This window comes from Halorubrum sp. CGM5_25_10-8B (assembly GCF_005435095.1).
GTDB classification, from domain to species: domain Archaea; phylum Halobacteriota; class Halobacteria; order Halobacteriales; family Haloferacaceae; genus Halorubrum; species Halorubrum ezzemoulense.
Genome location: NZ_SGTY01000003.1, coordinates 53,146 through 161,461, shown reverse-complemented (window position 1 = coordinate 161,461; position 108,316 = coordinate 53,146). Strand labels below are relative to the sequence as shown.

General features: G+C 69.9%; 117 protein-coding genes and 1 pseudogene (1 of these 118 cut by a window edge). 49 read left to right on the top strand and 69 right to left on the bottom strand.

The features are described from left to right. Positions 1-107 precede the first annotated feature (107 nt). Positions 108-659, bottom strand: coding sequence for a cysteine hydrolase family protein (locus tag EXE51_RS03935; protein ID WP_094494536.1), 552 nt, complete (start codon positions 657-659; stop codon positions 108-110). Beyond that, positions 652-1,524 (bottom strand): YqcI/YcgG family protein, encoded by an 873-nt coding sequence (locus EXE51_RS03930; protein ID WP_086215835.1) that lies wholly within the window; start codon positions 1,522-1,524, stop codon positions 652-654. The genes EXE51_RS03935 and EXE51_RS03930 overlap by 8 nt, the downstream gene beginning before the upstream one ends. A gap of 109 nt (positions 1,525-1,633) precedes the next feature. Here EXE51_RS03930 and EXE51_RS03925 point away from each other — a divergent pair, with 109 nt between their 5' ends. Beyond that, positions 1,634-2,068, top strand: coding sequence for a DUF1810 domain-containing protein (locus EXE51_RS03925; protein ID WP_086219400.1), 435 nt, complete (start codon positions 1,634-1,636; stop codon positions 2,066-2,068). A gap of 42 nt (positions 2,069-2,110) precedes the next feature. On the opposite strand, the gene EXE51_RS03920 is transcribed toward EXE51_RS03925, so the two are convergent. Together EXE51_RS03920 and EXE51_RS17885 are read right to left on the bottom strand one after the other, a co-directional pair. Beyond that, on the bottom strand, positions 2,111-3,595 hold the full coding sequence (locus EXE51_RS03920) for a sodium:solute symporter (RefSeq protein ID WP_086215837.1): 1,485 nt from the start codon (positions 3,593-3,595) through the stop codon (positions 2,111-2,113). A 119-nt stretch (positions 3,596-3,714) separates the two neighbouring features. Continuing rightward, positions 3,715-3,924 (bottom strand): annotated as a pseudogene (locus EXE51_RS17885) (hypothetical protein); the annotation flags it as partial. A 177-nt stretch (positions 3,925-4,101) separates the two neighbouring features. Between EXE51_RS17885 and dnaG the strand changes: the two are divergent. Next, the gene (gene dnaG, locus EXE51_RS03910) at positions 4,102-5,748 is read left to right on the top strand and encodes a DNA primase DnaG (RefSeq protein ID WP_137692060.1); all 1,647 of its coding nucleotides are present in this window, start codon (positions 4,102-4,104) and stop codon (positions 5,746-5,748) included. A 360-nt stretch (positions 5,749-6,108) separates the two neighbouring features. On the opposite strand, the gene EXE51_RS03905 is transcribed toward dnaG, so the two are convergent. The 8 genes from EXE51_RS03905 to EXE51_RS03875 all read right to left on the bottom strand — a co-directional run bounded on the left by EXE51_RS03905 (position 6,109) and on the right by EXE51_RS03875 (position 12,615). After that, on the bottom strand, positions 6,109-7,233 hold the full coding sequence (locus EXE51_RS03905) for an A24 family peptidase (RefSeq protein ID WP_137692059.1): 1,125 nt from the start codon (positions 7,231-7,233) through the stop codon (positions 6,109-6,111). A gap of 62 nt (positions 7,234-7,295) precedes the next feature. Next, positions 7,296-8,573 (bottom strand): DUF6498-containing protein, encoded by a 1,278-nt coding sequence (locus EXE51_RS03900; RefSeq protein WP_137692058.1) that lies wholly within the window; start codon positions 8,571-8,573, stop codon positions 7,296-7,298. An 80-nt stretch (positions 8,574-8,653) separates the two neighbouring features. Next, positions 8,654-8,866, bottom strand: coding sequence for a hypothetical protein (locus EXE51_RS03895; protein WP_049930351.1), 213 nt, complete (start codon positions 8,864-8,866; stop codon positions 8,654-8,656). Further along, positions 8,863-9,918: a GNAT family N-acetyltransferase gene (locus tag EXE51_RS03890; RefSeq protein WP_137692057.1), complete on the bottom strand. Its 1,056-nt coding sequence runs from the start codon at positions 9,916-9,918 to the stop codon at positions 8,863-8,865. Before EXE51_RS03890 ends, EXE51_RS03895 begins: the two co-directional genes overlap by 4 nt. Continuing rightward, entirely contained in the window at positions 9,915-11,234 is a 1,320-nt protein-coding gene (gene gatD / locus EXE51_RS03885; protein WP_137692056.1) for a Glu-tRNA(Gln) amidotransferase subunit GatD, read from the bottom strand. The genes EXE51_RS03890 and gatD overlap by 4 nt, the downstream gene beginning before the upstream one ends. Before the next feature lie 131 nt (positions 11,235-11,365). After that, positions 11,366-11,641, bottom strand: a complete 276-nt coding sequence (locus tag EXE51_RS03880; RefSeq protein WP_004597247.1) for a PadR family transcriptional regulator — start codon at positions 11,639-11,641, stop codon at positions 11,366-11,368. A gap of 485 nt (positions 11,642-12,126) precedes the next feature. After that, on the bottom strand, positions 12,127-12,273 hold the full coding sequence (locus EXE51_RS17675) for a hypothetical protein (RefSeq protein ID WP_167373080.1): 147 nt from the start codon (positions 12,271-12,273) through the stop codon (positions 12,127-12,129). A gap of 117 nt (positions 12,274-12,390) precedes the next feature. Continuing rightward, a complete protein-coding gene (locus EXE51_RS03875; protein ID WP_049930346.1) occupies positions 12,391-12,615 on the bottom strand; it encodes a hypothetical protein in 225 nt (74 codons plus the stop codon). A 313-nt stretch (positions 12,616-12,928) separates the two neighbouring features. Here EXE51_RS03875 and priS point away from each other — a divergent pair, with 313 nt between their 5' ends. The 3 genes from priS (at position 12,929) to EXE51_RS03860 (ending at position 16,589) form a co-directional block, all read left to right on the top strand. After that, positions 12,929-14,092 carry a DNA primase small subunit PriS gene (gene priS, locus EXE51_RS03870; RefSeq protein WP_089308324.1) on the top strand — a complete coding sequence of 388 codons (1,164 nt, stop codon included), beginning with the start codon at positions 12,929-12,931 and terminating at the stop codon, positions 14,090-14,092. A 10-nt stretch (positions 14,093-14,102) separates the two neighbouring features. Further along, positions 14,103-15,233, top strand: a complete 1,131-nt coding sequence (locus EXE51_RS03865) for a hypothetical protein (protein WP_086219392.1) — start codon at positions 14,103-14,105, stop codon at positions 15,231-15,233. A 105-nt stretch (positions 15,234-15,338) separates the two neighbouring features. Next, positions 15,339-16,589, top strand: coding sequence for an MBL fold metallo-hydrolase (locus EXE51_RS03860; protein WP_089308326.1), 1,251 nt, complete (start codon positions 15,339-15,341; stop codon positions 16,587-16,589). Between the two features lie 6 nt (positions 16,590-16,595). Here the strand turns inward: EXE51_RS03860 and EXE51_RS03855 are convergent, their stop codons facing one another. Continuing rightward, complete coding sequence (locus EXE51_RS03855) at positions 16,596-17,456, bottom strand: hypothetical protein (protein ID WP_086219390.1); 861 nt, start codon at positions 17,454-17,456, stop codon at positions 16,596-16,598. After that, a complete protein-coding gene (locus tag EXE51_RS03850; RefSeq protein WP_049930337.1) occupies positions 17,453-18,037 on the bottom strand; it encodes a transcriptional regulator in 585 nt (194 codons plus the stop codon). Before EXE51_RS03850 ends, EXE51_RS03855 begins: the two co-directional genes overlap by 4 nt. 449 nt (positions 18,038-18,486) lie before the next feature. On the opposite strand from EXE51_RS03850, the gene EXE51_RS03845 reads away from it, so the two are divergent. The 3 genes from EXE51_RS03845 (at position 18,487) to EXE51_RS03835 (ending at position 21,876) form a co-directional block, all read left to right on the top strand. Continuing rightward, entirely contained in the window at positions 18,487-19,281 is a 795-nt protein-coding gene (locus EXE51_RS03845; RefSeq protein WP_137692055.1) for a hypothetical protein, read from the top strand. A gap of 302 nt (positions 19,282-19,583) precedes the next feature. Next, on the top strand, positions 19,584-20,126 hold the full coding sequence (locus tag EXE51_RS03840) for a hypothetical protein (protein WP_049930333.1): 543 nt from the start codon (positions 19,584-19,586) through the stop codon (positions 20,124-20,126). 172 nt (positions 20,127-20,298) lie between these two features. Next, entirely contained in the window at positions 20,299-21,876 is a 1,578-nt protein-coding gene (locus tag EXE51_RS03835; protein ID WP_137692054.1) for a hypothetical protein, read from the top strand. Between the two features lie 64 nt (positions 21,877-21,940). Here the strand turns inward: EXE51_RS03835 and EXE51_RS03830 are convergent, their stop codons facing one another. Continuing rightward, complete coding sequence (locus EXE51_RS03830; RefSeq protein WP_049930330.1) at positions 21,941-22,198, bottom strand: hypothetical protein; 258 nt, start codon at positions 22,196-22,198, stop codon at positions 21,941-21,943. 117 nt (positions 22,199-22,315) lie between these two features. On the opposite strand from EXE51_RS03830, the gene EXE51_RS03825 reads away from it, so the two are divergent. The 4 genes from EXE51_RS03825 (at position 22,316) to EXE51_RS03810 (ending at position 25,765) form a co-directional block, all read left to right on the top strand. Then, positions 22,316-23,179, top strand: a complete 864-nt coding sequence (locus EXE51_RS03825) for an inositol monophosphatase (protein ID WP_137692053.1) — start codon at positions 22,316-22,318, stop codon at positions 23,177-23,179. A gap of 500 nt (positions 23,180-23,679) precedes the next feature. Next, positions 23,680-24,210, top strand: a complete 531-nt coding sequence (locus tag EXE51_RS03820) for a DUF5817 domain-containing protein (protein ID WP_137692052.1) — start codon at positions 23,680-23,682, stop codon at positions 24,208-24,210. A gap of 65 nt (positions 24,211-24,275) precedes the next feature. Then, positions 24,276-25,295, top strand: coding sequence for a PGF-CTERM sorting domain-containing protein (locus EXE51_RS03815; protein ID WP_137692051.1), 1,020 nt, complete (start codon positions 24,276-24,278; stop codon positions 25,293-25,295). Continuing rightward, positions 25,292-25,765 carry a hypothetical protein gene (locus EXE51_RS03810; protein WP_049930323.1) on the top strand — a complete coding sequence of 158 codons (474 nt, stop codon included), beginning with the start codon at positions 25,292-25,294 and terminating at the stop codon, positions 25,763-25,765. The genes EXE51_RS03815 and EXE51_RS03810 overlap by 4 nt, the downstream gene beginning before the upstream one ends. 39 nt (positions 25,766-25,804) lie before the next feature. Here the strand turns inward: EXE51_RS03810 and EXE51_RS03805 are convergent, their stop codons facing one another. Both EXE51_RS03805 and EXE51_RS03800 read right to left on the bottom strand, forming a co-directional pair. Further along, complete coding sequence (locus EXE51_RS03805) at positions 25,805-26,194, bottom strand: hypothetical protein (RefSeq protein ID WP_049930320.1); 390 nt, start codon at positions 26,192-26,194, stop codon at positions 25,805-25,807. Between the two features lie 118 nt (positions 26,195-26,312). Continuing rightward, positions 26,313-27,152, bottom strand: a complete 840-nt coding sequence (locus EXE51_RS03800) for a ubiquinol-cytochrome c reductase iron-sulfur subunit (RefSeq protein ID WP_137692050.1) — start codon at positions 27,150-27,152, stop codon at positions 26,313-26,315. 243 nt (positions 27,153-27,395) lie between these two features. Between EXE51_RS03800 and ppc the strand changes: the two genes are divergently transcribed. Further along, positions 27,396-30,098: a phosphoenolpyruvate carboxylase gene (ppc, locus tag EXE51_RS03795; protein WP_089308332.1), complete on the top strand. Its 2,703-nt coding sequence runs from the start codon at positions 27,396-27,398 to the stop codon at positions 30,096-30,098. A 14-nt stretch (positions 30,099-30,112) separates the two neighbouring features. Here the strand turns inward: ppc and EXE51_RS03790 are convergent, their stop codons facing one another. From EXE51_RS03790 to EXE51_RS03765, 6 genes are all read right to left on the bottom strand, one after another. After that, positions 30,113-30,589 (bottom strand): MOSC domain-containing protein, encoded by a 477-nt coding sequence (locus tag EXE51_RS03790; protein ID WP_094521430.1) that lies wholly within the window; start codon positions 30,587-30,589, stop codon positions 30,113-30,115. 258 nt (positions 30,590-30,847) lie between these two features. After that, positions 30,848-31,303 (bottom strand): 30S ribosomal protein S19e, encoded by a 456-nt coding sequence (locus EXE51_RS03785; protein ID WP_049930313.1) that lies wholly within the window; start codon positions 31,301-31,303, stop codon positions 30,848-30,850. A 136-nt stretch (positions 31,304-31,439) separates the two neighbouring features. Beyond that, positions 31,440-32,783 (bottom strand): hydroxymethylglutaryl-CoA synthase, encoded by a 1,344-nt coding sequence (hmgB, locus tag EXE51_RS03780; protein ID WP_049930312.1) that lies wholly within the window; start codon positions 32,781-32,783, stop codon positions 31,440-31,442. 112 nt (positions 32,784-32,895) lie between these two features. After that, positions 32,896-34,449: a carboxypeptidase regulatory-like domain-containing protein gene (locus EXE51_RS03775; protein ID WP_137692049.1), complete on the bottom strand. Its 1,554-nt coding sequence runs from the start codon at positions 34,447-34,449 to the stop codon at positions 32,896-32,898. 459 nt (positions 34,450-34,908) lie between these two features. After that, on the bottom strand, positions 34,909-36,753 hold the full coding sequence (locus EXE51_RS03770; RefSeq protein WP_137692048.1) for a hypothetical protein: 1,845 nt from the start codon (positions 36,751-36,753) through the stop codon (positions 34,909-34,911). Positions 36,754-36,911: 158 nt separating this feature from the next. Next, positions 36,912-37,103 (bottom strand): hypothetical protein, encoded by a 192-nt coding sequence (locus EXE51_RS03765; protein ID WP_049930306.1) that lies wholly within the window; start codon positions 37,101-37,103, stop codon positions 36,912-36,914. A gap of 187 nt (positions 37,104-37,290) precedes the next feature. Between EXE51_RS03765 and EXE51_RS03760 the strand changes: the two genes are divergently transcribed. Then, complete coding sequence (locus tag EXE51_RS03760) at positions 37,291-38,016, top strand: nucleoside phosphorylase (RefSeq protein ID WP_137692047.1); 726 nt, start codon at positions 37,291-37,293, stop codon at positions 38,014-38,016. A gap of 27 nt (positions 38,017-38,043) precedes the next feature. Here the strand turns inward: EXE51_RS03760 and EXE51_RS03755 are convergent, their stop codons facing one another. Continuing rightward, positions 38,044-38,490 (bottom strand): UPF0179 family protein, encoded by a 447-nt coding sequence (locus EXE51_RS03755; RefSeq protein WP_137692046.1) that lies wholly within the window; start codon positions 38,488-38,490, stop codon positions 38,044-38,046. A 136-nt stretch (positions 38,491-38,626) separates the two neighbouring features. Here EXE51_RS03755 and tmcA point away from each other — a divergent pair, with 136 nt between their 5' ends. Next, complete coding sequence (gene tmcA / locus EXE51_RS03750; protein ID WP_137692082.1) at positions 38,627-40,984, top strand: tRNA(Met) cytidine acetyltransferase TmcA; 2,358 nt, start codon at positions 38,627-38,629, stop codon at positions 40,982-40,984. 361 nt (positions 40,985-41,345) lie between these two features. Here tmcA and EXE51_RS03745 read toward each other — a convergent pair whose 3' ends face one another. Both EXE51_RS03745 and EXE51_RS03740 read right to left on the bottom strand, forming a co-directional pair. Then, complete coding sequence (locus tag EXE51_RS03745) at positions 41,346-41,675, bottom strand: ferredoxin family protein (protein ID WP_086216421.1); 330 nt, start codon at positions 41,673-41,675, stop codon at positions 41,346-41,348. 102 nt (positions 41,676-41,777) lie between these two features. After that, entirely contained in the window at positions 41,778-43,550 is a 1,773-nt protein-coding gene (locus tag EXE51_RS03740) for a glutamate--tRNA ligase (protein WP_137692045.1), read from the bottom strand. Positions 43,551-43,981: 431 nt separating this feature from the next. Here EXE51_RS03740 and EXE51_RS03735 point away from each other — a divergent pair, with 431 nt between their 5' ends. Then, positions 43,982-44,221: a hypothetical protein gene (locus EXE51_RS03735; protein WP_080508553.1), complete on the top strand. Its 240-nt coding sequence runs from the start codon at positions 43,982-43,984 to the stop codon at positions 44,219-44,221. Between the two features lie 81 nt (positions 44,222-44,302). On the opposite strand, the gene surE is transcribed toward EXE51_RS03735, so the two are convergent. Both surE and carA read right to left on the bottom strand, forming a co-directional pair. Further along, complete coding sequence (gene surE / locus EXE51_RS03730; RefSeq protein ID WP_137692044.1) at positions 44,303-45,190, bottom strand: 5'/3'-nucleotidase SurE; 888 nt, start codon at positions 45,188-45,190, stop codon at positions 44,303-44,305. A 188-nt stretch (positions 45,191-45,378) separates the two neighbouring features. Next, positions 45,379-46,440 carry a glutamine-hydrolyzing carbamoyl-phosphate synthase small subunit gene (carA, locus tag EXE51_RS03725; protein ID WP_086216423.1) on the bottom strand — a complete coding sequence of 354 codons (1,062 nt, stop codon included), beginning with the start codon at positions 46,438-46,440 and terminating at the stop codon, positions 45,379-45,381. 96 nt (positions 46,441-46,536) lie between these two features. On the opposite strand from carA, the gene EXE51_RS03720 reads away from it, so the two are divergent. Beyond that, positions 46,537-46,950 carry an Lrp/AsnC family transcriptional regulator gene (locus tag EXE51_RS03720; protein WP_006114390.1) on the top strand — a complete coding sequence of 138 codons (414 nt, stop codon included), beginning with the start codon at positions 46,537-46,539 and terminating at the stop codon, positions 46,948-46,950. A gap of 64 nt (positions 46,951-47,014) precedes the next feature. On the opposite strand, the gene icd is transcribed toward EXE51_RS03720, so the two are convergent. The 3 genes from icd to EXE51_RS03705 all read right to left on the bottom strand — a co-directional run bounded on the left by icd (position 47,015) and on the right by EXE51_RS03705 (position 51,025). Continuing rightward, the gene (icd, locus tag EXE51_RS03715; protein ID WP_086216424.1) at positions 47,015-48,277 is read right to left on the bottom strand and encodes an isocitrate dehydrogenase (NADP(+)); all 1,263 of its coding nucleotides are present in this window, start codon (positions 48,275-48,277) and stop codon (positions 47,015-47,017) included. A 156-nt stretch (positions 48,278-48,433) separates the two neighbouring features. Next, the gene (locus EXE51_RS03710; protein WP_137692043.1) at positions 48,434-49,438 is read right to left on the bottom strand and encodes a glycosyltransferase; all 1,005 of its coding nucleotides are present in this window, start codon (positions 49,436-49,438) and stop codon (positions 48,434-48,436) included. 57 nt (positions 49,439-49,495) lie between these two features. Then, positions 49,496-51,025: an HTTM domain-containing protein gene (locus EXE51_RS03705; RefSeq protein WP_137692042.1), complete on the bottom strand. Its 1,530-nt coding sequence runs from the start codon at positions 51,023-51,025 to the stop codon at positions 49,496-49,498. A gap of 122 nt (positions 51,026-51,147) precedes the next feature. On the opposite strand from EXE51_RS03705, the gene EXE51_RS03700 reads away from it, so the two are divergent. Then, positions 51,148-52,086: an isoaspartyl peptidase/L-asparaginase gene (locus EXE51_RS03700; RefSeq protein ID WP_137692041.1), complete on the top strand. Its 939-nt coding sequence runs from the start codon at positions 51,148-51,150 to the stop codon at positions 52,084-52,086. A gap of 55 nt (positions 52,087-52,141) precedes the next feature. Here the strand turns inward: EXE51_RS03700 and EXE51_RS03695 are convergent, their stop codons facing one another. After that, a complete protein-coding gene (locus EXE51_RS03695; RefSeq protein WP_086219228.1) occupies positions 52,142-52,657 on the bottom strand; it encodes a hypothetical protein in 516 nt (171 codons plus the stop codon). Between the two features lie 195 nt (positions 52,658-52,852). On the opposite strand from EXE51_RS03695, the gene cofD reads away from it, so the two are divergent. The 8 genes from cofD to EXE51_RS03655 all read left to right on the top strand — a co-directional run bounded on the left by cofD (position 52,853) and on the right by EXE51_RS03655 (position 58,624). Next, a complete protein-coding gene (gene cofD, locus EXE51_RS03690) occupies positions 52,853-53,905 on the top strand; it encodes a 2-phospho-L-lactate transferase (RefSeq protein ID WP_137692040.1) in 1,053 nt (350 codons plus the stop codon). Further along, positions 53,902-54,756 carry a tRNA-dihydrouridine synthase gene (locus tag EXE51_RS03685; protein WP_086219230.1) on the top strand — a complete coding sequence of 285 codons (855 nt, stop codon included), beginning with the start codon at positions 53,902-53,904 and terminating at the stop codon, positions 54,754-54,756. The genes cofD and EXE51_RS03685 overlap by 4 nt, the downstream gene beginning before the upstream one ends. Before the next feature lie 47 nt (positions 54,757-54,803). Beyond that, the gene (locus EXE51_RS03680; protein WP_137692081.1) at positions 54,804-55,805 is read left to right on the top strand and encodes a triphosphoribosyl-dephospho-CoA synthase; all 1,002 of its coding nucleotides are present in this window, start codon (positions 54,804-54,806) and stop codon (positions 55,803-55,805) included. After that, positions 55,802-56,437: a DUF447 domain-containing protein gene (locus EXE51_RS03675; protein WP_089308343.1), complete on the top strand. Its 636-nt coding sequence runs from the start codon at positions 55,802-55,804 to the stop codon at positions 56,435-56,437. The genes EXE51_RS03680 and EXE51_RS03675 overlap by 4 nt, the downstream gene beginning before the upstream one ends. 104 nt (positions 56,438-56,541) lie before the next feature. Further along, a complete protein-coding gene (locus EXE51_RS03670; protein WP_049930279.1) occupies positions 56,542-56,736 on the top strand; it encodes a 30S ribosomal protein S17e in 195 nt (64 codons plus the stop codon). Positions 56,737-56,819: 83 nt separating this feature from the next. Next, entirely contained in the window at positions 56,820-58,055 is a 1,236-nt protein-coding gene (locus EXE51_RS03665) for a tripartite tricarboxylate transporter permease (protein ID WP_137692039.1), read from the top strand. 121 nt (positions 58,056-58,176) lie between these two features. Beyond that, positions 58,177-58,356, top strand: coding sequence for an HVO_2753 family zinc finger protein (locus EXE51_RS03660; protein WP_049930276.1), 180 nt, complete (start codon positions 58,177-58,179; stop codon positions 58,354-58,356). A gap of 1 nt (position 58,357) precedes the next feature. Beyond that, on the top strand, positions 58,358-58,624 hold the full coding sequence (locus EXE51_RS03655) for an elongation factor 1-beta (protein ID WP_049930274.1): 267 nt from the start codon (positions 58,358-58,360) through the stop codon (positions 58,622-58,624). 98 nt (positions 58,625-58,722) lie between these two features. Here EXE51_RS03655 and EXE51_RS03650 read toward each other — a convergent pair whose 3' ends face one another. After that, a complete protein-coding gene (locus EXE51_RS03650) occupies positions 58,723-59,160 on the bottom strand; it encodes a DUF5809 family protein (protein WP_049930273.1) in 438 nt (145 codons plus the stop codon). 36 nt (positions 59,161-59,196) lie between these two features. Beyond that, a complete protein-coding gene (locus EXE51_RS03645; RefSeq protein ID WP_049930271.1) occupies positions 59,197-59,652 on the bottom strand; it encodes a DUF5810 domain-containing protein in 456 nt (151 codons plus the stop codon). A 182-nt stretch (positions 59,653-59,834) separates the two neighbouring features. Here EXE51_RS03645 and EXE51_RS03640 point away from each other — a divergent pair, with 182 nt between their 5' ends. Genes EXE51_RS03640 through EXE51_RS03620 form a run of 5 tightly spaced genes read left to right on the top strand, consistent with a single transcriptional unit; the run spans position 59,835 to position 63,003 of the window. After that, the gene (locus EXE51_RS03640) at positions 59,835-61,079 is read left to right on the top strand and encodes a translation initiation factor IF-2 subunit gamma (RefSeq protein WP_049930268.1); all 1,245 of its coding nucleotides are present in this window, start codon (positions 59,835-59,837) and stop codon (positions 61,077-61,079) included. A 1-nt stretch (position 61,080) separates the two neighbouring features. Further along, a complete protein-coding gene (locus EXE51_RS03635; protein ID WP_049930267.1) occupies positions 61,081-61,542 on the top strand; it encodes a DUF188 domain-containing protein in 462 nt (153 codons plus the stop codon). Between the two features lie 21 nt (positions 61,543-61,563). Further along, positions 61,564-62,139 carry a DNA-directed RNA polymerase gene (locus tag EXE51_RS03630; RefSeq protein WP_006114408.1) on the top strand — a complete coding sequence of 192 codons (576 nt, stop codon included), beginning with the start codon at positions 61,564-61,566 and terminating at the stop codon, positions 62,137-62,139. Further along, positions 62,139-62,336 (top strand): transcription elongation factor subunit Spt4, encoded by a 198-nt coding sequence (spt4, locus tag EXE51_RS03625; RefSeq protein ID WP_006114409.1) that lies wholly within the window; start codon positions 62,139-62,141, stop codon positions 62,334-62,336. The genes EXE51_RS03630 and spt4 overlap by 1 nt, the downstream gene beginning before the upstream one ends. Before the next feature lie 28 nt (positions 62,337-62,364). Continuing rightward, positions 62,365-63,003: a GTP-dependent dephospho-CoA kinase family protein gene (locus EXE51_RS03620; protein ID WP_094521437.1), complete on the top strand. Its 639-nt coding sequence runs from the start codon at positions 62,365-62,367 to the stop codon at positions 63,001-63,003. Positions 63,004-63,035: 32 nt separating this feature from the next. On the opposite strand, the gene EXE51_RS03615 is transcribed toward EXE51_RS03620, so the two are convergent. After that, on the bottom strand, positions 63,036-63,620 hold the full coding sequence (locus EXE51_RS03615) for a hypothetical protein (protein ID WP_049930263.1): 585 nt from the start codon (positions 63,618-63,620) through the stop codon (positions 63,036-63,038). 149 nt (positions 63,621-63,769) lie between these two features. Between EXE51_RS03615 and EXE51_RS03610 the strand changes: the two genes are divergently transcribed. The 4 genes from EXE51_RS03610 to EXE51_RS18120 all read left to right on the top strand — a co-directional run bounded on the left by EXE51_RS03610 (position 63,770) and on the right by EXE51_RS18120 (position 66,481). Beyond that, positions 63,770-64,075: a 30S ribosomal protein S24e gene (locus EXE51_RS03610; RefSeq protein ID WP_049930261.1), complete on the top strand. Its 306-nt coding sequence runs from the start codon at positions 63,770-63,772 to the stop codon at positions 64,073-64,075. Between the two features lie 9 nt (positions 64,076-64,084). Further along, positions 64,085-65,827 (top strand): bifunctional N(6)-L-threonylcarbamoyladenine synthase/serine/threonine protein kinase, encoded by a 1,743-nt coding sequence (locus EXE51_RS03605; RefSeq protein WP_049930259.1) that lies wholly within the window; start codon positions 64,085-64,087, stop codon positions 65,825-65,827. Positions 65,828-65,940: 113 nt separating this feature from the next. Further along, the gene (locus tag EXE51_RS03600) at positions 65,941-66,243 is read left to right on the top strand and encodes a DUF5808 domain-containing protein (protein WP_049930257.1); all 303 of its coding nucleotides are present in this window, start codon (positions 65,941-65,943) and stop codon (positions 66,241-66,243) included. A gap of 103 nt (positions 66,244-66,346) precedes the next feature. After that, entirely contained in the window at positions 66,347-66,481 is a 135-nt protein-coding gene (locus tag EXE51_RS18120; protein WP_004597316.1) for a hypothetical protein, read from the top strand. On the opposite strand, the gene EXE51_RS03595 is transcribed toward EXE51_RS18120, so the two are convergent. The 4 genes from EXE51_RS03595 to pyrH all read right to left on the bottom strand — a co-directional run bounded on the left by EXE51_RS03595 (position 66,465) and on the right by pyrH (position 70,189). Then, the gene (locus EXE51_RS03595; protein WP_086216083.1) at positions 66,465-67,376 is read right to left on the bottom strand and encodes a sensor histidine kinase KdpD; all 912 of its coding nucleotides are present in this window, start codon (positions 67,374-67,376) and stop codon (positions 66,465-66,467) included. The genes EXE51_RS18120 and EXE51_RS03595 overlap by 17 nt on opposite strands. A 105-nt stretch (positions 67,377-67,481) precedes the next feature. Next, the gene (locus tag EXE51_RS03590) at positions 67,482-67,745 is read right to left on the bottom strand and encodes a hypothetical protein (protein ID WP_049930252.1); all 264 of its coding nucleotides are present in this window, start codon (positions 67,743-67,745) and stop codon (positions 67,482-67,484) included. After that, positions 67,746-69,473, bottom strand: coding sequence for a lysine--tRNA ligase (gene lysS, locus EXE51_RS03585; RefSeq protein ID WP_089308345.1), 1,728 nt, complete (start codon positions 69,471-69,473; stop codon positions 67,746-67,748). After that, positions 69,470-70,189, bottom strand: coding sequence for a UMP kinase (gene pyrH, locus EXE51_RS03580; RefSeq protein ID WP_049930250.1), 720 nt, complete (start codon positions 70,187-70,189; stop codon positions 69,470-69,472). Before pyrH ends, lysS begins: the two co-directional genes overlap by 4 nt. 130 nt (positions 70,190-70,319) lie before the next feature. Between pyrH and EXE51_RS03575 the strand changes: the two genes are divergently transcribed. The 4 genes from EXE51_RS03575 to EXE51_RS03560 all read left to right on the top strand — a co-directional run bounded on the left by EXE51_RS03575 (position 70,320) and on the right by EXE51_RS03560 (position 73,984). Continuing rightward, the gene (locus tag EXE51_RS03575) at positions 70,320-71,177 is read left to right on the top strand and encodes a molybdopterin synthase (protein ID WP_099289114.1); all 858 of its coding nucleotides are present in this window, start codon (positions 70,320-70,322) and stop codon (positions 71,175-71,177) included. A gap of 357 nt (positions 71,178-71,534) precedes the next feature. Then, positions 71,535-71,795 carry a hypothetical protein gene (locus EXE51_RS03570; RefSeq protein WP_049930246.1) on the top strand — a complete coding sequence of 87 codons (261 nt, stop codon included), beginning with the start codon at positions 71,535-71,537 and terminating at the stop codon, positions 71,793-71,795. 196 nt (positions 71,796-71,991) lie between these two features. After that, positions 71,992-73,140 carry a site-2 protease family protein gene (locus EXE51_RS03565; RefSeq protein ID WP_049930244.1) on the top strand — a complete coding sequence of 383 codons (1,149 nt, stop codon included), beginning with the start codon at positions 71,992-71,994 and terminating at the stop codon, positions 73,138-73,140. 7 nt (positions 73,141-73,147) lie between these two features. Continuing rightward, positions 73,148-73,984, top strand: coding sequence for an FkbM family methyltransferase (locus EXE51_RS03560; protein WP_094553476.1), 837 nt, complete (start codon positions 73,148-73,150; stop codon positions 73,982-73,984). A 59-nt stretch (positions 73,985-74,043) separates the two neighbouring features. On the opposite strand, the gene EXE51_RS03555 is transcribed toward EXE51_RS03560, so the two are convergent. The 4 genes from EXE51_RS03555 to EXE51_RS03540 all read right to left on the bottom strand — a co-directional run bounded on the left by EXE51_RS03555 (position 74,044) and on the right by EXE51_RS03540 (position 77,788). Then, the gene (locus tag EXE51_RS03555; protein ID WP_049930241.1) at positions 74,044-75,717 is read right to left on the bottom strand and encodes an AarF/ABC1/UbiB kinase family protein; all 1,674 of its coding nucleotides are present in this window, start codon (positions 75,715-75,717) and stop codon (positions 74,044-74,046) included. 3 nt (positions 75,718-75,720) lie between these two features. Next, positions 75,721-76,095, bottom strand: coding sequence for an Hsp20/alpha crystallin family protein (locus EXE51_RS03550; RefSeq protein ID WP_049930239.1), 375 nt, complete (start codon positions 76,093-76,095; stop codon positions 75,721-75,723). 129 nt (positions 76,096-76,224) lie between these two features. Continuing rightward, positions 76,225-76,929: a hypothetical protein gene (locus EXE51_RS03545; protein WP_049930238.1), complete on the bottom strand. Its 705-nt coding sequence runs from the start codon at positions 76,927-76,929 to the stop codon at positions 76,225-76,227. An 88-nt stretch (positions 76,930-77,017) separates the two neighbouring features. After that, a complete protein-coding gene (locus tag EXE51_RS03540) occupies positions 77,018-77,788 on the bottom strand; it encodes an alpha/beta fold hydrolase (protein ID WP_137692038.1) in 771 nt (256 codons plus the stop codon). A 214-nt stretch (positions 77,789-78,002) separates the two neighbouring features. Here EXE51_RS03540 and EXE51_RS03535 point away from each other — a divergent pair, with 214 nt between their 5' ends. Together EXE51_RS03535 and EXE51_RS03530 are read left to right on the top strand one after the other, a co-directional pair. Further along, positions 78,003-78,254, top strand: a complete 252-nt coding sequence (locus EXE51_RS03535) for a hypothetical protein (RefSeq protein ID WP_049930235.1) — start codon at positions 78,003-78,005, stop codon at positions 78,252-78,254. Next, positions 78,251-80,518, top strand: a complete 2,268-nt coding sequence (locus tag EXE51_RS03530; protein WP_137692037.1) for a CDC48 family AAA ATPase — start codon at positions 78,251-78,253, stop codon at positions 80,516-80,518. The genes EXE51_RS03535 and EXE51_RS03530 overlap by 4 nt, the downstream gene beginning before the upstream one ends. A 43-nt stretch (positions 80,519-80,561) precedes the next feature. On the opposite strand, the gene EXE51_RS03525 is transcribed toward EXE51_RS03530, so the two are convergent. Beyond that, positions 80,562-80,804 carry a hypothetical protein gene (locus EXE51_RS03525; protein ID WP_049930233.1) on the bottom strand — a complete coding sequence of 81 codons (243 nt, stop codon included), beginning with the start codon at positions 80,802-80,804 and terminating at the stop codon, positions 80,562-80,564. A 425-nt stretch (positions 80,805-81,229) separates the two neighbouring features. On the opposite strand from EXE51_RS03525, the gene EXE51_RS03520 reads away from it, so the two are divergent. Then, positions 81,230-84,385 (top strand): adenosylcobalamin-dependent ribonucleoside-diphosphate reductase, encoded by a 3,156-nt coding sequence (locus EXE51_RS03520; protein ID WP_137692036.1) that lies wholly within the window; start codon positions 81,230-81,232, stop codon positions 84,383-84,385. A gap of 154 nt (positions 84,386-84,539) precedes the next feature. On the opposite strand, the gene EXE51_RS03515 is transcribed toward EXE51_RS03520, so the two are convergent. The 4 genes from EXE51_RS03515 to EXE51_RS03505 all read right to left on the bottom strand — a co-directional run bounded on the left by EXE51_RS03515 (position 84,540) and on the right by EXE51_RS03505 (position 86,594). Beyond that, positions 84,540-84,974: a hypothetical protein gene (locus tag EXE51_RS03515; protein WP_049930229.1), complete on the bottom strand. Its 435-nt coding sequence runs from the start codon at positions 84,972-84,974 to the stop codon at positions 84,540-84,542. A gap of 120 nt (positions 84,975-85,094) precedes the next feature. Then, a complete protein-coding gene (locus EXE51_RS17670) occupies positions 85,095-85,250 on the bottom strand; it encodes a hypothetical protein (protein WP_167373081.1) in 156 nt (51 codons plus the stop codon). A gap of 97 nt (positions 85,251-85,347) precedes the next feature. Beyond that, positions 85,348-86,325 carry an aldo/keto reductase gene (locus EXE51_RS03510; protein ID WP_089308352.1) on the bottom strand — a complete coding sequence of 326 codons (978 nt, stop codon included), beginning with the start codon at positions 86,323-86,325 and terminating at the stop codon, positions 85,348-85,350. A 71-nt stretch (positions 86,326-86,396) separates the two neighbouring features. Continuing rightward, a complete protein-coding gene (locus EXE51_RS03505; protein WP_049930226.1) occupies positions 86,397-86,594 on the bottom strand; it encodes a hypothetical protein in 198 nt (65 codons plus the stop codon). A 112-nt stretch (positions 86,595-86,706) separates the two neighbouring features. Here EXE51_RS03505 and EXE51_RS03500 point away from each other — a divergent pair, with 112 nt between their 5' ends. Further along, a complete protein-coding gene (locus EXE51_RS03500; protein ID WP_089308353.1) occupies positions 86,707-88,425 on the top strand; it encodes a cryptochrome/photolyase family protein in 1,719 nt (572 codons plus the stop codon). Between the two features lies 1 nt (position 88,426). On the opposite strand, the gene EXE51_RS03495 is transcribed toward EXE51_RS03500, so the two are convergent. Continuing rightward, the gene (locus tag EXE51_RS03495) at positions 88,427-88,672 is read right to left on the bottom strand and encodes a hypothetical protein (RefSeq protein ID WP_089308354.1); all 246 of its coding nucleotides are present in this window, start codon (positions 88,670-88,672) and stop codon (positions 88,427-88,429) included. A 106-nt stretch (positions 88,673-88,778) separates the two neighbouring features. Further along, positions 88,779-88,958, bottom strand: coding sequence for a hypothetical protein (locus EXE51_RS03490; RefSeq protein ID WP_049930222.1), 180 nt, complete (start codon positions 88,956-88,958; stop codon positions 88,779-88,781). 96 nt (positions 88,959-89,054) lie between these two features. On the opposite strand from EXE51_RS03490, the gene eif1A reads away from it, so the two are divergent. Both eif1A and EXE51_RS03480 read left to right on the top strand, forming a co-directional pair. Beyond that, complete coding sequence (gene eif1A, locus EXE51_RS03485; RefSeq protein ID WP_004597376.1) at positions 89,055-89,345, top strand: translation initiation factor eIF-1A; 291 nt, start codon at positions 89,055-89,057, stop codon at positions 89,343-89,345. Between the two features lie 191 nt (positions 89,346-89,536). Continuing rightward, on the top strand, positions 89,537-90,436 hold the full coding sequence (locus tag EXE51_RS03480; RefSeq protein ID WP_137692035.1) for a RimK family alpha-L-glutamate ligase: 900 nt from the start codon (positions 89,537-89,539) through the stop codon (positions 90,434-90,436). A 33-nt stretch (positions 90,437-90,469) separates the two neighbouring features. Here the strand turns inward: EXE51_RS03480 and EXE51_RS03475 are convergent, their stop codons facing one another. Beyond that, positions 90,470-90,850, bottom strand: coding sequence for an Hsp20/alpha crystallin family protein (locus EXE51_RS03475; RefSeq protein WP_049930219.1), 381 nt, complete (start codon positions 90,848-90,850; stop codon positions 90,470-90,472). A 218-nt stretch (positions 90,851-91,068) separates the two neighbouring features. Between EXE51_RS03475 and gap the strand changes: the two genes are divergently transcribed. Continuing rightward, complete coding sequence (gap, locus tag EXE51_RS03470; RefSeq protein ID WP_049930217.1) at positions 91,069-92,121, top strand: type I glyceraldehyde-3-phosphate dehydrogenase; 1,053 nt, start codon at positions 91,069-91,071, stop codon at positions 92,119-92,121. 132 nt (positions 92,122-92,253) lie between these two features. Continuing rightward, positions 92,254-93,483, top strand: coding sequence for a phosphoglycerate kinase (locus tag EXE51_RS03465; RefSeq protein WP_089308355.1), 1,230 nt, complete (start codon positions 92,254-92,256; stop codon positions 93,481-93,483). Positions 93,484-93,568: 85 nt separating this feature from the next. On the opposite strand, the gene lrp is transcribed toward EXE51_RS03465, so the two are convergent. Next, a complete protein-coding gene (gene lrp / locus EXE51_RS03460; RefSeq protein WP_008441157.1) occupies positions 93,569-94,027 on the bottom strand; it encodes an HTH-type transcriptional regulator Lrp in 459 nt (152 codons plus the stop codon). Positions 94,028-94,153: 126 nt separating this feature from the next. Between lrp and glnA the strand changes: the two genes are divergently transcribed. After that, the gene (glnA, locus tag EXE51_RS03455) at positions 94,154-95,518 is read left to right on the top strand and encodes a type I glutamate--ammonia ligase (RefSeq protein ID WP_086216099.1); all 1,365 of its coding nucleotides are present in this window, start codon (positions 94,154-94,156) and stop codon (positions 95,516-95,518) included. A gap of 62 nt (positions 95,519-95,580) precedes the next feature. Here glnA and EXE51_RS03450 read toward each other — a convergent pair whose 3' ends face one another. From EXE51_RS03450 to EXE51_RS03440, 3 genes are all read right to left on the bottom strand, one after another. Further along, a complete protein-coding gene (locus EXE51_RS03450; protein WP_049930211.1) occupies positions 95,581-96,561 on the bottom strand; it encodes a phosphatase PAP2 family protein in 981 nt (326 codons plus the stop codon). A gap of 15 nt (positions 96,562-96,576) precedes the next feature. Beyond that, positions 96,577-97,899 carry a YihY/virulence factor BrkB family protein gene (locus EXE51_RS03445; RefSeq protein ID WP_094521448.1) on the bottom strand — a complete coding sequence of 441 codons (1,323 nt, stop codon included), beginning with the start codon at positions 97,897-97,899 and terminating at the stop codon, positions 96,577-96,579. A 109-nt stretch (positions 97,900-98,008) separates the two neighbouring features. Then, the gene (locus tag EXE51_RS03440) at positions 98,009-99,139 is read right to left on the bottom strand and encodes a tRNA (guanine(26)-N(2))-dimethyltransferase (protein ID WP_086220159.1); all 1,131 of its coding nucleotides are present in this window, start codon (positions 99,137-99,139) and stop codon (positions 98,009-98,011) included. A 189-nt stretch (positions 99,140-99,328) separates the two neighbouring features. Between EXE51_RS03440 and EXE51_RS03435 the strand changes: the two genes are divergently transcribed. Then, positions 99,329-100,087, top strand: a complete 759-nt coding sequence (locus EXE51_RS03435; RefSeq protein ID WP_049930207.1) for a hypothetical protein — start codon at positions 99,329-99,331, stop codon at positions 100,085-100,087. A 511-nt stretch (positions 100,088-100,598) separates the two neighbouring features. Here the strand turns inward: EXE51_RS03435 and secY are convergent. The 14 genes in view from secY to EXE51_RS03365 are tightly spaced (at most 3 nt apart) and all read right to left on the bottom strand, a layout consistent with a single transcriptional unit that may run on beyond the window. Then, positions 100,599-102,080 carry a preprotein translocase subunit SecY gene (secY, locus tag EXE51_RS03430; RefSeq protein WP_049930205.1) on the bottom strand — a complete coding sequence of 494 codons (1,482 nt, stop codon included), beginning with the start codon at positions 102,078-102,080 and terminating at the stop codon, positions 100,599-100,601. A 1-nt stretch (position 102,081) separates the two neighbouring features. Then, positions 102,082-102,579 carry an uL15m family ribosomal protein gene (locus EXE51_RS03425; RefSeq protein WP_086216135.1) on the bottom strand — a complete coding sequence of 166 codons (498 nt, stop codon included), beginning with the start codon at positions 102,577-102,579 and terminating at the stop codon, positions 102,082-102,084. Next, on the bottom strand, positions 102,576-103,040 hold the full coding sequence (locus tag EXE51_RS03420) for a 50S ribosomal protein L30 (protein WP_049930202.1): 465 nt from the start codon (positions 103,038-103,040) through the stop codon (positions 102,576-102,578). The genes EXE51_RS03425 and EXE51_RS03420 overlap by 4 nt, the downstream gene beginning before the upstream one ends. Further along, a complete protein-coding gene (locus tag EXE51_RS03415) occupies positions 103,040-103,687 on the bottom strand; it encodes a 30S ribosomal protein S5 (protein ID WP_049930200.1) in 648 nt (215 codons plus the stop codon). The genes EXE51_RS03420 and EXE51_RS03415 overlap by 1 nt, the downstream gene beginning before the upstream one ends. Beyond that, positions 103,680-104,237: a 50S ribosomal protein L18 gene (locus tag EXE51_RS03410; RefSeq protein WP_049930198.1), complete on the bottom strand. Its 558-nt coding sequence runs from the start codon at positions 104,235-104,237 to the stop codon at positions 103,680-103,682. The genes EXE51_RS03415 and EXE51_RS03410 overlap by 8 nt, the downstream gene beginning before the upstream one ends. Beyond that, a complete protein-coding gene (locus EXE51_RS03405; protein WP_049930197.1) occupies positions 104,237-104,698 on the bottom strand; it encodes a 50S ribosomal protein L19e in 462 nt (153 codons plus the stop codon). The genes EXE51_RS03410 and EXE51_RS03405 overlap by 1 nt, the downstream gene beginning before the upstream one ends. Beyond that, positions 104,691-105,401, bottom strand: a complete 711-nt coding sequence (locus tag EXE51_RS03400; RefSeq protein ID WP_049930196.1) for a 50S ribosomal protein L32e — start codon at positions 105,399-105,401, stop codon at positions 104,691-104,693. Before EXE51_RS03400 ends, EXE51_RS03405 begins: the two co-directional genes overlap by 8 nt. Positions 105,402-105,404: 3 nt before the next feature. Further along, positions 105,405-105,938 carry a 50S ribosomal protein L6 gene (locus tag EXE51_RS03395; RefSeq protein WP_049930194.1) on the bottom strand — a complete coding sequence of 178 codons (534 nt, stop codon included), beginning with the start codon at positions 105,936-105,938 and terminating at the stop codon, positions 105,405-105,407. A gap of 2 nt (positions 105,939-105,940) precedes the next feature. Next, a complete protein-coding gene (locus tag EXE51_RS03390) occupies positions 105,941-106,333 on the bottom strand; it encodes a 30S ribosomal protein S8 (protein ID WP_004047215.1) in 393 nt (130 codons plus the stop codon). A gap of 2 nt (positions 106,334-106,335) precedes the next feature. Next, positions 106,336-106,509 (bottom strand): 30S ribosomal protein S14, encoded by a 174-nt coding sequence (locus EXE51_RS03385; protein ID WP_004597423.1) that lies wholly within the window; start codon positions 106,507-106,509, stop codon positions 106,336-106,338. Then, complete coding sequence (locus EXE51_RS03380) at positions 106,506-107,030, bottom strand: 50S ribosomal protein L5 (protein WP_049930678.1); 525 nt, start codon at positions 107,028-107,030, stop codon at positions 106,506-106,508. The genes EXE51_RS03385 and EXE51_RS03380 overlap by 4 nt, the downstream gene beginning before the upstream one ends. Beyond that, positions 107,023-107,736, bottom strand: a complete 714-nt coding sequence (locus tag EXE51_RS03375; RefSeq protein WP_049930192.1) for a 30S ribosomal protein S4e — start codon at positions 107,734-107,736, stop codon at positions 107,023-107,025. Before EXE51_RS03375 ends, EXE51_RS03380 begins: the two co-directional genes overlap by 8 nt. Continuing rightward, the gene (gene rplX / locus EXE51_RS03370; protein WP_049930190.1) at positions 107,733-108,089 is read right to left on the bottom strand and encodes a 50S ribosomal protein L24; all 357 of its coding nucleotides are present in this window, start codon (positions 108,087-108,089) and stop codon (positions 107,733-107,735) included. Before rplX ends, EXE51_RS03375 begins: the two co-directional genes overlap by 4 nt. Positions 108,090-108,091: 2 nt before the next feature. Continuing rightward, positions 108,092-108,316: the 3' portion of a 50S ribosomal protein L14 gene (locus EXE51_RS03365; protein WP_004597429.1), read on the bottom strand. The gene runs 174 nt beyond the window's last position; the window shows 225 of its 399 coding nt (coding positions 175-399); the start codon falls outside the window, past its right edge — the gene reads right to left on this strand; the stop codon is at positions 108,092-108,094.

The window sequence follows — 108,316 nt, the reverse complement described above, 5'->3', positions numbered from 1 at the left end:
GGTCGCGGTAGATCCCCGCGCTTGGTGGCTCCGTCGGAATACCGAATTCCTCGACGTTCGAGGTCGACCGCGACGCCGTCACCGACGGGCCGTACGGGCGGTTCTCCTCAGCGGTCGGCGAGCAGGTCGTCGCTCTCGACGACCGTCGCGAACTCGCCGTTCAGGTGCGCGAGCGCGACGCGGTGGGAGGTCTCCGGGTCGATCCGCTCCCCGTCGGGCGCTTCGCGGGCGTGCGTCGCGGTCGCGTCGGCGACCACGCGCACGTCGTAGCCTCGGTTCTCGGCCTCGCGCGTCGTCGTCGAGACGCAGTGGTCGGTGGTGAGTCCGCAGACGACGAGCGACTCGTACCCGGCCTCGCGGAGCCACTCGTCGAGCCCGGAGTCGAGGAACGCGCCGTTGACCGACTTCTCGAAGGTCGGCTCGCCCCCGGCGGGCGCCGTTTCCGGCTTCCACGCGAAGCCGGGGGCGTCCGGACGCAGCGGCGAGTCGGGTTCCGTCGAGGCGTGGCGGACGTGCGCGACCGGTCGGTTCGTCTCGCGCCAGCGGTCGAGGAGCGCGGCCGCGACCGCCTCGGCGTCGGGGTTGTTGCGCTCGCCCCACCCCGGCTCGTCGAACCCGACTTGGAAGTCGACGAGGAGGAGGACCGCGTCGTCAGTCATCGCCGAGTCCGGAACTGACGGGCGCGTCGGATTCGCTCCCGGTGTCGGCCGCGTCGAACGCCCGCCACGCGCCGGGTTCGAGCAGCGACTCGGACGCCTTGGGGTGTTCGCGCGTCGGGTCGAGCGGACAGGCGTCCGGGCTCGCGTCGTCGTCCTCGCGGAACAGGTACTGCTTCCACTCGCGGTCGCCCTCGGCGCCCCAGTCGCCGAGGTCGGCGTGGGGACAGACCCCGTCGTACTCCTCCATCCGGCCTCGGATCGTCTCGCGGGCGCGCTCGCCCGCCTCGGTGTCGGCGGTGATCCCCTCGAAGACGCTCCGGGGTTGGAAGGTGATCTCTAAGCCGACCGGCGAGTAGCGGCTCTTCCGGTCGTCGTAGAAGGGGGCGCGCGAGGTCGGGAACAGCGCCTCGCCGCCGAAGCAGAACTCCCACCGCGGGGTGTCGGGGTCGACCGGGATGTCGTCCGGCCACGGCTCCGGGTCGTGGACGTGGAGGAACTCCAGGACGTGCCAGAGCCGCTCGTGGTAGTGCGCCTCGCCGCGGTCGTCGTCGGGCGGCCTGAAGAACACCGCGAGCGGCGCGCGGTCGGCGTGGTCCGGGTACGTGTCGAGGTACTCTGAGAGGACATCGCGCAGCCGCAACAGCGCGGCCGGGTCCGTGGTCGACTCGCAGGCTGCGTACAGCATGTCGCCCTCGCGCTCGACCTCGATCCCGAAGTAGCAGGGGAACGGGGACCCGTCGCGCTCGCCGAGCATCGACTCCCGGAAGGTCCGGTAGTGCTCCTGAAACCACGGCGACGCGTCGTCGAGCCGATCGTGGAGCGTCTCTTGGTCCAACAGCACGCCCTCGGTGCCGGGCTCGTTCATACGCGTTGTCGGGGCGAAGCGGTCTTTTGGCTTTCGCCGGGTTCGACGCGGCGGGAACGGGCACTGCCGGCCACTCTTATAAACAAGCGACGAGAACGTCCCCGAGGAGATGGCCGACCCGAACGACTCCCACGACCTCCGACGGTTCGTCGAGGCGCAGGCCGGCGTGATCGAGTCGGCCAAGCGGGAACTGCGCGCGGGACGGAAGCGGAGCCACTGGATGTGGTTCGTGTTCCCGCAGGTCGAGGGGTTGGGGACCAGTCGGAGGTCACAGCGCTACGCGATCGGTTCCCGCGAGGAGGCGACCGCGTACCTCGCGCACCCGACGCTGGGGCCGCGGCTGCGGGAGTGTACGGCGATCGTCAACGGGCTGGAGGGGCGGTCGGCCCACGAGGTGTTCGGGTCGCCGGACGACCTGAAGTTCCGGTCGTCGATGACGCTGTTCGACGCGGTCGCGGACGGGGACGGTCCGTTCGGGACCGCGCTCGACCGGTACTACGACGGGCCCGATCCGAAGACGCTCCGGTTCCTGCGGAACGAGTGAGACCGACGGCGGTCGAACCCCGACCGACGGGGATCGGCCGAGTCAGTCCCCGGCCACCGCGAACCGCGAGGCGTCGCCCTCCTCGGTCGGCGCCGTGAGCAGCGAGACCCCCACGGTGAGCGCGCCGGACAGCGCCATCAGCCCGAGCGCAACGTCCCAGCCGCCGAGGACCGTCTTCGGCAGGGTCGGGACGGCACCGACGACGGCGGACAGCACGACGAGCAGGTACGCCGCCTGGGGGACCGCGACGCCGGCGATCATCCCCGTGCGGGTCGTCCGCGGCCAGTAGAGCGCGCAGATCACGGGGAGCGCGAGCAGCGCGAACCCGGAGAACGCCGTGTCGCCGACCTCGATCAGCGTCCCCGGGCGGAACAGGCTCGCGGCGAACGCGAGCGTCGCGAACGCCGCCACGCCGATCCGCGCGATCCACGCCTCGCGTCGCTCGGAGGCGTCGGCGTCGACGAGCGGTCGGTACAGGTCGCGAGTGAAGTACGACGACCCCGAGAGCAGCATCGAGTCCGACGAGGACATCATCGCCGCCATCGCGCCCGCGACGACGAGCGCGGCGAACCACGCGGGGGTGTACTCGCCGAGCACGACCGGGAGCACGTTCGCATCCGTTGGCACCTCGACCGGCGTCCCGGCCGCCCACGCGCCGAGCATGAACGCGGGGAGGAACAGCAGCAGGACGAGGACGGGCCACAGCGCGAACGACCGCTTCAGCGTCGCGGCCGACTTCGCGACGAAGAAGCGCTGGTTGATCTGCGGGAACATCGTCACTCCGAACGCGATGGTGATCGCCGTGGAGACGATGAACTCCGGCGTGTACGCGCCGCCGCCGAAGCCCCCAAACTCGGGCCGTGCCGCCAGCATCCCCCCGGTCGCGGCGCCGACGCCGCCGAGCGCCGAGACGACCCACGCCGCGGCGACCCAGACGACGGAGAGCATGAACAGCCCCTGGAGCGTGTCGGTCCACGCCACGCCGCGGAGTCCGGCAACGGCGACGTAGAGGATCATGAACCCGGTGATGAGCGCCGCGCCGCCCCAGTACGGGACGACGCCGTCGGTGAGGCCGACGAGCGCCTCCCCGGCGCCCATCTGCTGGAGCATGACGTACGGGAACAGCCACAGGAGGCTGACGCCGGCGATCAGCGCGCGCAGCCCGGTCGAGCCGAAGCGGTCGCCGAGCATCTCGCCGAGCGTCACGTAGCCGTTACGAGCGCCGATCAGCCACTGCTTGTAGCCGATGACGTACCACAGCACCGCGAACAGGACGCCGTCTAAGGTCCCCATAACGATCAGCCACTCTGGGCCGGCGCGGTAGGCGAGGTTCGGCCCGCCGAAGAACGTGAACGCCGACAGCAGGGTGGCGAAGGTCGTGAAGAGCAGCACGAGCGTGCCGATCGACCGGTTCGCGAGGTAGTAGTCCTCGGCGGTCGTCTCCGAGACGCGGTACGCGACGAGGCCGAGCGCGAGCGCGACGACGAGGTAGCCGACGACGACGCCGAGCGAAAGGCCGAGCGTCACCGGCGGTCACCCCCGGTCGGCTCCGACGGGTCGCGGCTCGTCGCGCCGTCCACGGCGGCGGAATCTGTGGCCACGGTGTCGGCGGCCGCGGAATCTGCGGCCACGGCGTCGGTCCCCACCCGCCTGCCCATCCCGCGCTCCCACGCGCCGCTCCGGACGAACAGCGCGAACAGGCCCGCACACAGCCCGAGCCACGCCACGTGCCACCAGATCCACACCGGGAGCCCGGCGGCGACGCGGTCGACGCCCCACAGCGGCCACGGCACCGCGAACGCAACGAGTATCGCGAACGTCGGTATCCAAACGAGATCGCTCCGTAAGCGCGTCATGTACAATGAAACTACGACTATAAACACAAAGAGCTATCGAATAAGTTCGAACACACATATCGGAGAGAAATTTTCTTCGATAACTGTCGCCGGAGGGACGTGGCGATAGCTATTTTCCGCGAGGAGCGCAACGATACACGGACGGGCGCTACCGCCCGCTATCACCATTCACCACTCATGAAAGACACAGAGAAATACCTGATACACGCCACCATCGCGGCCGACGGCGTCGTCGAGCGGAGCGACGTCGTCGGGGCGGTGTTCGGCCAGACGGAGGGGCTGCTCGGCGACGAGCTGGACCTCCGGGACCTCCAGGAGTCCTCGCGCGTGGGTCGGATCGACGTCTCCGTCGAGTCCGAGAACGGCCAGTCGTTCGGCGAGGTCACCGTCGCGTCGAGCCTGGACAAGGTCGAGACCGCGATCCTGGCCGCCGCGCTGGAGACGATCGATCGCATCGGCCCCTGTCACGCCTCCGTCGAGGTGACGAGCATCGAGGACGTACGGGCGGCCAAGCGCCGCGAGGTCGTCGAGCGCGCAAAGGAGCTGATCGCGGGCGGCTTCGAGGAGACGAGCCTCGCGAGCAGCGACGTGTTAGACGAGGTGCGCGACGCCGCCCGCGTCGAGGGCATCGTCGACTACGAGGGGCTCCCGGCCGGGCCGCGCGTCGGCGACTCAGACGCCGTCATCGTCGTCGAGGGCCGCGCCGACGTGCTCACGCTGCTCGACTGCGGGATCAAGAACGCCGTCGCGGTCGAGGGGACGAACGTCCCCGAGGCGGTCGCCGAGCTGACCGCCGACCGGACCGTCACCGCGTTCCTCGACGGCGACCGCGGCGGGGAGCTCATCCTCCGCGAACTCGCGCAGGTGGGCGACGTGGACTACGTCGCGTTCGCGCCGCCCGGCGAGTCCGTCGAGGACCTCGACCGCGACGCCGTCTTCGAGGCGCTCCGCGGGAAGGTCCCGTACGCGAGCCTCGCGGACGCCGGCGATCTCCGAGCGGCCGCCGGCGACGAGGATCCCGAGGACGGCGACGGGGCGTCCGTCAGCGACGGGACGACTACCGACGACGTGGCACCCGACGACGACGGTCCCGAGTCGGCCGCGCGCGTCGGCGACGGCGGCGCGGTGCCGAGCGGTTCCGCGGGCGGCGACGCGGTCGACCCGTCGCCCGAATCGACCGAGCCGCCGACTGCCGGGTCGACGACCGAATCGCGCGACGCGACGGACGCCGACGCCGAAGTCGCCGGAACGAGCGGCGCGTCCGCCTCCGGTGGCGAAGTAGAACCGGCGGATTCGGCGTCAACTCCCGAAGAAGCCGGCGGTACCGACACCGTCGCGGACGACGCCGCCGGAGAGACCGACGAGGTGTCCGGAGGCGACGCGACCGCGGACGAGATGGCTAGCGACAACGCGACCGCGGACGAGATGGCTAGCGACAACGCGACCGCGGACGAGGAACCTTCGGACGGCGCGACCGCGAACGAGGAACCGACGGACGGCGCGACCGGCGAGCACGACGAACCGCGGTCGATCGCGGCGCACGTCGACGAGGTCGTCGACGGCGAGACCGGCCGCGCCCGGCTCCTCGGCGACGAGTTCGGCGTCGTCGATGAGGTCGACGCGGGAGACGCGTTCGACGCGGTGGAGGGGGCCGAGCCCGCGCCGCGAGCCGTCGTTGTCGACGGCACCGTCGACCAGCGGCTGCTCGACGTGGCGGCCCAGCGCGGGGTCGGCGACCTCGTCGGCCGCGACCTCGGGGAGTTCGTGAAGCGCCCGGTCGGAACGCGGGTACTGACGGCGGCCGCCCTCCGCGCTGGGAGCTAGCGAGACGGGGAGGTCGTCGTTGATCGCTTACGGATCGTCGATCGCCGATCGGCGGTAAAAACCGCTAAAGTCGCAGCTGCTCGCCGATAAAAGAGCGATTGGCGATCAGCGGCGAACGCCTCCAAAGCCCCAGCCGCGATTCCCGCGAGCGAAGCGAGCGGGAATCGCGACTGCCCCTTTGAGTCTCACCCGAACGCACAGCAGCCGCACCTCACGCCTCCCCGGCCTCGTCGCTGGCGCCCTCCGCTTCGCTCCGGGGCCAGCAACTCCCTCGCGCGTGCGACTCGCGGCCTGCGGCCGCTCGTCGGCACACGCCGCCGCACCGCTCATATGTTTATAAATGGCGTCGTCAGTGTCGGCTCACACCAGCCCGAGCGCGCCCAGCGCCGCGAACAGCGCGTCGCCGTACGTCAGCGAGGCGACGAGTCCGACCGCCATCGGGACGACGAACGGCATCCCGGGCGAGACCAACACGCGGTCCTCGCGGGCGACGACGTCGAGGCCCTCGCGGAGCGTCGCGGCGTCGGTGCCGTACGCGCCGTGATCGATCTCGTCTAGGAACCGCTCTGCCGCCCACGGGTCGTCGGACTCGCGGTCGGCGTCGCTGTCGGTCTCCGCGTCGGTCGCATGCCCGCCGTCCGGGGCCGCGTCGTCAACTGCCCGTCCTCCGTCGGTGGGCGCGTCGTCAACTGCCCGTCCTCCGTCGGTGGGCGCGTCGTCAACTGCGCGCCCCCCGTCGGTAGGCGCGTCGTCAACTGCGCGCCCCCCGTCGGTCCGCGGACCGACGTGGGTCCCGCCGTCGGTCGGGGCGAACGTCTCGCCGACCGAGGCGGGGTCGCGGAGGTCGTCGGGGTCGGCCCGCACGTCGGCGAGCGTGCGGCCGCGCCACCGGAGATACATCCGGAGCGCGTCGAGATCGAGGCCGTTCCGGGTCGGCCCGTCGGGGTCCTCGAACAGCCGCCCGTGCCGGTCGGGCAGCGAGTCGGTCGCGACCGGTCGCGCGAAGAACATGAGCCGCGAGGCCTCGCCGCGGACGAGGTTGAAGACGGCGAGGCCGACCGGGTACGCGAGCCCGAGGAGGACGGTGTTCGTGAGGATCGTCAGCGAGAACACGCCGAGCTGGGTGTCGACGAGCGGGAGCGTGACCCCGGCGAGGTCGTACGCCGGGAACGTCGGGAAGAGCACCGCGAGCGCGATCATCGCCTTGGCGTCGGCGCCGCCGAACGCCCCGAGGTACCAGAACGCGTAGCCCAGCGGCGCGACGAAAAGCAGACTGATCGCGACTCGCACTAGGAATCGCATCTCCACGAACCCCCCGAGAGGCCAGATCGTCACAATCTCCCAGACCAGAAGCAGCGCGCCGAACAGGTACAGCGGCGGCCACAGCCTGTTCGGGAGGCGCCGGGTCCGGACGTCCCGGATCGCCGCCCACGCGAACACGGGGACGACGACGAGTCGGAGGAGGTCCGGCAGCGTCGCGACCATGTCTCCACGGGCGAGACGGGACCAATTAGGCGTTCGGGTTCGCGTATCGATATCGATAGCCGTCAGCCGTCCGGCCGGTCCGGCCGCCGATCGAACACGTCGAGGACAGGCTCCGGGTCGTCGAGGCCCGGGATCCGGTACTCGTCGTCGCGCAGTTCGATCACGACGGTCTCGGTCCCGAGCCGCCGGTCGAGCCGCCGGCGCTCCACCCGCAGATCCGTCTCGTCCCACGGCTCGACGCGCCACATCGTCGCGCCGGACAGGCGGTCGCGCGCGACGAGCGCGCCGTCGCCGGCGCGGTACTCGACGAGCCCGTGCCGGAGTTCGTGGTCGAGCGCGGCGAGCGCGAGCGGGACCGCGAGCGCGGCCGCGAGGAGGAGGGCGACGGTCCCCCAGTCGCCGCCGAACGCGAACAGGAGGCCGAGGAGCGCGAGGCCCCCGCCGACGTACCAGAGCCCCGGGTGGCCGAGCGGCGTCGTCAGCGCCCCGGCGAGGCGAGCGCGGCGGGGCTGGCGGACCGTCTCGGTCGGCTTCGCGAGCGATCCGTCGACCGGCTCGGCCGCGGGCGGGTCGTAGGAGAGCCCCAGATCGAGCGACGACGACTCGTCGAACGCGGCCAGTCTGTCGCCGTACAGGCTCGCGAGGTCGAAAGCGAACTTCACCGCGACGATGCCGAGCAGGAGGGGAATCCCGATCGCGTCCGGATCGATCGCGGAGATCGGCGTGTCCTCCTCCAGCGTTCCCGCGCCGACGATCGTGACGGTGAACAGCGCGCCGAAGAAGATCGCCGCGCCCTGAGCGAACACGCCTTGGATCGCGGTCTGCGCGCTGTGATCCCGGTGCTCGCCGCGACCGAAGTACTCGACGAGCGTCGTGACCCCCTCGCCGATGAAGAGGGCGAGCGTCGCGAGCGCGACCGTGTCGACCACGGTCGAGACGGTCCCCTCCTCAACGACGACCCCGACCGTGAGCGTGCCGACGACCAGCCAGACGACCGCGAGGATCGGCGCGGCGACGGGGAGGACGAGCAGCGACGAGAGCCGGACCTGAACGCCGGTCCGCGGGATCGACAGGGCGACCCGTCGCTGTGCGAGCGGGCCGATGAGCAGCCCGTCGCGTTCTATCTCGGACGGGCGTCCGGCGAACAGCGCGCGGACGAGCGCCCACCCGGAGGCGATCCCGAGTTCGAACCAGTACAGCGTCATCAGCGCGGCCGCGTTCCAGCCGAGCGAGACCACGCCGACGAGCGGGAGCAGGTTCGCGAGCGCGACCGAGAGGACTCGGGGACGACGGCCGCGGGCCAGCGCGCGCAACCCGTCGGGCGGGCGAGAGGAGGGCATCCGTCGGTCGTTCCGGGTCGGCGTACATAAGCGGCCGGGGGTTCGGCAGGGGGCTCGGACCGGTGCCGCGCGCGACCGATTCAGCGCGCCGGACCGGCGTCGCGGTGGAGATAGAGGTACGCCAGCACCGGAACGATCGTGAAGAGGAGCGTCGAGGCGGCCCAAACGACCGCGTAGCGGCTCCCGCGCGCCCTCGCGTCGCGGTAGATCCACACCGCGGCGGCGACGACGACGCCGTAGATCACGAGCGTGAGTGGCAGCGACCACGGGAGAGCGAGACCGAAGAGCGTCATCCGTCTCCACCGGTGAGGTCGGCGCACATGACGAAGTCCGGCTCCGCCGCGACCGGCACGCGGTTCGCGCCGGTGTCGCTGACGTGCTCGACCGTCTCGGGGATCAGCACGCGAGCGCGGTCGGCGTCCGCCGCCGCGGCGTCGGCGGCGATCGCGTCGTACAGCGCGCCCGCCGCGCCGACGTCGCGCCACGCGGCGACGCCGTAGACCGCGGTCCGCGTGGGCTCGCCGTCGACCTCGCGCTCCGTCACGCGGGTCCGGACCGCGAAGCCGGCGAGCGCGTCGGCGTCGGCAACCGCGAGCAGTCGGTCCTCGGCGGCCGCTGTCGCGAGCTCGTCGCGGGTGAGCCGGGAGCAGGCCCACGACTCGTCCGGGTCGAGCGCGAGGCCGCGCAGGCGGTCGCGGGCGGCGCTGTCGCTCCAGAACGCCCACGCCGCGTTCGGGTCGGGGTCGGGGAGACGGTCGAGACCGGCGGCGTCGCGGTCGATTGCGTCCGGGTCGGGCGCCGGCTCCGCGAACCGGAACTCCGTCGCGGGGTCGAAGCCGACCGCGCGCGACTGGCCGAGTCCCATGACGTTCCACGAGAACACCATGTTGCGGCAGACGGTCGCGCCGCGTCCGCGCGCCCAGTCGAGCACCGCCTCCGAGAGGGCGGTCCCGACGCCGTGGCCGCGCGCGGCGGGGTCGACGCGGATTCCCTGTCCCCACGCCTCCCACTCGCTGAGGAGCGCGCCCTGGATACAGCCGACGACCGCCTCGGGGTCGCCCGCGTCGGCGGCGCCGTCGCCGTCGCCCGTGACGTGCGTGTCGCCCGCGTCTCTGCCGTCAAGGTCGCCCACGTCGGCGGCGTCCGGGGGGAGCGTCGCCACGAAGGTGCCGCGGTCCGGGTCGTCGGACGCGGCCCACTCCGGGAACACGCGAGGGATGTAGTCCTCGTGGCGCTCGCCCCACGTGTCGCGGGTGAACGCCGCGACCGCGTCGGCGTCGGCCGGGCGCGCCTCGCGGACGACGACGGTCGGCGCTGCGTCGGCCTCGTCGGCTGCCTCGCTCATCGCCAGGGCCGCGACTCCTCTGTCAGCTCGCCCGCGAGGTCACGCGTCATCGCGTCGGCGGGGTCCGCGCGGTTCGCGAGCGCCCACATCAGCTTCACCTTCGCGGTTCCGGGGAGGGTGTCGCCCGCCTCGACGACGCCGGCGTCCAGCAGGTCGCGGCCGGTGTCGTACACGCGGTCGCAGACCCGACCTTCGAGGCACTGGCTCGTCATCGCGACGACAGTCCCGCCCTCGACCAGCTCCTCGATCCGCGGGATGAGGTCGGTGTGGACGTGGCCGAGCCCGGTGCCCTCGATCACGACGCCGTCCTTGTCGTCGAGGTACGCCCACGCGGCCGGGTCCATTCCGGGCGTGAACTTCACCAGCTCCACGTCGCCGTCGAGGTAGGGCTCAAGCGCGATCGCGTCGCCGTCGGCCGCGTCGCTCCCGTCGGTTCCGCCCCGCGAGCGCGGCTCGCGGTTCCACTCGATCGCAGCGTCGGCCGCGTCACCGTCGGCGCCCGCCTCCGCGGCGCGCTCGTAGTCGATCAGCCCGAGGGGCGCGGCGCCGACCGTCTCGAAGGCGTCCCGGCGCGAGGTGTGATTCTTGCGGACGCGCGTGCCGCGGTGGAGCGCGCAGGCGTCGTCGGAGGGGTCGGCGTGCATACAGACGAGGGTCTCGCTATGCTCGGCCTTCGCGGCCTCGACGGCGCACACCGCGTTCATCACGTTGTCCGACGAGGGCCGGTCCGCGGAGCGCTGGCTCCCCGTGAACACGACCGGGACGGGCGAGTCGAGCATAAAGGATAGCGCGGACGCGGAGTACTGCATCGTGTCGGTGCCGTGCATCACGACGACGCCGTCGGCGCCGGCCTCGATCTCCTCGGCGACCGCGTCGGCGAGGTCGCGCCAGATGGACGGCTCCATGTTCTCCGAGAGGATGTTCGCGACGACGCGCCCGCGGTAGTTCGCGCGCCCGGCGAGTTCTGGGACGGCGCGGAGGACGTCCTCGGCGTCGAACTGCGCGGTGACGGCGCCGGTCCGGTAGTCGACGGTGGAGGCGATCGTCCCGCCGGTGGAGATGAGCGAGACGGTGGGGAGGTCCTCGTCGAAGGTGATCCCGGAGGTGGCGTCGGCCCCGTCGTCGGTCTCGGCCGCAGGGTCGACCTCGCGGGCGGCGGAGTCCAGCACCTCGACATCGGCCGCCTCGCGGTCGATGCCGACGTTGTAGCCGCCGTCCAGCTTGACGACGAGGTGGTCGCGCGTCGTGGAGGGGAGCAGTACGCCCTCGTTGGTGACGCCCCCGCGCTCGACGCGGACGCGATCTCCCGGTTGCATACGCTCCGCTTCCGCCGGGGCGGACTTGAATCCAACCGTTCGAGGCGGCGCGACGGGAGCATCGCAAAGACGGCGAGGAAGAAGAGAGGCCGACGGCTATCGACCGAGTGCGGGAGCGGCGGGCGGCCGGGTCAGTGCTCGATGTACTCGGCTTCCCAGTCGGTCCGGGCCTCGATCTCGCGGCGGCCGCGGCGGGTCAGCGTGTAGTAGTTGGTGCGGCGGTCGCGCTGGCCCTTCTCGACGAGCCCCTTCTCGACGAGCGTGTCGAGGTTCGGGTAGAGGCGGCCGTGGTGGATCTCCTTTTCGTAGTACTCTTCGAGTTCCTCCTTGATGGCCAGCCCGTGCGGCTCGTCGAGCCCCGCGATCACGTAGAGCAGGTCTCGCTGAAAACCTGTGAGGTCATACATACGACTGCTTAGACATATTATCCGAAAATAAATAAATATACCGTTACATCTGTCCTCATACGACCAGCCGGCGGCACCTACGCCTCCGTAACCGACGGGTTCGTTCTGTCAACTCCGTAACTGTCATCCGAAATAGAGCGGGTATTCGGCGATGGGAAGTCGTTACGGTTACCTGATACGTGCCCGGAACCCGCGGCTCACAGGAACGACTGGCTGTCGGAGCAGGGCGCCGATCGGAGAGAAACCGAGCGGCTCCGATCGGGCGCGACGAGACGGAGGCGAGGCGCGATCGGATCAGGGCGTGCGAGGCGCTATCGAAGCAGGATATGCCGGACGCTGTCGGATTCGCGCTCGAAGAAGGCACGCCCGACGCGGAAAAAAGCCGCGTCGAGCCTGCCGATTGGTCCCCGCTGACGCTTCGGCCCTCCAGACGAAGCGTCACCTGACGATAGCAGGTAGAGCGTAATAAACGTGTTGTACGCCGCTCACATGTGTTCTTCTTCTAACACCCAGCCGAGCGCGCGCTTGTAGTGCGCGAACAGCTCCTCGACGCCGCGGTGGTTCATCTCTTCGTCGTCCAACTGCTCGCGCAGGAACTCGTACTGCTCTCTGATCTCCTCTTCCGAACGCATACCACTCGGTACGGAGCGGTCCCGGATAGTGTTGTGGCCGGAAGGGTGTCGAGCGGTTGACGGGGCGCCGTCGCCGAGACTCTCGCGACTGACTGAGGGCTCACCGGATCCGGAGGGTCATCGATACCACCAGACGACCACGCCGACCACGAGGAGTGCGCCGACGGCGGTCAGTACCCCGCCGAACCGCGGTGACCACCCGACCGTCGCCACGCCGAGAAGCGTCGCCACACCGAGCATCGCCGTCAGGAGACCGGTCACCAGAAATATCGCGCCCAACACGACATCGGGGACCAGCTTTGCGACCTCGTCGATGAGCAGGTCGAGTGTCTCGTCGAGCATGGGGACCGGCCGTGTTCGGCCGACGACGGTGCCGGACTAAATGCTGTCGACGGTCAGTGACGAGGAGAGGGCCTGAGGCCAAATCACGGCCGCCTGGTTACACATATGGATCGTAGTTCGACAGAGGACACCGCAAATTCCCAGCCGCGGGGCCGCGCCCGTACCGCGCAGCGCCCCACGCCTCCCCAGCCTCGCGGCTCGCGCTCTTCGAGCGCTCGTCGCCACGCGCCGCCGCGTCTTTTCGATGAGTACTGTCGCGGACACCGGCGAACGGTAACGTTGATACGTCGACCGCGGATATGAGAGGAGACGAATGGACGACCGGACTCGCGAGTACCTCCGGGGGCGGTTCGGCGACTACTACCGGTCGGTGTCGCTGTCGCTCCCCCCCGACGCGAACCTCCGCGAGTGGGGGCACATCCCGTGGACCCCCGGATCGGGGACGACGATGGTCCGTCACCAGTCGCTGTACGACCTCGGCGACGTGGACACCTTCTTCGCCGACAACGCGCCCCGGCACGCCTACTTCTCGGCCGCGCGCTACGACGACCCCGGAGCGACGACGATGGGGCAGAAGGGGTGGCGGAACGCCGACCTCGTCTTCGACCTGGACGCCGACCACCTCCCCGGCGTCGACCCCGAGACCACCTCCTACCCGGAGATGCTGGCGGCGTGTAAGGACGCGCTCGTGCGGCTGCTGGACTTCATCGACGACGACTTCGCGTTCGAAGACGTGACGGTCGTCTTCTCCGGCGGGCGGGGCTACCACGTCCACGTCCGGGACGAGAGCGTGCGGGAGTTGGACAGCGAGGCGCGCCGCGAGATCGTCGACTACGTGCGCGCCATCGACCTCGACAGCGACGGACTGATCCGGACGGTCTCCGACCGGGGGACAACGAAGCGCGTCCTCCGCACCGAGGGCGGGTGGGGCGCGCGCGTTCACGACGCGCTGGTCGAGTACGCCGACGACCTCCGCGAGATGGGCGACGAGGCCGCGCGCGAGCGCCTCATGGAACTCGACGGGATCGGCGAGGGGCGCGCGGAGACGATCCGCGGCGCGTTTGACCGGAACCCGACCGCCGTGCGCGAGGGCAACGTGGAGGCCGGCGGGCCGGGCGTCCGCCGGCTCGTCTCCGCGCTCGCCGCGCGCGTCGCCGCGACCGACGCCGCGCCGATCGACGAGCCGGTGACGACCGATACCCGGCGGCTCATCCGGCTCCCGGGGACGCTCCACGGCGGCTCCGCGCTCGTCGTCACGCCGCTCGACCGCGACGAGCTCGCCGACTTCGACCCGCTCCGGGACGCGGTTCCGGACCGGTTCGTCGGCCGCGAGATCCGGATCGAGACGGACGCGGATCGGACGGTAGAATTAAACGGCGAGCGCGTCAGAGTTGAATCCGGTAGAAACACCGTGCCCGAGTTCGCGGGAGCCTTCCTGATGGCCCGCGGCGAGGCGCGGAAAGCTCCCGAACGATGACCGACGACAAATGAACCTCGACGAACTCCGATCCGCGCAGGCGAAGGAGCGCCGGAAGGACAGCCTCCAGCACCTGCGGGACTCGTTTTACGACGACGTGGGCGCGTACGTCGCGGACCTGCGCGCCGCGCGCGACCGCCGCGCCGAGCAGGTCGAGAACCCGTTCTCCGACGACGACGTCCGCCGGCTCTCCGACGAGGTGGAGACCGCGGAGGAGGTCGCCGAGGCGCTCTACGAGCGCCGGGTCGGGAAGGTCGTCAAGCTCGCCTCCTTCGCCGCGGCCGACATGTCCGTCGACGAGGAGGGAATGACGGCCGAAGAGCGGCGGCTGTTCGACGACCTCGTCGAGCGCATCAGCGCGAACAAGTCAGCGGTGCTCGACGTGCTCGCGGGCGAGTCGCCGGTCCCGGACGAGTCCGCGACCGCGGACGGCGACGACCGGCCGCTCGGGACCGAGGAGGGGTCCTCGGCCCCCGAAGCGAGGACGCCGGACCCGAGTCGGGCAGACACCGACTCACCCGACGGTGGCCCCGAGCCGTCGGACGCGGACGCGGCTCCCGCCGACCCGGAACCCGAGCCGTCGGACGCCGCTACGGCGTCGGGCGACGCCGGCGCCCTCGCCGGCGCGATGGGCGGCGACGGGGGAGACTCCTCCGCCGACGCCGAGCCGGAGCCGAACGAGGACCGCCCGGCGCCCGACCCCGAGTCCGCGTCCGACGGCGGCGAGGGTCCGACGCCGGTGCCCCCCGAACCGGCGCCTCCGGGAGCGGTCGGGGCCGACGACGCGGCCGACGCCGACGACACGATCGGCGACAGCGCGATCGGCGACAGCGGCACGGTCCCGGGCGATCGCCCCGCGGGAGACACGGACGAGGGGGCCGACCCCGGCGCGACGACGGACGGGGGAGCGATCCCCGAGTCGCCGGCAGGGGGCGGATCGGACGCGGCTGCGGAGCCGGGTGCCGGTTCGAAGCCTGACCGGCCCACCGAGCGAGCCACGGTGCGGATCACCCGCGACGTGGGAGCGATCTTCGGCGTCGACGAGCGGGAGTACGAGCTCGCGAGCGAGGACGTGGTCTCACTGCCCGTCGAGAACGTCGATCCGCTCGTCCAGCGCGACGCCGCCGAGCGGATCGACTGACCGCGGTCGGCGAGGTCGGTCGCCCGAGTGAGTGACTCACTGCGGTCGACAGCGCCGCTCGACCGACCGACGGACACTAACGCCAGCGGCCGCTACGGTCCCTCGATGGAGATCGAGTTCCTCGGCGGCGCCCGCGAGGTGGGGCGGAGCGCCCTCCTCGTCGACGACGCGCTGCTCGTGGACTACGGACTGATGACCGCGGAGCCGCCGCAGTACCCGGTTCGCGATCCCGAGCCCGACGCGGTCGTCGTCTCGCACGGACACCTCGACCACGTCGGCGCGGTCCCCGCGCTGCTGAAGGGCGACCGCCGCCCGCCGATCCACTGGACGCCGCCGACCGGGGAGCTCGCGCGGACGCTCGCCGAGGACACGCTGAAGCTCCACGGGAACAGCCCGCTGTGCCCGTTCGGCGCCGAGCACGTCGCGCGGTTGGGCGAAGTGGAGGTGCGACACGGCTACGGCGACCCCTTCCCGGTCGCGGGCGGGATCGACGGCGGCGGCTACGAGGTGACGCTGTTCTCGGCCGGGCACATTCCGGGCTCGGCGCACGTCCTCGTCGACGACGGAGACACTCGGCTGCTGTACACCGGCGACTTCCACACCGACGACCAGCGGCTGGTCGCGGGGACGACGGCGCGCCCCGACGCCGACGCGGTGATCTGTGAGTCCACCTACGCGGACGTGACGCACGAGGACCGCGCCGCGGTGGAGTCGGCGTGGGCCGAGCGCGTCGAGCGGACCCTCTGGGAGGGCGGCACCGTCGTCGCGCCCGCGTTCGCCATCGGCCGGACGCAGGAGATGCTCCTCGTCGCGGCCGCGAACGACCTCACGCCGTACGTGGACGGGATGGGCGTCGGGGTGACGGAAACGCTCCGGCGGTACCCGTCGTTCCTCCGTGACGCCGACGCGTTCGGGGAGGCGGTCGGGCAGGCGCGCGTCGTCACGGGCCGCGACGGCCAGCGGAAGCGGGTCGCCGCCGAGAGCGCGCTGATCGTCACCACCTCCGGGATGCTCGCGGGCGGCCCGGTCCAGACGTACCTCCCGGAGATCAGGACGAGCCCGACGAACCTCGTGACGCTCACGGGGTATCAGGTGGAGGGGACGCCCGGCCGCGAGCTACAGGAGCGCGGGCAGTTGGAGCTGAACGGGCAGGTCAGGCCCGTGAGCGCGCGGGTGGCGTCGTACGACTTCTCCGCGCACGCCGACCGCGAGGGGCTGGAGTCGTTCCTCGACGCGTACCGGGACGCGCGCGTGCTGGTGAACCACGGCGACCGCTGCGAGGCGTTCGCCGCGGACCTGCGCGCGGACGGGGTCGACGCGAGCGCGCCCGAGGTCGGCGAGCGAATCGAGCTGTGAACGGGGTCACTCGTCCTCGACGACGGACGTGTTCCGGACGGTTTCGGCGTCGAGCGGAACCCCCGTTCGTCTGACGCCGGGGCCCTCTCTCGGAGCGACGTGGTTCGCTCCGTTCCACCCCGGGTGGAAGTACGCGACCCCCTGCTCGGGGAACGCGACGCCGACGATCCGCTCGTTCGACGCGTTAGTCGATAGCTGCGGCCGCACTGGACTTGACGGATTCAGGCTCGCGACAGTTTCGGACCGGAGACTCCCCTCGGAACCGTTCGCACCCGGGACGGAGTCGGTGAGCCAAACGGTCGCCTCGACGGTCGCGCGTTCCCCGCCCGCCTCGACGAAGGCGTTCCCGACGCCCGCGTACCGGACGCCGGTCACCATCGGGCTCGTCGGGACGCAGGTGACGGTGTGGACGCGGCTGAGCGAGACGCTCACCCCGCCGCCGTTCCCGTCGACCTCGAAGACGAGCGGGACTCGCTCCCGCACCGGGCAGCGCAGGGTGACGTCGACCGCGGCGGCGGCGCCCTCGTCGAGCGACGAGGGGGAGTCGACTGACTCGATCGTCGCACGTGGCGATCCGGACGGCGCGATCGATACGTCGACGTCGATGTCGTCGAGGCCGCTCCCGAACCGGTTGCGGTACTCGACGACTGCCGTCAGCTCTCCGTCGCGGACTTCGTCGGCGAGCGGCGCGTAGCCGAGGTACGCGCGCTCGTCGTCGGTGACGTTGACCGCGAGCCCGCGGTCGGCCTCCATCGCGGTGAACCCGGCGGTGCCGAATATCAGCCCGGTCGCCGCCGCGAACGCGAGCGCGATGCTCAGCGCGCGGAGCGGCCGTACGCGGGTCGACGGCGACGTAGCGACGTTCATTCTCGGCGGCGGAGTTCGGGGGGTTTCTCGGTGTTCCCCAAGCGCGTCCTGCGGCCGATGACGTGGTGGGCCACCGAGGAGATCCCGAAGACGGTGGCAGTGAACACCCCCACGTCGAGCGCCTCCAGCCCGGCGAATCCCGGTGTCCCCGTGACGACGGCGAGGAGGAGCGAGGCGGCGAGGGCCGCGAGCCCGACGTAGTAGAGGCTCCACGGGATCTCCCTGCTTCGGAGGACTTCGACGTAGATGTCGAGGCTCTCCAGCTCGGGTGTCGGCTCGACGAGGTTGGCCTCGTCGTCGACCGTCACCACGTTCACCTCCTCTAACTTCGGCAGGTGCGTGCGCTGAAGGGTGCTGTACACGTTTCGGCGGTCCTCGTACTTGACGTCCGTCGGGTCGATATCGTGTTCCCACGCGGTGACGTGCGTGGAGAGTTCGGAGACCTCGATCGGGCCTTCCGCCCGCTTGAGCGCGTGAATGACGAAGCGGCGTCGTCTGTTCGACAGGACTTCGAAGACCTCGTCTTCGGACAGTTCACCTCCGTTCTGACCCGTCTCGCGTGTCGGAGTTGTAGAGAGCATCGGTGTGAGCACCCTAATTAGGCGCCGGTCGGCCCCTCCCGCGAACCGGCGATATTCACTTGTATGTGTGATTGTATCTATCATAAATAGGTTGGATAATTAACTTGTTAATTTAAGAAAGGTGATGAGAAAACGTTCGGCTCGTTGGTTCCTCGAGAGACGGTTGAACCGCGGAGCGGAGTCCTCGCGTGTATTCAGGTAGTGTTCGAGACGCGGCGAGCGCTTCAGGTGCCAGCTTCAGCGTCTCCACGTCGGATTCAAGGTCAGCTCGATACGGGCCGCGAAGAGCGGTCGATCCGTATCGAGGCGCTCATGTCGCGTCATCGAGCCCAGCGCGTGATCGTGTCGAGAATTTCATAACGAAGTACCATGCCCCGTATGGGTTATCCGAGCGCTCCCGGCCCGGACGGCCGGGCTGCGAGGGTGCGTGAACACAGGTGAGATACGACATGGAACGGCGCAAGTTCGTGATCGGACTCGGATCGCTCGCTGCCGGCGGGGCAGCCGCAACAGGGACTGGGGCATTTACCGCAGCAACGGTGCCGCGTACTGCGGACATCGGGGTTCAGAACGACAGTAACGCCTACCTCCAGCTTAATGCCGGTGGCGCCCGTGGTGTCGGAGATAGGGTTGGCAAATCAGGCGGCGAGCTGTACATTGATTTTGATGAGGATGCGAGCGGATCTGGTGTTAACGATGACTCACGGTACCAACTCGGCGCGATGAACGATGGCGCGACTGGAGATGGTATCGACTTTGAGAGTCTCTTCGACTCAAACACCACCCCGGCTGCTGAGGGTGAAGGCGAGCCGCTCGCTACCGCTAACGTGTCTCCTCCTGTGGATCAATCGGCTTTCGTCCTCAGTAATCAGAGCGGACAAACGCTCGATATTGAGATCGGACTGAATACTTCCAGCTCGAATACTAACGCGACAGTGTACCTACAGGGGAAGGCGACCGCTATCAGCGGAAGCGGCGCCGATAGCCAGCTTGATGGTGCGACCGCGACGAACACTTCGGAACTTGACCTAAACGACGAGGACGATAGCCCTGAAAAAGACGAGGCAACTGAGGCTCTGAGTTTCAACAACGGAAATCCGCAAGACGAGGCAATCCCTCCGGGCGAGTCGGTCTACGTCTCAATCCAAGTGGACACGACTGGTGGCGAGACGGGTGCTGGTACCTTGCTAGCTGAGGAACTCGTCATCAGCGCCAACGAGGCGGCAGATCCCGGCGTGGAATAATTACACGCTCAAGTAGCCTTCGACAGCACGCGGCTACGCTGTTGACGGCTCCACTTTTCACTTCGATACGCTGCCACCCACAAAGTCTGAAAACGGTGGGACAACTCCGATTCACGGCAAAGCGAGAGTCAGTTGCGCGGCAAGGAGTTACGATAATGAGTGGAGGACGTACGGAAGATTCTATCACAACTTGGATAGCCGTCTGAAACACTAATGAAACGAATAAAACTTCTCCTCGGACTGAGTGCGACTGTCACGGGCGGCAGCGCAACGCTCGGAACTGGAGCATTTACCCCTGCTCAATGAACCGAGACGCAAACATCTCAGTCGTCAGCGACTCGCAAAGCCTCGTCGCTCTGATTCCGAACAATGAGGCTGCCGGCGTTACTAAAGCTGACAACGGCCAGTTATCGATCTCCATCGCCGATCCGGGAGTTAATGTCAACTCCATCTACCAGTTCGGTTACCTCACTGAGACGTATCCCAAGGTGACGCCGGATTGGTCCACGTTGGAAACGACGAGCAATCCGGTCGGTGCCAGTACCGACGACTTCGAATCGCCTTTCCTGATATCAAACCAGACGGATAGCACGATGAGTATCACCTTCACCTTAGATCTGACCAGCAACAGCTCGGATGCCGGTCACACGAGATTCCTGTTCGAAATCCATGATTCGAGCGAGAAACTGTCCGGAGTTCGGTATCCAGACCAGACCGCAGCACCGTCACTAGAACTCGATCCTGGCGACGCGTTAGGTGTTTCATTTGTCGTCAACTCTTATAGTGGCGACGTCGGGGACTTCTTCACCGCGTCGCTGACGGTCGAGCCCGGTGCCGTCTCCTAACCGAATTTTAATTTTCGGCTGACGATGAGACGCGTTCCGTCGTGATCTGATCCTCTTGTCGAGTATACATATGTTGATTGATAAGTATATATAGTTTATAATACGAGGCCACTGCTCGATGCCTAATTGAGGACCGATTACTTTGGTACCTCGAGATAGATCATTATATTTAATGTCGTCCCGAGCATCGACCTCTTTCCTCGCGCTCGCTGCCGTTGCGGTCACCGTCCTCCTCGCGGTCTCCACCGGCGCTGTCGTCTTGTATCAACCCATCGATCCCATCACCGACGACGTCGCTCTCCAGCCCGGCGACAACCCCTACGCCTACCTCGACGAAGGCGGCGAACTCGCGATCGACATCACCGAGGACAACCCCCGAATCGAACACGATGGGGTCAACGTCGGCGCGTTCGCCGCCCAAGAGGCGCTCTTCTATATCACCTACGACGGGAACGCGACCGCCGAGGCGTGGATCGAACACGAGGGCACGGGCGTCACCTTCGTCGTCGACGGCGAGCCGGTCGAGAGCCCCGAGCGGGCCGCGCGGCTCACGCCCGAGAACGACGCCGTCCCGGTAGGCGTCCGGATCGACACCCGCGTCGCCGGGGTCGTCCCGGGCGACCGACTCATCGACGAGATATCGGTCCACGCTAGAGCCGCGGAGCCGGAGGAACCGCCCTACGGAGAGAACCCGAGCGGCGACGGCGGCGAGGCCGACGACCCGAGCCTCACCACCGACCCGATCGTCTCGGTCGCTCGCGCGTCCCCGAGCGTCCGAGAGGTGACGCTCCGGTCGGTCGTCGGCGGGGACGAGACCGCGGTCGACCTGCGGGGGCTCCGCGTCGGCGACCCCGCGATCCGGCTCGACCGGCTGACGTTCGTCCGGGAGTCGCCCGGCGACGTCGAGTTCGCGGTGCGGGGACTGAGCGACCGGCCTGCGGAGGCGCCGCCGCCACCGCCTGGCGTCGACCCCCTCGGGTACTACGCGGTCGAGTTCGCGGAGCCCGGCCAGCCGGTCGCGGAGGCGACCGCCGAGATCGTCGTGGACCGCGACCGGCTCGCCGCGGCCGGGGTCGCCCCCGAGCGGGTCGCCGCCTACCGCGAGACCGAGACGGGCTGGGAGCGCGCCGAGATGCGCGTCGTCGACGAGGGGAGCGAGACGGTCAGGCTGCGGGCCGCCACCGAGGAGTTCTCCGCGTTCGCGGTCGCGGCCGAGCGCCCGGCGCTGGCCCCGACCGAGACGAACCTCTCCGACGAGGAGGTCGCGCCTGGCGAGCCCCTGACGGTCGCGGTCGACATCGAGAACCGCGGGCCGGCCCCCGCAAGGGACGAGACGATCCGGGTCGAGACTGCCGACGCCGAGGCGGTCGCGAGCGACGAAGCGGTCGCGGTCGATATCGGCCCGGGCGCGACGGCGACCGAGTCGGTGACGGTTCGGTTCAGTGAGCCGGGGGAGTACGACCTCGTTCTCGCGGGCGAGGCGGTCAGGACGAGAGCGACTGGGGACGGTCCGATCCTCGGATCCGTCACGGTGACGGATCAAGCGGAGGGCTCGGGCGACGATGGAACCGAGTTTGACGCCGGAGACAGAGTAGGGAACGGCGACGATGGAGCACCGGGATCGGCGGACGACGGCGGCGGGTCGAGTCCGGAGCTGTCCGAGTTCGATCTCAGCGACCTCGCGGGGCTCGCGGCGCTCGTCGGGATCGTCCTCGCGACGCTATTCCTAGTTCGGCGCGCGCCGCGGTGATCGCCGTGGGTAGCGGTCGAGACAAGAGACGCGAGAGAAGAGCCGGACCGCGAGGCTAACGTTCCTACTCCCCGCCGTCGGTGTACGCCCAGTCGTCGAGGACGCGCTCGGCGGCCGCGTTCGCCTCCGCCGGGGAGGGGCAAGAGCCGTCGACGACCTCTTCGGAGAGTTCGCCCGCGAGGTCGTACACCGCGGCCCCGTCGGCGCGCTCGGCGACGCGCTCGAAGGTGGGCCGGTAGCCGGCGGCGGCGCGCTGACCGATCTCGTCGAGCGAGGCGTCGATGGTGTACTCGAGCTGACGGACCGCTTCCTCAGGTTTCATATCCAATTGTCCGACTCCGACCTACTTAAATGTACTCGGATTCGGAACTGAGTTAATTTCGACTCGCGCCCCGCGTCGAACCGACGTTTATACTCCGCGGCGGCGTCGACTGGGCGCATGACCGACGCAGACGAGCGCGGCGCCGATTCGGGCGGGCGGGAGGAGGTCCCCGCTCCCGCGGCCCGCACGGACGACGTCGACGAACGCGCCGCGGTCGCGAAGCGTGCCGCGGAGGCGGGCGCCGCGGTGGCGAACGAGGGCTTCCGGAGCGACATCGCGGTGGAGACGAAAGGCGAGGACGACGTGGTGACCGAGGCGGACCGCGCCGCCCAGCGCGCCGTCATCGAGTCGATCCGCGAGTCGTACCCCGACGACGCGGTCGTCGGCGAGGAAGAGGACGAGCGCAAGACGGTCCCCGAGTCGGGCCCCGCGTGGGTGATCGACCCCATCGACGGAACCCACAACTACGTCCGCGACATCCGCGTGTGGGCCACCGCGGTCGCCGCCGTCGTCGACGGCGAGCCGGTGGCGGCGGCGATCGTCGCGCCCGCGCTCGGCGACACCTACATCGCCGACGCCGAGGGCGCGTACCGCAACGGCGAGCCGATCGCGGTGAGCGGCGTGACCGAGACCCGGCGCGCGACCGTCGACCCGACGATCTGGTGGGAATACGACGCCCGCGACGAGTACGCCCGCGCCTGCGAGGCGATTGTCACCCGCTTCGGCGATATGCGCCGGCTCGGCGCGGCGCAGGTGGTCCTGCCCACCGTCGCCGCCGGCGGGCTGGAGGGGACGATCACGAACGTCGCGGCGAACCCGTGGGACACGGTGGCGGGCGTCTTCGCGATCCGGCAGGCCGGCGGGCGCGTGACGGACTTGGACGGGAACCGCTGGCGGCACGACTCGACCGGGCTGGTCGCCTCGAACGGCGCACTCCACGACGAGGTGCTCGCGGCCGCGAACGAGATCGAATCAGACTGATAAGCGGAGTCCGTAGTCGTTGCTGGTCGGTGCCGAGTCGTTAGGTGATAAATCGAGGTCGCCGATCGGTGGATAGCCGCCGTATCCGTTCAGTTATAACTGGCTGATAGCGGATCGACGGCGAACACCGCCGAAGCCACAGTCGCTTGTTTATAAATGACTGGTGGCGGATCGACGGCGAACACCGCCGAAGCCCCAGTCGCGAGGACGACGCACGCTCGTTGCGCTCCTCGCTCGTTCGCTCCGCTCACTCGCTGCGGTGCTTACGTCGCCTGCGTCGTCCTCGCGACTGCCCCTTCGAGTCCCGCCCCGCACCGCCCGCGCCTCACGCCTCCCCAGCCTCGTCGCTCGCTTCGCTCGCGACTCCCTCGCGCGTGCTCCTCGCGGCCGCCGGAGGCGGCCACTCGGAGGCACGCGCCACGGCATCGTGTTGGGTTGTCGAGGGCCCGGCCGCGTCTCGGAGCCGAGGGTTCAACTTCGGGGCCGGCGAACCCCGTCGCATGTACGCGGTCGTCGGCTGTAACGAGTGCGCCAACATGTGGCTGGTCACGGACCCGGAGACGAGCGAGACGGCGAAGTGCTCGCGGTGCGGCAAGACCCACCGGACCGCCAAGCTCAAGCGCTTCTTCGAGTCCGAGGAGCGCGCGGCGGCCCGCCAGGCGCGGTCCGCGCTGCTCGCCAAGAAGCGCGGCGACAGCGCGGCGTTCGCCGAGGTGGACCACGTCGCCGACCTCGAGGCCGCCGTCGAGGACGCCGGCATCGGCGACCGCGAGTACCTCGAGTCGTCGGGCATCGACGCCGACGCCGTCGACGAGGCCGCCTCGCGCGCCGAGGGCGGCGGGGGCGGCTCCCGGAGCCGTACCGAGGTCGTCCGGGACGCGGTCGACGCCCTCGACGACCCGACAGAGGCGGTCGTCGTGGAGCGCGCCGCGGCCGACGGCGTCCCCGCCGACGCGGCCCGCGAGATCCTGACCCGCCTCGCGCACCGCGGCGAACTCACCGAGTCGAACGGGCGGTATCGCCTCCTCTGAGCTCGGTTCCAAGCGCAGACGCCGACTGGACAAAGCACTTATATGACGCTCGTGAGGGGTCGCGTATGGAAACCCGCACGGCCCTCCTGGCGGCGGCCGCCGCCCTCCTCGTCGCGAGCGCGGTCGGCGCTGTCGCCGTCCCCGGCGCGATCACCGACCCGCGGGAGACGAACGAGCCGCCCGGCCGGATCGACGTCGCCGGCGCGACCGTCGCGCCCGGCGAGGTGCGCGGCGAGACCGCCGAGCTCCGGCTCGGCACCGACCTCCGCCACCGTGGCTCGACAGTCGAGAACGTCACGGTCCGCCACCGCGCGATCGGCAGCGAGTCCGGCCTCCTCGTCGACGAGACCACGGTCGACGTGGGCGACGTCGACTTCGAGGGGGAGCAAACGGTCAACGGCACGGTCGACGTCGAGCGCGAGGGCGGCTACCGCATCGTGACGGTCGTCTTCGCGGACGGCCAGCGCCGCGAGGAACAGACCACTCGCGTCGGCGGCGTCGCGGCGCTCACGCCCGACTACGCGGACACGAGGGTCGGCTTCACCGACGGGACGGTCTGGCCGACGGTCGCCGTGAGCGTCACCGAGGCCGACAACGAGACGGCGACGCTGTCGGCGTCGATTTCCGTGACGAACCGCGGCGACGAGCCGAGCGACGACGTCGACCTCCGGCTCTACCTCCGGCAGGCGGAGTCGAACGTGATCGCCGGGGAGGCGACGGAGACCGTCGGCACCGTCCGCCCCGGTCGCACCGACACCGTGACGGCGACCGTCGAGGTGCCGAACGGCTACAACTACTACGTCGACGCCGCGCTGTTCGACGACGACGTGCTCGTCGACGAGACGCAGGGCGTCGCGAACCTGAACCCGCAGGAGACCCTCTCCGCGAACGAGACGGTCCGCGACGTGCAGTTCACCGTCGAGGACTTCGAGCGCGGCGAGGGGGGCGTCGGCGGCGACAGTGCCGGTGACGACGGAGCGACGCGAGACGGCGGCGCCAGCGGCGACGCGACGCCCGGTTTCGGCCCGCTCGTCGCGCTCGTCGCGCTCGTCGTCACGGCGCTGCTCGCACGGAGGCGACGATGACTGACGAACCGCCGCGTGCTGATGCGACCGACGAACCGCCACGTGACGGCCCGAGCGACGACCGCGCGACTGCCGACGGCGACCGCACCCGCGACCCACCACAGCCAATGACAGACGACACCGACGCGACCGACCGCACGGAAACGGGTCCCGACCGGACGGACCCGGAAGAGACCGACACGGACTACTGGACAGAGCCGGCCGGCTCCGGCGGCTTCGGCCGCCTTTCGACCGACGACCTCCGCGGGCTGCTCGACCGCGTCGGGCTGGCAGTGCTGTCGCTGCTCGCGGTCGTGGCTGGCTGGGGGTTCTACAGCCAGTCCGGCAACGCGATCCGCACGTGGTTCGATCCGGCCTACCAGTCCGTGGCGCTCGCGGTGTTCAACCTCGCGGTCCTGCTCGTCGCGCTCGCGGGCGTGGCCCACCAGCTCCGTCGGATCCGCTCGGCGGAGTCCGGCGGGTCCGAGTAGACCGGCGCCGGAGACAGCCGGCGACGACGAGCCGGCCCGCTACTCATCGGGGATCTGCTCGGTGTCCGTCGGGATTTGTTCCACCTGCCCCGCGAGCGTCGCGGCGTCGCCGGCGACGGTGGAGGGCTCGACGCCGGCCTCGCCCGCGACCAGCCTGACGTGTGCGGCGAGCAGCGCGAGCGCGCGGAGTCCCGCCCCCTCCGGGTCGTCGTCGGTGCGCTGGGCGAACGTGGTGTCGACCTCGCCGTCGCGGACGACGCCGACGTGGACCGCGTCGATGTCGTCGCCGTCGAGCAGGTCGCGGGCGCGGGCCAGTTCTGCCTCGAAGTCGTCGCTCGCGGGGGCGTCCGCACCGCCGGCGGCCGCGGATCGGTCGTCGTCGCCGGCGGCCTTGGAGACGGACTCGTCGGAAGCGGGGTCGTCGCTCATGTCATTCCCTCGGACGAGCGAGGTGAAAAGCGCGGCGACGACTTACACGAGACGTCCGAGGGACGAGCGGAGAGGAGGGCGGAGCCGCGACAGGGCGGGGTTACTCCTCGGGCTGGGATTACTCTTCGGGTCGGGGACGCGCGATGAACAGCGCCTCCTCGATGGTGAACGGGTCGTACGTCGACTGGTGGCAGACGCAGTACGAGCCGTCGGCGGCGTCGTAGCGGGCCGACTCCTCTAGCTCCTTGTAGCCCGGAATACAGCAGAAGTGGGTACAGACGTTGAGGTACGCCATGAACCCCCGATCGGTCGAGGCCTGGAGCCACTCGTCGTTCTGGGCAGCCTCCTCGATCTCCGGCGAGCGGATCACGATCGCGTTGAGGTTCGTGTCGGAGTCCTCGGAGCGCCACGTGGTCATCGCCGGCTTGCCGACGCCGTCGCTGCCGATCCCGTTCCCCCACTCCTCGTAGTCGTCGAAGTCGTCGATGTGGATCCGGTCGCCGCCCGAGTAGGTGTTCGACTGCCAGTCGTACGGCGGGCCGCTCGCGGCGCGGAACAGGTTGTCGGACTCGAAGTTCGGCTGGACGTTCTCCTGCGACTCGACGCCGCAGTACTGGAACCACGCGCCGGAGTAGGTCGTCCCGCCGAGCTCCTCTTGTGCGACCTCGATCTCCTGTCCCTCCTGGGTGATGGTCGTCGTCTCGGGCCAGATGCCCTCAATGTACCCGTCGTCGTTGACCTGAACGGGGATCTGCGGGAGCCCGCGGGGCGCCGGACCGCCGGTCTGCGCGATGGTCTTCGCGATCGTCGACCCGCCGCCGACGCCGCCGGCGGTCGTCAGGGTGTTCACGGTCGCCGACCCCATCGCGCCGACCCCAGCGAGGGCCGCGCCGCCGACGACGCCCTTCACGAAGCGTCGCCGCCCGGACTCAGACGGATACTTATCGGACGCACTCATGCTCGCTACTGAGGTTGGATCGGTAAAAAGGGTGACGAACCCTCCACAGCGGCGAGAATCGGAGCCATTCCGGGTCGACGGCGACGCTTCGGAACCGGGCCGCGCCCGGGACCGACGAGTCGCCGCCGCCATCGCCTCCGGCCGGGGTCGGCAAGGAACGTTCGTGATCGAATTTACTCGGAACCGGGGCAAGCATTCGTCTAGCCCACGGATTTAACCGATCCCGACCGAACTGTCTGTGGTATGAAGTTGCATAATCGGGACGTGCGGACGGACGTTCGAGAACTCGGGGCGCTGGTGGGAGACGTCCTGGCCGCACAGGCGTCGACGGACGCGTACGAGACGGTCGAGACGCTGCGGAACGCGGCGATCGATTACCGGCGGGGAGACGCCGCGGACCGGGCCGCCCTCCACGAGGCGGTCGCCGACCTCTCGACGACACGCGAGGAGGTCGTCGCCCGCGCGTTCACGACGTACTTCGAGCTCATCAACCTCGCCGAGGAGCGCGAGCGCGTCCGCGCGGTCCGGAACGCCGACGACGGGACCGCCCTTCACGACTCCTTCGACGCGACGATAGCCGAGTTCGCCGAGGCCGGCGTCGACGCAGACGAACTGGAGGAGCTGCTCGCCGACGTGCTCATCGAGCCGACGTTCACCGCTCACCCCACGGAGGCCCGGCGGTCAACCGTGAAGTCCAAGCTCCGCTCGATCGCGAACCACCTCGGCGAGCTCGACGAGCGCAACCTCACCGACCGCGAGCGGCGCGCCGTCTGGCGCGACGTCACCGCCGAGGTAACCAGCCTGTGGGGCACCCGACAGGTCCGCCAGCGGGCCCCCGAGCCGGAAGACGAGGCGCGCAACGTCCAGTGGTACCTCGAGAACACGCTGTTCGACGTCGTCGGTGACGCCTACGAGGAGTTCGAGGAGACCATCTCGAAGGAGTACGACGACGTCGACTGCCCCAAGCTCTTCGAGTTCCGCTCGTGGGCGGGCTCCGACCGCGACGGCAACCCGTTCGTCACGCCCGAGGTGACCGACGAGACGCTCGAACGCCAGCGCGAGGTCGCCGTCGAGAAGTACCGAGACCGCTGTAAGCGGCTCTCCGCGGTGCTGAGCCAGGACGGCGACCGGTACGCCGACGGCGACGCGCTCGCGGAGTCGCTCGCGGCCGACGCCGAGCGGTTCCCGACCGTCGTCGAGGAGGCGCGCGAGCGGTACCCCGACGAGCCGTACCGGCAGAAGCTCCGGCTGATGCGCGAGCGCCTCGACCGCGTCAACGACGTCCGGCCGGGCGAGTACCCCGACGGCGACGCGTTCCTCGACGACCTCGACGTGATCGCCGAGTCGCTCCGCGAGGACGGACAGGAGTCGGTGCTGGAGTCGTTCGTCGAGCCGTTCCGCCGGCAGGTCGACACGTTCGGGCTCACGCTGGCGTCGCTCGACCTGCGCGACCACCGCGAGAACCACACCGAGGCCGTCGCCGAGGCGGTCGCGGCCGAGGGCGTCGACTACGCCGAGATGGACGAAGACGAGCGCGTCGACTTCCTCACCGAGGCGATCCTCCAAGAGGACCCGGTCGTCGACGTCGACGAACCCGGCGACGTCTCCGAGACGACGGAGCGCGTCCTCCGACGGTTCGCGTCGTTCGCGGGCTGGCAGGACGAGTACGGCCAGCAGGCGATAGACACCTACTGTATCTCGATGACGGAGGAACCCAGCCACGTGCTGGAGGTGCTCTTCCTGGCCGACCAGGTCGGTGTCGTCTCCTTACCCGACCACTGCGCGGTCGACGTCGTCCCGCTGCTCGAGACCGAATCGGCGCTCAACGGGGCCGAGCGCATCCTCGGTACCCTCTTCGAGAACGAGGCGTACGCGGCCGCGCTGAAGGCACGCGACGAGGTCCAAGAGGTCATGCTCGGCTACTCCGACTCCAACAAGGAGAACGGATTCCTCGCCGCGAACTGGGACCTCTACGAGAACCAGCGCCGGATCGCCCGGTTCTGCCGCGAGGAGGAGGTCACCCTCCGGCTGTTCCACGGCCGCGGCGGCTCCATCTCGCGCGGCGGCGGCCCGATGAACGAGGCGCTGACCGCGCTCCCGAACGAGACCGTCACCGGACAGGTGAAGTTCACCGAGCAGGGGGAGGCGATCGCCGAGAAGTACGCCAACCCGCGGATCGCCGAGCGCGAGCTCGAACAGATGCTGGACGCCCAGATCCGCGCCCGGAAGGAGGCGAACGAGGAGCCGGTCGAGAACGTGCCGGACCGCTGGGTGGAGGCGATGGAGGTCATGGCGCCCGCCGCCCGGGAGACGTACCGGGACCTGCTGAACAGCGACGGATTCGTCTCCTACTTCGAGCAGGCGACGCCGATCAGCGTCGTCGAGGACCTCAACCTCGGCTCCCGGCCCGCCTCCCGCTCCGGCGAGCGCAGCGTCGAGGACCTCCGCGCGATCCCGTGGGTGTTCTCGTGGACCCAGACGCGGCTCATCCTCCCCGGCTGGTACGCGATCGCCTCGGGGATCGACGCCTACCTCGACGAGGTCGGCGAGGAGGAGGGGATGGAGACGCTCCGCGAGATGTTCGACGAGTGGCCGTTCTTCCGGACCACGCTCGACAACGCCTCGCTGGCGCTCGCGCGCACTGAGCCGGAGATCGCCGCCGAGTACGCCGACCTCGCCGACGACGAGCTCCGCGAGCGCTTCTTCCCCGAACTCGTCGACGAGTACGAGCGCGGCCGCGAGCTAGTGTTGTCGATCAGCGGCCGCGACCAGCTGCTCCGCCGCGAGTGGCTCGAAGAGAGCCTCGACCGCCGGAACCCCTACGTCGACCCCCTGAACCTCCTCCAGGCGAACCTGCTCGGACGCACCCACCGCACCGACGAGGAGGAGCGCACCCTGCGGCTCACCGTCAACGGCATCGCCGCCGGGATGAAGAACACCGGATAACTCGGGGTCGGTCGCTACCAGACGATCTCGTCGCCGACCGCTACCGTTCCCGACTCCACGATGCGGGCGTCGAGCCCGCCGCGACCGTCGAGCGCGGTCACCGCGTCGGACTCCTCCGCGAGATCGGCCATGTAGCCGCAGGGCTCGCAGCGACCCGTCCCCTCGACGGTCGCTTCGCCGACCCGGAACCGCTCGCCGACGAGTTCCCTGAGGTCGACACCACGCGTCGTGACGTTGCGCCGGTGCGCGCCCGCCTCTAGGTCGACGCCGTGTTCGGCGGCCGCGGCCGCAAGCGTCTCGGCCTCAATCAGCGTGATGTCGCTCGGCTCCAACTCCGACTGCTCGTTGTAGATCCCGTCGCCGTCGAAGTAGCGGTCGCCGCGGAGCCCGCGGTCCGCGACCGCCTCGACCGCCTCCCGGGGCTCCGGGTCGCCGCCCGTCCCAGAGGCGACGTGAATTCGTTCGACCGTGCCGACGCGTGACTCCGTCATGCGCGACTCACGCCGGCACTCCGAGACGCGGGATCAAGAAGGTAGCGGGGGAGCGACCGAAGGAGAGCGTCCGAGGAGAAGAAGGCCGACGCGTATGTGTCGAGTTACCCGATGTCAGATTTTGTATAGCGGTGTTTGGTTTACGACGTGCGCAACGGGCGAACTCGCGAGACGAAGCAGCCGCTTGCGAGACGCGTGCGATGTGACCGAGAAAGCAGTCGCTACGGCGGTAAAGCGGCCAGAAACAGAGATATCGGTTTACGCGTAGCGTTCGAGTTCCGGACGGTCGAGGTCCTCGAAGACCTCGGTCGCGACCTCGGAGAGGAACGCCTCGCCCTCGTCGGAGAGGCGGCGACCCTCGCCGGAGGCGGTCGTGACGAGCCCGTCCTCTTCGAGCGCCTGGAGCGACGAACGGATGAGCTTACGCGAGCCCCCCTCGTGCTCGCCGGGGCGGACGATGTAGCGATTGGAGCCGCGCTTCTTCGAGCCGTACTCGGTCGCGAGCCGCTCGATGCCGATCGGCTCGTTCTGCGCGACCTTTCGCAGGAGGCTCGCGGAGCGGACGTACCAGAAGTCGTCCTGCTCCGGCGGGAGCTCCTTGCCCGCGCCGCTTTTGGCGAACTCGACCCAGTCGGGCTCTTCGATCCGGTCCTCGAGGCGGGCGGCGACGGCCTCGATGAGGTCGTCGGCCGGCACGTCGTAGATGGTCACCATTGGGTGTCGATTCACGCCAGCGTCGTTTAAAAGCATCGTATCGCGAACGACCCGTGTGAGCCGTTTTCACGGGATTGCGGGCCGCTGCGGATGACTCACGGTTCGGTGAGCGTGCCGGTCAGCGGCGGTCGCGGCGCTACTCGGCGTACTCGTACTGGCGCTCGTTCATCCGCCCCCAGCCGGTGAAGACGAACTCCCCGTCGGGCTGGGTGAACTCCTCGACCTCGCGCCCGAGGTCGGCGTCGTACTCGTGGACGTCGTGGACGTCCTCGTACTCCTCCCACGTCAGGTCGTAGCGGGCGTCGAGCTGGTCGTCGATGTCGAGCCTCTCGATCTCGGCGCGCCACCCCTCTCGGATCGTCTCGGCGTGGATCTCGGCCTGCGCGCCCGAGCCGTAGGAAGCGACGAGTAGCGTGTCGCCGACGAACTCGCGGTCGCGGGTCAGGGCGTCTCGGAGGGCGCTCACGCGGGCAATGTGGACCGAACTGGTGTACCAGTTGCCGACCTCGCGAGAGAGGCCGAGCGTCGGCTCGACTGCCGTGTCGTACCACGTCTGGTACTGCTCGGTGGTCTTTAACTCGTCCATGTACCCGCGGATCGCCTCCTCGTAGGCCTCCCGGTCGTCGTACTCGCCTTCGCGGGGCTGGCGGCCGATCTCGTCGGCGAGCGCGTCCTCGTGTGCTGTATCGCGGATGACGTGACGGTAGGCGAGGAGCGCCGCCTTCCGGACCATGCCGGGGAACGGCGTGTGGAACGGCGCGTACGCGAAGTCTTCCAGCTCGATGTCGTCCGTGACGGACTCGTAGTCTTCGAGGGCCTCGCGCATCCGGGAGAGGTACACCTGGACCGACCGCTTCCCGTCGACGCTGGGGAACTGCTGGTTCGGCTTGAGGAAGTCAGTCTCGTCCTTCGAGCCGTACCCCTGATCCGTCGAGAGCTCGACGATCGAAGGGTCCTCGTCGATCAGCATCGCGACGGCGCCGGCGCCCTGCGTCGCCTCGCCGGGGTCACCGCGAGCGTACAGCGCCGTGTCCGTGGTGATGACGAGCGCGGGGCGGTCACGGTTCCGGCCGGCGCGGATCCAGTTGTACGCGTCGTCAATGGCCTGCGTTCCGGCGAGGCAGGCGAACTTGCGCTCGCCCTTGTTGGCGTGGGTGAAGTCGCCGTCGTACACCTGTTCGAGGCAGCCGGCGATGTACGTCGACACGGGCTTCGAGTGGTCGAACGCCGACTCGGTGGCGACGTCGATCCGGCCGACGTCCTCGGGTTCGAGCCCCTTCCGGTCCATCAGCCCCTTCGCGGCGTTCGCACCCATCGTGACGATGTCCTCGTACACGTCGGGGAACGAGGAGTTGGTGAGCCCGAGCCCCTTCGTGTACTTCTCGGGGTCGTCGCCCTTCTCCGGCGCGAACGTCCCCGGCAGATCGAGTTTGAGCTTCCCGGTCCAGATCTCGATGCCGTCGATCCCGACTGCGGTCATACACGGACGTTCATGCGGCCGGCATATGGCTTTGTCGATGAGAAGTACGTTGATTGTGGAACACAGGCGGAGACTCTAGCGAGGAAGCGGGATGCGAGCGCGGCGATCGGCCTCAGTCCTCGTCACCGGCTTCAACGGTCGGATCGGGAGCGAACCACGCGCCGTCGGTCGTGACGGTTCCGCCGTCAGACGCGATCGCGATCGCGCCGTCGGATCCGAGCGCGGTCGCCTGGGCGCTGAACACGCCGTTCGTGAGGTCGATATCGTCCGCGGCGGACACGTCGACGTCGCCGGGAGCCACGAGCGCCGTAGTGGTGACCGTAGCCCCGCGGGCGGCGATTCGGCCGCCCGAGTCGATATCGATGTCGCCGCCGGACAGACCGAGCCAGCCGGTGAACGAGGCGTCTATCCTCGCGCCAGCGATTGAGACATCCCCGTCCGCGTCAAGGTCGACCGACTCCGCCGACAGCAAGACCCCATCTCGAACCGTGATGCGGTCGGCCTCAGCAGAGAATTCCCCACGGATCTCTGCGTCGTCAAAAATGACGAGGTGGCCGTCAAACTCACCGCGATCCGCCAACTCCGCCGCAGAGAACGTCTCGTCGGCGGTCCCGTCCCCGTCACGGTCGACGTACGCGACGCCGTCGCTCTTGGGAGCAAGCACTTCGACGGTCGTCGTCGCCGTGTCGTTCTCGCTCGCGACCGCGAGTTCGACCGTTCCGACGTCCGTCGGGTCGGGACGCCACGTGATGGAGAGCTCTCGCCGCTCGCCGCCGGGGAGCGTGAGTGGCTCTGACTCGACGACAGCGCCGGCCACGGAAAAATCGATCCGCTGGGTCCCCTCCTCGTCGCCGACGTTCTCGACGGTCGCGTTCACGGTGACCGGCTCGGTACCGACGACGCGAGCCTCGGTATCGTCGATCCGGACCTCGAACTCGGCGGGTTCGATGGGATCGAGCGTGACGTTGACAGTCTTCGTCCGGTTGGCTTCGACGGTGACGGACCGTGTCACCGCGAGGAAACCGGGCGCGGTCACTGAGAGGTCGTACTCGCCCGGTGCGAGCCCGTCGATACGATATCCCCCACCGGATCCGGTCCGGGTCTCGGCGACGCGACCGGCGCCGTCGACGACGACCGTCGCGCCCGAGAGGGGAGTGGCCACCTGCCGAAGTCCGAGCGACGCACCCGAGGCGACCCGCATCGACCTCGCGCCGGGGCCGAGGACGGTCCCCTCGATCGCGCCGGTCTCGACGCTCGGTTCGGGCGCCGGCGTCAGCGTCGCCCGCTCGATCTCCCCGCCCGAACCGTCGTGGTAGAGCCGGACCTCGTTCGACGCGTTCGCGACGAGCGCGTCCGAAAACGTGCGGCGGTCGCCCGGACCGAACTCGCCCGGCGGGGGCGCGAACGGGTAGCGAGTCGCGTTGCCGTCCGTCCTGACGACGACCGTCAGCTCGTCGTTCGGGAGCGCGTCGCCTCCCAAGTGGTCGACCCGGAGGTCGCTCCCGTCCGCGCTCAAGTCCGCGGAGACGACAACCTCGTCGACGTTAGATCCTACGCCGCCGACGTAGGCAACCCCGATCGCGCTGGCGCTCACGACGAAGACGGCGAGCAGGAGGATGATTCCGACCGTCTCGGACTGAGCGCGGGCGGTTGCGGGGCGAGGCATAGAGAGAACAGTCAGGTCAACTATTTCCGGTGCGGTATTTTATTATGCGGTCGCAGATATCAACAGCGATAAGCGTAGAAACTGAGACTTACTGCTACCCAACTAGCCGTTGGTAGCCCACTGAGAGTTCATCGCTGTTCCGGCGTGCCTCGTATCAGACTGTGACGTTCTGTTGGAATCGATTCTTTTCAGATCGAGAGAGGTATCTGAGTCCCATTCAGTCAGTGTTCGCGAACCGAGTTTGGTGTCGACTTCCTGTTAAATAACGATTTGATCCCAGCCAATTTATTTCAAGATCAGCCGTTTTTACGCATAGTCTCAGCTACTCGGTTAGATCTTAATACCGCGTTCTTTACCGCGGTCGCAATTGATCGCTCGTGAACTTGAATTACCTTTTGATAAAATACGTCGGTCATGGAGAGATGGCCCGATATAATCCCGTCAGCTGAGGCCGTTCGGTTAGAGGGTCAGCAGGAATGTCTTACTGCTCCCATCACTAAATTGGAGAGTTAGTTCGACGTTTGCCTTGTTCATGTTCGCGTTCTGGTTACCGTCCCTGAACTGGCCGAGCCGGACGTCCGCGCTGTTTCCGCCCGTGATCTGGAGCGTAGGGCTCAGCGTCGCCGTAGTGCCGACATCAATTTGCCCGCTGACTAACGTGGTGTCAGTTCCAGCATTGACGAACGTGTCACCTTCGGTGTCTTCGACGTTATCGACATCGGTATTCCCTGTGTTGGTCTCAACCGACTCAACTGTGATGTCGGTTATTTCGATGCTTTGTGTGTCCGGACCGGACGATCCGATGGTGAACGTGACATCGTTGTTTCCACCCGCCGTGTCTTCTCCGGTTACAGTCGTGCGGTCGGCCATCGTTCCTTGACCGCTCTCGATGACTCGCACCAGGAGTCTATCGACATCGTCACCCGCTGCTGCGTACACGTGGAATTCATCACCGACGTCCGCGTTGTTCGGGGAGAAGACGAGGGTGTCAGAGCCGTCGTGTTCTGGAGATGATAGTGGGTTCAAACTCGGAGAGCCCCCGTTTTGTAGCGGTGCGAAAGAATAATCTATTGTGGCGTCGTTAATCAGGTCCCCGCTCTGTCGGTCAAATATCTGAACTTCGAGATCCGTATCGGTGTTCTCAGTGGCGTTCACCGGCGAGGATGGTATCCACCTGACATCGAACGTCTGATTTCCGGCTGTGCCGCCGCCCTCTGACACGTCGAAGGTGACCCGCTCGTAGGTCGGCCCGCCGGTCCCGTTGATCGTCGCGATGAGGGCCTCGGTCTCGTTAACTTCGAAGAACGCGCGCCCCCCGTCGCCGGTGGTGCGGTTCGCGCCGTCGAACGCGACCGTCGCGTCGGGCACCGGGTTGTTGTACCGGTCGCGCACCTCGACTGTGACCGTCTCTCCGACCGCGGCGCTCTCGGAGCTGACCGGCACGACGTACGCCGGCTCCGTCTTTCCGGTCGCGTCGAGCGACACCTCGGAGAGCGCCAGCCGATAAGGATCCGAACCGTTCGCCAGCGTGACGTTGATCGCCTCGCCGGTCGCGTTCCGCGTTGCGGTCGCGCCCGCCGGGAGCGCACCATTCCAGCGCTCCGCGAGGGCGGAGGCGTTCCCGACCGCGGTCGGGAGTTCGAGGGTGATCTGCCCGCCTCTCGGTTCGAGCGGAACCGTGGTGTCGCTCGCGGAGACGGCGCGCGGGTCGACGCTACGCGGAACGACGCCGGTTTCCGACACCGAGCCGCTCAGCGCGGTCAGCGAGATCCGCTCCTCGGAGACGGCCGTCTGGCCGGTCCGGAGCAGGACCGCGTCGTCGAACTCGGCGGCGACGACGGAGTGCTCGTAGACGAGTTCGGGGGCGCCGTCGAACTCGTTGTACTCCGCGTCGTAGCGGAGCGAGCGCGTCTCGAACGAGGGACTCGTGTTCCAGAAGTCGCGGGCGTTCTGGTGGGCGCCGTCTCCGACCGTCGCGTTCAAGACCCGTATCGGCCCCGTCGGCTCCGTTTCGAGCGACCCCGACACGGGCGGCGGGTTGATGAAGAACGTCCGGGCCGGGTACCGCGTGCCGAGGCGGACCTGCGTCGACCCGGTCGAGCCCGTCGAACCGGCGCGGAGGACGTCGTTGCGGAGGTCGCCGAAGTCGTCCTCGACCTGCTGGCTGTGTTCGAACTCGACGTTCGCGTTCTCCGTCGGGACGACTTGAATCTGGAAGATTCCGAGCGCAACGATCAAGAACCCGAACAGGATCACCGTCCCGACCACGACCGACTGGCCTCGACGGTCGCGACTGAATCGCATTGTGCGGTGTCGACGCCGAGCGGGTATAAAAGCCTCCGTCGACCTCTCAGTCACGATACTCGGACGACAACTGCGGAGACCGGGGATCATCCGCCCGTCCGTCGCTCGGTTCATCCGTTCGCCCGTCGTTCGGTTCATCCGTTCGCCCGTCGTTCGGTTCATCCGCCCGTCCGTCGCTCGGTCAGCCACGCCGACCCGACCGCCACGACGCCAGCGAACCCGCCGAGCAACACCGCCTGCGTCCAGTTGAAGCCAAGCAGCGTCCCGGCGACGAGTGTCACGAGGAGGAACGCGACGGTGAGCGCACCGAGCGTCGAACCGAAACCGGCGGAGGCGTCAGCGTCGGTCATAGTCGAACGTCGCGGCCTCGGGCGATAAAACGGCCCGATCCGGTGGAGTCGGTGGTCCAGCCTGAGGGGGACCGCGGCCGTTCGATCGCTGTTGTAAATCGCATAGCGCGATATCAAATTGTGTTTGCGGCGTGAGCCCCGCCCGCCGACCGGTCCGTTTTTGCGCGCGGCCGCTGTTGCGGCGCGTATGGCGAAACAGCCGCACCTGCTGGTCGAGGAGGGCGACGTCCACGAGATCGCGGTCATCCCGGGCGATCCGGGTCGCGTCGACCGGATCGCCGACCTGTGCGACGACAGCGAGGTCGTCGCGCAGAACCGCGAATACAAAGTCGTCAACGCGACCTACGACGGGGTCGACCTCACGATCTGCTCGACCGGGATCGGCTGCCCGTCGGCCGCCATCGCCGTGGAGGAGCTCTCGCGGGTCGGCGTGGAGACGTTCGTCCGGTGTGGCACCTGCGGCGCGCTCCAGCCGGAGATGGAGGTCGGCGACATGGTCGTCGCGACGGGCGCGGCCAAGGAGGAGGGGACGAGCAAGCGGTACGAGTCGGCGAACTACCCGGCGGTCCCGGACTACGACGTACTCACCGGCTTGGTCGATGCGGCCGAGGACAAGGACGAGGAGATCCACGTCGGCCCCATCGTCTCGGACGACGCGTTCTACAACGAGGACGACGAGTACGTCGAGGACTGGAACGACGCGAACCTGCTCGCGATCGAGATGGAGGCGGCGACCGTCTTCTCGCTCGCGCGGCGCAAGGGGCTCGCGGCGGGCGCCATCTGTACGGTGGACGGTAACCTCGTCGCGGGCACGCAGAAGGGGGCAGACTCCGACGACGAACTACCGGAGAAGGCGAAGGACAACGTCGAGCGCGCGATCCGGATCACGCTGAACGCGATCACCTCGCTGTAAGCGAAGGGAGCGGCCCCGCGGCCGGACTCACTCCTCCGCGCGGAACTCCACGAGCGTCAGGTCGCGGTCGAGCGCGCACGTCTCGTGCGGGGGATCGCCGAGCACCTGATCGATGACGCGCTCCTCGTCGAAGTCGGCGCCGTCGGGGACGCAGTAGCCGTGGCTCGGGCACTCGGTGTGCGGGCAGGGACCGGCGAGCGACGCCTTGCTCCCGGCGTACGCGCGCTTCGACGGGACGTTCGCCGGGACCGACGCGGGCTCGACCTCGACCGCGCGGACGCCCGCGTCGTGGACGGCGCAGTCGAGCGTCTGGGCGTTCTCGCGGATGTCTGTCACCCGGTACCGCTTCCCCTCGGTGAGGTTGAGACACTGGCCGCGGTAGGGACACCCTTCGCAGCCGGCCGATTCCCCTTCGTAGACGAACTCGTGGCCCACGTCCGCGAGCCGAGTCCCGATGAGCGTGACCGTGGTCATGCCGGGAGCGACGCGCCGCGCGGCCGTAAGCCTCCCGCCTTTGCCGGCGTCGCCGGAGCGTCGTGAACGAGCAACTCGCCTCGGCGACGCGCGGAGGGGAAGACACATGACCGCGCCTCGGCAACCACGAGCGGAGATGATCGCGGGAGTCGCGCGCGAACTGCGCGCCGAGGCCGAGCGGACGAACGAGCGGCGCGTCCTCGTGCTGGCGGGCGACCGCGACCGGGGAACCGACGCTGCCTACGACGCGATAGTGTCCCTCGGCGTCGACGACGAGGCGGTCTCGCTCGTCTCGACCCGGGAGGGGTTCCGGTTCGAGGAGCACCGCCCGCGGAGCGCCGACGAGCTGCTCGGACGCACCCGCGAGGCGGTCGTCCTCGACTGCCACGAGCGGTTCGTCCCCAACGCGCTCGGCCGCGCGGTCGGCGCGGTCGACGGCGGGGGGCTCCTGATCCTGCTGACGCCTCCGCTCGACAACTGGCCGGCGGTCCGGGACCGCTTCGACGACTCGCTCGCGGTCCCCCCGTACGGCGTCGGCGACGTGACCGGGCGGTTCCGCGAGCGCCTCGTCTCGACGCTCCGGACGCACCCCGGAATCGCGGTCGTCGCACTGGGGGACGACCCCGCGGGCGACGCCCTCGAACGAGACGGCCTGACCGCGGAGAAAGGCGACGAGCGCGGCGGTGGGGACGAACGCGGTGGCGAGGGCGAACCCGACGACGCGGACGACCGCGACGCGCCGAGCCCGCCGCCGGGTGCGGCGTTCCCCGCGGCCGCGTACGGCGCCTGTCTCACGGACGACCAGGCCCGCGCGGTGCGGGCCTTCGAGGCGCTCGCCGACCCCGGATCGGCGGTCGTCGTCGAGTCCAACCGCGGGCGCGGGAAGTCGAGCGCGGCCGGGATCGCGGCGGGCGCGCTCGCGCTCGGCGGCGCCGACGTGCTCGTCACCGCGCCCGCGTTCCGGAACGCCGCGGAGGTGTTCGCGCGTGCCCGAGAGCTGATCGAGAGCGAGACCGATTGGGAACGCGACGGGATCGACCGCGACGGCGATGCGGACGACCGCGACCTCCGGACGCCGGCGGGAGGTTGGGTACGCTTCCTGCCGCCGGCGGCCGCCGCGGCGGCGGCGGGCGAGGCGGACGCGGCGGTCGTCGACGAGGCGGCGGCGCTCCCGGTGCGGCTGCTGGAGGGGTTCCTCGACGCGCCCGCGGTCGCGTTCTGTACGACGGTCCACGGCTACGAGGGGGCGGGCCGCGGGTTCGCGGTCCGGTTCCGGGAGCGGCTGGTCGGCTCGCGGTTCGCGGTCCGAGACGTGCGGCTCGACGAGCCGATCCGGTACGCGCGGAACGACCCGGTGGAGGCGTGGGCGTCGCGGGCGCTCCTGTTGGACGCTCGCCCGGCGGTCGACGACGCGGTCGCGGACGCGTCGGTCGACGACGCGACGTATCGGGCGCTCGACCCGGAGGAACTGCGCGCGGACGAGACGCTGCTCGGCGAGGCGTTCGGGCTGCTCGTCACCGCACACTACCGGACGGAGCCGAACGACCTCGCGCGGCTGCTCGACGCGCCGAACCTCGTCGCGCGCGCGCTCGTCGCGGACGACCGGGTCGTCGCGGTCGCGCTCCTCGCGCGGGAGGGCGGCCTCGACCCCGAGACGCGGCGGCGGATGTACGAGGGCGAGCGCGTCCGCGGCAACATGGTGCCGGACGTGCTCACGAGCCAACTCCGCGACGAGGACGCCGCCGCCCCGCGCGGCCTGCGAACGGTCCGGATCGCGACCCACCACGCGCTCCGGGACGCCGGGTTCGGCTCGCGGCTGCTCGACGAGGTCCACGCGGAGTTCGGGGGGGAAGTGGCGGGCGACGGCGAAGCGACTCACGACGACGGAGAGCCGGTCGACTACTTCTCGGTCGGCTACGGCGCGACGCCGCGCCTGCTCCGCTTCTGGAAGCGCGCGGGATACCGGATCGGCCACCTCTCGACGAGCCGCAACGACGCCTCGGGGGAGCACTCCGCGATCATGCTGCGCCCGGAGACCGCGGCCGGGCGCGACCTGCTCGCCCGCCACGCGGTCGCCTTCCGGGACCGCGAGCGCGACGGGCTCTCCGACGCGCACCGCGACGTCGACCCGGACGTGATCCGCGGCGCGCTGGGTGCGTGTTCCGCCTCCGTCCCGGTCGATCTCACCGAGACCGAGTGGCGCTCCGTCGTCGGGGCGTCGGTCGGGCCGGGGATGTACGACAGCGCGCCCGGCGCGTTCCGCGACCTCGCGCTCGCGGCGCTGGTCGAGGGGACCGACCTCGACGACCGGGCGGAGCGCCTGCTCGTTCGGAAGGTCCTCCAAGGCCGGCCGTGGCAGGAAGTCGCCGACAACCTCGGCTTCGCCTCGACGAGCGCGTGTATGCGGGCGCTCGGCGACGCCTACACCCCCCTCGTGGAGCGGTACGGGACCGACTTCGCGCTCGCGGAACGGGAGCGGTTCACCGGCGAATGAGCGGATCGGCTACGGCCGCTTGCTAACAGGTGTGCGGTGGCGCGTGCCTCCGAACGCCCGTAGGGCGTGAGGAGCACGCGCGAGGGACACGGTTCGCGCTCGGAGAGCGCGAACCGCGAGGCTGGGGAGGCGTGAGGTGCCGTGCTGTGCGGTCGGGGCGGGACTCAAAGGGGCAGTCGCGAGGCGGACGCAGGCGACGCAAGCACCGCAGGAGCGAACGAAGTGAGCGACGAGGAGCGCAGCGAGCGTGTATCCGCCTCGCGACTGGGGCTTTGGAGAGGTTCGACGGCGATCCGCTGTTGACCATTTATAAAAGAACAACTCGGCACACAGAGACCGCCACCACAACGAGAACGACTACTTATAATCGGTTCTCGCGTCCGGGGTCGACATCGATCGCGTCGACCGGACAGACGTCGACGCAGAGCATACAGTCGATACACTGGTCCTCGTCCGCTGGGTTCGCCTTCCGCTCGGACTCGGGGTGGCCGGGTGTGTCCGTCCACTCGAACACGTCGACCGGGCAGTCCTCCAGACACGCGCCGTCCGCGAGACAGATGTCGAAGTCGACCGCGACGTGGGTGCCGCGGATCCCCTGTTTCTCCGGCGGCTCGACGGGCCCCCACACGGCGACGCCGTCCTCCTCGCCGACCCGCTCGCGGTTCGCTTCGAAGTTCGAGTCGATGGCCATCGTTGCCCTCGCTTCGCCGGTCGCGGGTTTAAATTCCCCGACGAACGGATTCGGTCGACCGAGCGCAGCGCCGCCGGGCGGCCGGACATCGCCGACCTCGGCCTACGGGTGCGCGTAGTACGCCAGCAGGTCCTCGGTTCCGTTCGGGCCGTCCTCCTCGTCGGTCGCCTCGGGGTCGAACCCGTCGATCCGGGCGAAGCCGACGCGCACGAACTGGACGACCGTGCCGGGGTCGACGTCGGCGAGCGCGGGTTCGGCGATCCCGCGCACGTCGCCGTCGACGGTCCGGAGGAGCGTGTCGAGGCCCTCCTCAGCGGGCGCCCAGTGGACCACGTCCACGTCCCCCTCGCGGACGACCTCGATGCCGTCGTCGACGAAGGCGAGCTCGTCGCCCTCGTACCGGACGCAGCCGTACCCCTTGAGCCAGACGCGCTCGCCCTCGCTCGGGAGGTCGGGGGACTCAACGAGGACCCGACCGGCGGGCACCTCGCGGTCACCACGGTCTTCGTGGTCGGGGTGGAGCGGCGGATGGCCGGCCGCGGGCGCGGGCGCGTCGCCGTCGACGACCGGGAGCGCCACGGCGGGCGCGTCGTCGCGGTCGCGGACGAAGAAGTAGCGGTCCGCCTCGTCGTCGACGAGGTCGCGGTTATGCGCGTAGACGGACGACATCGCGAGGTCGACGTCGGAGGTCGACATCCCCAGCTCCGTCATCGAGTCGACCAAGGCCTGCCCCCGGAGCCCGCGACGGCGCATCGACCGAATGGTCGGGGCGCGCGGGTCGTCCCAGCCCGTCAGTTCGCCGTCCGCGATGAGCCCCTTGATCGTCGAGGTGGAGAGCGTCACGTCGTACTCGTCGACCTGGACGTGGCCCCAGTGGAGCACCTCGGGGTACTCCCAGTCGAAGTAGTCGTAGACGAACCGCTGGCGCTTCGCGGAGTCCTGAAGGTCGATGCCGCGGATGATGTGGGTGACGCCAGTGAGGTGGTCGTCGACGCCGGACTGGAAGTCGAGCATGGGCCAGCAGCGGTAGTCGGCGGCCGCCTCGCGCGGGTGGGGCGTGTCGATCATCCGGAAGGCGACCCAGTCGCGCAGCGCGGGGTTCTTGTGCTCGATGTCGGTCTTCACGCGGAGGACCATCTCTCCCGAGCCGTACTCGCCGTCGACCATGGCCGCGAACTCCTCGCGGACCGTCTCGGCGTCCTTCTCGCGGTGCGGGCACGCCTCGCCCGCGTTCTTCAGCTCGGAGAAGTCGTCGCCGGAGCACGAGCAGGTGTACGCGCCGCCGGCGTCGATCAGGTCGCGGGCGTGCTCGTAGTACGTCTCCAGCCGGTCGGAGGCGTAGAGCACGCGGTCGGGCTCGAAGCCGAGGTACTCGATGTCGTCCAGGATGGCGTCGTACGCGTCTAAGTCGGGGCGTTTCGTCTCCGGGTCGGTGTCGTCGAACCGGCAGATGAACTCGCCGTCGTAGCGCTCCTTGTACGTCCCGATGACGGCGGGCATCCGCGCGTGGCCGACGTGCCACGGGCCGTTGGGGTTCGGCGCGGCGCGCATCACGACCTCGCCGTCCTCGGCGTTCGGGAGATCGGGGAGGACGCGGTCGTCGTCCTCGTCGTCGGCCTCCAGCTCCGCGAGCTTATCGGGGGCGAGTTCGCCGAGCCGCTCCCGGCGGGCCGCCTCGTCCATCTCGCCGACCTCCTCGACGACCGGCGCGAGGACGCCCGGGATCTCGTCGCCGTGCGGGCGGAACTCGGGGTTCTCGCCCATGATCGGCCCCATGATCGCGCCCACGTCCGGGTCGCTGCCGTGTTTGAGCGCGTTGAAAAGCGCCGCGGCCTCGCCGGCCGCCGCGACGCGCTCGCGGAGTTCGTCGTCCATGCCGCTCGCTTGTCGGGGTCGGGTCAAAAACGCCGCGAAACGGCGGGGAGGGGCGAGTCCCGGAGCGGAGCGGGCGACGCGGGGCGAGGGCGGCGTCGCCGCGGCGCCCGTCGCACCGGAACGGCGGGTAGGGGCACTCGACACGAGCCGCCGAACGGGCTTAAACGACCCAGACCGTTCACGGCGGAGAGAGCTCAGAGACGGCGTGAACGGTCGAGAGTCTTTTGCCCGTGCGGGACCGAACGCACCGATCGACCGTCGCCGTGGGCACGTCCGACGGACGGTCCGGGACGACGATCGTTCCGCGGTCGCTCCGGCGGCACCGGACTCGGACGAACGGGTTCGGTTCGTCGCCTTGATGTTCGCCGGGGACGTGGTGGGCGCATGAGCGTCGCGACGGGAGTCGTCGGAACACAGATGAGGGGATCGCGGTGGTAGGACCCATCTCCGAGTCCGAACGGGACGCGGGGAACCGGAAGATCAGGATCGCGTTGCTCGCGATTGTCACGGCCTCGCCGCCGCTCCTCGCCCTCCAGTTGGACCCGTCGCCTCTCCAGTTGCTCGCCGCGCTCGGCGGCGGCTTCCTCGTCGGGCTGGTCGTCGTGTGGTACCTCGGTCGGCTCGCCGCGGAGTTCAGCGGGAGCGGGCGACGGCCCCGGCGGCGTCGCTGAATCGATAGACCGCGCCGCTAAATCAGCAGACTGCGCCGCTGAAGTGGTCGATAGTGGTCGTACTCCGACCGACGACCGCCGTTAATCGGCTCCCGTCTCTGCGCCTCGAACCGGCTCGACGAGGTCGCCCGCCTTTTCGCCCGCGACGGCGCGCGAACTCGACAGCGGGGAGATGCTCACTTCGCCCTCCACGGCCGCGCGGCGGTCCGACCCGGGATCGTCCGCCACGTCGCCGCGCAGGAACTCCCGCCAGAAGCGGTCCCGCAGTTCCATCCCCATCTCGCCGCGGCGCTCGCCGAACTCCCAGCCCTCGGGGACGTTCTCGTCGTCGGGTCCCTCCTCGCCCGGGCGGAACTCGATCACGTCGAAGCCGCGGGCGGGCTCGGTCAGCCGGTAGGTGGGGTCCTCCGCGGCCTCGTCGTCCGCCGCCGGGACGTTGACGTTCAACACGTCGGCGCCGAACGGGAGTTCGAGGGCGCCGTCGCCGGCGTCGCGTTCGGCGCGGTCGATCAGGTCGGCGACGACCTCGCCGGCGACCGCGAAGTCGCCGTTGTCGAGCGTCGGCGGCACGGGGAGGTTCCCGCGGTCGTACAGCGACACGGCGATCGCGGGCGTGCCGAGGAACGAGGCCTCCATCGCGGCGCCGACGGTGCCGGACTGCCCGAGGATGTGCGCGCCGATGTTCGGGCCGTGGTTGCAGCCGGAGACGACCACGTCGGGGTCGAGCCCGAGCGCCACGTCCGCGACCGCGACGCAGTCCGCGGGAGTCCCCTCGACCGCGTAGCCGCGGTCCGTCTCGGTGTAGTCGACCGTCGTGTCCCACCACGAGCGCGCGCCGCCGACGCCGGACTGGTTCGTCGCGGGCGCGACGACCGTCACGTCGTGGTCGCGCGAGAGCGCGTCCGCGAGCGCCCGAAGCCCGACGGCGTCGATCCCGTCGTCGTTGGTGAGCAGGATCTCGGTTGGCATACGACGGTGTGCGGGGGGACGGGAGAAAACGTCGCCGGTCCACGGCGAGGGGCGCGGAGACCGAAGGACGGACCGAGAGGTGAGAGCGGAGAGCGAAGACGGCGTCGCGAGCGCCGACCGGGTGGTACTCCGAGTGGTCAGTCAGAGGGCGTCGGAACCGCCGGGAGCGGGGAGGGCGGACCGTCGGCTCAGTCGGCCGCGACGCGGCGCGACGAGGTCGCCAGGTCGAGCACTTCGTCGAAGAAGCCGAGCGAGTCGTGCGGCCCGGGGTTCGCCTCGGGGTGGTACTGGCGGGTGATCACGTCGAGATCCTCGCTGTCGAGTCCCTCGACGGTGTCGTCGTTGACGTTCACCTGCGTCACCTCCAGCGGGCCGGTGTCGTCGACCGTGTAGCCGTGGTTCTGGGTGGTCATCACGACCTTGTCGGTGCGGAGGTCCTTCACCGGCTGGTTGACGCCGCGGTGGCCGAACGCCATCTTCTCGGTCGAGCCGCCGAGCGCGCTCGTGATCACCTGCTGTCCGAGGCAGATGCCGGCCATCGGCAGGTCGCCGGCGAACTCGTCGACGACCGCCTGGGCCGCGACGAAGTTCTCCGGGTCGCCCGGGCCGTTCGAGACGAAGAGCACGTCGGGCCCGACGGCGGCCACGTCCTCGGGGGTCGCGTCGTACGGGAGCACGTGGACGTCCGCGCCGCGGTCGGTGAGCGAGGAGATGATCGATCCCTTGGCGCCGCAGTCGAGGAGGGCCACGTCGGCGTCGCCGCCCCCCTCGTGGACGGTCGGCTCCGCGACGGACACCTGCGCGCCGATATCGACGTGGTCGCTCATCGGCTTACACGCCTCCATCGCTTCGACGGCGTCCTCGGCGGTCGCGTCCGGGCCGGCGGCGATCCCGCAGGCCATCGCGCCCTCCTCGCGGACGGTGGTGACGATTTCGCGGGTGTCGACGTGGTCGACGGCCGGAACGCCTTCCGCGGCGAGCCAGTCGGCGACGTCGTCGGTCATCTCGCGGGCGACCGCCGCGTTCGGCCGGACCGATTCGGACTCGAACCGCTCGGTTCGGACGCCGTAGTTCCCGATGAGGGGGTACGAGAAGGTGAGGATCTGTTCGGCGTAGGAGGGGTCGGTGAGCGACTCCTCGTAGCCGGTGTACGCGGTCGTGAACACTAGTTCGCCGCGGGTCCGCCCCGGCGCACGGGCGCGCGCTTCGAGCACGCGACCGTCGGCCAGCGCGATGTAGGCGTCCGACATTACGAGAAACGTACGCGTAAAGGATAATAAATGCGTCGTTCGAAGGTTAGTTACGATATTCGTAACGGGTAAGTCGGCGGACCGAGACGGATCGGTATGGACGACCTCGACAGACGGATCCTCTCGATCCTGCGACGGGACGCGCGGACCCCGTACACGGAGATCGCGGACCGGGTGGGGACCTCCGAGGGGACCGTGCGCAACCGCGTCGACCGGATGACGGACGAGGGCGTGATCGAGCGGTTCACGGTCACGACCCGCACCGGCAACGTGAAGGCCATGATCGAGATCTCGGTGGAGATGAACGTCAACACGGACGCGGTCGGCCAGCGGATGGTGGAGTGGGAGGAGGTCGACTTCGTCTGGCAGGTGTCCGGCGAGGAGGACGTCGTCCTCGTCGTCGACGCGGTCGACACGCGCGCGGTCAACGAACTGATCACGCAGGCCCGCGAGATGGACGAGGTCAAGTCGACGAAGACGCGGCTCATCCTCGACGAGCGGTTGGGATAGGCGGGGACGCAGCGACGATTTGGAGAGAAGAGGAGTCGTTGACCGCGGGGTCGACGACGGAGCCTTACGCCAGTTCGTCGATCTTGTCGACGACGGCGTCCGCGAACTCGCTGGTGGCGAGCTTCTCGCCGCCCTCGATCTGCCGGTGGAGGTCGTAGGTGACCTTGCCCGAGGCGATGGTCTCCTCGACGGCGTCGCGCACGAGGTCCGCGGCGTCGGACCAGCCGAGGTAGTCGAGCATCTCGCGGCCCGAGAGGATCATCGCGGTGGGGTTCACCTTGTCCTCGCCGGCGTACTTGGGCGCGGAGCCGTGGACGGGCTCGGCGAGACAGCGGCCGTGACCGCGGTTGATGCCGGGCGCGATGCCGAGGCCGCCGATCTGCGCGCCGGCGGCGTCGGACATGTAGTCGCCGTTGAGGTTCATCGTCGCGATGACGGAGTACTCGTCGGTGCGGGTCAGCAGTTGCTGGAGCATGTTGTCCGCGATGCGGTCTTTCACGACGAGGGTGCCCTCCGGCTGCTCGCCGTCGTGCTCCTCCCAGAGCTGGTCTTCGGTGATCACGTCGTCGCCGTACTCCTCCTCGGCGACCTCGTAGCCCCAGTCGCGGAAGGCGCCCTCGGTGAACTTCATGATGTTCCCCTTGTGGACGAGGGTGACCGAGTCGCGGTCGTTCGCGAGCGCGTAGTCGACGGCCTCGCGGATGAGGCGCTTCGAGCCGAACTCGGAGATGGGCTTGACGCCGATGCCGACCGGACCGTCGTGGATGACGTCCGCGATGCCCATGTCGTCCTCGAGGAAGTCGCGTACCTGCTCCGCGCCCTCGGTGCCGGCCTCCCACTCGACGCCGGCGTAGACGTCCTCGGTGTTCTCGCGGAACGTGACCATGTCCATCTCCCCGGGGCTCTTGACGGGGGACGGGACGCCCTCGAGGTGGTAGGTGGGACGGACGTTCGCGAACAGGTCGAGCGTCTTGCGGAGGGCGACGTTCAGCGAGCGGAAGCCGGCGCCGACGGGGGTCGTCAGCGGGCCCTTGATCGCGACGCGGTGGTCGCGGATGGCCGAGACGGTGTCCTCGGGGAGGTTCTCGTCGTACTTCTCGCGGGCGCTGGCACCGGCGTAGACGCGCATCCACGAGATGGATCGGCCGGTCGCTTCCGCGGCGGCGTCGAGCACCTGCTGTGCGGCCGGCCCGACGTCGGTGCCGATTCCGTCGCCGTGGATGATCGGGATGATGGGGTTCGACGGCACGTTCAGCTCGCCGGTCTCCTCGTCGGCGAGCGTGATCGCTTCGCCGTCGTCAGGGACATCGACTTTATCGTAACTCATGAACGTTCGACGATTTCCGTGGCCCCCTAAAGTGGTTGCCGTTTTCGGCGTGAGCGTCGCGCTCGCAGCCTTTGCCGGTTCTCGCCGCGGGCGCTCTCGCAGTCTCTCCCGTTCTCACCGCGGGCGGCCCCGACGCCTCCCCGCGGTGTCCCGCGGTCAGATCGGCTCGACCTCGACGTCGAACAGCGACCGCCAGCGGTAGCGGCGCCCGCCCCAGACGAACGTCCGGCGGGCGAACGCGTACGCCATCAGCGGGGGCGCGATCAACACGCCCGGCGCGGCGAGCAGGAACGTCGCGCGCCGGATCCCGAACCGGGCGTACGCCGCCCCGGCGAGGGCCGTGACGAGCGTCACCCCGGCGACCGGCGCGAACAGGCAGAGCGCCGCCATCGAGACGCCGAAGGCGGCGTTGAACGCGGTCGCCCCGGGGGCGTGGTACCGGGTGATCGTCAGGAAGCGGACGAACCGCTCCAGCGAGTCCCGGGCCGACCCGCCCGCCCGGACGTACCGCGTCCGGTCGACCGACGCCACGTCGAGGTGGTCGGTGAGCGTCCCGTCGTCGCTGACCGTCCGCAGGAGGTCCCGGCGGAACGCCGCCTCCCCGTCGCGGAGGTCCTCGCGCTCGAATATTACCGCGCCGCCCCACGCGACGCCGGCCGCGAACACCGCGAGCGTCCCACCGATCACGTACGCGGGTTCGAACAGGCGAGCCAGCGGGTCGAGCCCGACGAACACCGGGACCTCCGTGGTGGGCCCCTGCCGGTCGTAGTCGGCATCGAGCGTCGCCAGCCAGTCGGGCGGATGGCGGAAGTCGTCGTCCGTCCAGGCGATCCGGTCGTTCGCGGCCGCCGCCATCCCGGCGGCGATCGCGTTGGCCTTGCCGGAACACCCCTCCGGTTCGCCGGCGATGACGATCCGGACGCGGGGCGGCAGGTCTCCCTGCCGGTCGGCGACCGGGTCGTCCGGGGAGTCGCAGATCACGAGGAGTTCGTCGGCGTCCGCGTCGTCGTCGGCCGCGCCGCTCGCCTCACCGCCGAGCGCCTCGGACCCGCGGAGCTGGGCCGCCACCTCGTCGCAGGCGTCGGTCCAGCGGACGGTCGGGAGCAGGACGGACACCGGCGTCGAGTTTCCCGGCGACGCGGTCGGTTCCGGAGCTGTCACGACAGGGGTATCGGGCGGTCCGAAAGTAAACGTCCGCGATCGAGTCTCGCGCCCCGTTCACGGCGCCGAGCACGAGCGCGTCCCGAGTTCGTCGACCCGCGTCTCCCCGTCCCTCACGTCGACGTCGACGGCCGACACCGTGACCGATCGGATCGCGCCGTCTCCACCCTCGGCGAAGCCCCCCGCCCGGTCGCAGAGGTGCGCGAGCAGCGGGTCGACGCGGGCCGAGTCAGGGTTGTTCGCGAGCGCCGTGAGGAGCTTCCGCCAGCGCGCGGTCGGGTACGCGCGGGCGTCGGAGGGCGGTCGGTCGCGCGCGACGCGGTCGCCATACAGCGCGTCGATCCGGTCGCCGTCGGCGGTCGCGGCGGTCGCCGACACGCGCGCGTCGGTCGAGGGCGGGTTCGGCGCGAACATGGTCCAGCCGCCCTCCGTCGGGTCGGACACCGACGCGACCGCGTCGGGCGTCTCGACGGCCCCGAGCGCCATTCCGTTCCACGCGACGACCGCGACGAGGAGGACCGCGGCGAGGACCGGGATCGCGGCCGCGACTCCCTCGCGGAGGACCCGGAGCGACCGCGGACCGGCCGGTCGTCCCGCGGAGCCGGTCCGACGCTCCGCGAGGCGGCGGAGCCGGCCGGCGGCGGGGGCGACCGCGCGCTCGACGCGGTCCCAGACGAACGGCGGGAAGAAGGGCAGCAGCGAGGCCGCGGAGATCGCGGGGAACACGCCGATCTGTAGCGCGGCGGCCATCGAGAGGTGCGCGGCGACGAACGTCCCCGCGAGCGCGGCCCGGACCCGGCCGGCGGCCGCGACCAGCAGCGGGGAGGCGACGAGCAGCGCGAGCCAGCCGTAGGTGGCCGCCGAGAGCAGCGCCGGCCACTCCGGGACGAGCCCGCCGAGCGGGCCGTGGAGGTAGGTGAGCCGGAACACGCGCGCGACCGCCTCGCCGCCGGGCCACATCGACCCTCGGAGCTTCTCGACCGCGTTGGCGACGTACACGACGACCGCGAGCGTCAGGAGGAGCGCCGATGCGGGGCCCGCGACGCGGTCGCGGCCGTCGCCGCTGGGCGGGGCCGCGGCATCGGGGGCGCGGCGGCGGACCGCGTCGACCGACCAGCGAGCGCTGAGCGGGCACAGGAGTCCGGCGCCGAGCAGCTGGAGGAGGAGGGTGTCCCCGGCGTTGAGGACGAAGGGGTTCCGCGCCTGAAGCGACGCGAGCAGGAGCAGGGAGGCGACGACCGCGACGCGGGTCCGGTGGCCGACCGCGAGCGCGACGGCGGCGAGCGCGGCGGCGAGGAACAGCAGCGCGACGGCCCACGCCTCGCCGGAGACGGCGTGGAGCGAGAAGCGGGCGCCGAGTGGATACGCGTCGGTGAGCGTCGCCCGCGGGAGGACACCGGCGTCCGTGTAGAAGGCGACGAGGTTCCGCGACCGGAGCGCGAGGTCGACGAGGAGGACGGCGCCGAGCGCGATCCGGAACGCGGCGAGCGCGCGGGGGTCAATCCCGAGTCGCCGGCGGAGCGCGGCGCGGAGCCGGGACGCGGCGCGGCGTGGGGCGGCGCCGCCGGCGGAATCGGCCGTCGTCACGATGGCTCCGACTCGCCCAGCGGCGGGAATAGGTCTTGCGGCGGCGGAGCGGGAGGCCGGTCGACCCCAGCGGTCGCCGCCGGCTTCCGGACGCTTATGTGGCCGCCGCGGGAGCCTCCGGTATGCGAGTCATCGTTCACGGCGGCGCCGGCGGCGCCCCGGACGACCCGGAGCCCAGGCAGGCGGTCCTCGACGAGGCGGCCGCGCGCGGCGCCGACGCCGCGACGCCGCTCGACGCGGTGGAGTCGGCGGTCGCCGTCCTCGAATCGGACCCCCGGTTCAACGCGGGCGTCGGCGGCGCGGTCCAGTCCGACGGCGTCGTCCGCACCGACGCGGGCGTGATGACCTCGGACCGCGAGATCGGCGCGGCCTGCTCGATGCCGGGCGTCGAACACGCGGCGAGCGTCGCCCGGATCGTCCGTGACGAGACGCCGCACGTCTTCGTCTCGGGTGAACACGCCGTCAAGCTCGCGGCGGAGTTCGGCGTCGAGACGGGCGCCGCCCTGCTCACCGACGAGACGCGGGAGCGATACGAGGCGGAGGACCCGCCGCGGGGCGGCCCGCGGGAGCACCTCGACTGGCTCGCGTCGCGGTTCGGGTCGGGCGACGATCGGGCCGGCGAGCGGCCGGACGACGGCGACGGGACGGGGGTCGAGGCGTCGGGCCGCGCCTCCGATCACGACACCGTCGGCGCGGTCGCGACCGACGGGGAGCGCGTCGCGGCGGTCACCTCGACCGGCGGGCGGTCGTTCGCGCTCGCGGGGCGCGTCGGCGACGTGCCGCAGGTCGGCTCCGGCTTCTTTTGTACCGAGGCCGGCGGGGCGAGCGCGACGGGCGCCGGCGAAGACATCGCGCGGGTGACGCTCTCGCGACGAGCGGTCGGCCACCTCGATGACGGCCTCGGGGCGCAGGAGGCGGCGGACCGGGCGATCGCGGAGTTCGAGGGGCTGACCGGGTCGGGGGCGGGCGTCATCGTCCTCGACCCGACCGCGGCGGGCGCAGACGCGGCGGGGAGCGCGTTCAACACCGAGGGGATGCAGACGAGCGTCGCACACGAATAGCCGCCGGCGAGTCCGGCGCGGCAAGGCGGCGTCCCGGCCGGGCGACGGACCCGCGCTATTCGAGGGCGGTCGCGAGCTTTCGGTTGCGGTTCGTCGTGGGAACGTCGGAGTCGATGAGCTGTCCGCAGGCGTCGACGAACCCGGCGTGACCGACCTCGCCGCAGAGGACGTGGGTTTCCGCCTCGGTGTTGACGTAGACGTCGATCACGTCGCGGTCCGAGTGAGAGAGGAAGTCGCGGGTCGTGTTCCAGCCGCCGACCGCGAACAGCCCGAGGAACGCCGCGAACGCGATCTCGGGGCGGGTCTCGACGCGTCCGGTGTACACCAGCCCGATAGCGCCGACGGTGAGGACGAGCGAGAGGACGAGGAAGAACAGTCCGAGGAACGTGTGCCGGTGGAGGCTCGTGTCCCGCTCGAACTCGACGCTTGTGATATCGCGGACCGGGATCGAGACGGGTTCGTCCGCGGACGGCCGACGGTAGGTGAGTTCCCCGTCGGACGCAGAAAACGAGACCGTGTTTTCTCCGTCGATGATATATTCATCGAGGTGTGCTTCGGTCGTGAAATTCATGAGGGGACAGGACGGTGTCGAGACGGTTCTTTCGGTTCGTCTGATATGTAGCTTTCGACACCTATTGGCGGCTTTCAGCGCCTCCGTCGACTGCCCCCGCGACGGTGACTCGAGGGGACCGCCACTGGTAGCACCGGTCGTACCTCGTCGCCCGCGGAGGCGAGGATACAAGCCCGACCGTCGCCTTGCGCCGGTATGGTAACCTTCCTCGCCGGGGGGACGGGCACGCCGAAGCTCCTCGACGGCGCGGCCCGGGTGTTCGATCCGTCCGAGACCGCGGTCGTCGCCAACACCGGCGACGACGTCGAGATCGGCGGTCACCTCGTCTGCCCCGACGTCGACACCGTGCTGTTCGCGGGCGGCGGCGTCCTCGACCGCGAGACGTGGTGGGGGATCGACGGCGACACGACCGCGACCCACGAGGAGCTCTCCCGCCTCGCGAGCGCCGCGGGCGACGCGCTCGACGGCGAGCCGGGGACCCCGCGCTACCTCGACGACGCGACGCAGACCGCTGGCCGCGAGATCGCCCGCTGGCGGCGGTTCTCCGCGGTCGGCGAGTTCATGGAGATCGGCGACCGCGACCGCGCGGTCCACCTCACGCGCACGGGCCTGCTCGACGAGGGGAAGTCGCTCACCGAGGCGATCCGCGTCCTCGCCGCGGCGTTCGACCTCGACGTCGACCTTCTCCCGATGTCCGACGACGCGGTGGCGACGCTGGTCCACACCGAGGGCGGCGAGACCATCCACTTCCAGGAGTACTGGGTCGCGCGCCGCGCCGAGCCCGCGGTCGCCGACGTGGAGTTCCGGGGGGCGGCCGACGCGGAACCGACCGACGCCGCGCTGGCGGCGCTCGCCGACCCGGTCGTGATCGGCCCCTCGAACCCGGTGACGAGCCTCGGCCCGATGCTGGCGCTCCCCGGGTTCGAGCGCGCGCTCCGCGAGACGCCCGTGGTCGCCGTCTCGCCGTTCGTCGGCGACGAGGTGTTCTCCGGCCCGGCCGCGGAGCTGATGGCGGGCGTCGGCCGCGAGCCCTCGACAGCGGGGGTGGCCGAAGCGTACCCCTTCGCGGACGCGTTCGTCCTCGACGACGACGACCCGACCGACCTCGATCGGCACGTCGAGCGCACCGACACGGAGATCGACGGCGTCGACGACGCCGAGCGCGTCGCCCGGGCCTGCGAACGAGCGCTGACGGCGGTCGCCGGCGGCGCGGCGGACGCGGGGGCGCCGCGGGAGGGGGCGGAGTGACCCGGCGCGCCGACGCGGCCGGAGCGTCCGCGGGCGACGATCCGTTCCTCGTCGCCGCGAGCCTCAGCGGCGCGGCCGACAGCGAGTGGGCCCGCGCTGCGGCCGAGCACGTCGACGCCGCGCTACTCGGCGGGGTCGCGCTCGATCCCGCCAGTCGGGCGGCCGCCCGCGATCTCGTCGCGCGCGGGCGATCGGAGTTCCTCCCGACCGACCCGCTCGGGTTCGTCGCCGACCAGATCGACGCGCTCGCCGAGGTTCCGGTCCGGCCGGGGGTCAACGTCCGGAGCGCGGCGCCGGAGCCGGTCCGGGAGGCCGCGCGGATCTGCGCCGACCGCGGCGCGGTCTGCGAGGTCAACGCCCACTGTCGGCAGCCCGAACTCCGCGCGGTCGGCTGCGGCGAGTCGCTGCTCCGCGATCCGGCCCGGTTGACGCGGTACGTCGCCGCCGCGAGCGGGACGGGCGCGACGACGAGCGTGAAGGTCCGCGCCGAGGTGCCCGGCGTCGACCTCGTCGCCGTCGCGGAGCGCGTCGCGAGCGCGGGCGCGGACTGGCTCCACGTCGACGCGATGGACTCGGAGGCGGTGATCGCGGACCTCGCAGCGGCGGTCGACGCGGCATCCGGGGGCGGAGACCGCCTCGCCGACCTGACAGTCGTCGCCAACAACGGCGTCCGAGGCCGCGAGACGGTCGCCGAATACGCCGCGCACGGGGCCGACGCGGTGAGCGCGGGGCGCCCGACGGAGGACCCGCCGGTCCTCGCGCGCGTCGCGGACGCTGTCGATGAGTGGCGGGCGGGATCGCTGCGGGAGCGCGCCGGCGAAGCGGATCCCGGGCCGGAGGTGCGGCCGTGAGCGGTGACGAGCGCCCGACAGGAGATGCGACGAAACCGGCGGAAGACGTGACGCCGAGCGGGGCGACGGACCCCGTCGACGACGCGACGCTCGCGCTCCTGGTGGAGGTGGCCGGCACGCCGAAGCCCGGGAACGTGGACCGCCGCCGCGACCTCGACGACCTCCGGTTCGAGGCGTTCCTCGGCGGCGCGGTCGGCGCCCGGCCGGGGCTCGAACTGGCTGCCGAGACCGACGGCGGCGTCGCCGAGCGGCCCGCGGTCGGCGCGGCCTTCGAGCGGGCCGTGGAGGGGATGGCCGCACGCGCCGGCACGAACACCCAGTTCGGCTGTCTCCTGCTGCTCGTCCCGCTGGTGCGGGCGGCTGCGGACCCCGACCGCGAGCTCTCCCCCGCCGGCGTGGACGCGGTCTGTCGGTCAACGACCGTCGACGACGCGGTCGCGTTCTACCGGGTGTTCGAGGTCGTCGACGTCGCGGTCGACGACCCGCCGGAGGGCGCGGCCGACCTCGACGTGCGCCGCGGGAGCGCCGCCGAGCCCGCGCTCCGCGAGCGCGGGGCGACGCTTCGGGACGTGCTCGCGCTGTCAGCGGACCCGGTCGACGCTGGGCCGGCGGGCGGCTCGGCCGCCTCTGACCGCGTCCCGGACCGCAACGCGGCGGAGTGGGTCGAGGGGTTCCCGCGGACGTTCCGCGCGGCCGAGTGGATCCTGACGGACGAGGGGCCGCTGGCCGACCGGGCGGCGCGGGCGTTCCTCGGGCTGCTCGCCGCGGAGCCAGACACCCTCGTCGCGTCGACTCGGGGGGCGGAGACGGCCCGCGAGGCGAGCGCGCGGGCGAGAGAGATCCTGTATCCGGACGGCAGCGACCCGAGCGACCCCGTCGGAGACGTCTCCGCGGTCGACGCCGAGGCCGTTCACGGCGCCGACCTCGACGCCGCGGAGTCGCTGGCGGCGGCGTTCGTCGCCGAGGGGATCAACCCCGGCACGACCGCCGACCTCACCTGCGCGGCGCTGTTCGTCGCGCTCCGGCGCGGCGCGGAGGTGGCGCCGTGAGCGATGGAGCGCCGGACGGGGGGCCCGTCGGCGTAGCCCCGGACGGGTGGCCGGTGCCGCTCCGGGGCGTCACGGAGTCGGTGGTGACGACGCGCGGGCCGAACGACCGGTGGAACGTCGCTGCGCTCGGAGTTCACGCCCCGGACGAGCCGGACGAGCCGGTCACCGCGCGCACCTACGGCCGCACCCGGACGTGGCGGAACTTCGCCGAGCGCGGGGGCGGCGTGGTCCAGTTCACCGTCGACCCGCGGACGTTCGTCGACGCGGCGCTGACGGTCCGGGAGACGGACGACCCTGTCCTCCCGAGCGCCGACGCGTGGGTCGAGGTGCGCGCGGAGGAGGTCGCGGCCGAGGCCGAGGGCGAGACCACGATCCGGACGTGGGAGCTGTCGCCGGTCGAGTCGGCGGTCGTCGCCGAGCGCGTTCCCACCGTCAACCGGGGGTTCGGCGCGGTCGTCGACGCGACGGTGGCCGCCTCGCGGCTGGACGTGCCGTCGTTCGACACGGCCGAGCTGCTCGACCGGCTCCGCTACTTCGCCGACGTGGTGGAGCGCTGCGGCGGGCCGGCCGAGCGCGAGGCGTTCGATCGCATCGACGAGGCGACCGGGTGGCGCGAGCGCGACGGCGAGTGACGGGGCGGGAGCGACCGAGGCTCGCTTCGGCCGCCGGGAGCGCGCCTCGCGGCCGCTCGCGGCGGAACGAACCCTTTTAGTTCGGGCCGCCGGTACCGCTCGGTATGGCCATCAAACCCAAGTACATCAAACAGCTCGGGAACCTCCTGCTGGAGCAGTATCCCGACTCGTTCAACGCGGACTTCGAGACGAACAAGGAGAGCGTCACGGCGCTGACGACCGTCGAGTCGAAGGGCGTCCGTAACCGGATCGCCGGCTACGTCACCCAGAAGAAGTCGCAGGCGGCGCAGAACGCGTAACCGCTCGGTTCGAATCGTCCGGTTCTGCCGACGGGTCCGACCGTCCGACCGCTTAAGTCCGGAGCCGCGGCCACGCCGCCTCGATGGACGCGCTCGTGCGGCCGACGGTCGACCCGGCGTTCGCGGCCGGGGCGCTCGCCTTCCTCCTCGCCGGGGTCGCGCTCGGGACCGCGAGCGGGCTGGTCCCGGGGCTCCACGCCAACAACTTCGCGCTGCTCTTGGCCGGGTTCGCGCCGTCGGTACCCGCCGATCCGCTGTTCGTCGGGGTCGCGATGCTCGGCGCCGGCGTCGTCCACTCGTTCCTCGACATCGTCCCCGCGCTCGCGCTGGGCGTCCCCGACGCCGCGACCGCAGTCGCCGCGCTTCCCGGTCATCGGTTGGTGATCGCGGGGCGGGGGAGAGAGGCGGTCCGCCTCTCCGCCGTCGGCTCCGGGCTGGCGGTCGCGCTCGCGGTGCCGCTGGCGGTCCCGATCACGTGGCTCATGATCCGGTGGTACCCGACGCTGCGGGCGCACCTCCCGCTGCTGCTCGGCGCCGTCGTCGTCGCGCTCGTCCTGACGGAGTCGTCGCGGCGGGCGGCGGTCGGCGGACTCGTCGCCTTCCTCGCGAGCGCCGCGCTCGGCCTCGCGACGCTCGACGCCGACCCCGCGGCCCCGCTGTCGACCGGCGGCGTCCTCGCGCCGCTCTTCGCCGGGCTGTTCGGCGTTCCGGTCCTCGTCGACGCGCTCGGCGGCGACGGCGTCCCGCCGCAGGCCGACCCGCAGATCGCGATGGACGCGCGCGACCTCGGAACGAGCGCCGGTGCCGGCTCGCTCGCCGGCGCGGTGGTCGGCTACGTGCCGGGCGTGTCGGCAGCCATCGCCGCCGTGGCCGCGATGCCGGCGGTGCCCTCCGAGTCGGTCGACCGCGGGTTCGTGGTGGCGACGAGCGGCGCGAACACCGCGAACACGATTTTTGCGCTGTTCGCGCTGGTCGCGCTCGGGACGCCGCGCACGGGCGTGACCGTGGCGATCGACCGCGCCGGCGTGCCGTTCGCGCTCCCGTTGCTGCTCGTCGCGGCCGCGACCGCGGCGTATTTCGGGTTCGCGCTGGTCGTGCTCGTCGGCGACCCGTACCTCCGGATCGTCGGGAACGCCGACTACACCCGGCTCTCTGTCGGCGTGTTGGGGCTGCTCGCGCTCGTTTCGTACGCGTTCGCCGGGGCATTCGGCGTCGGCGTCCTGATCGTCGCCGGCGCGCTGGGGATCGCCCCGCCCCGGGTCGGCGCGCGGCGCGTCCACCTGATGGGCGTGTTGATCGGACCGCTGATCGCCGGGTGAGACGTCGCGGAGACCGCGGCGGGACGCGGCGGCTCGCCCGAGCAGCGGCACGGTACCGTCACGCACGGAGGGTTCCGAGGCAAAGAACAACGGTTAAAAGTCGCGGCCGGTAGGTACGTGTATGAGCCAGAGCGACTCTCAAGCCACCCCGCAGTGCGTCTCCTGTGGGATTCAGGTGTCCGGGATGAACGCCGCGCAGTTCTCCTGCCCGGACTGCGGCGCCACCATCTACCGGTGCGCGAAGTGCCGGAAGCAGAGCAACCTCTACGAGTGCCACGACTGCGGCTTCCGGGGGCCCTGAGATGGGCGACGTCGCCGCCAAGATCAAGGTCATGCCGAACAGCCCCGAGGTCGACCTCGACGAGCTACAGGACCGGCTGGAGGAGGTCCTCCCCGAGGGCGCGAAGATCCGCGGCTTCGAGCGCGACGACGTCGCGTTCGGGCTGGTCGCGCTCCTGCCGACCGTCATCGTCCCCGACGGCGCCGGCGGCACCGAGGCCGTCGAGGAGGCGTTCTCGCAGGTCGAGGACGTCGAGTCCGTCAACGTCGAGAACGTCGGTCGCCTGTAAGGCCGGGGCCGCCGTTCGGACGGCACCCGCGGTCCGGTTTTTGCGGTTTCCGTTCCGCTCGGAGAGCCGCCGCTCCGGCGTTCGTGTCGGTCGGCCGATTACCGCCCCGACTCGTAGAACTCCTCGCGGTACACGCGCCCGAAGGCGTTGCGCCGGAGGGTGCTGGCCGCCGCGTCCGGCTCCTCTTGGTACGTCGCCGCGACGACGGTGTCCGCGAAGGGAATCGGGTGCCAGACGACGTTGTCGACGCTGTCGGAGCCGATCCGTACGACCGCGTCCTCGTCGAACTCGCTGTCGGCGAGCCACGCGTCGAACTCGTCGCCCTCGCCGACGTGGACCGCGAGCAGCTCGGCGAACGTCGCGTCGCGGGCGGTTCGGATCACCTCAGGGGTGACGCGCTCGTCGTACTCGTCGGCGCCGAACGACATCGCCTTCGTCGCCTCGCGGACGACCACCTGCGCGACCGGACCGACCTCCTCGTACCGTTCGAGCGCCTCGGCGCGCGTCTGGGGGGCGAACGTGCCTCTGGTCTCCATGGACACGATTGACCGGGGGCGGGCAAGGGCGTTCCGCTACGCGTCGGGGTCGGGGTCGGCGGAATCGGACTCCTCATCGGCGTCGTCTGCGGCCGCGTTTCTGGTCATCTCGCGCGCCTCGCGGAGCGCTTCGGCGACCGCTGGGTCGTCGACGGCGTCGGGATCCGGGACGCCGGCCCCGGAAGCGGGGTCGGCGTGGCCGTGGTCGTGAGCGTGGTCTGAGGGAGCCGCGTCCCCGCCCGACCCCATTCCGACGTCCGGGCGGCCTCGGGGGACCGTGTCCTCGAACACCTCGTCGTACTCGGCGTCGTCGGCGTGCGGCGTCACCTCGGCCGCGAGTTCCGCCGGTTCGCGGTCGCTCCAGTCGTCGACGCGTTCGTCGAGCCACGCCTCGTGGTCGCCGCCGTGGAGCATCGCCGTGAACGCGAGGTGATGCGCGAGGTGTTCGCCGTCGCGCTGCGGGGTGTCGCAGACGGGGCACGCGTATCCCATGTCGGTCGAAGATTCGCGGGTGAGCCGTAAAGCCGCGTCGAAGGTGGAGCGCCCCGCGCCGAACGGCGACCGCTCGCGACCTCGCCCCGGGTCGTCGCGCGCGCTGACGCCACTATAACAGCAACTTTATCACTCGCACGGGGCGAAATTCGCATAAGACTACTCCGTTAGGAGGTCCAACAGTGACTGAAGCCAACACACAACCGGAGGTGAACATCGGTCTCGTCGGTCACGTCGACCACGGGAAGACGACGCTCGTACAGGCGTTGTCCGGCTCGTGGACCGACCAGCACAGCGAGGAGATGAAACGCGGCATCTCGATTCGGCTGGGGTACGCGGACGCGACGTTCCGGCGCTGCCCCGGCGTCGACGAGCCCGAGTGTTACACCGTCGACGAGGAGTGCGAGGACGGCTCCGAGAGCGAACCGATCCGAACGGTGTCGTTCGTCGACGCGCCGGGCCACGAGACGCTGATGGCGACGATGCTCTCGGGCGCGTCGATCATGGACGGGGCGGTCCTAGTCGTGAGCGCGACCGAGGACGTCCCGCAGGCCCAGACGGAAGAACACCTGATGGCGCTCGATCTCATCGGGATCGAGAACATCGTCATCGCGCAGAACAAGGTCGACCTGGTGAGCCGCGACCGCGCCGTCGACAACTACGAGCAGATCCAGGAGTTCGTCGAGGGAACCGTCGCGGAGGACGCGCCGATCGTCCCCGTCTCGGCCCAGCAGGAGGTCAACCTCGACCTGCTCATCGACGCGGTCGAGTCCGAGATCCCGACGCCGGACCGCGACCCGGGCGAGAGCGCCCGGATGTACGCCGCCCGCTCGTTCGACATCAACCGCCCCGGCGCGACCGCCGAGGACCTGAAGGGCGGCGTCGTCGGCGGATCGCTCGTCAGCGGCGAGCTGTCGGTCGGCGACGGGCTGGAGATCCGACCGGGGCGCGAGGTGGACGAGGAAGGCCAGACGGAGTGGCGGCCGCTGGAGACGACCGTTCGGTCGCTCCAAGCCGGCAACCGCGACGTCGACACCGCCCACCCGGGCGGCCTCCTCGGCGTCGGCACCGGGCTCGACCCGAGCCTGACGAAGGGCGACGCCCTCGCCGGCCAGGTCGCCGGCGAGCCGGGGACGCTCCCCCCGACCCGCGAGGAGTTCGAGATGACGGTCGACCTGCTCGAGCGCGTCGTCGGCAAGGAAGACGACGAGAGCGGCGAGAGCGACATCGAGGAGATCAGCACCGGCGAGCCCCTGATGCTCACGGTCGGTACCGCGACGACGGTCGGCGCGGTGACGAGCGCGCGCGACGGTGAGTGCGAGGTGAGCCTCAAGCGGCCCGTCTGCGCCGAGGAGGGCGCGCAGATCGCGATCAACCGGCGCGTCGGCGCGCGCTGGCGGCTCATCGGCGTCGGAACGCTCACGTAGCGTGGCCGACGACGCCCCCGCAGACGGTCCCGACGCGACGCCCGCGGACGACGACCGCGCAGAGGGGCTCGGGGGAAGCGGCGTTCCCGTCGTCGCGCTCGACGCGAGCGCGCTGATGGCGCCGGTCGAGGCCGACCTGCGGCTGTTCGAGGAGTTGGATCGGCTCCTCGGCGGCTACGAGACCGTGGTGCCGGCGGCGGTCCTGGCGGAGCTCGACGGGCTTCAGGCCGGGAACGGCGCGGAGGCGACCGCGGCGAGCGTGGGCGCGGACCTCGCGGAGCGGGCGGAGGCGGTGGAGACGGACGAATCGTACGCCGACGACGCGCTCGTCGCCTTGGCCGCGGCTGGCCGGGTCGACGCCGTCGTCACCAACGACGGCCCCCTCGCGAAACGGGTGCTGGCGGCGGACGCACCAGTAATCGGTTTAAGGGGTCGGAACACACTGGCGATAACGGAACCCTAGCGGCCGCGGACAACCAACAACATGTACAAACGAGTTCGACTCAAGGACACGGTCGAGGTCCCGCCGAAGCACTTGGCGGACGTCACCGACGAGCGGGTGAAAGCCCTGCTTCAGGACAAGCTGGAAGGACGGATGGACGAGGACGTCGGCAGCGTCGTGAGCGTCATCGAGGTTCACGACATCGGCGAGGGGGCGGTGTTACACAACCGGCCCGGCGTCTACTACGAGGCGGAGTTCGACGCGCTCACCTACGACCCCGACATGCAGGAGGTCGCCGACGGAACCGTCGTCGAGACGGTCGAGTTCGGCGCCTTCGTCGGGATCGGACCGGTGGACGGGCTGCTCCACGTCTCGCAGATCACCGACGAGTACCTCACGTTCGACGGCGCGAACCAGCAGCTCGCCTCGTCGGACTCCGACAAGACGCTCGGGGTCGACGACGCGGTGCGCGTCCGCGTCGTCACCAAGAGCATCGACGAGCGCAACCCCCGGGACTCGAAGATCGGGCTCACGGCGAAACAGCCCGGCCTCGGGAAGCACGACTGGCTCGAAGGGCAGCGGAAGCACCGCGAACAGACCGGTGAGGAGGCCGACTGATGGCCGAGGACCGCCTGGCGTGCCGGGAGTGTCACCACGTCAACGACCCGGACGCTCAGACCTGCGCGCTCTGCGGGTCGTCGTCGCTGACGGAGGACTGGGCGGGCTACGTCATCATCACCAAGCCCGAGGACAGCGATATCGCCGAGGAGATGAACGTCTCCGAGGCGGGCGCGTACGCGCTCAAAGTGCGGTGACCCAACGCCGCGCCGCCGGACGAAGCCGATGAGCGACCCACTTCTCACCCTCCCCGAATCGCTCCGCGACGCTTTCAAGGAGCCGCTGGGACCGGTGACGACGGACGCCGGCGCGCTCTTGGAGGCCGTCGACGAGGCCCGCGAGCGACGCGGCTCGTCCGCGGGGGGACCGCCGCAGCTGATCGCGGTCGGCGACGTGGTCACCTACCACCTTCGAGAGGCCGGCCGCGTTCCGGACGTGGCGTTGGTCGACGGGAAGACGGAGCGCGAGGCGGTCCGCGAGGAGATCGAGACCGCGCTCGCGGCGACGGAGGAGCGGCGGATCGCGGTCGAAAACCCGGCCGCGGCGCTGTCAGCGGCGCTGCTCGACGCGCTCGCCGAGGCGCTCGCGGCGGACGAGCCGGTGACGATCGAAGTGACCGGCGAGGAGGACCTGGCGGCGCTGCCGGCGATGCTCGCGGCCCCGCTCGGGTCCACCGTCGTCTACGGGCAGCCCGGCGAGGGGATGGTCCGCGTCGCGGTCACGCCCGAAGCCCGGCGACGGGCTCGGGAACTGTTCGAGGGGCTCGCCGGCGACACTGCGGCCGGCTACGACGTCCTCGGCGTCGAGCTGAGTGAGAGCGACGATGGTGGCCCGGACGGGAGAGATCCGACGGATCCGGCGTGACGGCCGCCCGAGCGACGCGGCCTCGACCGGCGTCACTCGCCGTCGACCGCGACGACGGTCGCCGTGAGGACCCCGAGACCGGCGATCAGTCCGGCCGCCGTCGCTAGCAGGGGCGTCGTCGGAATCGCTCCCATAGAGAGGTACGGCTCGACGCCGTTGCGGCGGAGCGCTTCGAGGGCCTCGACGCCCCAGTGCCCGCTCGCCAGCAGGACCAAGCCGACGCCGACGCCGAGTCCGCCGGTGACGAAGCCGATTCCGGTCAGCGCGTCCTCGAGGGCGAGGAACGTCCAGACCTGGTCGTCGCTCGGTTCGGGACCGCGCGCGAGCCGGCGCTGGAGCGCGACGAGCCCGAGGCCGGCTCCGCCGGCGGCGACCGTCCCCGCCAACACGACTGCCACGACGCCGAGGTGGGCGGCGAGCGGCGGCCCGGAGAAGTTCGCCTCGCGGACGGCCGGGGGGAGGGTCGCGACGAGCGGGCCCGTCAGTGCCCCGAAGAGAGCCAGCGTCCCGCAGATCCGGGCCTTTCGGACGGGGGACAGCGGGACGACGACGTTCGCCGCCCGAGTGAGTTCGTACTGCGACCGGTCGGTAGGGTCGAATCGGGTGTCGTCTGACATCCGCGTGGTAACGGTACGCACGCACCGGAGGGGGGAAACCCTGACGCCGAACAGTGTGTCTCGTCGGCGGTCGGTCCGGAGTTCGGCGGCGACACCCCCGCTTCGAAATCCTTTTACAGCTTTCGAGGGGATATACGCCTAACTGAACCATGGACGTCGATATCATCTCCGAGGAGGAGAACCCGATGCTGCACCGCACGGACATCCGTTTCGAGACGACCCACGAGGAGGCCACGCCCTCCCGACTGTCGGTCCGCGACTCGCTGGCGGCGAAGCTCGACAAGGACTCCGAGGAGGTCGTCGTCCACGAGCTCGACACGAAGTTCGGCATGCGCAAGACGGTCGGCTACGCGAAGGTGTACGACTCCGCGGCCGACGCGCTGGATGTCGAGCAGGACCATATGCTCGAGCGCAACAAGATCGGCGGCGACGAGGCGGACGCCGAGGAAGCGTAACTCCGCCGGATGCGCGTTCTCGGCATCGAGGGTACCGCGTGGTGCGCGAGCGCCGCGCTGTACGACGCCGAGGCCGACTCAGTTCTCATCGAATCAGACCCATACGAGCCGGATAGCGGCGGCATTCACCCGCGCGAGGCCGCCGAACACATGTCGGAGGCGATCCCGGAGGTGGTCGATAGCGTCCTGACCGCCGCCGAGGAGCGACACGGTCCGGACGCGGTCGACGCGGTCGCCTTCTCTCGCGGCCCCGGGCTCGGTCCCTGCCTCCGGATCGTCGGGACCGCGGCGCGGTCGCTCGCCGGGACGCTCGGCGTCCCGCTCGTCGGCGTCAACCACATGGTGGCGCACCTCGAGATCGGTCGCCACCGCTCCGGCTTCGACAACCCGGTCTGTCTGAACGCCTCCGGCGCGAACGCGCACCTGCTCGGTTACCACGACGGGCGGTACCGGGTCCTCGGCGAGACGATGGACGCCGGGGTGGGCAACGCGATAGACAAGTTCACGCGCCACGTCGGGTGGAGCCACCCCGGCGGACCGAAGGTGGAGTCGGCGGCCGCCGAGTTCGCGACGGGCGCGGGCGAGGTCGGCAGCGAAGGGGAAGGGGCCGGAGGCGAGGAGGGGTCGGCCGCCGAGACCGACCTCCTCGATCTCCCCTACGTGGTCAAGGGGATGGACTTCTCGTTTTCGGGGATCAGCTCGGCCGCCAACGACGCCGCGGACAGCGGCGTCCCCGTCGAGGAGATCTGCTTTTCGCTCCAGGAGCACGTGTTCGCGATGCTGACGGAGGTCTCGGAGCGCGCGCTGTCGCTGACCGGCGCGGACGAGCTCGTGTTGGGCGGCGGCGTCGCACAGAACGACCGGCTGCGGGAGATGTTGGCGACGATGTGCGAGGCCCGCGGCGCCGACTTCCACGCGCCGGAACCGCGATTCCTCAGGGACAACGCCGGGATGATCGCCGTGTTGGGCGCGAAGATGGCCGCCGCCGGGGACACCGTCCCGATCGCGGAGTCCGCGGTCGACCCGAGCTTCCGGCCGGATCAGGTGCCGGTGACGTGGCGAGACGGGGAGTCGGTCGCGCGCGGACGCGGGGGGGCCGAGTCGCGAAGCGCGGCGCGCGACGCGGAGGCGGACCGCCGCGGCGCGGAGGCGACCGTGACGGTCGAGGGGACGGACGGCGACCGGCGCGTGGTCAAGCGACGGGTGCCGAAGTCGTACCGACACCCCGAACTCGACCGGACGATCAGGCGCGACCGGACCGTCGCGGAGGCCCGGCTGACGAGCGAGGCGCGGCGCGCTGGCGTGTCGACGCCGCTCGTGTACGACGTCGACCTCGCGGAGGCGACGTTGACGCTCCAGCACGTCGGGGAGCGCGACCTCGCGGCCGCCCTCGACGAGGGGACGGCGGAGGCCGTCGGTCGCCACCTCGCGCGGCTCCACGGCGCCGAGATGGTCCACGGCGACCCGACGACGCGGAACGTTCGGGTGTCGAAGCGCGGCGAGCGCACGGAACGCGACGGGCGGTCGAGCCCGCCGCCCGAGACGTACCTCATCGACTTCGGGCTCGGCTACCACACGGGCCACGTCGAGGACCACGCGATGGACCTCCACGTGTTCGAGGGATCGGTCCGAGCGACCGCGACGGAACCCGGCCCGTTGCTAGCGGCGTTCGAGAGCGGGTACGAGGCCGTCGGCGACGAAGCGGTCCTCGACCGACTCCGAGACGTGGCGGACCGCGGCCGCTACCGGTGACGAACCGCCGGCTCGGCCGGGGTCAGAGCCCTGACCGGCGACAGCCGCAGCGCCGTTCCGATCGGCGCGCCGGGTCGCCACGATTTATGGTGTCGGCCGACAGATAGACTCGTATGGCAGACAAACCGTCTTCGGGAGAGGTTCTCGGGATCCCGTACAACTTCGAGCGGCCGAGCCTCGGTCGGCTGCTCTCGTCGTACTGGCAGCCCGGCAAGGGGATGCTCGTCGAGAAGCCGTTCGGCATCGGCTACACGCTGAACCTCGCCAACTGGCGGTCGTGGATCGTCCTCGCGGTCGCCGGCGGGCTCTACTACCAGCAGCAGCAGTCCGGCGGCGCCGACCTGTCCGGCGGTTCCGACGAGGACGCCGCCGACGACGGCGACGGACCGGTCGAAGTGATCGTCGACGACGACTGACGCCGTGCGCGACGGCGGGTGAGAGACGGCACCGCGATCACCGGTTTTCACCGCTGATTCCGCGTCGGTTTCTTTTAAATATCAGCAGGATGAAGGAGAGGTAATGAAAGTCCAGTTCGAGTGCTCGTGTTCGGAGGAGATCTCCGAGTTCACCCGCGGCGAGACGAGCCGGGGAGTCCACGTCGAATGCGGGAACTGCGGCGCGGTGTACGCCGTGACGATCACCGAGTTGGAGTAGCGGGCGGCGACGCGGACTCGAATCGGAGCCGGACTGTCGTACCGTCGTCGGTCGCGTCGAACCGGACGGTTCCCCCCTGCGTCTCGCACATCCACTTGACGAGCCACAGCCCGATGCTGCTCGCGTGCGAGAGCGGCGTCTCCTCTTCCGCCTGTAAGACCTCACGCTCGTCGGGGGGAATCCCCGGGCCGTTGTCGATGACCTCCAGACAGGTGGTCGTCCCGTTCTCGCGGATCGTCGCCGTCACGCGGCGCGTCGCGCCGTCGTTGTGGGTGACCGCGTTCTCGAACACCTCGCGGATCGGGAACTCGACGGTGTCGTCCGCGCGGATCCACGCCTCAGAGGGGGTCTCGACGGTGAGCGCGGCGCCGTCGGCGTCGACGACGTCGAGCGCCTCGTGGACCGCGGCGACGAGGTCGACGCGGCCGTCCGGTCGTTCGGGCGACGCGTCCTCGATGACGCGGAGCTTCTCGCTTATCTCGACGATGTCGTCGGTCGTCTCCCGGACCGTCTCCAAGCACTCTCGACTCCGCTCGTCGTCGATCCGGTCGGCCAGCAGGTCGGTGTACCCCTGGATCACGTTGAGATCGTTGCGGACATTGTGCCGAAACACACGACTCAGAACCTGTATCTGCTGGTTAGAGGTTTCGAGGTTTCGACGCGCGGTCTCCGCCCGTTGGCGGTGGTGCGTGACCGCTCCGTAGAGGAGCCCGCCGGACCCGGCGACGAGCAGCCAGTCCCCGACGAGACGCGTCGGCGTCCACCCGCCCGCGACCCCAATCGTCGACGCGACGGCGAGGTCGACCGCGACCGCGGACGCCGCCGCGATACACAGGTACGCCGCCGTGAGGGCGGTCGCCGACCGCCCGTGGAGTAGGTCCGGAATATATTTCATTTATATCTAATTTAACTCCAAACGAATTTTCCGTTCACGGAACACCTTGACGGCCGACGGCTTAAGTTTTGACCGCCGGTCAGGGAGGCGACCGCGGCGGCGCGGTCACCACGAGGCGCAGTCAGGACAGACGAAGGCGTCGTCGTCGCGCCAGCGGCGGTCGACACGCTCGCCGCACCGGTCGCACTCGGCGCCGTCGGCGTGCCACGTCGAGGTGGCGGTCGCGGGAGCGGCGTCGGTCGCGGGAGCGGCGTCGGTCGCCTCGTCGGGGTCGACGCCGTCACCTTCCGCGTCGTCCGGAGCGCTCTCGGCGGACTCGTCGCCGTCGTCGTCCGCGGCGAAGTCGTCGAGCGAGCGGTCCTCGGTCATCTACGCCTCCCGTCGGAGCCGGTCGACGACGTAGTCGCGCTCCAGCTCGCCGAGGAACTCCCCGAGCCGCGGCCCTTGTGTGTCGTCGAAAAAGAGGCGGTAGCCCGCCGCGAAGAACTCGCTCACCTCGATGTCGTGGTCGCGCGCAGTCTCGTACATCGCCCCTTGGATCTCCTCCCCGTCGTGGCCGGCCGCGACGAAGTCGGCGAGGTCGTCGAGCGCGGCCGCGACGTCTCCGTCGAACTCGACCGCGGGGAGGTCGGTCTGGAGCCGGTAGTCGTACTCGTTCCCCGTCCGCTCGGCCCAGTTCCGCGCCTGCTCGACGCGGGCGAGTGCGGCGTCGACGATGTCGGCGTCGGCGTCGTCCGGGATATGGCCCTCGTCGCGGGCGAGGCGCTCGCGGAAGTCGGGGTCGTCGACCATGCCGAGCACCGCCGCGAACGTGTACGGGAGCCGGATCGGCTTCTCCGCTGGCGGGTCGTCGGGCCGGCCGACGACGAACGGGTAGGCGCGCTCGGCGAAGGCGACCAGATCCGGGTCGTCGACCTCGCCGAAGTAGGCGCGCTCGAACCGGTCGAAGCGGTCGACCAGTTGGTCGAGCCGCTCAATGTCGAGGTCGCGGGCCTTCTTCGGGTGGAGCGCGAAGAAGTAGCGCAACACCTCGGGCTCGATCAGCTCTAGGAGCTCTTGGACCGTGACGACGTTGCCCTCGGAGGAGGAGAACGCGTCGCCGTTGAGCGTGAACCACTCATATACCATCGGCACGGGCGGCTCCTCGCCGAAGACGTTCCGCGCGACGTCGACGCCGGAGGGCCACGACCCCTCCGCGTGGTCCTTACCGAACGGCTCGAAGTCGACGCCGAGGACGCCCCACTGCGCGGGCCACTCCAACCGCCACGGGAGCTTTCCCTCGCGGAACGTCGCGGTGCCCTCGTGGCCGCACCCCTCGATCGTGTTGCCGCCGGCGTCCATGTCGGTACAGACGTAGTCGACGGTCTCGGCCTCTGCGTCGATCGCCGTCACCGTCTCCGTGACCTTGCCGCACTCCGCACAGACCGGGTTGAACGGGACGTACTCGTCGTCAACTTTGTCCTGATACGGGGAGAGCACCTCGCGGACGCGCTCGACGTCGGCGAGTACCGTCCGAATCGCCTCGTCGAAGTCGCCGTCGGCGTACAGATCGGTGTTCGAGAGCATCTCGACCGGGACGTTCAGGCGGTCGGCGTCGGCCTTGAGCAGGCCCGCGAAGTGGGCCGCGTACGACTCGGCCTCGCCGAACGGGTCCGGGATCTCGGTGTACGGCTTCCCGAGGTTGCGGCCGAGCGCGCCCGCGTCGACCTCGCCGAGCCCGACGATCTCGCCGTCCGCGTTCGCCAGCTTGCGCGGGACCTTCCGCAGCGGGTCCTTGTCGTCGGAGGTGAACACCTGCCGGACCTCGTGGCCGCGGTCGCGGAGCACCTCGGCGACGAAGTAGCCGCGCATGATCTCGTTGAAGTTCCCGAGGTGCGCGACGCCGGACGGCGAGACACCGCCCTTGATCACGATCGGCTCGTCGGGGTCGCGGGCCTCGACCTCGTCGGCGACGACGTCGGCCCAGAAGGCGTGGAAGGTCTCGGTCGACTCCTCGGCGGCGTCCTCGCCGTCGTCGAGGGCGGACCCCCCGGAGAGGATGTGCGGGGAGTCGTCGGGGGCGGCGGACGCGTCGTCGGAGGCGTCGTCCGCGCTCATCGTGCCTCCGTCCAGCGGCTCGGTTCGCCGGCGCCCGGGGGGACCACGTCCGTTCCGGTGTGATCGCCGCGCAGCACGGCGTCGACGACGGCGCTCGGGTCGGTCCCGTCGAGCACGATCGACCGGAGTTCGGCCCGGTCGATCAGCTTCGCCGCGAGGAGGTCGACGGGGGCGGACGCGCCGGCGTCGCGGCTCATCGGGAGGACGACCTCGACGAGCTCGGCCGGCGACAGCTCCGCGAACTGCGCCGCGTCGGGGTCGGCGTTGGGGTCGGCGTCGTACACCCCGTCGGCGCTCGTCGCGTACACGAGCAGGTCGGCGTCGACGGACTCGGCGAACGCGGCGGCGACCGCGTCGGTCGTCTGCCCCGGCGTGACGCCGCCCATCACCGACACCTCGTCGCGGCGGAGGGCCGCCGCCGCCTCCTCGGTGTCGACCGCGGGCGCGAGGCTCGCGCGCTCGCCGAGGGCGGCGATCAGCAGCCGGGCGTTGAGCCGGGTCGTCCCGATCCCGAGCCGGTCGAGCTCGACCTCGTTGGCCCCGATCTCGCGGGCCGTCTCGATGTACTCGCGGGCGACGCCGCCGCCGCCGACGACGACCCCGACCTCGCAGCCGTCGGTGACCAGCCGTTCGATCGCCTCGGCGTACGCGGCCACGCGCTCGGGGTCGAGGTCGGGCGCGAGCACGCTCCCGCCGACAGAAACGACGATTCTCATTGCCGAGGAGTACCCCTGTCGCAGTCTTAAGGATTGTCAAGCCCGGACGCGGTGGAAGCGGCCCCGAGCCCGATCCGGCCCGGCGCGTCGGGCGGGAAACGCCTAAATCGGTCGCGGCCCGCTCTCGGGTATGCGACCGATATCGATCGTCGGCGACGGGGCGGCGACGCTGGCCCGGCGGCTCGCGGACCGACTCGACGGGCGAGTCGCCGTCGTGGAGCGCGACGACGACCCGAACGGCGCCCCCGAGAGCGACTCGACACGGAGCGACCCGGCCGCGGACGGGGGGGTCGTCGGTCCGGCGCAGCGCTCGGGCGCGGACACCGCCGTCGCGTTCGACGCAGACGGGAACTGGCGCGGTCGGGGGAGCGTCGAGGGGTTCGACGACCTGCTCGACGGGCTCGCCCCCGACCACGACTACCTGCTGGCGGCCGGCGAGCCGCGGCTGCGCGTGCCCGCGGTCCTCCTCGGGTCCGACCCGGACCCGGAGCGCGTGCCGGGGACGGTCGTCGCGAGCGCGACCGCCCCCGACGGGGTCGACCTCGGCGACGTCGTCGCCGACCTCGACAGCGCGGAGCCGTGGATCACCCGTGAGACGCTGGTGCGCCGCGCCGAGGCGTCGCCGGACGCGGACCGGGCGGGGGCGATAGCGACGTTCACCGGCCGCGTGCGCGCCCGCGACGGCCCGGACGACGACCGGACGACGCACCTCGCGTTCGAGAAGTACGACGGGGTCGCCGAGGATCGGATGGCCGCCATCGCGGAGGAGCTAGCGGCCCGCGATGGGGTCTTCGACGTGCGGATGCACCACCGCACCGGCGTGATCGAGGCGGGTGAGGACATCGTCTTCGTGGTCGTGCTGGCCGGGCACCGCGGGGAGGCGTTCCGGACGGTCGAAGACGGGATCGACCGGCTGAAAGACGAGGTGCCGATCTTCAAGAAAGAGGCGACGGAGTCGGAGACGTTCTGGGTCCACCGCCGGGACTGACCGGCGCGCGGCGTCGCCGCTTCCGGTTTCGTCGCGGCCGCGATCGGTCCTAAGAGGTCGTCTCGGCGGTCGCGGGGATGCCGCGCGAGCGCGCCGAGACCGAGAATACGCGGCGCTTTTTGTTTCTTTCCGGCCGTCGGACCGGACGGCGGCGAGTTACTCGCGTACCGAGTCAGCGACGGAGAAAACGTGTTCAAAACGGGTTATAAAATTTCTAGCGCGTTCTAGAAGCGTTGTAAAGAGTCCGTCAGACACGTTTTACCCCGGCGAGTTCGGTGAAACGCCCTGAAACCCCCTGAACGTCGCCCAACGGTGACGCCTTTATAACACCCTCCGGGAGCAAGGGTGAGGTGTACTATGAGCGCGACTGCGAACCCCTCCACGAACGCGAGCGCGAACGACGACCGCAGCAAGGAAGAGCGGTTGAAGCAGTACCTGCTCGACCGCGCCCAGGACGGCGAGATGTACTTCAAGGGGAAGTTCATCTCCGACGACGTCGACCTCTCGCCGAAGGAGATCGGCGCCCTGATGGTGAAGCTCCGCGACTCGGCGACGGAGCTCACCGTCGAGAAGTGGTCGTACACGGGCGCGACGACCTGGCGCGTCGAACCCGCCTGAGGGACGCGCTCCGCCGACCGACGAACGCAGTACCGCTCCGAGGCGCACTCGGTTCACGAACCGGTCCCCGTCCCGCGCTTTTCTGACCGCGAGCGCGTCCGCGTCGAGTTCCGCCAGCCCACGCGCCGCGCCGTGTTTGCGGTACCCGTGCCCGCCGACGCGGGGTTTATACTCGCCGACCAGCTACGACCCCACGATGCCAGAACACGAGGACGCGGCGACGGCCGGCGACGGCGCGCCGCGTCCGGAGCCGCTCCGGACGTTCTTTCGGATCGACGAGGTCCGCCGCGAGGACGGTCGCGTGCGATACCGCGGCGAGTCGTACGTCCCGGAGCGGACGCTGTTGCGCAAGCTGACCCCCCACTTTCGAGAGGCGGGGTACGAGGTCGACGTGGAGGTCGTCGACGGCGGCCACGTCGTCGTCGCGACGCCGTTCGACCGCGGTCGGGACGGGATCCCGTGGGTGAACGTCGCCATGTTCGCGGCCACGCTGCTGTCGACGCTGTTCGTCGGCGCGTACGGCTGGTACTACGTGCCGCTCGCGGAGATCCAGTCGAACCCCCTGACGCTGCTCCGGGCGTGGCCGTTCACGGCCGCCGTTCTCGGGGTGTTGATGACCCACGAACTCGGCCACTACGCCGCCGGTCGCTACCACGGCGTCCCCGTCTCGTTGCCGTACGTTATCCCCTTCATCTTCCCGTTCGGCACGCTCGGCGCGGTGATCCGCATCCGCGGCCGGATGCCGTCGCGGAAGGTCCTCTTCGATATCGGCGCGGCGGGACCGATCGCGGGGCTGTTCGCGACCGTCGTCGTGACCGCGATCGGCCTCTCGCTCGACCCGATCCAGGTGCCGGCGGAGCTCGCGAACTCGTCGGGCGCGGTGATCCGGTTCAACAACCCGCCACTCTTGGACTTCATCGCCGGCGCCCTCGGCCAGCCGACGAGCTACGGCGACCCGCGGCTCACCGCCCACCCCGTGGTGATCGGCGGGTGGGTCGGGATGTTCTTCACCGTCCTGAACCTCCTCCCGGTCGGCCAACTCGACGGCGGCCACATGGTCCGGGCGATGCTCGGGCCGCGACAGGAGACGGTGGCGGCGCTCGTCCCCGGCGCGCTGTTCGCCATCGCCGCCTACCTCTACTTCTGGCGGGGGCTCGGCCTGAACGAGTCGGTGGGTCTGTGGGCGTTCTGGGGCGTGTTCGCGACGGTCATCGCGTTCAACGGACCCGCGAATCCGGCCGACGAGGACGGACTGGGGCTGCCGCGGATCGCGGTCGGGGCCGTCACGTTCGCCGTCGGCGCGCTCTGTTTCCTCCTCGTCCCGATTCAAGTCATCGGCGCGTGACACCGCGATGCCCTCGATAGCACGGCTGCCGTCGCTGGTTCGGTCGCGCGTCGAGCGGCTCGGCTTTCGAACCCTGTACCGGCTCGCCGACCTGACGTACGCGCTCGGCGTCGCGACGCCGAAGCGGACCGTCGCCGGCACGTACTGGAGCTACGAGCCGACGAACCCCCACGGCGACGACCCCGGACTGGCCGCGCTCGACCGTCTCCCGGAGGACGCGGTGATCCTCGACGTGGGCGCGCACGTCGGCGAGCACGCGATCCCGCTGACCCGCGGGACCGACCGTCGCGTAGTGGCGTTCGAGCCGAACGGCGAGAGCGCGGACCGGCTGGCGCGGAACGCCGAGCGGAACGGGCTCGGCGATCGGCTCGACCTCAGGCGGGCGGGCGTGGGCGACGCGAACGCGACGCTTACCTTCTATCGGTCGACGTTCTCGAAGTGCTCGGCGTTCGACCGCGATCTGGCGACGAGGTGGGGCGCGAGCGTCGCCGGGACGGAGTCGGTCCCGGTCCGACGGCTCGACGAACTCGTCGAGGGCGTCGGCGACGAGAGAGCCGACGGGGGCGGGACAGTCCCACCGCCGGACGCCGTGAAGGTCGACGTCGAGGGGCGCGAGGGGGCGGTCCTCCGGGGCGCGGCGGAGACGCTCGCGACGTACCGTCCGCTGCTCGTCGTGGAGGTCCACGAGTCGGGGTCAGCGGAGGGAGTTGCGGCGGACGAGGGGACGATGAGCCCGGACTCCGCCGCCCTCCGCGAGTGGCTAACGGCGCGGGAGTACGCGGTCGAGGAAGCGGAAGACGTGTGGATCTGTCGGGCGACAGGAGAGTCGATAAAAGGCCGCTGAGTCGGTCGCCGCGCCGCCGGTCCGGTCGCTGTGCCGTTGAGTGGCGCCCCGTCGCCGAGTCAGTCGTCGCGCCGCTGTTTCATCCCCTGGCGGGTGAACTGCGGCGTGGTGCGGAGTCCCCGCTTCTTCCGGAACGACCGGTACAAGGCGATCGCGAGCGGCGAGGCCAGCGCGAGGACGACGAGCGCGAGCCGCCAGTTGTTCGCGAACGAGTAGAGGATCGTCGCCGAGAGGACGCCGACGGCGAGTAGCACCGAGTAGGCGATCCGCATCGCCAGCTTCTCTAAGACCTTCGTGTCGTCCTCTAAGACGACGTTGACCGTCAGGTCGTCGCGGTTGGCGCGGTCGAGGAACTCGTCGGCCTTCGGCGGGACCGTGAACAGCGCCTCGGTGGTCTGTTGCACCTGCCGGCCGGCGTCTTCGGCGAGGTCACGGGCGGTCTGCTCGTAGTACCCCTCCTCGCGGAGGTAGTCGGTCGCCGTCGAGATGAAGTCGAACTCGGGGTCTAAGGTGACACAGACCCCCTCGACGACGGTGGCGACCCGGAGGACCAAGGCGAGGTTCGGCGGGAGCCGGAGCGGGAACTCGTAGATGGACGACTCCACCTGCTCGATGATCTGGTTCACCTGGTACTGCTCGACGTCCTCGCCCCGGACGTCGGCGATGGCGAGCTCCATCACGTTCCCCATCACCTCGCGGTCGGCCTCCGGCGAGAGGGTCCCCATCGAGATGAGCGTGTCGAGGATGGCGTCGATATCCTGCCGCGCGACCGCGACGTAGAACTCGACGATCTTCTCCTGGACGAACGGGTCCACCCGCCCCGCCATGCCGAAGTCGTAGAAGATCACGGACCCGTCGTCCGCGACCGCGAGGTTCCCCGGGTGGGGGTCGGCGTGGAACACGCCGTCGTCGATGATCATCTGGAGGTACACTTCCTGGAGGATCTCCGCGATCGCCGTCCGGTCGTGACCAGCCTCGTCGAGCGCGTCGATGTCGCTGATCTTCGTGCCCGGGACGTACTCCATGGTGAGCACCCGCGGCCCCGACACCGACTCGTACGTCTCCGGGATCCGGATCCGATCGTTGTCCGCGAAGTTGCCGCGGATCTCCTCGAGCATCGTCCGCTCGCGGGCGTAGTCCATCTCCTCGCGGATCGTCTTGGCGAACTCGTCGGCGAGGTTCTCCAGGGAGAACGACCGGCCGGCGCCGGTGAACCGCTTGACCAGCGGGATCGACCAGCGGATCGTGCGGAGGTCGGCCTCGACGAGCGACTCGATGCCGGGGCGACGCACCTTCACCGCGACCTCGTCGCCCTCGTAGGTGGCGGTGTACACCTGTCCGAGGCTCGCGCCGCTTATCGGGTCGCGGTCGAAGTCGTCGAACGTCTCGTCGACCGGCCCGAACTCGTCTTCGAGGACGACCCGCGACTCCTCCCACGGCGCGGGGGGAACGTCGTCTTGGAGTCCCTCCAAGACCTCGATGTACGCCGGGGGAAGGATGTCGGGACGCGTCGAGAGGATCTGTCCGAGTTTGATGAACGTCGGCCCGAGCGTGAGCAGGATGTCGAGCAGCACCGCGGCGCGCTCGCGCTGGGTCTCGGCGTCGACCTCTCGGCTCCCGCCGAACAGGAAGTACCGGCGGCGGTCACGCCAGTAGGCGACGATGAGCGGCGAGAACTGCCGCAGAACGACGACGAACCGCCAGTAGGCGCGAAGGTTGACCAGCGTGACCACCCGTCAGGCGTCGCCCTCGTCGTCCGCGTCGTCGACGGGGATGGTCCGGGAGACGTCGCGCTCTCGCTTGGGGAGGGAGATTTCGAGGACGCCGCGGTCGATCTCGGCGTCGGCGCCCGCGCCGTCGGCGTCGTTCGGGAGGGGGAGTTCCGCGTCGAGGAACAGCGGGCGGTCCTCCCGGACGTACTCGAACCCGTCGGGGACGGCCTTCTCGCGGCGACCCTCGATGTCGATACGACCGTCCTCGACGAGCACCTCGGTCGTCGCTGCGGTCGCGCCCGGGAGGTCGACGACGAGGACGTACCCGTCGTCGGACTCGAGTAGGTCCGCAAACACCGCGTCCGGGAGGTCCCGGAGCGCGTCGCGTAGCGCTGACATAGGGGTCGGTAGGATCGCCGCGGCGAAAAACCTGTGGAAAAGGCGGATCGGGGCGGGAGATCCACCGCGGGTGACGCGGAGCGAGTGCCGCTGGTGGCGCGGAGCGAGTGGGGCTCCCGGGGAGGCGGCTCAGTCGCGGTCGCCGATGTCGAGGTCGAACTTCCCGAGGTCGTCCCCCTGCGACTCGCCGGGGAGGATGTCGCCGAGGCCCGCGCCGAACGCCGCCGCGGCCCAGACGACCGCGACCCGGCTGACCCGTTCGAGCGCGGTGGGGTCGCCCTCGTGGAGGCGCCCCCAGAACAGCAGCATGGCCGCCGACGTGGCGAGCGACACGAGGAGGACCCCGGCGTAGCGGCGCGGGATGACGCCGAGGATCGGGTGGTGGATCGCGATCTGCCGGAAGTCGGCGTAGTAGAGGAGCCCGGCGGTCGCGACGAAGACGAAGCCGACGTGGCCGATCAGGAGGACCGGGACGCCCGCGACGGTCGTCGCCGCGAACCAGGCCGCGATCTCGAAGACGCCGCCCTCGACGAGCAGCGGGAGCGCGAACAGCACCGCCCCGACGAACGACTCGGCGAGGTCTCTGGAGGTGTACTTCGTGATCCGCTCCGCGAGCGCGCCGCTCCCGGGCATCCGCTCGACGAGCGAGATCGTCTGTCGAACCTCCTCGCGCTCGTGGCCCTCGTCGACCGTGTCGCGCAGGGCGTCGAGCTTCGCGAGCAGGTCGTCGATGTCGGGGTCGCCCGGGGGCGGTTCGGCCGGAGGCTGTTCGGCGCCCGCCGGCGCTCCGGACCCGTCGGCACGGCCGGTATCGCCGTCGTCGCTGTCGACCATGTGCCCACGGGACGCGCGACCGACCTAAATCTCGCGGCGGTCGGCTGGTCCACGCGGTCGCGAGCCGACGACCGGCGGGACGGGCGGCCTACAGCCGACCGAGGAACGCGGAGAGCGCGTCGTTGAACGCGGTCGGCGCTTCGAGCATCGCGAGGTGCGCGGCGTCGGGGACCTCCGCGAGCTCTCCGGCCGGGATCCCGTCCGCGAGGTACTCATGGTACGCGGGCGGCGTGAGCTCGTCGTGCGCGCCGACGAGCGCGAGCGCCGGGACGCCGATCTCATCGAGTCGCTCCCGGACGTCGAACCGGTGGCAGGTGAGGAAGTCGCGTTCGGTGACCGCTCGCCCGCACTCGCGCATGGCCGCCTCGGAGAGCTCGACGTACTCGGGCGGCGCGTCGTGGAAGAGGCGGTCCGGCTCGTGGAGCAGCGAGACGGCCCGCTCGAAATCGTCGGCGAGCGCGCCGCGGAGGGGCTCGGCCACCGCGAGCTTCGCGCCCGTGCCCGCGAGGACGAGGCCGTCGAGCGCGAGGTCGCGCTCTAAGGCGACCCGCAGCGCGACCGCGCCGCCGAGGGAGTTGCCGCAGAGGACTGTCGCCCCCGTCTCCTCCGCGACCGCGATCACGTCGTCCGCGTACGCGTCGAGCGTCTCGGGGCCGGCGGGCGTCGCGACGTCGTCGCTGTCGCCGTGCCCGGAGAGGTCGACGGCGACGCTCGGAACCCGGTCGGCCAGCCTGGCCTGCGACTTCCAGATGTCTTTCGTGCCGCCGCTGCCGTGAACGAAGCAGACAGTCGGCCCGTCGCCGCCGCGGTCGAAGCGGCGGTACGCCGTCGCGCGACCGTCGTGGGTGACCCGTTCCATGTCCGGGCGGTTCGGCGCCGAACGGTATAAGGGCCCGAGGGAGCCGACGCGCGCTCGGCGACTCGATCGGCGCCGCGGGTCCGACCGCACGACGGCGGACGGTCGGCGGTGGAATCGCTCGAACCGCTACACTACCGTTAGTACAAAGAAGCACTCACGTCATGCGATTTTGAGCGTCAAGTTTAAATACTTACGCGACTAACTCGTAGTTAGGATGAATCACATACAGACCCGATCGACCGGCGACGGCGCGCTGCTGCGCCGGTACGAGTACGACGACGGCTGGACCGTCGCCGCCGACCTCGACGTCGACGACGAGGCCGTCACCGTCGACACCGTCGGCGAGACGGCGATCGTCGTCGTAGAGGGACCGGACGGGCCGGTCGAATCGGAGTTCGAGCTGCCCGGGACGGCCGCCGACGTGGCGGTGAACAACGGCGTGCTCACCGTGGAGGGCGACCGATGAAGCTCACTGTCAAGCCGCTGAAACAGAAGGACGCCGGCCGTCGCCTGGCGGCAATCGACCGCGTCGCGGCCGACGAGCTCGGGCTCTCCGGCGGGGACATCGTCCGCGTCGAGAGCGCCGACGGGGCGGCGATCGCCCGCGTCTGGCCCGGCTACCCCGAGGACGACGGGACGGGCGTGATCCGCATCGACGGGCGCCTCCGCCAGGAGGCCGACGTGGGGATCGACGACCGCGTCACCGTCGAGGACGTCGACGTCTCGCGGGCGGACGCGGTGACGATCGCCTTCCCCAGCCAGCTGCGGGTGCGGGGGCAGATCGCCCCGTTCATCCGGGACAAGCTCTCCGGTCAGCCGGTGACCGAGGGGCAGACGATCCGGACCTCGCTCGGCTTCGGGCTGATGGGCGGCCAGTCGCAGGCGGTCCCGATGAAGATCGCCGAGACGAGCCCCGGCGGCACGGTCGTCATCACCGACGAGACGGAGATCAGCATCTCCGAGATCTCCGCCGAGGAGATCGCCGACCGCGGCGAGGCCGCGGGCGGCACCGGCGAGGGGCCGGACGTGACCTACGAGGACATCGGCGGGCTCGACGACGAGCTCGAACAGGTCCGCGAGATGATCGAGCTCCCGATGCGGCACCCGGAGCTGTTCAAGCGCCTCGGCATCGACCCGCCGAAGGGCGTCCTGCTCCACGGCCCGCCGGGCACGGGGAAGACGCTGATCGCGAAGGCGGTCGCCAACGAGATCGACGCGAACTTCCACACGATCTCCGGCCCGGAGATCATGTCGAAGTACTACGGCGAGAGCGAGGAGCAGCTCCGCGAAGTGTTCGAGGAGGCGTCCGAGGAGTCGCCGTCGATCATCTTCATGGACGAGCTCGACTCCATCGCGCCCAAGCGCGAGGAGGCGGGCGGCGACGTGGAGCGCCGCGTCGTGGCGCAGCTGCTCTCGCTGATGGACGGGCTCGAAGAGCGCGGCGAGGTCGTCGTCATCGGGGCGACGAACCGCGTCGACGCCATCGATCAGGCGCTCCGACGGGGCGGCCGCTTCGACCGCGAGATCGAGGTGGGCGTCCCCGACCGGGACGGTCGCAAGGAGATCCTTCAGGTCCACACGCGGAACATGCCGCTGACCGACGGGATCGACCTCGACGAGTACGCCGAGAACACGCACGGCTTCGTCGGGGCCGACCTCGAATCGCTGGCGAAGGAGTCCGCGATGCACGCACTGCGGCGCATCCGCCCGGAGATCGACCTCGAATCGGACGAGATCGACGCCGACGTGCTGAACAGCATCCAGGTGACCGAGTCGGACTTCAAGGAGGCGATCAAGGGGATCGAACCCTCCGCGCTGCGGGAGGTGTTCGTGGAGGTCCCCGACACCACCTGGGACGACGTCGGCGGCCTCGGCGACACGAAAGAGCGGCTCCGCGAGACGATCCAGTGGCCGCTCGAGTACCCCGAGGTGTTCGACGAGCTCGACATGCAGGCCGCGAAGGGCGTCCTGATGTACGGCCCGCCGGGCACGGGGAAGACCCTGCTCGCGAAGGCCGTCGCCAACGAGAGCGAGTCCAACTTCATCTCGATCAAGGGGCCCGAGCTGCTGAACAAGTACGTGGGCGAGTCCGAGAAGGGCGTCCGCGAGGTGTTCAGCAAGGCCCGCGAGAACGCGCCGACGATCGTGTTCTTCGACGAGATCGACTCGATCGCCACCGAGCGCGGGAAGAACTCCGGCGACTCCGGCGTGGGCGAGCGCGTCGTCTCCCAGCTGCTGACGGAGCTCGACGGCCTCGAGTCGCTGGAGGACGTCGTCGTCGTCGCGACGACGAACCGCCCCGACCTCATCGACTCGGCGCTGCTCCGCCCCGGTCGCTTAGACCGGCACGTCCACGTGCCAGTGCCCGACGAGGCGGCGCGCCGCCGGATCTTCGAGGTCCACACGCGGGATAAGCCGCTGGCGGACGACATCGACCTCGACGCCCTCGCCCGCAAGACCGAGGGGTACGTGGGGGCCGACATCGAGGCGGTCGCCCGCGAGGCGTCGATGAACGCCTCTCGGGAGTTCATCGGCAGCGTCACGCGCGAGGAGGTCGGCGAGTCCGTCGGCAACGTCCGCGTGACGATGGAGCACTTCGAGGACGCGCTGAGCGAGGTGAACCCGAGCGTCACCCCCGAGACGCGCGAGCGCTACGAGGAGATAGAAAAGCAGTTCAAGCGGTCGGAGGTCGACCGCACCGAGGCCGAACCGGGCGCGGCGTTCCAGTAAGCCGGGCGCTTCGACCCGAACCGGCGGCCGGCCCGCGGCGGTTTTAGACAAGTCCCAGCGTCGACAGCAGGTAGAACGCCGCGACGACGACGATGCCGATCGTGACGAGCCGCCACGCGAGCTTCAATACGAACTTGCCGACGACGATGACGAGCGCGACGGCGACGAGGGCGACCAGGAGCTGCCCGACCTGACTGCCGAGCAGCGCGGCCTGTGCCGGCGCGGCGAGCCCCGCGAGCGCGAGCGACGTTGCGGTCATGTCCCGGACCACGGCGACGCCGGGCATAAGCTTGTGGGAGGAGCCGGAAGTCGTTTACTAGTTCTGATAGGTCTTCAGGCATTCCGGTGATGGGGCCGAGCGTGGATCCGCCCGACATCGGCCGACACGGCGGTATCGGGCGCCGGCTGGGCCGGCGGTTGTCGCCTCGATCGACCCCCCTTCTGTTCCCGTGGGAGACCGCTCACATCGTGTGGTTTTTTCGATCGACGACCAGTTTCACTCCGGTCTACCTATGCTTATGTGTCCAGAGCCCATTCCTTACCGACGTACCGGATTCAGCGTCAGGCGCACCGGAGAGACGTTACATACCGAATCGGACATGTAGAAGCCGGGCGGGGCCGAACATCCGAACGTACAAGGGCCCGCCTCGCCAGTACACCAACACTACAGATGATCCATATTCCACGCAAAGCCAGCGGGGTGGCCGCCGAATGAGCAGCGACGGCGTCTCCGCCGACGGAGTCGAACTGCCGATCAAACGAACCACGGGCGAGACGATGGAGGAGCGCCTCACGGGCAACGCCTACCAGAACATCCTGCCCGCGCGCTACCTCCGGAAGAACGCGGACGGCGAACCGATCGAAGACCAGGAGGAACTCTTCGACCGCGTCGCGCGAAACGTCGCGCTCGCGGAGGCCGTCTTCGAGGCTGAAAACCAGGGCGTCGAGGTCACCGTCACGCCCGACCAGCTGAAGCCCGACCACCCGCGGCGCGACGAGCTCGCCGAGGACGTGTTCGGCGCGGGCACGACGGCCGACGACGACGCGGAGGCGACGCTCACGGCCCACAACGTCAACAAGTTCGCGTACGAGACGGTCGTTCCCGAGCTCCCCGACGGGGTGCGCGACCACGTCGAGGCGACCGCCGAGACGTTCCGACAGGGGATGGAGTCGCTTTCCTTCATGCCGAACTCCCCGACGCTGATGAACGCCGGCGACGAGCTCCAGCAGCTCTCCGCCTGCTTCGTCGACTCGCCGGGCGACGACATCACCGACATCCACCAGACCGCCAAGGAGGCGGCCGAGGTGTTCCAGTCCGGCGGCGGCATGGGGTACGCGTTCTGGAAGCTCCGGCCGTACGGCGACTCCGTCGGCTCCACCGGCGGCATCGCCTCCGGGCCGATCACGTTCATGCGGACGTTCGACCAGATGTGCGAGACGATCGCGCAGGGCGGCGCGCGCCGCGGCGCCCAGATGGGCGTCATGCGCATCTCGCACCCGGACGTGATCCAGTTCATCCACGCGAAGAACAAGGACGTCTCGCTGGCCCACTCGCTGCGGCTCAACGACCCCGACGACTTCACGCACAACTCCTTCGCGGACGCGCTGGAGGAGGCCCGCGAGCTCATCGACGAGGACGGCAAGGTGCCCGAGCACCTCCGGAACGCGGTCGAGGGACACCTCTCGAACTTCAACATCAGCGTCGGCGTCACCGACGACTTCATGGAGGCGCTGGCGAACGACGAGGAGTTCACCTTCACCAACCCCCGCACCGAGGAGCCCCACGTCGCCACCCCGGAGACGAAAGAGCTCTACGACATGTTCGGGCTCGGCGAGCACGTCGAGGTCGGCGAGGAGCTCTCCGTCCCGGCGGCGGAGATCTGGGATCACATGATCCAGGGCGCCCACGAGAACGGGGAGCCGGGCGTCGTCTACCTCGAACGGATCAACAAGGAGCACTCCTTCGACGTGGAGGAGCACCCGGAGCACCAGATTCTCGCGACGAACCCCTGCGGCGAGCAGCCGTTAGAGGAGTACGAGGCCTGTAACCTCGGCCACATCAACCTCTCGACGCTCGCGGACCTCGACGCGCCCGACTGGCGCGTCTGGTCGGACGAGCACGCCGACGAGTACGACTCCGAGGCGGCCGCAGTCGAGGCGTTCCTCGAAGAGGCGATCGACTTCGAGGAGTTCGAAGAGCGGATCGCGTACGGCACTCGCTTCCTCGAGAACGTCGTCACGATGTCCGACTTCCCGGTCGACGAGATCGAGGAGAAGGTCCGCGACATGCGGAAGATCGGGCTCGGAATCATGGGGCTCGCGCAGCTGTACGTCCAGCTCGGCGTCCGCTACGGCTCCGAGTCGGGCAACGAGATCGCCCGGCAGCTGATGACCCACATCAACCACGAGTCGAAGCTTGCCTCCCACGATCTCGCCGAGGAGCGCGGGACGTTCAACGACTGGGCGGACTCGAAGTACGCGAACCCGACCGAGCACCGCGACTGGTTCGAGCACTTCACCGGGCTCGACGCCGACGAGTGGGCGGACGGCTTCCCGATCCGGAACCACAACACGACGACGATCGCCCCCACGGGCACGACGTCGATGATCGGTAACACGACCGGCGGCTGCGAGCCGATCTACAACGTCGCCTACTACAAGAACGTCTCCGACGACGTCCAGGGCGACGAGATGCTCGTCGAGTTCGACGACTACTTCCTGCGCACGCTGGAGGCCAACGACGTCGACGTCGAGGCCGTCAAGCGCGAGGCGCAGGCGCAGATGGCCGAAAACGCGTTCGACGGCGTCGAGGGGCTCGACACCGTCCCGGACGCCATCGGCGAGCTGTTCGTCGTCACCGGCGACCTCTCGGCGAAGGACCACGCCGGCGTCCAGGTCGCCTGTCAGAAGGGCGTCGACTCCGCCATCTCGAAGACCGTGAACGCGCCCAACGACTCGACGCTGGGCGACGCCAAGGAGGTCTTCGAGTACATCTACGAGAACGGCGGGAAGGGCGTCACCTACTACCGCGACGGCACCCGCTCGAAGCAGGTGCTCACGACGCGGGCGCAGAACACGGAGTTCGCCGACGAGAGCGAGGCCGCGGAGACCATCGTCGAGCAGATCAACGAGGTCTTCGGCGGCGTCGAGGCGTTCCTCGACAACAAGGACGTCCGCGCGGCGATCGACGCGGAGGTCGCGGACCTGCTCGAAGCGACCGAGCAGCCCCGGATCGACTACAGCGAGCGCAGCCCGCGCCCCGACTCGCTGTCGGGCGTCACCCAGCGGGTCGAGACGGGCTACGGCAAGCTGTACGTCACCATCAACGAGGACGAGAACGGTCGACCGTTCGAGCTGTTCGCGAACATCGGCCACTCCGGCGGCTACACCAACTCCTTCACCGAGGCGCTCGCGAAGGTCATCTCGACGGCGCTGCGCTCCGGCGTCGACCCCGAGGAGATCGTCGACGAGCTCCAGGGCACCCGGAGCCCGAAGGTCGCCTGGGACAAGGGCGAGCAGATCCAGTCGATCCCGGACGCCATCGGCACCGCGCTGCGGCGCTACCTCGACGACGACGTCGACAAGGGGATCCCTCAACAGCAGAGCCTCGACGACGTCGGGGAGGCCGCGTCGAGCGCGAGTCCGCCGAGCCAGACCGACGGCGGCGCGGTCGACGCCGGCGCGGCGACCGGCGCCCCGAGCGGGACCGCTCCGACGGGCGAGGACGACGCGGCCGGCGCCGACGACTCGACCCAGCAGCTCATCGCGGCGGGCGAGTCGCCCGAGTGTCCCGAGTGCGGCGGGATGAACCTCTACTACTCCGAGGGCTGTAAGACGTGCGAGTCGTGCGGCTGGTCGGAGTGTTAGCCGGGCGGCCCGAACGTCGGTAGCGCGCGGTCGACGGCGCGGTTTTCTGCGGGTCGTTGACGCTTCCGCGCGCGTTCACTACCGGTCGATAGACGAGCGTGACGCTGTTCGGGTCAGGTGGAGCGGTCGGGACCGAAAAGAGATTACCGTCGGCTCAGTCGTCTTCGAGCGCCTGCGCGATGCGCTGGAGCTGGCGGGTGGCGTCGCGGACCTCGTCGCGGAGCTGGCGCACCTCGCGGACGAGCTCCTCGTTGCCGCCGTCGTCGCCGCGGGCGCCCTGCTCTGCGCCCGCGCCGGGACCGCCGCCCATGCCGGGCGGGCCGCCCGCGCCGCCGGGGCCGCCGCCGCCCATCATGCCGGACATCATCTGCGCGAAGGGGTTGCCGCCGCCGCCACCGCCCATCCCCGGCGGGCCGCCGCCGCCCATCATCTCCTCCGGGTCGGGCCGGTCGCCCTCCTCGCGCTCCTGCTCGCGTCGCTCCCGGATCTCCTCGACGCGCTCGCGGAACGACTTCTCCTCGCCGTCGTCGCCGTCGCTCTGTTCGCCGCCCTCGCCGTTCTCGGGGTCGGTGGCGTCGTCGTCTGCCATGCGCCACGGTTCGGCGGCGCCGCCGAAAAGGGTTGTCGTGGCGCCCGCGACGGTGTGTTTATAAATAGCCGGCGGGCGGCGGTGTCGGACCGGCGCTCCGCCGGCGGCCCCGAGCCGGCGTCAGGTCCGAATCAGCCGGTGGCAGTTCGGGCACTCCGCCGAGTCCGTGTCCCGGCCGGCCGCAGGCACGCGGTCGCCGCAGTTCGGACACCGGATCCGGGTGCGAGCGTACTCCGTCCTCGACCGGGTCGGGGTTCGGTCGGTGTCGTCGACCATATGAGTGTGACATTCACTAGCATACAAATGACTTATCGACATATTCCTAAAACACGATTTAGGTCGCCGAGCGCACAGCCGGAGTCACGCTCCGCCGTCACTCGTGACCGGAGACGCGGACCGGCTCGTACGGCTCTTCGAGCCACTCCACGTCGGAATCGGAGAGGTTGACGTCGAGCGCCTCGACCGCGTCTTCGAGGTGTTCGACGCTCGTCGTGCCGACGATGGGCGTGTCGACCCACTCCTTGTGGAACAGCCACGCGAGCGCGATCTGCGCCATCTTCACGCCCTCCTCCGCGGCGAGCTCCTCGACTCGCTCGTTGACCGCCCGCCCGCCGCCCTCGCGGTAGGGGTGCGCGTAGAGGTGCTCCTCGGTCTCGCCGCGGAGGGTGGCGTCGACCTCCTCGTGCGGGCGCGTCAGGTAGCCGCGCGCGAGGGGGCTCCACGGCATCACGCCGATTCCCTCCTTCTCGCACAGCGGGAGCATCTCGCGCTCCTCCTCGCGGTAGGCGAGGTTGTAGTGGTTCTGCATCGTGGCGAACCGCTCGTACCCCTCGCGGTCGCTCGCGTGGAGCGCCTCGGCGAACTGATGGGCCCACATCGAGGAGGCGCCGACGTGTCGCACGTCGCCCCGTCGCACCGCGTCGTCGAGCGCGGCGAGCGTCTCCTCGATCGGCGTGTCGTCGTCCCAGCGGTGGATCTGATAGAGGTCGACCGTCTCCATGCCGAGCCGGTCGAGGGAGTTCGACAGCTCCTGCTCGATGGCCTTCCGGGAGAGGCCGCCCGAGTTCGGGTTCGACTCGTCCATCTGGAAGTACCCCTTCGTGGCCACGACGAACTCCTCGCGGTCGTATTCGCCGAGGGCGTCACCGAGGACGCGCTCGCTCGCGCCGTTCGAGTACATGTTGGCGGTGTCGAAGAAGTTCACGCCGAGTTCGACGGCGCGGTCGACGAGCTCGCGGCCCGCCTCCTCGTCGAGCACCCACTCGCGCCAGTCCGGGTCGCCGAAGCTCATACAGCCGAGACAGATCTTCGAGACGGTGGTGCCAGTGGAGCCGAGCGTGGTGTACTCCATACGCGCACCAGTTCGAGGCGGAACAAAAAGCTACGCGCGGCGGCAGCGACGGGCTCGGCCCGAGGCGGGGATCAGAGGTCCCGGAACGACGCCGTGTACACGAGGAACGCCCCGGTGAGGATGACGAACGCGAGGAACGTCACGAGCGCGAGCACGTTCGCGACCGGCGAGAGCGGCGCGAGGAAGGACTGTCCGGTCGAGTCGAGCACCAGCACGGCGAGGAGGGCGGCGATGAGGCCGAGCAGCCAGTTCGTGAGGATCTCGTCCATGGCTCGCCCGACACGGGGGGCCGACAAAAGTCCGCGGGTGACGCGTCGTTCCGGGAGGTCGCGGCCGAGCGACGCCGCCGGAGCTATGAGACTCGGGAGCGTTATTCGTCCCGTGAGCGACCGGACGACCTGCTGGCTGCTCGGTGACCAGCTCAACCCCGACCTCGACGCCCTCGACGCGGCCGACGAGGTCCTCCTGATCGAAGCGCACGGGTTCGCCGACCGGAAGCCGTACCACGCCCACAAGCTGACGCTCGTGTTCTCGGCGATGCGGCACTTCCGCGACGACCTCCGCGATCGCGGCCACGACGTGACGTACGTTCAGGCGGAGTCGTTCGGCGAGGGGCTCGACGAGTTCTTCGCTGGTCGGGCGGCCGAGGCGAACGACGGCGAGGACGACGACGGGCCGCGCCTGCGGCTCATGCGCCCCGCGAGCCACGGCGCCGGCGAGCGGCTCCGCGGGCTGGTCGCCGAGCGCGGCGGCACCCTCGAACTCGTCGACAACGAGCTGTTCTGGACGACGCCGGCGGACTGGCGCGAGTGGGCCGGCGACGAGGGGACCGAGATCGGCGCCGACGGGGCCGCGGAGCGCACCTACCGGCAGGAGCACTGGTACCGGCACGTCCGTCGCGAGACGGGCGTGCTGATGGACGACGGCGAGCCGGTCGGCGGGGAGTGGAACTACGACGACCTGAATCAGGAGACGCCGCCGGAGGACTGGGAACCGCCGGGGCGGCCGACGTTCGAGCCGGACGAGCTGACCCGCGAGACCCACGCGTGGGTGTGCGACCGGTTCGACACGTGGGGGAACGACGCGCTCGACGGGTTCGCGTGGCCGGTCACGCGGGCAGAGGCCCGCGAGGCGCTCGACCGGTTCGTCCGCGACGGGCTGCCCGCGTTCGGACGGTACGAGGACGCGATGGTCGGCGGCGAGCCGTTCCTCTCGCACTCGCTGCTGTCGCCGGCGATCAACCTCGGGCTGCTCGACCCGCGCGAGCCGGTGCGGGCGGTCGAGCGCGCCTACGAGGAGCGGGGGGTCGAGCCCGGCGCGTACGACCCAGACGACCACGGCGACGCGGGCGGGACGGCGACCTCGCTCGACGAGTTCGGCGGGGACGCGGCGGACGGCGAGGACGGAGCGACCGGGGGCAGAGCGGCCGGGGGCAACGAGCCCGCCCCCGTCCCGCTCAACGCCGTAGAAGGGTTCGTGAGGCAGGTGATCGGCTGGCGGGAGTTCATGCGCCACGTCTACCGCGAGGCGATGCCGGAGCTCGCGGAGGCGAATCAGTTGGAACAGGACCGGGAGCTTCCCCCCGCCTACTGGGACGGCGAGACGGACATGCGGTGTCTCTCGGAGGCGGTCGGGCACGTCCGCGAGTTCGGCTACGCCCACCACATCGAGCGGCTGATGGTGCTGTCGAACTTCGCGCTCGTGTACGGCGCCGACCCCGCCGACGTGAACGAGTGGTTCCACCTCGGCTTCGTCGACGCCTACCACTGGGTGACGACGCCGAACGTCGTCGCGATGGGGTCGTTCGGCACGGACGTGCTCTCCTCGAAGCCGTACGCCTCCTCGGGGAGCTACGTCAACCGGATGAGCGACCACTGCGCCGACTGCCCGTACGCCGTCTCGCGGACCACGGGCGACGGGGCCTGCCCGTTCAACGCGCTCTACTGGGACTTCCTGAAGGAGAACGAGGAGACGCTCCGCGGCACCGGGCGAATGGGGCTGATGTACTCGCACGTCGACAAGAAGGACGACGAGGAGTGGGCGGCGATCCGCGAGCGCGCCGACCGAGTGCGCGAACTCGCCGCGGACGGGGACCTGTGAGTTACTCGCCGCTCGCGAGGCGGCGCAGCCGCGGGAGCGCCTGCTCGTAGCCGAGACCGACGAGGCCGACGTACAGCGCGATCAGTCCCATGCCGACGGCCCACGCGCCGAGGACGAGATCGCCGCCGGAGACGGCGGAGAGCCCGAACTGTTCGAGCACGACGCCGACCGCGGCGGCCGCGCCGGCGCCGACGGCAGCGGCGAGGAGTTCGACGAGTTCGACCGCGACGGCAGGTACTTCGACCATACCCGGTGAGGGACGGTCGGCGATTATGACTCTTTCGGGACCACGGTGAACGCCGCGTCGAGCGGACGGCCGCTCGTCCGGAGTCGGTCGGACCGCCGCCGAGGGTTCACTTCAGCCCGAACGATCGCATGGCGGTGTCGACGAGCCCCTTCGCGATCAGCGCGAGACCGGCGAGCACGACCATCAGGGCGCCGGCGACGACCGGATCGCGGAGGGTCAGGATACCGATACCGACGAGGACGACGAGGACGCCGGCGATGCCTTCGAGTCCGAGCGTGTCACGCATGTCGTCGCCTCGGCGGTCCCCGGAGGTAAAAGGGCCGTTTCGGTCCCGGCGGAGAGCGGCCCTTTTATTTCCGCGAGCGCGTATCACCGCGTACGCATGAGCAACGGAGACGGCGGCGGTCGGAACGACCTCCGGATGCCCGACGACGACGAGGTGTTCGCGGAGGTCGTCGAGATGCTCGGCGCGAACCGCGTCAAGGTGCGCTGCGCGGACGGGAAACAGCGGACCGCGCGCATCCCCGGCCGGATGCAAAAGCGCGTGTGGATCCGCGAAGACGACATCGTCCTCGTCGAGCCGTGGGACTGGCAGGACGAGAAGGCCGACATCTCGTGGCGCTACGAGAAGAGCGAGGCCGAACAGCTCCGCGAGGAAGGCCACCTCCAATAGGTCGCTTCGCGCGTATCGACGGGAGACCTCGCCGACACCTCGACCGCTTATTCGTACGTATCAGACTGCGAATCGACGGTGAACGCCTCCGAGTCCCCGGCCGCGAGGCACGCGTCACCGGCCGTCGGAACGCGTCGCTGCCGTCGTTCCGCTCGCGCCGTTTTTAAGTCCGAACGGCCCCCAACACGGTTATGCTCCGGCTCGCGATGACCACCGACGCGGAGACGTTCGAGCGCGTGCGCGGGCCCCTCGCGGACCGCGGCATCGACGTCGGTCACGTCCGAGCGAAAGAGCGAGCGCTGCGCGTCTCGGGCGGCGCGGCGGCGCGAGACGGCGCGGGCGACCCCGACGAGTTCGCCGACTTCGACGTCGGCCTCGTCTACCCCACCCGGCTCATGGAGGGCGCGGTCGTCGACGAGCGGCTGGGCGTGCCGTGGGTGAACGGCCGCGACGCGGTCGTGACCTCGCGCAACAAGGCCGGCGTGCTGGCGACGCTCTCCACCGCCGGCCTCCCGACGCCGAAGACGACGCTCGTGTCGAACCCCGTCGACGAGTCGGTCGTCGTCGACGCCGCGAGCGAGTTCTCCTACCCGGTCGTCGTGAAGCCGAACTCCGCGACCCGCGGGGTGGGCGTCGCGACCGCGACCGACCTCGACTCGCTGCTGGGCGTCGTCGACTACCTGAACCTGATCCACGACTACCGCGCGACCGGCGACAAGTCGTTCCTGCTTCAGGAGTACCTTCCCGACGCGCGCGACTACCGCGCGATGGTCGTCGACGGCGCGTACGCCGGGGCGGTGGAACGCGAACTCGACGCCGACGCGCTCGCGGCCGGCCGGTGGAAACACAACGTCCACCGCGGTGCGACCGCTCGCGGCGTCGACCTCGATCCGCGAGCGCGCGACCTCGCGGAGCGCGCGGCCGCGGCGCTGGGGATCGACTACCTCGGCGTCGACCTGCTCGCGACCGACGACCGGCTCGTCGTCAACGAGACGAACGCGCGGCCGACGGTCGACGCCGCGACGAAGTACGAGGACGGCTTCTACGACCGGTTCGCGGCGCTCGTCCGGCGGACCGCCGAGGAGGAGTGAGGAGAGCGAGCGAGCCCCGGGAGGCGGGCCGGCTCAGACGAGGTCGATCGACGCGCTGTCCTCGTCGCGGTCGAACGAGACCTCGAGGACGCCGTTGTTGAACGTCGCGTCGGCGGAGTGCTCGTCGACGGGCGCGGGGAGGTCGACCGTCTCGTCGTACTCGCGCCGGTCGGAGACCGCGGAGATGGTGAGCGCGTCGCCGTCACAGCGGAGCGAGAGGTCCTCCTTCGAGACGGCGGGGAGGTCGGCGACGAGCCGCACCGACTCCTCGGTGGTGTACGCGTCGACGTGGGTGTCGGAGCCGAACCCGGCGTCGTCGGCCGACGGAGCGTCGCCGGTGGCCATCTCGTTCATCATCCGCTCGATCTCCTCGAAGAAGTCTCCGAACGGATCGTCGCGGTCGTCTCTGTCCATACCTTCCGTGAGGTCGGTGACCCCGATAAGCCTTCTGTCGGTCGCCGTATCGGCCGCTATCCGCCGCGGGAAAGCAGCGATCCGGCGGACGACGAGCGACCGCCGTCGCCGGCCCTCGGCCGCGAGACGCGACACCGGCCGTAACAAATTCCAACGATTATGACGGTCTCGCCGCGACTGGGCCGGATTTAAGTAGTTGCGGCTCGGCTTTTTCGAATATGAGTAAATCGAATCTGGCGGCCGGTGACGACGTGAGCGACGACGAGGTCGTGCGGGTGGGGCTCAACGGCTTCGGTCGCATCGGGCGCAACGTGTTCCGCGCGGTGTTAGAGAGCCCGCGGATCGAACTCGTCGGGATCAACGACGTGATGGACTTCGACGACATGGGGTATCTCGCGAAGTACGACACCGTCATGGGTCGTCTCGACGGCGTCGAACGCGACGGCGATGAGCTGACGGTCGGCGACACGGCCGTCCCGCTGTTCAACGTTCAGGACCCCGCCGACCTCCCGTGGGACGAGCTCGACGTCGACGTCGCCCTAGAGTGTACGGGCGTCTTCCGCACCCGCGACGACGCGAGCGCGCACCTCGACGGCGGCGCCGACACCGTGATCATCTCTGCGCCTCCGAAGGGCGACAAGCCGGTCAAACAGCTCGTCTACGGCGTCAACCACGACGAGTACGAGGGCGACGACGTGATCTCGAACGCCTCCTGTACGACGAACTCCATCACGCCGGTCGCGAAGGTGCTCGACGCGGAGTTCGGCATCGACGCCGGTACCCTCACCACCGTCCACGCCTACACGGGCTCGCAGAGCCTCATCGACGGCCCGATGAGCAAGCGTCGCCGCGGCCGCGCGGCTGCCGAGAACATCGTTCCCACCTCGACGGGCGCCGCGGGCGCGGCGCAGAAGGTCCTCCCGCAGCTGGAGGGGAAGATCGATGGCATGGCGATGCGCGTCCCGGTCCCGACCGGCTCCCTCACCGAGTTCGTCGTCAGCCTCGACGAGACCGTCACCGAGGAGGAGGTCAACGCCGCCTTCCGCGAAGCCGCCGACTCCGGTCCGCTCGCGGGCGTTCTCGGCTACACCGACGACGAGGTCGTCTCCTCCGACATCGTCGGCCTCCCGTTCTCCAGCTACGTCGACCTCCAGTCGACGAACGTCATCGCCGGCGGGAAGCTGCTGAAGATCCTCACCTGGTACGACAACGAGTACGGCTTCTCGAACCGGCTGCTCGACATGGCCGCGTACGTCCACGACGAGGCGTAGACGGCCGGTTCGTCTGGCGCGTCGGGACCGACGCGCTCGACACGCACCGCCCGTTCGACGGGACGGACCTTCGGACGGCAACGTTCCCCCGGAGCGCAACCGCTTAACGAGCTCATCGACGACTCCTCACCCATGCCCGCGTTCAACACCCTCGACGACCTCTCGGCAGACTCGCGCGTCCTCGTCCGACTGGACCTCAACTCGCCCATCGAGGACGGAACACCGCAGGACAACCGCCGCTTCGAGCGCCACGCGGAGACCGTCCGCGAGCTGGCCGAGGCGGGACACCGCGTCGTCCTGCTGGCTCATCAGGGCCGACCCGGTCGCGACGACTTCACGTCCCTCGGCGGCCACGCCGAGATCCTCGCCGACCGCGTCGGCCGCGACGTTGGGTTCGTGGCCGACACGTACGGCGACGAGGCGCTGGAGGCGATCGACGCGCTCGACGCGGGAGAGATCCTCCTGCTGGAGAACACGCGGATGTGCGACGACGAGCTTCCGGAGGCGTCGCCCGAAGAGAAGGCCGAGACGGAGTTCGTCCGGACGCTCGCGCCGCTGTTCGACGCGTACGTCAACGACGCCTACTCGGCGGCCCACCGGAAGCACGCCTCGCTCGTCGGCTTCCCGCTCGTCCTCCCCGCGTACGCGGGCCGCGTGATGGAGACGGAGTACGAGGCGAACACCGCGATCGCGACCCGCGAGTTCGACGGCCCGGTCACGATGGTCGTCGGGGGGACGAAGGCGACCGACGTGATCGGCGTAATGGACGCCCTCGACGACCGCGTCGACCGCTTCCTCCTCGGCGGCGTCGCCGGCGAGCTATTCCTCCGCGCCGCGGGTCACCCCGTCGGCCGCGACGTGGGCGAGATGGACCTCTTCGACGAGCAGTGGGAGCGGAACCGCGAGCTGATCGAGTCGGTCCTCGACGAGCGCGGCGACGCGATCCGCCTCGCGAGCGACCTTGCGTACGAGGGTCCCGACGGCGAGCGCGCTGAGGTCCCCGTCGACGACATCGGCGAGAAGGAGACGGGGTACCTCGACGTGGGGGCGACGACGGTCGCCGACTACGAGCCGGCGATCCGCGAGTCCGACGCGGTCTTCGTGAAGGGCGCGCTCGGCGTCTTCGAGGACGAGCGGTTCGCCGACGGCACCGTGGGCGTCCTCGACGCCATCGCGGAGACGGACTGCTTCTCGGTCGTCGGCGGGGGCGACACCTCGCGGGCCATCGAGATGTACGGGCTGAGCGAGGCGGACTTCTCGCACGTCTCCATCGCGGGCGGCGCGTACATCCGCGCGCTGACGGGCGAGCCGCTCCCGGCGGTGGAGACGCTGGAGGCGGCGGCGGAGCGGCGGAGAGACTGAGCCGGCAGCGGGCAGCGCGGGGACGGCTCGCGCCGGTACGAAGAGAGGTGTCGGCGGCGCGGAGAGGGCCCCGGCGGCGGCCGAACTACTCCTTGACGTCGAGGTCGAACTGCTCGTTCTCCGTGACCGCGTTGAGGACGACGCTCGTGTTCGACTCCCTGATGTCCGCGTCCGTGAGGATCGACTTGATCTGGTCGTTCATCCCGTCCGTGTCGGTAAACTTCCCGATGGCGATCACGTCGTAATCCCCGGTGACCTCGTAGACGCTCACCATCTGTTTCTCCTGCCGCAGCTTCTCGGTCACGTCCGGTAGCGCGCTCCCTTCGACCTTGAGCTGGAGCACGGCGGTCACGTCGTAGCCGAGCTTGTCGTAGTCGACGACGGGCGTGTACCCCCGAATGACGCCTTCCTCTTCGAGGTCGCGCAGGTGGTTCGAAACGGTCGTCACCGATACGTCGAGTTCGTCGCCCAAGCTCCGGAGACTCGCGCGGCCGTTGCTGAGCAGCGAGTTGATGAGCTTCGCGTCGAGGTTTTCGTACGTCATCACACCTAACCACGCTTTCGGGGGTTTAGAATTTTACGAACGTCCAGCAGTTTTGCCTGTCCGGCGGTTCATGCGCCAAGCGATAAGGCCTTTATACTGGCAGATAACGAATCAAACGTCCAGAACATGACGGACGAACACGCGAAACCGGACGGCGGCCTCACGGCCGAGGAACAGGCGGTACTCGACGAGATCGAGGAGCAGAACGTCGATTTCCTGCGGCTTCAGTTCACTGACATCCTCGGCGTCGTGAAGAACGTCTCCGTCCCCGCCCACCAGGCGGAGAAGGCGTTCACCGAAGGCATCTACTTCGACGGCTCCTCAATCGAGGGGTTCGTGCGCATCCAGGAGTCGGACATGCGGCTCGTCCCCGACCCCGACACGTTCGCGGTGCTCCCGTGGCGCAACGACGGCGACTCGGGCGCGGCGCGGCTCATCTGTGACATCGTCGACACCGACGGCGAGCCGTTCGTCGGCGGGCCGCGGCAGGTCCTGAAGTCGGTCCTCGCCGAGGCCGAGGAGATGGGCTACTCCGTCTCGATCGGGCCGGAGCCGGAGTTCTTCCTGTTCGAGAAGGATGACGACGGCAACGCGACGACCATCCCGCACGACAACGGCGGCTACTTCGATCTCGCCCCGAAGGACCTCGCGTCCGACGTGCGCAAGGAGATCATCTTCACCTTAGAGGAGATGGGCTTCGAGATCGAGGCCTCCCACCACGAGGTCGCGGAGGGCCAACACGAGATCAACTTCAAGTACGCCGACGCGCTCACGACCGCGGACAACATCGCGACGTTCCGCGCCGTCGTTCGCGCGGTCGCCGAGCAGCACGACCTCCACGCGACGTTCATGCCCAAGCCCATCGCCGACATCAACGGCTCGGGCATGCACAGCCACATCTCGCTGTTCGACGAGGACGGCAACGCCTTCGCCGACGACTCCGACGAGTTCAACCTGAGCGAGACGGCCTACCAGTTCATGGGCGGCATCCTGAACCACGCCCCCGCGTTCACGGCGGTCACGAACCCGACCGTGAACTCCTACAAGCGGCTGGTGCCCGGCTACGAGGCCCCGATCTACGTCGCGTGGTCCGACACGAACCGCTCGGCGCTCGTCCGCGTCCCGGACGCCGCGGGCGTCTCCGCGCGCTTCGAGGTCCGCAGCCCCGACCCGTCCTGTAACCCCTACCTCGGCATGGCGTCGCTCATCGCCGCCGGCCTCGACGGGATCAAGACCGGCGCCGACCCGGGCGACCCGGTCCGCGAGGACATCTACGAGTTCGACGACGCGAAGCGCGAGGAGTACGGCATCGAGACGCTGCCCCCGAACCTCGGCGCCGCGGTCGAGGAGCTGGAGACCGACGAGGTGCTCCAGGAGGCGCTCGGCCCGCACACCTCCGAGAAGTTCGCCGAGGCGAAGTCTCAGGAGTTCAGCGAGTACCTCACCCAGGTGTCGCAGTGGGAGGAGGACCGCTACCTGGAGACGTTCTGAGCCCGGTCCGAGTCGAGTAGCCCCTGACCGCGATCCGCGACGGGACTTTTTCCGACGCCGCGTCACTCGGCGAGCGACCGCTCGATCCGCCCGGACAGCGCCGGGAGCGCGACGACGGCGACCACGGCGGCGGTCGTCGCGACCAGCGTCACCGGTAGCGTCCCCGCGAGGGCGTACGCGCCGACCCAGAGGCCGCCGGTGACCGCGAGCGCGGGGACGGCGACGCGGGGCGGGACCGACGGCTCCTCGCCGTCGACGAACCGCCAGCCGATCGCGCCCCCGGCACCGGTGGCGATCCCGATCCCCGCCTCGACGACTTCCCCCGTGTGCCCGCCGGCGACGGCGACGGCCAGCGCGCCCGCGGAGACGACTGCCGCGAGGGCGAACGCCGGTGCGGGGTTCAGATCGGCGGTCGGTCCGGCCGCCGCGTCCGTGCCGGGCGAGCCGCGGACCCGCGGGTCGCCGGCGAGCCGCAGGGCAACGGCGACGGTCCCCGCGCCGACGAGCAGGCCGGCGAGCACGTCGACGAGGTAGTGGACTTCGATGACGACCCGCGAGGCCGCGACGGCGACGGCGACCGCCCCGGCCGCGAGGTAGCGAGCGCGGTCGGTCCAGAGCCGGTCGTACAGCAGTGCGAGCGCGAGGTACGCCGCCGCGCCGCCGGTGGCGTGCCCGCTCGGGAAGCCGAACCCGTCCGAGAGCACCTGCGCCTCGTACCAGCCCGACAGGAGCGCGGGGAGCCACGTCGGCACGTCCGCCGGGGGCATCGCGCCGGGCGGGCGGGGGGCCGCGAACCACGCCTTGCCGAGCGCCGTCGCGGCGTACGCGCAGGTGACGGCCGCGATGGCCGTGGCGCCGGCGCGGCGCGGCGAGCCCGCGACCCCCTCGCTCGCGAACCAGTAGCCGACGGCGAGCATGGCGAAGAGCAGCCACGGGTCCGCGAGGTGGGTGACTGCCGCGAAGACCACGACAACGGCCTCCGGGAGGGCGTCGACGACGGCGAACTCGCCGATCCCACGCTCGGCGGCGACGAGTCCCGTCACGCGTCCGTCGTCCGGTCAGTCATCGCCGCGGCGGCGGGCGTAGTCGAGCGCCTTCCCCGGCGTTTCGATCAGGTTGAGGCCGATACCGACGACGACGAAGATCGTGTACAGGCCGAGCGTCGAGAGTCCGAGGACGACGATGGCGCCGACCGCGTAGATCCCGTCGAGGGAGGTCAACGCGGCGAGCGTCAGCACGGTCCCGTACAGCAGCACGAGGTACGGGCCCCAGCCGCGGGCGTGGCCGCGGCGCATCCGCGAGCGGACGTACCGCTTCAGCTCCGACTCGACCTCCGGTTTGTCGACCGTCCGGCGTTCCACGTCGTCCTCGAACTCGTCGAGCTGCGACCGCAGCTCCCGGACCTCCGCTTCGAGGGCGGCGACGTCCGGCGCGCCGCGCGGCCGTTCGCCGTCGTCCCCCTCGGGATCCGACTCGCCGTTCATACCCGTGGGTCGGTCGCGGTCCTGTTGTAACTGCCGGTCCGCGGCGTCGTCGGTGCCGTCGAACGCGGCGGCGGGACCGCCGGCCCCGGCCTCCCCGGAGTCGTCGCCGCCAGTCCCCCGCCCGGCGAGCACCACGTTGACCACGCCACCGAGGACGACGACGACGGCGGCGAGGTACAGCCACGTGACCAGCAGGAGGATGCCGCCGATGACGCCGTACACCTCGTACTGCGCGGCGCCCGCGGCGTACACCTGAAACCCGGCCTGAAGCAGCGTCCAGCAGACCGCCGCGAACGCCGCGCCCGGCAGCGCCTCGCGGACGGCGATCGCCGGCTGCGGCAGGAGGTAGTACATCGGGAGGAACACGACCGCGAGGAGAGCGGGCAGGGCGAGGACGCTCGCCGCCTCGATCAGGGGAAGCGCGTCCGCGGCCGCGACGAACGCGCCCACGGCGACCATCACGCCGAGGCCGACGCCGACGCCGACGACGACCGAGGCGGCGTCGGCGACCTGCTTGAGGAGGCCGGGCGCCTCCTCGCCGCCGTACAGCGAGACGAACGCCGTGTCGAGCCCGCGGAACACCTTCAGCGTCGACCAGATCAGCAGCCCGACCCCGAGCAGGCTCGCGCCGGTCCGCCCGCCGGCCGAGGAGACGGCCCCGACGACCGCCTCCTCGCCGGCCGGCGTGAGGAACTCGCCCGTGGACGCCACCAGCTCGGCGGCGATGGTCTCGCCGAAGACGGCGGTGGCGACGACGACCAGCAGCAGGAGCGCGGGGACGAGCGAGACGAACGCGTAGTAGGCGATGGCGGCCGCGAGGAACGTCACCTGCCTGTCGACCGCGAGGTCGGCGACGCGTCGAACCGTCCCGAACGCGGTGCGCGAGTGTCGAGACACGTCACGCGTTTCGACCGACCGCGACAAAAGCGGGAGGGTGCCGGGCGCGGCGCGGGCGGGCGCTCGTGGGGTGGAATTCGCGGCGGGAGCGAACGCGGCCGCGGCCCCGTCAGTCCGCGTCGTCGCCGAGGACCGCCTCGCGCATCTCGGGGATCGACGCCGTGCTCTTCACCGCCGTGCCACGGTAGTGCGCGCGGCTCGCCTCGTGGCCGGCCCCGCGGACGCGCTCGACGAACTCGTCCATCCCGATCGCGGGCTCACCCCACTCCTTGTACAGCCGGTGCTGGTCGTAGTGCGTGGGAGTGTCGAGTTCGCGAGCGACCGTCCCGAGCAGCTTGCGCGCACGCTTCGCCTCGCCCATGTCGTCCGTCACCTCGCGGCGGACGGCGCGCGCGAAGTCGGCGTCCGCGACCGGGCCGAGCCAGATCGGACCGGCCGTGAGGACGCGGTCGCTCCCGCACTCCGGGCAGGCATCGACCGGGTCGGCGACGTGCCCCGGCGTCGCCGAGCGCCAGAGGCAGTCCTCGCAGTGGTCGACGTACCCCACGCCGTCGAGGCAGTCGTCGGCCGCGCGGGCGCCCGACTCCAGTTCGAGGTAGGTCCGCGCGTAGTGACGGGAGACGTGCGAGAGGATCGGCGTCGCCGCCTTGTCGTAGCGCGCGGCAGTCCGCACCAAGGCGGATATCAGCGTTCGGAGCCCCATCTCGGGGTGATAGTCGGTGTTGCGCGGGACCGCGCCGTACTTCCGGATCCCGCTGTTGAGGTGGGCGCCGCACAGCGGCGCGGTGTCGGTGGCGGTGACGCAGACCAGGTTGCGCCCGTTCGCGAACGCGGCGTCCGCGAAGGGGATCGGTGTGCCGTACGGGTCCAGATCGACGACGTCGAACGGCCCCTCGTCGTACAGGAGGGCGTTGACGTCGCGGTGGACCGCCTCGCCGTCGAGGCCGTTGGCGTCGAGGTTCGTGGCGGCGAGCTCGACCGCGTCCGCGTCGACGTCGGCGCAGGTGACCCGATACCCCTCCGCGGCGGCGCGGACCCCCCTGACCCCGGAGGCGGCCATCGCGTCGAGGTACGAGGCGACGCGCGGTTCGCGGTCGCGGTAGGCGCGCAGCGTCGCGACCGTCACGTCGCGGTTCAGCTCCTGCGTCGGGTTGAAGAAGACGCCGCCGCCGGTGCCCTTGCTGGCGCCGTCGCGAGCCTCCGGGACGGAGACGGTGAGTCCGCCCTCTTCGATGTCCATACGCTCGATTCGACCATCCGGCCTAAAAGGGTCGCGCTCCGGGTCCGGGGGTGCGCTCCGGATCTCCGGGCGCGGGGCGCGGACGCCCAACGAGGGAGGCTTTTACGCCGCGGGCTCGCAAGGTAAGCGTATGAACGGATATCCCACGCGGCGGGCGAGCGCGGTCGACGAGGAGACGGAGGGCCGGGAATGGTAAGCCCGGCGCGGGTAGACGCGGCGACCGACATCGCGTACGGCGCGCTGATCGTCCTGTCGATCGTGTTGATCGCGACGACGCAGGTGAACAACGTCGCGATCGCGTTCGGGATCGGGGTGTTCGCGTCGTACGTGATCCACGTCGTGTGGAAGATGGCCCGCTTCGATCCGGACTGGATGACGCGCGAGGTCGCCGACCAGGTCGGGAAACAGGTCGAAGAGAGCGTCGGCGAGACCGTCGACAAGGAGGTCGAGAAGACCGTCGGTGAGACGGTCAACAAGGAGGTCGAGAAGACCGTCGGCGAAACGGTGAGCAAGGAGGTCGAGAAGACCGTCGAGGAGACGGTCGGCGAGAAGGTGGAGGAGACCGTGAGCAAGGAGGTCGAGAAGAGCGTCGGCGAGACCGTCAACAAGGAGGTCGGCGAGGTCGCCGACGACGTCAGCGACACGGTCAGCGAGGAGGTCTCGGGCAAGGTCGAAGAGACCGTGGGCGAGACGGTAGAGAAGACCGTCGAGGAGACCGTCGGCGAGAAAGTCGAAGAGACGGTAGAGAAGACCGTCGAGGAGACCGTCGGCGAGAAAGTCGAAGAGACGGTGGAGAAAACCGTCGAAGAAACCGTCGGCGAGAAGGTCGAAGAGACGGTGGAGAAAACCGTCGAAGAAAAGGTCGAAGAAGCCGCCGAGGAGATGAGCGACGACGAAGAGGACGCGGCGGACGAAGCCGCTGCGAGCGATCGGTCCGACGCCGTATAGCCGGGGCGACCGCGGCCGACGGTCTCGGTGGGATCGAGCCGAGCGGTGCGTCTCCGAGCGAAAGGCGACCAGCCGGAACAACCCGATCTGGTCACGCCTCGGAAGTCGCGGGCGATAGCGGCCGAACCCGACCGGTCGCTCCCCTAACGCCGAGTTCTCGATCCGTTGTCGACGCGAAGCGTCAGGAACCGACTCGGCGCGATACTGTGTCGTTTGAATTTACACCGACGGAATCGACAGCTGGCGATGTACCGGAGGTACCCGTACGTCGTCGTGGCTCGGTGAACGTTGAGCCGGCCGTTGTATCCGCATCCGCGCGGGGGGCGTCCGCTTCCGTCTGTTCGACCGGTGTTTCGATAGATTCCGGTTAATCGTCGGCGATCGCCTCGGTCTCGTCGAGTTGCTCGAAGAAGCCGTCCGAGTCGGTCACTTCGACTCCCCCCGGTAGGAGACTGCTGAGTACGACGCAGTCGCTCAGGGTCGAAGAAGAACGGAAAGGAGTGGATGTTCGCTACTCGTTGCCGAACATCTGGCGCATCATCGGGTGCATCTCCATGAGCTGCTCTTCGGCGATCTCCTCGTACAGCTTGTACGTGATAGAGACCGCAAGCAGTAGCCCGGTGCCGGAGACCTGCCCGATGGTGCCGAGCAGGTTCGCCATCACGGCGAGCAGCCCGACGAGGGCGCCGCCGATGACGGTCACCTGCGGGATGTACCGCTCCATGACCTTCTCGACGACCTGCGGGTTCCGGCGGAACCCGGGGATCTGCATCCCGGAGTTCTGGATCTGTTTCGCGGTCGCCTCCGGCCCCATGCCGGTAGTCTCGACCCAGAAGATCGCGAAGATAGCGCCGCCGACGATCATGAACGCGAGGTCGATCGCGAGCCGGATCGCGATCATCCACGGCTCGACGGACGCCGGTATCTCACCGAGGAACCACATCCACTGCCCCCGGCTCTGAATCGGGTTCAGGTAGTAGAACAGCCCGCCGATAGGCTGCCCCTGCTCGCTGTAGGTCCCGAGTATCGCCGGCATCCCCGCCCACTGCGAGGAGAGGATCTGGCCGAGGAACTGGATGTTCGCCTGCAGCGCGCGAACGAGGATCATCGGGAGGACGGACGCGTAGATGAGCTTCACCGGGAAGCGTCCACGGGCGCCCTTCACGCGGGCGTGCGACAGCGGGATCTCGACGCGGACCGACTCCGCGTACACGACGATCCCGAAGATGAACACCGTGGTGAAAAGCGCCAGAATGTTCCCCGGATCGAAGAGGAGATTCTGGAGCCCCTCCGCCGTGAACGGCGACATCGATACCGGCACGTCGCCGAAGATGACGCCGTACCAGCTCGCGAAGAAGCCGGAGGCGCCGAGTGCGGAGAAGCTGAAGAAGCCGCCGACGATCTGCTGGCTCACCGACGCGATGATGAACAGCCCGACGCCGGAGCCGACGCCCCACTTGCTCACGATCTCGTCCATGAACAGGATGAGGATGCCGCCGACGAAGATCTGCGCGAAGATCAGCACCTGAACGCCGAACGTCCCGATGCCGAGCGCGCTCGCGACCGCGTCGTCCGCGGGGAGGAACCCCCCGGTGAACACCATCGGCGCCGCCGTGAGGGCGGAGACGATGATCACCAGCAGCTTCTGGAGGCCCTGATAGAGGACCTGGTCGCGCGGGTCGTTCTCGGTGTCGAGCCCGAGGAGGTTCGCACCGCCCAACAGCTGGAGGACGATGGACGCCGTGACGATCGGTCCGATACCGACCTGTAGCAGCGACCCGGACGACCCGGCGAGCACCGACCGGAACTGCCCGAAGAAGTCCGACCCCTGCCCGACCGCCAACCCGAACGGGTTGATGTTGGTCAGGAAGAAGTAGACGATCAGGATTCCGGCCGTCCACGTAAGCTTCCGTCTGAACGGGACGTGTCCCGCGGGCCGCTCCACGACGGGCATCCGCGAGAGCACCGGTTCGGCGGCCTCCTTCCAGCTCATGTTACGCCTCGTCGTTCTCGTCGTCGGAAGTGTTTTCCGGTTCGTCAGCGGGCTCTTCGGCGCGCTCGGAGAGCGTCGCCTCGCCGCCCGCCTCCTCGATGAGCTCGACCGCACCGGCGGTGAACGCGTCGGCCGTGACGCGGAGTTCGCGGCGGACCTGCCCGCCGCCGAGCACCTTCACCACGTCAGCCTCGTGGCCGTCCTCAACGACGTCGCGCGCGTCGAAGACGTACGCGTCGCCGTCCTCCTCGGCGAGACCGTCCGCGGCGTACAGCGCCGCGTCCTCGTCGAGCTTCTGGATCTTCACTTCGAGGACCTCCGTCTGAGCGTCCTCGGGGCGCTTGAACCCGTGCTTGCCGAGCGGACCGTAGTTGTGGTACTCGTGTTTCGCGCGACCGGCCGCGCCGCGACCGCCGCGATGCCCGGCGCCGCGCCGGTTCTTGTGCGTGCCGCCGCCGTGCGTCCGAGAGCCGCGCTGTCGTCGTTTCTTGCTCGTCATCGCATCGCCTCCAGGAGACTGTCGATCTCCTCGGTGGTGTGTTTCCCGAGTTCGCCGCCCTCGATCACGGGGTGTTTGATGCCCTCGTGACCGCCGCGGGGGGCGTGGAGCCGCAGCGTCGGCGAGAGACCCTGCTCGCGCAGCGTGGTCTCCTCGTCGACGAGCGCCTCGGCCAGCGCCTCCAGGTCGGCGTAGTCGGTGTTGTCGTCGATCCACTCGTCGTCGACGTCGGCCGAGCCTTCGAGCGGCTCGCCGCGCCGCGCGATCGTTCGCGCGACGGCCTCGACGCTCGGTTCCCCGAACGCGACGACATCGTTGACCTTCGCGATCATGCCGCTGTACGAGTCCGTCTCGGGGACGAGCGTCGCATGGTTGACGCGCCCGACGTTCAGCATGTCGAGCGTGTCCTCGACGCCGGACCCGAGATTAACCTCGCCGCGGAGCTGAACGATCGCCTGCATCACTCGCTCACCTCGTCGTAGTGGACTTCGCGCGCGTGCTGGGGCGTACGGGACTGCGCCGCGTTCTCCAGCGCGTTGAACGTCGCCTTCGCGAGGTTCACCGTCGTGCGCGTGTTGCCGTCGGAGTTCGTCCAGGCGTCCTCGACGCCGGCGAGCTCTAGGATGTTGCGGACCGTCTCCGCGGCCGCGAGGCCCAGCCCCTGCGGGGCGGGCTTGATCTCGACGGTGACGGAGCCGGCCTTCCCCTTCGCCGTGCGGGTCAGGGAGTTGGTGCCGCCGGGCTGGTCCTCCCAGGACCCGGACCCGCGGTCCACCGAGATGATGTTCAGCTTCGCGACGTCGATCGCCTTCTGGATCGCGCCGCCGACCTGGTCGTCGCGGGCCTGCGCGTAGCCGAGGTAGCCGTCGCGGTTGCCCACGGCGACCACGCAACGGAACTTCACGCGGCGGCCGGAGTCGGTCATGCGCTGGACCATGTTGATGTCCAGCACCTCGTCTTCGAGCCCCGGGAGGAGCTGGTCGACGATCTCGGCCTCCTTCAGCGGGAGCCCGGACTGGAGCGCCTGTTCCATCGACGTGATGTCGCCGTCCTGTACCTTGCGGCCGAGTCGCGTCCGCGGTTCCCAGCCGTCGTTGTGTCTACTCATGGTCCTCCTGGATTGTCGCGAGCACGTCGTCGAAGTGCTCGGGTAGCTCGCTGGCGTCGAACGCGCCGCTGTACAGCGGCTCGTCGAGCTGCTCGGCGTAGTCGGCGATGTGTTCGCCGCGCGTGCGCGACCAGTCGGCCAGCACGTCGTCGTTGTGCGGGATCTCGAGGCCCGCGTCAATCGCTCCTTCCTGTACCGCGAACGTCTTGTTGCCGGGCGTCGCCGTGTTGAGCCCGATGTCGAGGACGGCCTCGTCGAGGCCGGCGTCGACGGCGCGAGCGCCCGCGAGGTACCCGGTGAGGTACGCGCTGGGGAGGTTGCCCGTGGGGGCGTCCCAGCCGTACTCGCCGAGCTCCTCGCTGGAGGCGGCCGCGTGGGTCTCGTCGCCGTCGGATCCGGGGGTCACCAGCTGCGCCCTGACGTGAGCGTTGCTCACCCGAGCGACCAGGCGAGGCTTGCCCGATTTCAGCAGGCGCAACCTCTGATGGTAATCCGTCCGGACCTCGCGGCGGCGCCGCATCGGCACCTTGTATCGTGGTCCTGTCGCCATTAGTCCGTCACCTCGTAACCGTACTGCGTCTCGATGAACGCCTCGAGACGGGCGACGTCCTCGAAGTCTCCCCCGCTCGCTTTGTTGTACAGCGTGCGGTACTCGGAGGCGTCGAGCACGTCTTCGTCGTCGCGAAGCTCCTTCAGGCGGGCCCGCTGTGCGCGGATGCGCGCCTTCCAGTCGTCTTTCGTGTCCTGTCGCGCGCCGGAGCGACCCTTGCGGGAGCCGGCGCCCGACTGATGCCCGTACGAGCGCTTGTCGGCGCGCTCGCGGGCGCGACCGCGCGAGTTCGTCTTCGCGTCCTTCGCGCGGATCGTTCCCTGTTCGATGAGCTCGCGGACGTCCTCGCGGGTGATGGCGTCCTCGATCTCTTCCTGTGCCTCGGGGTCGAGCCAGACGCGGCCCTTGCCGACGTCGAGCTCGTCCGCTGCGAGCCGTTTCTGCGCCTTCAGATCACTCATCGTCGACCTCCACTTCGACGTAGGTCGGGTTCAGCACGCGAATGCCGCGCTCCTCCGCCTCGTCTTCGATCAGTTCGCGCTTTCGACCGCCGACCTTCGAGGCGATCCGCACCGCCTGCGTGTCGCCGTCGACGCCCTCAAGATCGTCCGTGTTGTGAACGCGGACCTCCTCGAAGCCGCTCGGGTGCAGGTCGCGCGACGCCGTCGGCGAGCGGAAGCCGGCCTCGACGACCGGCCCCTTCGACTTCATGCGACGGCGCTGCTTGGAGAGCCCGCCGCGCGGCTTGCGCCACGACGTCGGGATCCGCTTTTTCTTGTGGTAGTCCTGCCGGTTGAACTGCGGTTTCCCCTCGCGGTGCTTCTGTGCGAGCGCGCGAGCGGTCTCGTCGTCCAGTTCCGGCGTCTTGTCGGCGTGACCGCGGGGCCGAAGCTCCGTCTCGACCGTCTCGGACTCCTCGGCCTCGTCGACCGGCTCCTCCTCGTCGGTCTCGTCTTCGATCTCCGCGTCCGCCTCCTCGTCGACCTCCAGCCCGCCGACGTCGGCCTTGACACGCGCTGCGAGCGCGTTGCCGACGCCGTCGACCTCGGAGAGCTCCGACTGGGAGGCGGCCTTCACGTCCTCGACCGTCTCGTAGCCGGCCTCGCGAAGCGCGTCCGCCTTCGAGGGACCGACACCGCTGATGTCTTCCAGTTCGTCTGCCATCGGTTAGGCACCTCCGGTGGGTTTCTCGACGATGTACACGCCGTCCTGGAAGACGCGCGTGTCCTTGTCGGTCACCTTCGTCAGCTGTTCGATGTCGGCGGCGGTCTGGCCGACGGCCTCCTTGTCGGAGCCCGAGAGCGTGACCGTCTCGCCGTCGATCTGTACGTCCGTGTCTCCGCGGATGGGGGTGCGCCGCGCGGCGCTCTCTCCGAGGAAGTTCTCGATGACGACCTCGTCGCCCTCCACGTTCACCTGCATCGGGAAGTGGGCGTAGTACACTTCCATGGCGTACTCCCAGCCCTCGGTGACGCCGTGGATCATGTTGGCGACGTGGCTCTCGAAGGTGCCGACGGTGGCGTTGGTCTTCGCGTCCTCGTTCTCGGTCGCGATGACCACCGCGCCGTCCTCGATCGTCACGTCGACGTCGGGGTACCAGAGGCGTCGCGTGACGCTCCCGTTGGGTCCTTCGACGGTGAGTTCGAGGTGGTCGGTCTCGGCGGAGACGTCGTCCGGAATCTCGATTTCGACTCTGTTCATTGTTAGTAGACGTATGCGATCACTTGGCCGCCGATGCCCTCCTCGCGGGCCTCGTAGTGGCTCATGACGCCGTGGCTCGTCGTGACGATGAGCGTCCCGTAGTCACGGGCGGGGAGGTACCGCTTCTCCCACTTCTCGAACTCGTCCGCACCCGCGGAGTAGCGGGGCTTGACGGCGCCACACTCGTTGATCGCGCCTTTCAGTTCGACCTCGAACTTCCCGGCTTTCCCGTCGTCGACGTACTCGAAGCCGTCGACGTACCCGCGGTCGTAGAGGACCTCGAGGACGGAGCCGATGATGTTCGAAGCGGGCTCTACCGTGTACGACAGGTGGCCAACGCTCTCGGCGTTGTCCATGCCGGCGAGCGCGTTGGTGAATGGATCGTTTCCCGTCATGATCAGCTGTACTTCTCGAATCCCATGTCTCGGGCGACCTCGCGGAAGCACTGCCGGCAGAGGTTGATGTCGTACTTGCCGACGAGTCCCTGCTCGCGGTCGCACCGCCGGCACGTGTGCCGGGAGTCGGTGCGCTTCGCGGCGTGCTCGCCCGTGTCGTTGTTCGCTTCGCTCATTCGGTTACCTCGACGTCGAAGTTCGTTTCGAGGAACGCGGCCGCGTCCTCGGCTGTCATCCGGTGGCGGGAGGGAATGGTCCCCGTCGCCTTGTCGCGTTTCGAGACGCGGTAGCCGGGACGGACGATCGTCGTCGTCACGTCGAGGCCGTAGATCCCGATGTTGGGGTCGTACTCCTGGCTCGGAAAGTCGGTGTGGTCCTCGACCCCGAAGCTGAGGTTACCCGTGTCGTCGAACTGGCTCCGCGAGACATCGACGAGATCGAGCGCGGTCTCGAGGAACGCGTGCGCGTCCTCGCCCCGCAGCGTCACCTTGACGCCGATCGGGTCGCCCTTGCGGATCCCGAACTCGGCGATGGTGCGCTTCGAGGTGGTCCGGACCGACTGCTGGCCCGTGATCTCCTCGATGATCTCCTCGGCGTCCGCGAGCGGCTCACCGCCCTGCCCGACGCCCATGTGGACGACAACCTTCTCGAGGGACGGCTCGCGCATCTCGTGGTCGGCGCTCTCGGCTTCACTCATCCGCATCACCCTCGTCGTCGGTGAAGTTCTCGTCGATGACGACGACGTACTCCTCGACCGTCTCGTAGCCGCCGTCCTCGCTGGCGACGGTCACGGTGTTGTCGCCGGAGCCGAGGGTCACGTCGATGTCCTCGATCTCGCCGATCTGGCCGGCGTGCTGGCCGGCGACGGCGGTCACCAAGGCGCCCTCCTCGTACTCGAAGTGGGCGACGATCTCCTTCGTCTCGTTGTCGACGACGATCGAGTCGTTCGTCTCGTAGTCCGCGTCGTCGTCGACGCGGACGTTCGTCCCGTCGTGGAGCGTCAGCTGCGTGACGCCGCCGGGGACGACGGTCTTGTTCGTGATCTTCCCGAGCCGGCTGCCCGCGGCGTCCTCGTCGACGGGAGTCAGCGCGAGCCGACCGCCCTCGTCGGGGAAGACGCGGAAGTACTCCCCGCGCTCGGGGAACGCCAGGATGTCGAACATCCCGATCGGACGCTGTTCGTCCGAGACGGCGTCCCCGTTGACGAGGATCGAGTCGTTGTTCAGCGCGTAGCGCGCCTCCTTCGTCGAGTCGACGTAGCCGAGCACGTCCCGCAGCAGGACGACGAGCGGAACGCCCGCCTCGCCGTGCGGGCCCGCGCCCGCCTTCACGGTGAACGTGTTCGTCTTGCGCTCGACCGGCCAGGAGTTCGGTACTGACAGTCGCTTCTGGTGTCGCGTCATTCGTTATCCTCCTGGAGCCGCGCCTCGCGGCGCTCGTCCTCGAGGTCCAGCTCGGTCACCCGGACGTTGCTCGCCGGAATCGGGCGGGGAACCTCCTCCCCGTCCGCCTTCTCGACGGTGACGTCCTCGACCGTGATCCGCTCGGCGGACAGGTCGACGGAGACGACCTCCGCCTCCGTGCCGGCCGCGTCGCCGCGAAGCACCTCGACGGTGTCGCCGGCGTTGACGCGGACGTTGCGCTGTCCGTACTCCTCGCGGAGCTCGTCGGTGAGGGTGGCCCGGACCTGATTCTGCCGCTCGTGGAGCGGCGCGGTCTCCGACCGTTTTCGTTGTTTGCGTGGCTGTTTCGTCATAGTTAGACGATCATCGTCGCGGTCGAGGCGATGCTCCCGAACCGTTCGGCGACCTCGCGGGCGACGGGGCCTTTGATCTCCGTGCCCCGCGGCTCCTCGAGGTCGTCGATGATGACGGCCGCGTTGTCCTCGAACTTCACGCGCGTGCCGTCCGGACGGCGGATCGGCTTGCGCTGGCGGACGACGACCGCCTCCAGCACCTGCCGCCGCATCTCCGGGGTCCCTTT

Bases quoted from the DNA above. Each gene is read 5' to 3' on its own strand.
- EXE51_RS03900 (WP_137692058.1), bottom strand. From the start codon at position 8,573: ATGCCCTCCTCTCGCCCGCCCGACGGGTTGCGCGCGCTGGCCCGCGGC.
- spt4 (WP_006114409.1), top strand. From the start codon at position 62,139: ATGGCCGAGGACCGCCTGGCGTGCCGGGAGTGTCACCACGTCAACGAC.
- EXE51_RS03925 (WP_086219400.1), top strand. From the start codon at position 1,634: ATGGCCGACCCGAACGACTCCCACGACCTCCGACGGTTCGTCGAGGCG.
- EXE51_RS03550 (WP_049930239.1), bottom strand. From the start codon at position 76,095: ATGTCAGCGCTACGCGACGCGCTCCGGGACCTCCCGGACGCGGTGTTT.
- EXE51_RS03770 (WP_137692048.1), bottom strand. From the start codon at position 36,753: ATGCGATTCAGTCGCGACCGTCGAGGCCAGTCGGTCGTGGTCGGGACG.
- EXE51_RS03575 (WP_099289114.1), top strand. From the start codon at position 70,320: ATGCGACCGATATCGATCGTCGGCGACGGGGCGGCGACGCTGGCCCGG.
- EXE51_RS03440 (WP_086220159.1), bottom strand. From the start codon at position 99,139: ATGGACATCGAAGAGGGCGGACTCACCGTCTCCGTCCCGGAGGCTCGC.
- EXE51_RS03540 (WP_137692038.1), bottom strand. From the start codon at position 77,788: ATGGAACGGGTCACCCACGACGGTCGCGCGACGGCGTACCGCCGCTTC.
- EXE51_RS03650 (WP_049930273.1), bottom strand. From the start codon at position 59,160: ATGGAGACCAGAGGCACGTTCGCCCCCCAGACGCGCGCCGAGGCGCTC.
- secY (WP_049930205.1), bottom strand. From the start codon at position 102,080: ATGAGCTGGAAGGAGGCCGCCGAACCGGTGCTCTCGCGGATGCCCGTC.
- EXE51_RS03560 (WP_094553476.1), top strand. From the start codon at position 73,148: ATGCCCTCGATAGCACGGCTGCCGTCGCTGGTTCGGTCGCGCGTCGAG.
- EXE51_RS03665 (WP_137692039.1), top strand. From the start codon at position 56,820: ATGGACGCGCTCGTGCGGCCGACGGTCGACCCGGCGTTCGCGGCCGGG.
- EXE51_RS03570 (WP_049930246.1), top strand. From the start codon at position 71,535: ATGAGCGCGACTGCGAACCCCTCCACGAACGCGAGCGCGAACGACGAC.
- pyrH (WP_049930250.1), bottom strand. From the start codon at position 70,189: ATGAGAATCGTCGTTTCTGTCGGCGGGAGCGTGCTCGCGCCCGACCTC.
- EXE51_RS03375 (WP_049930192.1), bottom strand. From the start codon at position 107,736: ATGACGCGACACCAGAAGCGACTGTCAGTACCGAACTCCTGGCCGGTC.
- EXE51_RS03765 (WP_049930306.1), bottom strand. From the start codon at position 37,103: ATGACCGACGCTGACGCCTCCGCCGGTTTCGGTTCGACGCTCGGTGCG.
- lrp (WP_008441157.1), bottom strand. From the start codon at position 94,027: ATGACGTACGAAAACCTCGACGCGAAGCTCATCAACTCGCTGCTCAGC.
- EXE51_RS17670 (WP_167373081.1), bottom strand. From the start codon at position 85,250: ATGGTCGACGACACCGACCGAACCCCGACCCGGTCGAGGACGGAGTAC.
- EXE51_RS03755 (WP_137692046.1), bottom strand. From the start codon at position 38,490: ATGACCACGGTCACGCTCATCGGGACTCGGCTCGCGGACGTGGGCCAC.
- EXE51_RS03740 (WP_137692045.1), bottom strand. From the start codon at position 43,550: ATGGACGACGAACTCCGCGAGCGCGTCGCGGCGGCCGGCGAGGCCGCG.
- EXE51_RS03395 (WP_049930194.1), bottom strand. From the start codon at position 105,938: ATGAACAGAGTCGAAATCGAGATTCCGGACGACGTCTCCGCCGAGACC.
- EXE51_RS03565 (WP_049930244.1), top strand. From the start codon at position 71,992: ATGCCAGAACACGAGGACGCGGCGACGGCCGGCGACGGCGCGCCGCGT.
- EXE51_RS03530 (WP_137692037.1), top strand. From the start codon at position 78,251: ATGAAGCTCACTGTCAAGCCGCTGAAACAGAAGGACGCCGGCCGTCGC.
- EXE51_RS03825 (WP_137692053.1), top strand. From the start codon at position 22,316: ATGACCGACGCAGACGAGCGCGGCGCCGATTCGGGCGGGCGGGAGGAG.
- hmgB (WP_049930312.1), bottom strand. From the start codon at position 32,783: ATGACCGCAGTCGGGATCGACGGCATCGAGATCTGGACCGGGAAGCTC.
- EXE51_RS03930 (WP_086215835.1), bottom strand. From the start codon at position 1,524: ATGAACGAGCCCGGCACCGAGGGCGTGCTGTTGGACCAAGAGACGCTC.
- EXE51_RS03535 (WP_049930235.1), top strand. From the start codon at position 78,003: ATGAATCACATACAGACCCGATCGACCGGCGACGGCGCGCTGCTGCGC.
- EXE51_RS03935 (WP_094494536.1), bottom strand. From the start codon at position 659: ATGACTGACGACGCGGTCCTCCTCCTCGTCGACTTCCAAGTCGGGTTC.
- EXE51_RS03840 (WP_049930333.1), top strand. From the start codon at position 19,584: ATGAACCGAGACGCAAACATCTCAGTCGTCAGCGACTCGCAAAGCCTC.
- EXE51_RS03815 (WP_137692051.1), top strand. From the start codon at position 24,276: ATGGAAACCCGCACGGCCCTCCTGGCGGCGGCCGCCGCCCTCCTCGTC.
- EXE51_RS03670 (WP_049930279.1), top strand. From the start codon at position 56,542: ATGGCCATCAAACCCAAGTACATCAAACAGCTCGGGAACCTCCTGCTG.
- EXE51_RS03800 (WP_137692050.1), bottom strand. From the start codon at position 27,152: ATGAGTGCGTCCGATAAGTATCCGTCTGAGTCCGGGCGGCGACGCTTC.
- EXE51_RS03385 (WP_004597423.1), bottom strand. From the start codon at position 106,509: ATGAGCGAAGCGAACAACGACACGGGCGAGCACGCCGCGAAGCGCACC.
- EXE51_RS03655 (WP_049930274.1), top strand. From the start codon at position 58,358: ATGGGCGACGTCGCCGCCAAGATCAAGGTCATGCCGAACAGCCCCGAG.
- EXE51_RS03620 (WP_094521437.1), top strand. From the start codon at position 62,365: ATGAGCGACCCACTTCTCACCCTCCCCGAATCGCTCCGCGACGCTTTC.
- EXE51_RS03465 (WP_089308355.1), top strand. From the start codon at position 92,254: ATGCCCGCGTTCAACACCCTCGACGACCTCTCGGCAGACTCGCGCGTC.
- EXE51_RS03660 (WP_049930276.1), top strand. From the start codon at position 58,177: ATGAGCCAGAGCGACTCTCAAGCCACCCCGCAGTGCGTCTCCTGTGGG.
- EXE51_RS03505 (WP_049930226.1), bottom strand. From the start codon at position 86,594: ATGGACGAGATCCTCACGAACTGGCTGCTCGGCCTCATCGCCGCCCTC.
- EXE51_RS03515 (WP_049930229.1), bottom strand. From the start codon at position 84,974: ATGGCAGACGACGACGCCACCGACCCCGAGAACGGCGAGGGCGGCGAA.
- EXE51_RS03615 (WP_049930263.1), bottom strand. From the start codon at position 63,620: ATGTCAGACGACACCCGATTCGACCCTACCGACCGGTCGCAGTACGAA.
- EXE51_RS03905 (WP_137692059.1), bottom strand. From the start codon at position 7,233: ATGGTCGCGACGCTGCCGGACCTCCTCCGACTCGTCGTCGTCCCCGTG.
- EXE51_RS03865 (WP_086219392.1), top strand. From the start codon at position 14,103: ATGAACCTCGACGAACTCCGATCCGCGCAGGCGAAGGAGCGCCGGAAG.
- EXE51_RS03495 (WP_089308354.1), bottom strand. From the start codon at position 88,672: ATGGTCGAAGTACCTGCCGTCGCGGTCGAACTCGTCGAACTCCTCGCC.
- EXE51_RS03390 (WP_004047215.1), bottom strand. From the start codon at position 106,333: ATGACGGGAAACGATCCATTCACCAACGCGCTCGCCGGCATGGACAAC.
- EXE51_RS03415 (WP_049930200.1), bottom strand. From the start codon at position 103,687: ATGAGTAGACACAACGACGGCTGGGAACCGCGGACGCGACTCGGCCGC.
- surE (WP_137692044.1), bottom strand. From the start codon at position 45,190: ATGCCAACCGAGATCCTGCTCACCAACGACGACGGGATCGACGCCGTC.
- EXE51_RS03425 (WP_086216135.1), bottom strand. From the start codon at position 102,579: ATGACGAGCAAGAAACGACGACAGCGCGGCTCTCGGACGCACGGCGGC.
- lysS (WP_089308345.1), bottom strand. From the start codon at position 69,473: ATGAGCGCGGACGACGCCTCCGACGACGCGTCCGCCGCCCCCGACGAC.
- rplX (WP_049930190.1), bottom strand. From the start codon at position 108,089: ATGACGAAACAGCCACGCAAACAACGAAAACGGTCGGAGACCGCGCCG.
- EXE51_RS03875 (WP_049930346.1), bottom strand. From the start codon at position 12,615: ATGCTCGACGAGACACTCGACCTGCTCATCGACGAGGTCGCAAAGCTG.
- EXE51_RS03545 (WP_049930238.1), bottom strand. From the start codon at position 76,929: ATGGTCGACAGCGACGACGGCGATACCGGCCGTGCCGACGGGTCCGGA.
- EXE51_RS03610 (WP_049930261.1), top strand. From the start codon at position 63,770: ATGGACGTCGATATCATCTCCGAGGAGGAGAACCCGATGCTGCACCGC.
- EXE51_RS03410 (WP_049930198.1), bottom strand. From the start codon at position 104,237: ATGGCGACAGGACCACGATACAAGGTGCCGATGCGGCGCCGCCGCGAG.
- EXE51_RS03435 (WP_049930207.1), top strand. From the start codon at position 99,329: ATGGTAAGCCCGGCGCGGGTAGACGCGGCGACCGACATCGCGTACGGC.
- EXE51_RS03380 (WP_049930678.1), bottom strand. From the start codon at position 107,030: ATGAGTGAAGCCGAGAGCGCCGACCACGAGATGCGCGAGCCGTCCCTC.
- EXE51_RS03475 (WP_049930219.1), bottom strand. From the start codon at position 90,850: ATGGACAGAGACGACCGCGACGATCCGTTCGGAGACTTCTTCGAGGAG.
- EXE51_RS03510 (WP_089308352.1), bottom strand. From the start codon at position 86,325: ATGGAGTACACCACGCTCGGCTCCACTGGCACCACCGTCTCGAAGATC.
- EXE51_RS18120 (WP_004597316.1), top strand. From the start codon at position 66,347: ATGAAAGTCCAGTTCGAGTGCTCGTGTTCGGAGGAGATCTCCGAGTTC.
- EXE51_RS17675 (WP_167373080.1), bottom strand. From the start codon at position 12,273: ATGCGTTCGGAAGAGGAGATCAGAGAGCAGTACGAGTTCCTGCGCGAG.
- EXE51_RS03700 (WP_137692041.1), top strand. From the start codon at position 51,148: ATGCGAGTCATCGTTCACGGCGGCGCCGGCGGCGCCCCGGACGACCCG.
- EXE51_RS03820 (WP_137692052.1), top strand. From the start codon at position 23,680: ATGTACGCGGTCGTCGGCTGTAACGAGTGCGCCAACATGTGGCTGGTC.
- EXE51_RS03850 (WP_049930337.1), bottom strand. From the start codon at position 18,037: ATGCTCTCTACAACTCCGACACGCGAGACGGGTCAGAACGGAGGTGAA.
- EXE51_RS03830 (WP_049930330.1), bottom strand. From the start codon at position 22,198: ATGAAACCTGAGGAAGCGGTCCGTCAGCTCGAGTACACCATCGACGCC.
- EXE51_RS03605 (WP_049930259.1), top strand. From the start codon at position 64,085: ATGCGCGTTCTCGGCATCGAGGGTACCGCGTGGTGCGCGAGCGCCGCG.
- EXE51_RS03835 (WP_137692054.1), top strand. From the start codon at position 20,299: ATGTCGTCCCGAGCATCGACCTCTTTCCTCGCGCTCGCTGCCGTTGCG.
- EXE51_RS03420 (WP_049930202.1), bottom strand. From the start codon at position 103,040: ATGCAGGCGATCGTTCAGCTCCGCGGCGAGGTTAATCTCGGGTCCGGC.
- EXE51_RS03895 (WP_049930351.1), bottom strand. From the start codon at position 8,866: ATGACGCTCTTCGGTCTCGCTCTCCCGTGGTCGCTGCCACTCACGCTC.
- EXE51_RS03520 (WP_137692036.1), top strand. From the start codon at position 81,230: ATGAGCAGCGACGGCGTCTCCGCCGACGGAGTCGAACTGCCGATCAAA.
- EXE51_RS03805 (WP_049930320.1), bottom strand. From the start codon at position 26,194: ATGAGCGACGACCCCGCTTCCGACGAGTCCGTCTCCAAGGCCGCCGGC.
- carA (WP_086216423.1), bottom strand. From the start codon at position 46,440: ATGTCGGACGCCTACATCGCGCTGGCCGACGGTCGCGTGCTCGAAGCG.
- gap (WP_049930217.1), top strand. From the start codon at position 91,069: ATGAGTAAATCGAATCTGGCGGCCGGTGACGACGTGAGCGACGACGAG.
- dnaG (WP_137692060.1), top strand. From the start codon at position 4,102: ATGAAAGACACAGAGAAATACCTGATACACGCCACCATCGCGGCCGAC.
- EXE51_RS03630 (WP_006114408.1), top strand. From the start codon at position 61,564: ATGTACAAACGAGTTCGACTCAAGGACACGGTCGAGGTCCCGCCGAAG.
- EXE51_RS03860 (WP_089308326.1), top strand. From the start codon at position 15,339: ATGGAGATCGAGTTCCTCGGCGGCGCCCGCGAGGTGGGGCGGAGCGCC.
- glnA (WP_086216099.1), top strand. From the start codon at position 94,154: ATGACGGACGAACACGCGAAACCGGACGGCGGCCTCACGGCCGAGGAA.
- priS (WP_089308324.1), top strand. From the start codon at position 12,929: ATGGACGACCGGACTCGCGAGTACCTCCGGGGGCGGTTCGGCGACTAC.
- icd (WP_086216424.1), bottom strand. From the start codon at position 48,277: ATGAGTTACGATAAAGTCGATGTCCCTGACGACGGCGAAGCGATCACG.
- EXE51_RS03645 (WP_049930271.1), bottom strand. From the start codon at position 59,652: ATGGGATACGCGTGCCCCGTCTGCGACACCCCGCAGCGCGACGGCGAA.
- EXE51_RS03720 (WP_006114390.1), top strand. From the start codon at position 46,537: ATGGACGACCTCGACAGACGGATCCTCTCGATCCTGCGACGGGACGCG.
- EXE51_RS03880 (WP_004597247.1), bottom strand. From the start codon at position 11,641: ATGTATGACCTCACAGGTTTTCAGCGAGACCTGCTCTACGTGATCGCG.
- EXE51_RS03405 (WP_049930197.1), bottom strand. From the start codon at position 104,698: ATGAGTGATCTGAAGGCGCAGAAACGGCTCGCAGCGGACGAGCTCGAC.
- EXE51_RS03595 (WP_086216083.1), bottom strand. From the start codon at position 67,376: ATGAAATATATTCCGGACCTACTCCACGGGCGGTCGGCGACCGCCCTC.
- EXE51_RS03400 (WP_049930196.1), bottom strand. From the start codon at position 105,401: ATGGCAGACGAACTGGAAGACATCAGCGGTGTCGGTCCCTCGAAGGCG.
- EXE51_RS03695 (WP_086219228.1), bottom strand. From the start codon at position 52,657: ATGAATTTCACGACCGAAGCACACCTCGATGAATATATCATCGACGGA.
- ppc (WP_089308332.1), top strand. From the start codon at position 27,396: ATGAAGTTGCATAATCGGGACGTGCGGACGGACGTTCGAGAACTCGGG.
- EXE51_RS03790 (WP_094521430.1), bottom strand. From the start codon at position 30,589: ATGACGGAGTCACGCGTCGGCACGGTCGAACGAATTCACGTCGCCTCT.
- EXE51_RS03785 (WP_049930313.1), bottom strand. From the start codon at position 31,303: ATGGTGACCATCTACGACGTGCCGGCCGACGACCTCATCGAGGCCGTC.
- gatD (WP_137692056.1), bottom strand. From the start codon at position 11,234: ATGCAACCGGGAGATCGCGTCCGCGTCGAGCGCGGGGGCGTCACCAAC.
- EXE51_RS03600 (WP_049930257.1), top strand. From the start codon at position 65,941: ATGGCAGACAAACCGTCTTCGGGAGAGGTTCTCGGGATCCCGTACAAC.
- EXE51_RS03890 (WP_137692057.1), bottom strand. From the start codon at position 9,918: ATGAGCGAGGCAGCCGACGAGGCCGACGCAGCGCCGACCGTCGTCGTC.
- EXE51_RS03480 (WP_137692035.1), top strand. From the start codon at position 89,537: ATGCTCCGGCTCGCGATGACCACCGACGCGGAGACGTTCGAGCGCGTG.
- EXE51_RS03490 (WP_049930222.1), bottom strand. From the start codon at position 88,958: ATGCGTGACACGCTCGGACTCGAAGGCATCGCCGGCGTCCTCGTCGTC.
- EXE51_RS03590 (WP_049930252.1), bottom strand. From the start codon at position 67,745: ATGACCGAGGACCGCTCGCTCGACGACTTCGCCGCGGACGACGACGGC.
- eif1A (WP_004597376.1), top strand. From the start codon at position 89,055: ATGAGCAACGGAGACGGCGGCGGTCGGAACGACCTCCGGATGCCCGAC.
- EXE51_RS03855 (WP_086219390.1), bottom strand. From the start codon at position 17,456: ATGAACGTCGCTACGTCGCCGTCGACCCGCGTACGGCCGCTCCGCGCG.
- EXE51_RS03810 (WP_049930323.1), top strand. From the start codon at position 25,292: ATGACTGACGAACCGCCGCGTGCTGATGCGACCGACGAACCGCCACGT.
- EXE51_RS03745 (WP_086216421.1), bottom strand. From the start codon at position 41,675: ATGGCCATCGACTCGAACTTCGAAGCGAACCGCGAGCGGGTCGGCGAG.
- EXE51_RS03760 (WP_137692047.1), top strand. From the start codon at position 37,291: ATGGCGAAACAGCCGCACCTGCTGGTCGAGGAGGGCGACGTCCACGAG.
- cofD (WP_137692040.1), top strand. From the start codon at position 52,853: ATGGTAACCTTCCTCGCCGGGGGGACGGGCACGCCGAAGCTCCTCGAC.
- EXE51_RS03525 (WP_049930233.1), bottom strand. From the start codon at position 80,804: ATGCCCGGCGTCGCCGTGGTCCGGGACATGACCGCAACGTCGCTCGCG.
- EXE51_RS03845 (WP_137692055.1), top strand. From the start codon at position 18,487: ATGGAACGGCGCAAGTTCGTGATCGGACTCGGATCGCTCGCTGCCGGC.
- EXE51_RS03775 (WP_137692049.1), bottom strand. From the start codon at position 34,449: ATGCCTCGCCCCGCAACCGCCCGCGCTCAGTCCGAGACGGTCGGAATC.
- tmcA (WP_137692082.1), top strand. From the start codon at position 38,627: ATGATCGCGGGAGTCGCGCGCGAACTGCGCGCCGAGGCCGAGCGGACG.